The 84,995-nt window shown below is 39.0% G+C and carries 67 protein-coding genes; 33 read left to right on the top strand and 34 right to left on the bottom strand.

From position 1 onward, the window contains the following. The 15 genes from NFR61_RS05145 to uvrC all read left to right on the top strand — a co-directional run. Positions 1-3,114, top strand: a 3,114-nt coding sequence (locus NFR61_RS05145; RefSeq protein ID WP_251621290.1) for a glycine rich domain-containing protein, incomplete at its 5' end; no start/stop codon positions are given. A gap of 508 nt (positions 3,115-3,622) precedes the next feature. Next, on the top strand, positions 3,623-4,462 hold the full coding sequence (gene panC / locus NFR61_RS05140; RefSeq protein ID WP_251621288.1) for a pantoate--beta-alanine ligase: 840 nt from the start codon (positions 3,623-3,625) through the stop codon (positions 4,460-4,462). 24 nt (positions 4,463-4,486) lie between these two features. After that, the gene (gene panD / locus NFR61_RS05135; RefSeq protein ID WP_251621286.1) at positions 4,487-4,837 is read left to right on the top strand and encodes an aspartate 1-decarboxylase; all 351 of its coding nucleotides are present in this window, start codon (positions 4,487-4,489) and stop codon (positions 4,835-4,837) included. A gap of 13 nt (positions 4,838-4,850) precedes the next feature. Then, positions 4,851-5,339 carry a D-glycero-beta-D-manno-heptose 1-phosphate adenylyltransferase gene (rfaE2, locus tag NFR61_RS05130; RefSeq protein WP_251621284.1) on the top strand — a complete coding sequence of 163 codons (489 nt, stop codon included), beginning with the start codon at positions 4,851-4,853 and terminating at the stop codon, positions 5,337-5,339. 472 nt (positions 5,340-5,811) lie between these two features. Then, the gene (locus tag NFR61_RS05125; protein ID WP_251621282.1) at positions 5,812-7,305 is read left to right on the top strand and encodes an oligosaccharide flippase family protein; all 1,494 of its coding nucleotides are present in this window, start codon (positions 5,812-5,814) and stop codon (positions 7,303-7,305) included. Between the two features lie 57 nt (positions 7,306-7,362). Beyond that, positions 7,363-7,797 carry a dUTP diphosphatase gene (gene dut / locus NFR61_RS05120; RefSeq protein ID WP_251621280.1) on the top strand — a complete coding sequence of 145 codons (435 nt, stop codon included), beginning with the start codon at positions 7,363-7,365 and terminating at the stop codon, positions 7,795-7,797. A gap of 36 nt (positions 7,798-7,833) precedes the next feature. Then, on the top strand, positions 7,834-9,540 hold the full coding sequence (locus tag NFR61_RS05115; RefSeq protein ID WP_251621277.1) for a tetratricopeptide repeat protein: 1,707 nt from the start codon (positions 7,834-7,836) through the stop codon (positions 9,538-9,540). Between the two features lie 9 nt (positions 9,541-9,549). Next, complete coding sequence (lolB1, locus tag NFR61_RS05110) at positions 9,550-10,407, top strand: lipoprotein insertase outer membrane protein LolB1 (RefSeq protein ID WP_251621275.1); 858 nt, start codon at positions 9,550-9,552, stop codon at positions 10,405-10,407. Between the two features lie 5 nt (positions 10,408-10,412). Beyond that, positions 10,413-11,603 carry a murein hydrolase activator EnvC family protein gene (locus NFR61_RS05105; RefSeq protein ID WP_251621273.1) on the top strand — a complete coding sequence of 397 codons (1,191 nt, stop codon included), beginning with the start codon at positions 10,413-10,415 and terminating at the stop codon, positions 11,601-11,603. Positions 11,604-11,981: 378 nt separating this feature from the next. Then, positions 11,982-14,954 carry a DUF4175 family protein gene (locus tag NFR61_RS05100; RefSeq protein WP_251621271.1) on the top strand — a complete coding sequence of 991 codons (2,973 nt, stop codon included), beginning with the start codon at positions 11,982-11,984 and terminating at the stop codon, positions 14,952-14,954. Beyond that, positions 14,944-15,345, top strand: a complete 402-nt coding sequence (locus NFR61_RS05095; protein WP_251621269.1) for an ATP-binding protein — start codon at positions 14,944-14,946, stop codon at positions 15,343-15,345. The genes NFR61_RS05100 and NFR61_RS05095 overlap by 11 nt, the downstream gene beginning before the upstream one ends. Positions 15,346-15,353: 8 nt before the next feature. Further along, positions 15,354-15,782 (top strand): rRNA maturation RNase YbeY, encoded by a 429-nt coding sequence (ybeY, locus tag NFR61_RS05090; RefSeq protein WP_251621267.1) that lies wholly within the window; start codon positions 15,354-15,356, stop codon positions 15,780-15,782. A gap of 1 nt (position 15,783) precedes the next feature. After that, entirely contained in the window at positions 15,784-17,667 is a 1,884-nt protein-coding gene (gene mnmG, locus NFR61_RS05085) for a tRNA uridine-5-carboxymethylaminomethyl(34) synthesis enzyme MnmG (protein ID WP_420910102.1), read from the top strand. A 98-nt stretch (positions 17,668-17,765) separates the two neighbouring features. Beyond that, the gene (ade, locus tag NFR61_RS05080) at positions 17,766-19,403 is read left to right on the top strand and encodes an adenine deaminase (RefSeq protein WP_251621265.1); all 1,638 of its coding nucleotides are present in this window, start codon (positions 17,766-17,768) and stop codon (positions 19,401-19,403) included. An 18-nt stretch (positions 19,404-19,421) separates the two neighbouring features. Next, positions 19,422-21,251, top strand: coding sequence for an excinuclease ABC subunit UvrC (uvrC, locus tag NFR61_RS05075; RefSeq protein WP_251621263.1), 1,830 nt, complete (start codon positions 19,422-19,424; stop codon positions 21,249-21,251). 33 nt (positions 21,252-21,284) lie between these two features. Here uvrC and NFR61_RS05070 read toward each other — a convergent pair whose 3' ends face one another. From NFR61_RS05070 to NFR61_RS05040, 8 genes are all read right to left on the bottom strand, one after another. Further along, the gene (locus NFR61_RS05070; RefSeq protein ID WP_251621261.1) at positions 21,285-23,066 is read right to left on the bottom strand and encodes a DUF3857 domain-containing protein; all 1,782 of its coding nucleotides are present in this window, start codon (positions 23,064-23,066) and stop codon (positions 21,285-21,287) included. A 21-nt stretch (positions 23,067-23,087) separates the two neighbouring features. After that, positions 23,088-25,037 carry a DUF3857 domain-containing transglutaminase family protein gene (locus tag NFR61_RS05065; protein WP_251621259.1) on the bottom strand — a complete coding sequence of 650 codons (1,950 nt, stop codon included), beginning with the start codon at positions 25,035-25,037 and terminating at the stop codon, positions 23,088-23,090. Between the two features lie 90 nt (positions 25,038-25,127). Next, the gene (locus NFR61_RS05060) at positions 25,128-26,780 is read right to left on the bottom strand and encodes a S41 family peptidase (RefSeq protein ID WP_251621257.1); all 1,653 of its coding nucleotides are present in this window, start codon (positions 26,778-26,780) and stop codon (positions 25,128-25,130) included. Between the two features lie 146 nt (positions 26,781-26,926). Next, positions 26,927-27,181, bottom strand: coding sequence for a membrane protein insertion efficiency factor YidD (gene yidD / locus NFR61_RS05055; protein ID WP_251621303.1), 255 nt, complete (start codon positions 27,179-27,181; stop codon positions 26,927-26,929). Continuing rightward, positions 27,171-27,575, bottom strand: a complete 405-nt coding sequence (gene rnpA / locus NFR61_RS05050; protein WP_251621254.1) for a ribonuclease P protein component — start codon at positions 27,573-27,575, stop codon at positions 27,171-27,173. Before rnpA ends, yidD begins: the two co-directional genes overlap by 11 nt. Before the next feature lie 23 nt (positions 27,576-27,598). Beyond that, the gene (locus NFR61_RS05045; protein WP_251621253.1) at positions 27,599-28,360 is read right to left on the bottom strand and encodes a uroporphyrinogen-III synthase; all 762 of its coding nucleotides are present in this window, start codon (positions 28,358-28,360) and stop codon (positions 27,599-27,601) included. Positions 28,361-28,394: 34 nt separating this feature from the next. After that, positions 28,395-29,117 carry a DUF4271 domain-containing protein gene (locus NFR61_RS11230; protein WP_420910101.1) on the bottom strand — a complete coding sequence of 241 codons (723 nt, stop codon included), beginning with the start codon at positions 29,115-29,117 and terminating at the stop codon, positions 28,395-28,397. After that, positions 29,083-30,147, bottom strand: a complete 1,065-nt coding sequence (locus tag NFR61_RS05040) for a PorP/SprF family type IX secretion system membrane protein (protein WP_277613056.1) — start codon at positions 30,145-30,147, stop codon at positions 29,083-29,085. Before NFR61_RS05040 ends, NFR61_RS11230 begins: the two co-directional genes overlap by 35 nt. Positions 30,148-30,279: 132 nt before the next feature. Here NFR61_RS05040 and NFR61_RS05035 point away from each other — a divergent pair, with 132 nt between their 5' ends. Continuing rightward, complete coding sequence (locus tag NFR61_RS05035) at positions 30,280-38,532, top strand: PKD domain-containing protein (protein WP_251621249.1); 8,253 nt, start codon at positions 30,280-30,282, stop codon at positions 38,530-38,532. Positions 38,533-38,590: 58 nt separating this feature from the next. On the opposite strand, the gene polA is transcribed toward NFR61_RS05035, so the two are convergent. After that, the gene (gene polA / locus NFR61_RS05030; protein WP_251621246.1) at positions 38,591-41,284 is read right to left on the bottom strand and encodes a DNA polymerase I; all 2,694 of its coding nucleotides are present in this window, start codon (positions 41,282-41,284) and stop codon (positions 38,591-38,593) included. Between the two features lie 131 nt (positions 41,285-41,415). Between polA and NFR61_RS05025 the strand changes: the two genes are divergently transcribed. Further along, entirely contained in the window at positions 41,416-42,483 is a 1,068-nt protein-coding gene (locus NFR61_RS05025; RefSeq protein WP_420910104.1) for a chorismate mutase, read from the top strand. Here the strand turns inward: NFR61_RS05025 and NFR61_RS05020 are convergent. Further along, entirely contained in the window at positions 42,480-42,989 is a 510-nt protein-coding gene (locus NFR61_RS05020; protein WP_251621245.1) for a hypothetical protein, read from the bottom strand. The genes NFR61_RS05025 and NFR61_RS05020 overlap by 4 nt on opposite strands. Before the next feature lie 57 nt (positions 42,990-43,046). Here NFR61_RS05020 and dusB point away from each other — a divergent pair, with 57 nt between their 5' ends. Next, a complete protein-coding gene (dusB, locus tag NFR61_RS05015) occupies positions 43,047-44,039 on the top strand; it encodes a tRNA dihydrouridine synthase DusB (protein WP_251621244.1) in 993 nt (330 codons plus the stop codon). Positions 44,040-44,359: 320 nt separating this feature from the next. On the opposite strand, the gene NFR61_RS05010 is transcribed toward dusB, so the two are convergent. The 3 genes from NFR61_RS05010 to NFR61_RS05000 all read right to left on the bottom strand — a co-directional run bounded on the left by NFR61_RS05010 (position 44,360) and on the right by NFR61_RS05000 (position 45,534). After that, complete coding sequence (locus NFR61_RS05010; RefSeq protein WP_251621243.1) at positions 44,360-44,755, bottom strand: A1S_2505 family phage non-structural protein; 396 nt, start codon at positions 44,753-44,755, stop codon at positions 44,360-44,362. A 112-nt stretch (positions 44,756-44,867) separates the two neighbouring features. Beyond that, complete coding sequence (locus NFR61_RS05005) at positions 44,868-45,248, bottom strand: HepT-like ribonuclease domain-containing protein (protein WP_251621242.1); 381 nt, start codon at positions 45,246-45,248, stop codon at positions 44,868-44,870. Then, positions 45,241-45,534 carry a nucleotidyltransferase family protein gene (locus tag NFR61_RS05000; protein WP_251621292.1) on the bottom strand — a complete coding sequence of 98 codons (294 nt, stop codon included), beginning with the start codon at positions 45,532-45,534 and terminating at the stop codon, positions 45,241-45,243. Before NFR61_RS05000 ends, NFR61_RS05005 begins: the two co-directional genes overlap by 8 nt. 718 nt (positions 45,535-46,252) lie before the next feature. Between NFR61_RS05000 and NFR61_RS04995 the strand changes: the two genes are divergently transcribed. Both NFR61_RS04995 and NFR61_RS04990 read left to right on the top strand, forming a co-directional pair. Further along, a complete protein-coding gene (locus NFR61_RS04995) occupies positions 46,253-47,371 on the top strand; it encodes an AAA family ATPase (RefSeq protein WP_251621240.1) in 1,119 nt (372 codons plus the stop codon). Next, positions 47,368-48,051, top strand: a complete 684-nt coding sequence (locus tag NFR61_RS04990; protein WP_251621238.1) for a hypothetical protein — start codon at positions 47,368-47,370, stop codon at positions 48,049-48,051. The genes NFR61_RS04995 and NFR61_RS04990 overlap by 4 nt, the downstream gene beginning before the upstream one ends. Before the next feature lie 334 nt (positions 48,052-48,385). Here NFR61_RS04990 and NFR61_RS04985 read toward each other — a convergent pair whose 3' ends face one another. The 9 genes from NFR61_RS04985 to NFR61_RS04945 all read right to left on the bottom strand — a co-directional run bounded on the left by NFR61_RS04985 (position 48,386) and on the right by NFR61_RS04945 (position 57,859). After that, positions 48,386-49,771: an SEL1-like repeat protein gene (locus NFR61_RS04985; RefSeq protein WP_251621236.1), complete on the bottom strand. Its 1,386-nt coding sequence runs from the start codon at positions 49,769-49,771 to the stop codon at positions 48,386-48,388. 60 nt (positions 49,772-49,831) lie between these two features. Next, positions 49,832-50,587, bottom strand: a complete 756-nt coding sequence (locus NFR61_RS04980; protein ID WP_251621234.1) for a hypothetical protein — start codon at positions 50,585-50,587, stop codon at positions 49,832-49,834. Between the two features lie 16 nt (positions 50,588-50,603). Beyond that, complete coding sequence (locus tag NFR61_RS04975; RefSeq protein ID WP_251621232.1) at positions 50,604-51,605, bottom strand: WG repeat-containing protein; 1,002 nt, start codon at positions 51,603-51,605, stop codon at positions 50,604-50,606. A gap of 22 nt (positions 51,606-51,627) precedes the next feature. Further along, positions 51,628-52,851: a hypothetical protein gene (locus tag NFR61_RS04970; protein WP_251621230.1), complete on the bottom strand. Its 1,224-nt coding sequence runs from the start codon at positions 52,849-52,851 to the stop codon at positions 51,628-51,630. Between the two features lie 17 nt (positions 52,852-52,868). Next, positions 52,869-54,005: a S1C family serine protease gene (locus NFR61_RS04965; RefSeq protein WP_251621228.1), complete on the bottom strand. Its 1,137-nt coding sequence runs from the start codon at positions 54,003-54,005 to the stop codon at positions 52,869-52,871. 4 nt (positions 54,006-54,009) lie between these two features. Further along, entirely contained in the window at positions 54,010-54,693 is a 684-nt protein-coding gene (locus NFR61_RS04960) for a hypothetical protein (RefSeq protein ID WP_251621219.1), read from the bottom strand. Positions 54,694-54,721: 28 nt separating this feature from the next. Further along, complete coding sequence (locus NFR61_RS04955; protein WP_251621217.1) at positions 54,722-56,299, bottom strand: WG repeat-containing protein; 1,578 nt, start codon at positions 56,297-56,299, stop codon at positions 54,722-54,724. Continuing rightward, on the bottom strand, positions 56,226-57,392 hold the full coding sequence (locus NFR61_RS04950; RefSeq protein WP_251621215.1) for a WG repeat-containing protein: 1,167 nt from the start codon (positions 57,390-57,392) through the stop codon (positions 56,226-56,228). Before NFR61_RS04950 ends, NFR61_RS04955 begins: the two co-directional genes overlap by 74 nt. A 290-nt stretch (positions 57,393-57,682) precedes the next feature. Further along, positions 57,683-57,859: a hypothetical protein gene (locus tag NFR61_RS04945; RefSeq protein ID WP_251621213.1), complete on the bottom strand. Its 177-nt coding sequence runs from the start codon at positions 57,857-57,859 to the stop codon at positions 57,683-57,685. Between the two features lie 308 nt (positions 57,860-58,167). Here NFR61_RS04945 and NFR61_RS04940 point away from each other — a divergent pair, with 308 nt between their 5' ends. The 4 genes from NFR61_RS04940 to NFR61_RS04925 all read left to right on the top strand — a co-directional run bounded on the left by NFR61_RS04940 (position 58,168) and on the right by NFR61_RS04925 (position 59,966). Further along, a complete protein-coding gene (locus tag NFR61_RS04940; RefSeq protein ID WP_251621211.1) occupies positions 58,168-58,812 on the top strand; it encodes a hypothetical protein in 645 nt (214 codons plus the stop codon). Between the two features lie 4 nt (positions 58,813-58,816). Then, on the top strand, positions 58,817-59,449 hold the full coding sequence (locus tag NFR61_RS04935; RefSeq protein ID WP_251621209.1) for a DUF6266 family protein: 633 nt from the start codon (positions 58,817-58,819) through the stop codon (positions 59,447-59,449). Positions 59,450-59,554: 105 nt separating this feature from the next. Then, complete coding sequence (locus NFR61_RS04930; protein WP_251621207.1) at positions 59,555-59,704, top strand: ArsR family transcriptional regulator; 150 nt, start codon at positions 59,555-59,557, stop codon at positions 59,702-59,704. A 7-nt stretch (positions 59,705-59,711) separates the two neighbouring features. Beyond that, positions 59,712-59,966: a DUF5053 domain-containing protein gene (locus NFR61_RS04925; RefSeq protein ID WP_251621206.1), complete on the top strand. Its 255-nt coding sequence runs from the start codon at positions 59,712-59,714 to the stop codon at positions 59,964-59,966. Between the two features lie 139 nt (positions 59,967-60,105). Here the strand turns inward: NFR61_RS04925 and gltX are convergent, their stop codons facing one another. The 7 genes from gltX to pyrH form a co-directional block, all read right to left on the bottom strand. Further along, positions 60,106-61,626: a glutamate--tRNA ligase gene (gltX, locus tag NFR61_RS04920; RefSeq protein WP_251621204.1), complete on the bottom strand. Its 1,521-nt coding sequence runs from the start codon at positions 61,624-61,626 to the stop codon at positions 60,106-60,108. Positions 61,627-61,642: 16 nt separating this feature from the next. Further along, positions 61,643-61,891: a hypothetical protein gene (locus NFR61_RS04915; protein WP_251621201.1), complete on the bottom strand. Its 249-nt coding sequence runs from the start codon at positions 61,889-61,891 to the stop codon at positions 61,643-61,645. A gap of 2 nt (positions 61,892-61,893) precedes the next feature. Continuing rightward, positions 61,894-62,073, bottom strand: a complete 180-nt coding sequence (locus tag NFR61_RS04910) for a hypothetical protein (RefSeq protein ID WP_251621199.1) — start codon at positions 62,071-62,073, stop codon at positions 61,894-61,896. Between the two features lie 45 nt (positions 62,074-62,118). Continuing rightward, a complete protein-coding gene (locus NFR61_RS04905) occupies positions 62,119-63,264 on the bottom strand; it encodes a 1-acyl-sn-glycerol-3-phosphate acyltransferase (RefSeq protein ID WP_251621197.1) in 1,146 nt (381 codons plus the stop codon). 35 nt (positions 63,265-63,299) lie between these two features. Next, positions 63,300-64,499: a pyridoxal phosphate-dependent aminotransferase gene (locus NFR61_RS04900; RefSeq protein WP_251621192.1), complete on the bottom strand. Its 1,200-nt coding sequence runs from the start codon at positions 64,497-64,499 to the stop codon at positions 63,300-63,302. 90 nt (positions 64,500-64,589) lie between these two features. Then, entirely contained in the window at positions 64,590-66,464 is a 1,875-nt protein-coding gene (dxs, locus tag NFR61_RS04895) for a 1-deoxy-D-xylulose-5-phosphate synthase (RefSeq protein WP_251621191.1), read from the bottom strand. Positions 66,465-66,502: 38 nt separating this feature from the next. Next, positions 66,503-67,213, bottom strand: coding sequence for a UMP kinase (pyrH, locus tag NFR61_RS04890; RefSeq protein ID WP_251621190.1), 711 nt, complete (start codon positions 67,211-67,213; stop codon positions 66,503-66,505). 77 nt (positions 67,214-67,290) lie between these two features. Between pyrH and NFR61_RS04885 the strand changes: the two genes are divergently transcribed. The 5 genes from NFR61_RS04885 to rpoN all read left to right on the top strand — a co-directional run bounded on the left by NFR61_RS04885 (position 67,291) and on the right by rpoN (position 72,793). Next, positions 67,291-68,022, top strand: coding sequence for a glycosyltransferase family 2 protein (locus tag NFR61_RS04885; protein ID WP_251621189.1), 732 nt, complete (start codon positions 67,291-67,293; stop codon positions 68,020-68,022). Then, positions 68,018-68,644 carry a lipid-A-disaccharide synthase N-terminal domain-containing protein gene (locus NFR61_RS04880; RefSeq protein WP_420910103.1) on the top strand — a complete coding sequence of 209 codons (627 nt, stop codon included), beginning with the start codon at positions 68,018-68,020 and terminating at the stop codon, positions 68,642-68,644. Before NFR61_RS04885 ends, NFR61_RS04880 begins: the two co-directional genes overlap by 5 nt. Before the next feature lie 11 nt (positions 68,645-68,655). Further along, the gene (gene hemW / locus NFR61_RS04875) at positions 68,656-69,774 is read left to right on the top strand and encodes a radical SAM family heme chaperone HemW (protein ID WP_251621187.1); all 1,119 of its coding nucleotides are present in this window, start codon (positions 68,656-68,658) and stop codon (positions 69,772-69,774) included. Between the two features lie 70 nt (positions 69,775-69,844). Further along, positions 69,845-71,290 (top strand): asparagine--tRNA ligase, encoded by a 1,446-nt coding sequence (gene asnS / locus NFR61_RS04870; protein WP_251621185.1) that lies wholly within the window; start codon positions 69,845-69,847, stop codon positions 71,288-71,290. 9 nt (positions 71,291-71,299) lie between these two features. Beyond that, entirely contained in the window at positions 71,300-72,793 is a 1,494-nt protein-coding gene (rpoN, locus tag NFR61_RS04865; RefSeq protein WP_251621181.1) for an RNA polymerase factor sigma-54, read from the top strand. A gap of 14 nt (positions 72,794-72,807) precedes the next feature. Here the strand turns inward: rpoN and NFR61_RS04860 are convergent, their stop codons facing one another. Next, a complete protein-coding gene (locus NFR61_RS04860) occupies positions 72,808-73,272 on the bottom strand; it encodes a hypothetical protein (protein ID WP_251621179.1) in 465 nt (154 codons plus the stop codon). A gap of 47 nt (positions 73,273-73,319) precedes the next feature. Next, the gene (locus NFR61_RS04855; protein ID WP_251621177.1) at positions 73,320-73,730 is read right to left on the bottom strand and encodes an SPOR domain-containing protein; all 411 of its coding nucleotides are present in this window, start codon (positions 73,728-73,730) and stop codon (positions 73,320-73,322) included. A 115-nt stretch (positions 73,731-73,845) separates the two neighbouring features. Here NFR61_RS04855 and NFR61_RS04850 point away from each other — a divergent pair, with 115 nt between their 5' ends. Both NFR61_RS04850 and NFR61_RS04845 read left to right on the top strand, forming a co-directional pair. Continuing rightward, positions 73,846-74,640, top strand: a complete 795-nt coding sequence (locus NFR61_RS04850; protein ID WP_251621176.1) for a peptidylprolyl isomerase — start codon at positions 73,846-73,848, stop codon at positions 74,638-74,640. A 1-nt stretch (position 74,641) separates the two neighbouring features. After that, positions 74,642-75,454: a peptidylprolyl isomerase gene (locus tag NFR61_RS04845; protein ID WP_251621175.1), complete on the top strand. Its 813-nt coding sequence runs from the start codon at positions 74,642-74,644 to the stop codon at positions 75,452-75,454. A 7-nt stretch (positions 75,455-75,461) separates the two neighbouring features. Here the strand turns inward: NFR61_RS04845 and mutS are convergent, their stop codons facing one another. After that, on the bottom strand, positions 75,462-78,077 hold the full coding sequence (gene mutS, locus NFR61_RS04840; RefSeq protein ID WP_251621174.1) for a DNA mismatch repair protein MutS: 2,616 nt from the start codon (positions 78,075-78,077) through the stop codon (positions 75,462-75,464). A 99-nt stretch (positions 78,078-78,176) separates the two neighbouring features. On the opposite strand from mutS, the gene NFR61_RS04835 reads away from it, so the two are divergent. Next, positions 78,177-78,527, top strand: coding sequence for an MmcQ/YjbR family DNA-binding protein (locus tag NFR61_RS04835; protein ID WP_251621165.1), 351 nt, complete (start codon positions 78,177-78,179; stop codon positions 78,525-78,527). Between the two features lie 21 nt (positions 78,528-78,548). Further along, positions 78,549-79,430, top strand: a complete 882-nt coding sequence (deoC, locus tag NFR61_RS04830; protein ID WP_251621164.1) for a deoxyribose-phosphate aldolase — start codon at positions 78,549-78,551, stop codon at positions 79,428-79,430. Positions 79,431-79,515: 85 nt separating this feature from the next. Here the strand turns inward: deoC and NFR61_RS04825 are convergent, their stop codons facing one another. Both NFR61_RS04825 and NFR61_RS04820 read right to left on the bottom strand, forming a co-directional pair. Next, positions 79,516-81,543, bottom strand: coding sequence for a RagB/SusD family nutrient uptake outer membrane protein (locus tag NFR61_RS04825; protein ID WP_251621163.1), 2,028 nt, complete (start codon positions 81,541-81,543; stop codon positions 79,516-79,518). Positions 81,544-81,565: 22 nt separating this feature from the next. Beyond that, a complete protein-coding gene (locus NFR61_RS04820; protein WP_251621161.1) occupies positions 81,566-84,793 on the bottom strand; it encodes a SusC/RagA family TonB-linked outer membrane protein in 3,228 nt (1,075 codons plus the stop codon). Positions 84,794-84,995: the final 202 nt, after the last annotated feature.

The following is an 84,995-nucleotide window of genomic DNA, read 5'->3' as shown; positions in this document are numbered from 1 at the left end:
AAGTGTGCCGGATTACGGCGTCTTCGGATGTCGTTGGGGTTGCTGTTTGTCGTAACTCTTTCCGGATTGTTTTCTCCGCCCGTTCTCGGAAACAATATTCGAATCGCGGGTAAACCCCGTGTCGTCAATATCGTCGGCGATACGGCTTTTGTGGAACTGAATCTCTCGTGGGACAATTCGTGGCGGGATGATTTCAACTGGGATGCTGCGTGGGTGTTCCTTAAATACAAAAAGCGGGGCATCACCGAACCCTGGCATCACGGTTATCTTGCCCGCGAAGGTCACGAAGCCACGCCCCAAAACGGAAATGAAGGCAGCAATTACTCCTTCATGTTCGGGCAAACAGGCTCCGGTACAAGCGCCAAAGTCACCGGCGTATTCCTCCTGCGGGATGAAATCTCCGACGGGAATGTAAGTGTTCGGGTACGGCTTAAATGGCTGTTCAAGGCTAATACGAAGAAAACGCTTACCGCCGCCGACTTCGGTGACAAACTGGATAAAATATACGTCGCCGTCCATGCTATAGAGATGGTCTATATTCCTTACGGCAGTTATTACCTCGGTGACAACCAGTCTGCATACAGTTTTGCACTATCGGGCAAATCACCCTGTCTTATTGACTCGGAGGATGCGGTAACCCTGACGACTGTCAATCCAACGTCCACGTCCGTTACTTTGCCCGTTGCCTTTCCCAAAGGATATGCCGGCTTTTATATCATGAAATACGAAACGAGCCAGGAGCAGTACATGGAGTTTTTAAACTCTCTCACCCTAACGCAACAGAAAGCGCATGTCACCAATAATAACTTCTCTACGATGAATCGTGGAGATTATGTGTTCGGAAGTAATTTGACCACCCCTACGCGTCGGAACGGTATTGTCTTTATTGAGCAAAAAGGGGAAGACGGACCCGCTGTATTCGGTAATAACCTTAATCCGGTCAATGACCTTTTCTCTAAAGATGACGGACAAACTATTGCTTGCGGTATTCTGTCTCCTTATGACATGCTGGCGTATTGCGATTGGAGCGGACTACGGCCTATGAGTGAGTTGGAATATGAAAAGGCATGCCGACGTCCGTATCCCCAAATTCCGGAAGAAGGAGAATACGCCTGGAACAGCAATAGCGGCGTCAATCCCCTGACCGGAGAATCCGACCTGCTTTATCTAGGTGATGAGCGGGAACAGTCTGTTAATAAAAACCACAACATAAACAGTGGGAACAACGATATCGGTCCCGTCCGTTGTGGATTGTTTGCTACCTCTTCCACCAATCAGATCCAGGCAGGTGCCACCTACTGGGGCGTCATGGAGATGAGCGGGAATTTAGCCGAAATGTGCTATATCGCAACAAGCTCCGGCAAGGCATTCGTTGCCACCAATCTTTCCTACTCCCATGGTGACGGAGAATTGAATGCCGACGGTTCGACGGATATTTCTACCAGTTACTGGCCGACTGCTACTGCGGCATTCGGTACACGTGGCGGTAGCTACTACAATCCCGATAGTCTGGCATGTACTTCCTACCGAGGCACATGTCAAGGTTCCACGTTCCCTTCTATAAATAACAGATACAGTAACCACGGTTTCCGAGGGGTATACGGTCTTTCGGGCATCAAAATCAACGGAGGTACTATCAGGAATAGTGAAGATACGGCTTGTTGGTCCGGTACGAAAATTATCAATGTTGTGGAAGCCTCTTGTCCTGACTTTCCGGATGTACGCTTTCAATACAACTGGTACGTAAAGAAACCCGGAGAAGCTAAATTTGATATAGTTCCCAATGCTGGCGGAATTACGTTGGAATACGAACATTTTGAGAATAAAACTACAGCTCCTGTCGTGTATACGTTTAAGCGTATGGGAATTTGTGCTATGGGTGTGGCGGAGAGTAACCAAGTAACGGTAAAAGTCTTGCCGGAGCCATTTGTCGCTTCTTCTTATACCTTTAATCCTTGTCCGGTAGAAATTACGCATCATTGGAGCGGATTAGAAAAAACATGGCGTATTGTAGAAAACAATACAGCTTACGTAGTGGAAGAAGAAGATATGTTATTAGTAAGTAATCTGACAGCTAATGGTTTATATACTTTAGAAGGAAGTATTGACATGTGCCCGGATATTTTTACAACGAAAATTCGAGTTACAAATCTGCAAACATTATCCGCCGTGACTACTTTCGGATACACAGGAAGAGGGCAATGTATTGTTTTACCTGCCGGAAAATATAAAGTTGAAGCATGGGGAGCCAAAGGCGGGAATACTTCATCCTATAACGGAGGAACTAAAATCGGTGGTTACGGTGGATATGCAAAGGGAGAAATCACTTTGTCCACTACTCGGTTAATGAACATTTATGTGGGAAATGCAGGAGAAAAAGCTGGTACAAACACGTTTAATGGTGGTGGAAGCGGAAGAGGGAAGAAAGTAAATGATGATCCGGGAGGCGGTTCCGGTGGAGGAGCAGCCGACATTCGACTTGAAGGAGGAAGCTGGAATCGTTTTGCATCACTAAAATCCAGGCTACTTGTTGCTGCTGGAGGAGCGGGTGCCGAAGGTTATTATAAAGGAGCCAAAGGTGGAAGTGCAGGAGGATTAATCGGAAATAATGGAAAAATTGCAAAATACAACGCTTCTTCCCAAAGTGTAACATTTAATTCTGCTACAGGAGGTACGCAAACGGCAGGAGGCTTTTTAGGAGCAAAAACAGCAGGTAACCCAAGTGGATCATTTGGTTGTGGAGGAGATTATGGACACAAAAGTCATGGTAGCGGTGGAGGTGGCGGATACTACGGTGGAGGTGGCGGAGCTGCTGGTTATGGACGCAGTAATGTTTGGGTGGCTGCTTCTGGAGCCGGAGGTTCCTCGTTTATTTCCGGGCATAATGGCTGTAATGCGATTAGTGCTTCTTCAACATCATCCAATATCATCCACACCGGACAGTCAATTCATTATTCCGGTTTATATTTTATAAATACGATGATAATTGATGGAGACGGATATCAATGGACGACAGCAAAAGGGAGTTTGGTAAATATGCCTAGTTTAACAGGAACATCAACTATGACGGGAAATACCGAAAACGGTCAGGTACGGATTACCCCGCTGAACTAAAAGTGGAGAAAGGGGACAATGGAGCAGTGGAAAAATGGTTTTCCACTGTTCTATTTTTGCCAATTTTTTTTACTCGAAAAAAAGAGTATGTTTTTGATGCAAAAAGAGGCTCTTTTTGTACTAAAAAGAGCCTCTTTTTTTCAAAGGAAGTATCCATTTTCAATGAACGCCTACAAAAAATAAATAAGTGTCTGATATTAAAAATATTAGCAATCACATTTAGATACATCCGGCTTAATGACCAAACCCGCTATTTTTAAACCTATCGTTTTGCTACCGAAAACCTATCATTTTTACCTCAAAAACGATAGGTTTTTAACATGAAAATGATAGGTTTTTAAAAAAGGCGTATTTAAAATAGAATGAATGAGGAATTGCAGTATACTGTATCAAGGAATATTAGATTTATAAATTATTTGTGCTCTTATCTCAAAAATAGTTTGTAAACTTGCACCCCGAATTTAGAATTTGTATTGCAAAAAAGACGCTGAATTTAAAGAATAAGCGTATGAAAATTATACATACTAAAGATGAATTGGCCTGTTTGATTGACGATTACAAGAAAGCAGGAAAAGTTATCGGTTTTGTACCCACAATGGGTGCATTGCATGAAGGACACTTGTCACTTGTCAGACAATGCAAAAAAAACAGTGACGTGGCCGTGGTGAGTGTGTTTGTGAATCCTACTCAATTTAATGATCCCGAAGATTTAAAAAGATATCCCCGTACTCCGGAGAAAGATTGCGCTTTGCTGGAACCGGCAGGGTGTGACATCGCTTTTTTACCCTCCGTAAAAGAGATTTATCCGGAGGAAGATACCCGAAAGTTTGATTTCGGTTATTTGGAATCCATTATGGAAGGAGCAAAACGTCCCGGACATTTTAACGGAGTAGGCCAGGTTGTGAGCCGTTTATTTGATATTGTCCGCCCTGATAAGGCTTTTTTTGGAATGAAAGATTTTCAACAAGTAGCTATTATCAAGAATATGGTAAAGCAATTGAATTATTCTTTGGAGATTATCCCCTGCCCTATTGTGAGAGAAGAGAGTGGTCTGGCCTTAAGCTCGCGCAATGCTCTTTTGGATGAAAATCATAAGAAAAACGCTCCCCATATTTACGCTACATTGAAAAAAGCTCGTAATTTGGCTCCGGAAATGAGCGTGGGAGATTTGAAAAAATGGATTACCGAAGAAATCGACAGTAATCCGTTTCTGAAAACAGAATATGTGGAAATTGTAGATGACACTACTTTAAAGGTGATAAACGACTGGAATGAAGAAGGAACTAAAGTAGCTTGTGTGGCTGTCTATGCCGGAAAAATCCGGTTAATAGACAATATTGTATTTTAATTTACGGAATCAATTTTATCAACCATGTTTATTGAAGTAGTCAAATCAAAAATTCACAAGGTAACTGTTACGGAGGCCAATCTTCAATATGTAGGAAGCATAACAATTGATGTTGCTTTGATGGAAGCTGCCAATATCATTGAAAATGAAAAGGTGCAGATTGTCAATGTAAATAACGGAGAGCGTATAGAAACATATGTCATCAAAGGAGAAAGAAATTCAGGGGTAGTTTGTCTGAATGGTCCGGCAGCCCGTAAATGCGCCGTAGGAGACGTGGTCATTATTATTTCTTACGCTTCCATGGATTTTGAAGAAGCCAAAAAACATACACCGACACTGGTATTTCCCGAAACAAGTACCAACCAATTAATCTGACGGTTCTTTTCTTATGAATTACCCGGCTTTTATAGAGAATAAAATCATCGAGAACAGGGAAGAGCTTAAAAATATTTTAAGCGTGTGGAGATTCAAGGGAGAAAAAGTGGTATTTACCAACGGATGTTTCGATATTCTCCACAGAGGCCACGCAGAGTATCTTGCGCAAGCCGCTTCGTTGGGTTCCAAATTGGTTGTGGGACTTAATACCGATTCATCGGTCAGAAGACTGAAAGGAGAAACACGACCCGTCAATAATCAATATGCCCGGGCACTTTTACTTTCCTCTTTACTGTTTACCGACAAAATTGTTTTTTTTGAAGAAGATACGCCTCTTGAATTGATTCGGTATATACAACCGGATGTTTTAGTAAAAGGAAGCGATTACAAACCCGAAGATATTGTCGGTTACGATATTGTCAAATCCAAAGGAGGTGAAGTGATAACCATTGACCTCACACAAGGCTATTCCACTACTTCCATCCTTCATAAACTAAAATAGCATTTCTATTTTCCCTTGTGTTGAAAAGCCAGAATAATGTTGTGAAATACTGTTAGTAAAATTCACAAAAATTTCCGTTATTTCTTTTGAGGATTTAAAAACGGGGAACAGTATATTTTTAAATGAGATTCCAAAATAAAAAACGAGTCTTTAATTCTTTTTCTTTCTACAAATTTCTGACAGTTTCTGACAGGTGAAAAAATCGTTTTTTATTAGCAACATTCTTTTCTAACTATTGTCAGTAACTTTTTCATTTTATTGAATACCAATATTTTTTTATTATTTAAAGTGTTTATAACTTCCCTATTTTATCTAAAACTCATATAACCAAAAAAGTCTTTCTATTTTTACTCTACAAACTAACATTCTATCATCATTCTCATATTCTAAATTTAAAAATAGAAAGAATATAATTATAATGTGTTTGTTTGAAATCTCCAATGCTTACCTTTGTACAAAAATAATCTTTTTTATGAATCCTCTAAAGAAATTAGCTGGAGAAACGGTTATTTACGGATGTACTACTATATTGGGACGTTTCGTCAATTGGTTGCTTGTTCCTTTGTATGCCGGAATTTTTGCTGCCAGTGAATATGGAATTGTTATAAATCTGATGTCTTATACGGCTATTCTGGTTGTATTACTGACATACGGTACGGAGACAGGTTTTTTCCGATTCGCAACAACAAGCAATCGGAATGATGTTTTTTCCACATTAATGGCGTCTTTGTCCGTTACGACTTTTGTCTTTGTTTTCTTCTCTCTTTTTTTCCTGAACGATTTATCTGTTTTTCTGAATATTGAAGCACACAAAGAGTATCTGGTTCTATTGATAGTCACGATAGCTATTGATGTCATCAGTTCAATTCCTTTTGCCCTTTTACGGTTAGAAAGTCGTCCGGTACGTTTCGGTATTATAAAATTGACAAATATCGGTTTGAATATCGGTTTAAATCTGTTTTTTCTTTTGTTGTGTCCTTTTTTAGAGAAAAAAGGAATACATGTGCCTTTTTTTGATGCCGACGGAGGGATTCTTTATATTTTTGTTTCTTATCTGGTTGCTTCGGTGGTAACGTTTTTTATGTTGTTGCCGTGTTTTCTGAAATTTCGTTTTCGATTTTCTTTCGGATTGCTGAAGGATATATTGAAGTATTCATTCCCTATATTAATTGTAAGCCTGGCGGGTATGATCAATCTGCAAGGAGATAAGGTGTTAATGCCTAAGATATTAGGAGAAGTCATGAGCAGGGAAGAAGCATTGGCAATAACCGGTATTTACGGAGCCAATTATAAATTGGCTTTGGTGATGTATATTTTTACGCAAGGATTCCGGTTTGCTTTTGAACCGTTCTTTTTCAATTATTCCAAGAATGCGGATTCCAAGAAGGTGTATAAAGATGTGTTTCTGTATTTTACGGGTTTCGGTCTGATTATCTTTTTGGGAGTGATGTATTGGATTGATATTATCAAGTTTTTTGTGCGGAAGCCCGAATATTATGCAGGAATCGTTATTGTTCCGTGGGTTCTTTTGGCAAATCTATTTCAAGGCATGTATTATTCTCTTTCGTTGTGGTATAAATTGACCGATAAAACGATTTACGGCGCATATATGGCTATTGCGGGGAGTGTCATAACACTTTCCATGAATTTTATTCTGTTACCCAGAATAGGATATATGGGTTCGGCTTATGCCGTATTTACCTGTTTTCTGGTGATGTGTATATTGTCTTTATTGTTGGGGCGTAGGTTTTACAGGATAGATTACGATGTGAATAAGATTATTTTTTATTTTTTATTAGCTGTTGTGTTTTATTTTGCGGGCAGATGTGTTATGTTTGATAATCCTTGGATAACTTGTTTAGCAAGAACGCCTTTATTGGTCGTATTTATTTTGATTTTTTTGAGGAGGGAGATGAAGTTTCTGTTTGCAGGAGGAGCCATACGTAATATTTTGGGTAAAAAGTAGTATCTTTGCTATCATAATGATAGTAATTTTGGGGTAAATACGAGTAATATTATAAAGATGAAAGTAAATATTATTAATAAGTCACGTCATGCGCTTCCGGAGTATAAGACTAAGTTGTCCGCGGGTATGGATATCCGTGCGAATATAAATGAAACGGTGGTTTTGCAGCCTCTGGAAAGAAAATTGATACCTACGGGATTGTTTATAGAACTTCCGGAAGGATATGAGGCTCAGATGCGTCCGCGGAGCGGATTAGCTTTGAATGAAGGTTTAGGACTTTTAAACAGTCCTGGAACAATCGATGCGGATTATCGGGGAGAAATAGGCATTATTGTTGTGAATTTGTCGAATAATGTGGTAAGTATCAAAGACGGAGACAGAATTGCTCAAATGGTTATTAACAAAGTGGAACAGGTTGAATTGGTGGAAGTAAATGAATTGAGCGATACAGACAGAGGTGCCGGAGGATTCGGGCATACAGGTAAAAAATAAATACAGGTTCGGGCTGAAATGAGAAAAGGTTTTATTTTGATAACGGTTCTTTTTTTCGCGATAAACGGATTTGCAGGAGAAAAGAAAAAAGAGACGGTAAAAAAAGAGTTGGATGAGAAATCGAAACTGGAGTTCGATTACTCTTTTATGGAAGGAGTGAGAAGCAAAATTACCGGTGATTTTCAAGGAGCGATGGGTTGGTATGACAATTGTTTGAAAATTGATCCGGAAAGTCCTGTTGTCAAGTATGAAATAGCTAATCTCCTTTTGGGAACCGATGATTACAACGGAGCATTGCAGTTGGCTAGGGAGGCGGTAGCAGGAAATCCTTCTAATTTATGGTATAAATTATTGTTGGCTAATGTATTGCAAAAGAAATCCATGATAGAAGAAGCTTGCAATGTATATGCCGATATTATAGCGAAGTATCCTGACAAAGAAGAATTTTATCTGATTGAATCGGGATTGTATACGTCTGTGGAAAAATGGCAAAAGGCTATTGATGTGTATGACCGTTATGAGAAACAGAATGGTATAACAGAGCCTGTTTCTATTGAAAAAATCAGACTTTACAGTAAGTTGAATAATGTGAAAGGAGCATCCGATGAATTATTGAAGCTGATAAATAAGTTTCCAGAAAAGAATGAGTATTTAAGTTTGTTGGCAGAATTATATTTTAACTATGACCAGGATAAAAAAGGACTCCAGATTTTAAACAAATTATTAAAAGTTGATCCGCAAAACGGATATGTTCATTTATATCTGGCGGATTATTATCGGGGTAAAAACAAACTTTCAGAAGCAGATAAACATGTGAAGGAAGCGTTAGTAAGTGATGAACTTAAAAATTCGTTTAAAGTTCAGTATATGCTGACGTTGATATTGAGCGGAGATACTGTGAAAATTACCGATACGGATTTGAATTCGTATATGGATATATTGATGAGTAAGTATAGTGAAGATTTATCCATACGGGCTTTACATTCGGATTTTTTGAGAAAGGACGGTAAGTTACAAGAAGCTCGGGAAGAACTGGACTATATTCTTGATAAGGAGAAAAATAATTATATGGTTTGGCAGGAGTTACTGCTGATTTGTAATGAATTACAGGATACGAACTGTATGTATTCCCAGAGTGTGGAATGTATTAAGTATTTTCCGGAACAACCTCTTCCTTATGCTTTGGCGGGAATTTCTCTGATGATGCGAAAGGATTACGGCGAAGCTGTCGATTTTTTTGAACGAGGAGTGAAATTGGCAGATGAACAGGTACAATTAAGGTCCCAGTTTTTTTCTTATTTGGGCGATTGTTATTATAATCTGGATAGTACGGAAGTGGCATTCCGCATGTTTGATAATGTATTGTCCATTAATCCGGAGAATGCATTGGTATTGAATAATTACGCTTATTATCTTTCTTTATTGGATAAAGATTTAAGAAAGGCGGAGGATATGAGTTCGCGTGCGGTGTTACTGGAGCCTGATAACGGGACTTACCTGGATACTCACGCGTGGGTACTTTTTAAACGGAAGGTTTATTCGGAAGCGCTTTATTATATGAAACAGGCTATGGAGAAGACAACGGAGCCTTCAGGAGTACTTTACGAGCATTACGGGGATATACTTTATGTGAACGGTAAAAAAGAAGAAGCGTTGGCTATGTGGTTAAAGGCGAAAGAAGCGGGAGATGAGGTGAGTACCGATTTGAATGCCAAGATAGCTGGTACTTATGTTTTTAATTGATAAAACTGGATGATTAGATATTTCTTTTTGTTGTTTGTAGTGTTGTGTGTGACGTCGTGCAAGGTGAGTGAAAAAATTGCGTCGCGTCAGGAAGTACCGAATATTACAGAGGGGAAGTTATTGAAGAATATTTATGAAAATGAACTGGTCTATAATAGTTTATATGCGAAAAAGGTGGATATTTCCCTTACCGGAAACGGTAAAAAGGATAATTTGAAGGCTGTTTTAAAGGTAAAAAAAGATAGTTTCATCTGGATATCACTTGTAGCTCCGTTGGGTATCGAAGTGGCACGCGTATTGCTTACACAAGACAGTATCAAGTTTGTAAATTCTTTTAATAAGAAATATTTTTTTACAGACTATCAGTTTTTTTACGATAAATTTGACGTACAGATTAATTTTGATTGCTTTCAAAAGTTGCTGACAAATGTTTATTTTAATTTGGAAAGTTGCGGAAAAGACGAAGTAAAGGATTCCAAGTTTAAATTTGAAAGGACGGAGAATGATTATGTGCTGTCGAATGTTCATAGAAAAGCGTTGAACCGGAAAATTAAGAAGTTTTTTAAGAAGAAGAAAAAGAATAAAGAGTATACGTTGATTTTGCAGAAGATTCATTTAGATCCTGAATTATTCCGTCCGATAAAAATATCTCTGGAAGATTTGGAAGATGATATGGGTGTAAGTGTAAAATATAGTGATTTTAAGAGTTTTGAGGAGAAAATTTTTCCTTCGTTGATGGAATTTAATGTTTCATTGAATGAGTTGAAATATAAGCTGGAACTGAAATTTCAGAAAATAGAATTTGATACGGATGTTGTTCCGAATTTACGGTTATCTTCCAAATATAAACCTATTTCGTTTGACTGATGTTTATGAAGTTGAGATATATCGGCATATTATTTATGTTTTTTTCCGTCTTAAATGGCACGGTATATTCTCAGTCTATCAATACGATAAAAAAGGATAAGGAGAAGAGTGAAAAAGAAATAGCTTATCTTAATAAGCTGTTAGAGGAGGCAAAAAATAATCAGTCTGTTTCAGTTGAAAAATTAAAGATAATACAGGAAAAGATAGCTCAAAGCAAGAGTTTGATTAATTCTTTACAACAAGAAGTGAGTTATCTGGAAAAACAGATAGACCGCAATGAGGTGAGAATTTCAGAATTGAGTTTAAACCGAGGGTCTATGCTGAATATGTACGGAAAGTTAGTTTACGGCCTCTGGAAGAAACGGAATAAGGCTTATAGGCTGATGTTTATTTTTGCTTCTTCGGATTTTAATCAGGCTTATAATCGTTATAAATATTTTGAACAGATACAGAGTTATTCCAAACGTCAGCTGGCTTTGATAGAGCAGACAAATGATTCGTTGAATATAAAGAATACAGAATTGAAAAAATATCGAGATTTAAAGCATGTTGCTTTAAATGATATTGATGTCAAAAGTAAGGATTTAATTCAGCAACAGGCAACGGAGAACAGTCTGATATCGGATTTGAAAAAAAAGGAAAAACAGATTGTAAAAAAGTTGAATATAGAAGCTAAAAACAGGGAGAGGCTGGAAAGAGAGTTGAATAAGTTAATAGCTTCACAAGCTAAAAAATCAGGGGGAACTTCGTCAAAATATAAACTTACGCCTGAAGAAAAATTGGTTTCCGATGATTTTTCCCGGAATAAAGGGAAGTTGCCTTGGCCGGTTACTCAAGGTATTATTTCCGAGAAATTCGGTATTAACCCGCATCCCGTATACAAAGATGTTATGATGTCAAACAATGGCATAAATATCACTACTTCAAAGAATGCGGAAGTACGAGCTGTTTTTAACGGAGAAGTAACGGATATTTCTTTAATGCCAGGATTAAATAATGCTGTCATAATCAGGCATGGGAATTATTTGACTGTGTATGCCAATTTGATATATTTGAATGTAAAAAAGGGAGATAAGGTGAATACCAAGCAGGTAATCGGCAAGGTAGCTCATGATAATGAGAAGGGCAGTGTGTTAAGTTTTCAGGTATGGAATAATTTGGAAAAACAGAATCCTGAGTTATGGTTAGCAAAGTAGTGTAATAAGATTGATTAACGGTAGGGAATGAAAGATGAATATGCTAGTTTAAAAGAAGATTTAAAAGGAATTTTGTCCCGTTTCAGGGTTGAATTACTTTTAATGGATTTACTGAAAGGAGTTTCGGTTTTGGCTCTTTTCGTGTTGTTGTATTTGTGTGTATATTATATTTTTCTTGCTGTTTTTCCGGTTACTGTATTTTTTAAGAGGATAGCTTTTTTCCTGTTTTTGACCGCAGTAATTTTTCTTATTGTTTTTTTTCTGTGCAGACCTCTGTATTTTTTCGCTGTTTCTTTTGATTTAAGCAACAAACGATTACTGAAACGTATTTTATACCGTTTGCCAATATTGAATGACGTTTTTGTAAGTCTGTACGATTTGGCTTTTCTTACTGACAGTATTTCGGGAGATGAGGAGCTGAAAAAGGCTGCTTTTGTCCAAAAGTATCAACTGCTAAAGGAGAAAAAGATATGTGTGGATTTTCCTTTGAAATCTTTTCTAAGGCCTTTGTCTGTTTTGGTTATTTTGTCAGGGATTCTTTTTTTAAACGGGGGGAATTTTTCTCGTTTGTATCGGGATATGGCGGATTACAAAGTTGTGAATAATCCTCGTTTAAATGTTGATTTTTTGCTTTTAAACGAGACTTTGGATACGGAATACGGAAAGGCTTTTCAATTACGTTTAAAGGTGGAAAGTCCGTTTTTTTCAGTGGAAAATGTTTTTGTATGTTATGGCGGAGGCGAATTTTTAATGACACGGAAAGATTCGATTTTTACTTATGATTTTGATATGGTGAATAATGATATCCGTTTCTATTTTAGAACGGGAGATGCCGTAAGTAAAGATTATTTGATACGGGTATTGCCTACTCCGGAAGTTATCGGATATAAAGTGACAGTTATTCCTCCTTCTTATACGGGTCTGAAAGCTGAAGTATTGAAAGACGTTGTTGATTTTCGGGCTTTGTATGGTTCTGTTTTACGTTTTCATATAGATTTATCTAATGTAGACACATTGTTTTTACAAGTAGAGGATAAAGTATCACATTTGCCTTTGAAATCAGCAGATGCCATTGATTTTTCGCAGCGTGTGACGACATCGGGGGAATATGTTTTGTTAGGTTCCAATTCCGATTTTGTGCGAAAGAATTTGATGAATTTCAATGTTTCTTGCATTCCTGATCTATATCCGGGCATACAAGTGTCCGAATTGCAGGATTCGTTGAATACGTCGTTGTACTATTTTTATGGGGTTATCACGGACGATTACGGATTTTCCGATTTGCGTTTCAATTATTCGTTGAACGGACAGAACCATACGATTGTTCCGGTACGTATTAACAATAACATCACAACGCAGGAGTTTTATTTTGAATTTAATTTTGCCGAATTTGCCGGTACGGATAAAGTTCAGATACAATACTTTTTTGAAGTGTTTGACAATGATAATGTATCGGGTCCTAAAAGTACCCGTTCCGATGCAAAGAATTATTCGTTACCTGACTTGAATACAATATTTGATTTTAATTCGGAAACAAATGCTACAGTGAATACGGCTATGAGTGAGGCAGAAAAATTGGCGAAGGAGATTGTAGCCGGGGTAAAAGACCTCCAGAAGAAGATGTTGGACAATTCGGTGGATAATTGGGAAAAACAGCAGCTTTCAAAGGATATTGTAGAGAAAAAAGAGAAATTGGATAAGTTACTGACAGAGGTAAAAGAACAGAATAAGAAGAAAGCAGTTTTAAATAATAATTTTACTAAACAGGATAGTGTTCTTCAGATGAAGCAGCAGAAGATACAGGAGTTGCTGGATAAGATTATGGATGATGAGATGAAGAAATTGATGGAGGAGTTCAGCAAACTTTCGGAAGAGTTTAGTAAAGAAAAGTTCCGGAATATAGATGAGAAAATGAAACTTGGTTTTGACCAGTTGAGCGAGGAGTTGGACCGGAATATAGAGTTGTTGAAACGTTATCAGATAGAGGAGCAGCATAGTATGCTTTCCCAGCAGCTGGAAAATTTAAAACAGCAGCAGAATAAGTTTGAAGATGCGGCTGATGAGCGGTCTGTGTCTCCCGATTCCTTGAAGGAATTGGCCCAGGATATAGAGAAAAAGTTGGAGGATATAAAAGACAATTATAATCAGTTAAAGGAGGAAAATAATCAATTGTCCCAGCCTTTTGAATTGAAATCGCTTGATGAAAAGTTTGATGCTTTGTCAAAGGATCTTCAGCAGCAGGAAAAGAATGCGGCGGAGAATAAAAAGAAGGATGATAAATTGTCAAAGGAGATTCAAAAGAAGATGGAGGAATTGTCGGAGGAGATGGAAGAACAGCAACAACAAAATTTTATGCAAATGTCTTTGCCTCAAAAAGATATAGAATTAATAATTCAAAATATCTTATTGATTTCGTTTGCGCAGGAAGATTTATTGTATCAATTCCGAAATGTTTCTTCTCTCAGTCCGCGTTATAATGAATTAGGGCGTTTGCAGGATATGAAGAAATTGGAATATAAGATAGTAAAAGATAGTTTGTCGGCAATAGCGAAAACAAATCTGATGCTTGCGTCTGTTTTGAATGATAAGTTTTATGATATTGAGACTAAATTTGCATTACTGCCTAATTATATACAGAATAATAAGCGGAATGAGTTACTGGCAGAACAGCAGTATATTGTCAGTTATTTGAATGATATTGCTTTGGTTTTGAGTGAAGCGTTGCAGAAGGATAAATCGGAGAAAGGAGAATCGGGAGGAGGCGGTAAGTCGAATAATCCCGGAGGGAAGCAACAGAAAGGCGGTAAAGGAGATAAAGAGGAAGGGTATGGAAATTTGAAAAAGTTTCAAAATGGCTTGAAACGTCAGATGGAAGATCTGCTTTCCAAAATGAAAAATGGGGAAAAAGGAAAACCTTTACAGCAAGGAATCAGTAAGATGATAAGGGAAAATGAACTTTTTCGCCAGAGTTTGAATGAATTTATGTCAGGAGAAGGTTCGTTTTCAGAGGAGGAAAGACGCTTATTGAATGAGGTTAATAAGTTATTGGAAGATAATATCCGAGATATTGCGAATTATTCGGTTACCAATAATTTGATACAACGAAATAATTTAATTTATAATAAGTTGTTGATGTCCGAAAAGGCATCTAAAGAACGAGAAGAGTACGAAGATAAGAGAACATCAGTGACGGCTGAAGATATGAAATTTAAACGTCCTGAATTGTATTTTAAAAATGGTAAAAAACAGGGATTGATGAGAACAGATTTACAAAAGTCAGGAATGAAACTTAATCTTTATTTCAAAAATTTGTTTAATAATTATTATATCAAGCTTGGTGATGATGAATAGATTGAATTTGACTATTTCTTCCGAAGTAGGAAATATAGTAAGAGTGGAAAATTTTATTGAAAGTTTTATTGAAACTTTTGATTTGAAATCCGAGTTATTTGGAAAAATCAGTTTGCCTGTGATAGAAGCTGTTAATAATGCTATTCTTTCCGGAAATAAGCTGATACCGGAGAAAAAAGTCATTTTGGAAGCATGGCAGGAAAATAACAGACTTTATGTTTCCGTTCAGGATGAAGGAGAAGGTTTTGATTATACGCATATACCCGATCCGACCTTGCCTGATAATATTGAAAAGGTGGCCGGACGCGGATTGTATGTCATGAAGACCTTGTCAGATGAATTATTGTTTGAAAACAATGGAGCGAAAGTGACTTTGGTTTTCGATCTTTAATTGTTTTTATGAGAGAAGTTTTGTTTTATGAAGAGGGTGTGGAACTTCCTTCTTTTTTCTCGGAGTATGTAGTGAATAGGTGGCTTGATGCTATTGCTTCGCATTATTCAAAAGAGGTGGGAGCGATATCATTTATTTTTTGTAGTGACGATTATATTATTGACGTAAATCGAAAATATCTGAATCACGATTATTATACGGATGTGATAACATTTGATTATTGTGATAACCGGATTCTTTCCGGAGATGTTTTTATTAGTTTGGATACAGTACGTTCTAATGCCGTTTTGTTTAATGTTGATTTTGAATCCGAGTTTCATAGAGTTATATGTCATTCGATACTTCATTTAATCGGTTTTAAAGACAAAACGGATCCGGATAGTGTTCTTATGCGGAAGAATGAAAATATTTGCTTAGATCTTCTTAAAACGGTGTAAAATGACAGGTCTGTTACCTGATTATGATATAATTGTAGTGGGTGCCGGGCATGCGGGTTGTGAAGCCGCTTATGCTGCTGCGACGCTGGGTTCCAGGACGTTATTGATAACGTTGGATATGAATAAAATAGCCCAAATGTCGTGTAATCCTGCTGTCGGAGGTATTGCTAAGGGACAGATTGTCAGAGAAATAGATGCACTAGGGGGAATGATGGGACGCGTAACGGATGAAAGTTCCATTCAGTTTCGGATGTTAAATCGCTCGAAAGGTCCTGCTATGTGGAGTCCCCGTGCCCAGTGTGATCGGATGCGTTTTTCGGCGAATTGGCGAAATATTCTTGAGCATACTGATAATCTGGATTTATGGCAGGATGATGTAGTTCGCTTGTTAGTGGAAGATAATAGGGTAATAGGGGTATATACTTCTTTGGGGGTGGAATTTAAGGCACAAAGGGTAATATTGACCAATGGGACGTTTTTAAACGGTTTAATGCATGTCGGACGGGTTAGTTTTCAAGGAGGAAGAATTTCGGAACCAGCATCATTTGGTATTTCTGCTCAATTGAAAGAATTGGGTTTTGAAGTAGGAAGAATGAAAACAGGAACACCGGTAAGAATAGATGGACGCAGTGTTGATTTTTCTAAGTTGACAGAGCAGGGAGGAGATGATGATTTTCATCGTTTTTCTTATTTAAATATGAATTATAGCTATCCTTTAAAGCAAAGGGTGTGTTATCTTGCTTATACGAATGAACGTGTGCATAATGTACTTCGGGAGGGATTTGCAGACAGTCCTTTGTTTAATGGGACGATACAGAGCATAGGTCCACGTTATTGTCCAAGTATTGAGACTAAGCTGAATACTTTTGCCGATAGAAATAGCCATCATTTATTTCTTGAACCGGAAGGAGAGAATACAACGGAATTTTACTTGAATGGTTTTTCTTCTTCTTTGCCTTGGGATGTTCAATTAAGGGGATTGCGTTTGGTAGAAGGTTTTGAACAGGTACGGATTTTTAGGCCGGGTTATGCGATAGAATATGATTATTTTCCACCGACACAACTTTATCATACTTTAGAAACGAAGCGAATAAAGGGATTATATTTCGCAGGTCAGATAAATGGTACGACAGGTTATGAAGAGGCTGCTGCTCAAGGATTGATGGCGGCGATAAATGCTCATTTGTCATTACATTCGACTCAAGAGTTTGTGTTGGGGCGTGATGAAGCTTATATCGGAGTTTTGATAGATGATTTGGTAACAAAAGGAGTAGATGAGCCTTATAGAATGTTTACTTCTCGTGCTGAATTTCGTATTTTATTGCGACAGGATAACGCAGATAATCGACTGACGCCCAAAGGCTATAAAATAGGTTTGGCAGATAATAGTAGATATAATTTATTTATCGATAAAATAAAAAAAAGAGATAATTTGGTTAATTTTATTCGTAATTTCAGTGTAAAACCGGATGAAATTAATGATTGTTTGATAAAATTGAATTCCCAGCCTTTAAAACAGGGGATGAAATTAGTGGATATTTTAACCAGACCTCAATTGACGATAGATTCTTTATTAGAAACATTGCCTCTTTTGAAACAATTCATTGTTGAGAATGAAATGTGTGAGGAACATATGGAAGCAGCCGAAATATTAATAAAATATTCTGGGTATATAGAACGGGAACGTCAGTTAGCAGATAAATTACATCGTTTGGAAGATTTGGTTATAGCGGGGAAGTTTAATTATGAGGAATTGACGAATTTATCTATTGAGGCTCGTCAAAAACTTGCCAAGATACAACCGAGGACAATAGGACAAGCATCAAGAATTAGTGGGGTATCACCTGCGGATATAAATGTACTTTTGATTCTAATGGGACGTTGATTTTTTTCAGCGAAGAGTGGTTTGTTTCACGTGGAACGTTCAAAAAGGTGCGAAGAGTTGTTTCCTGTATTTATGAAAAAAATAAAGATTATATTATAATGGAAAAAATAGAAGGAAACATTATAGACATACATCATCGTAAAATATATCCGGGGACAATTTTTGTTTCAAATGGGAAAATCCAAAAAATAGAAGAAAATGGGAATAATTACTCCACGTATCTTGCTCCCGGATTTATAGATGCTCATGTTCATATAGAGAGTTCGATGCTAACTCCGATTCATTTCTCTGATTTAGTTATTTCAAAGGGAACAGTTGCTGTCATAAATGATCCTCATGAAATAGCTAATGTGCTTGGGATGGGAGGAATTCAGTTTATGCTACAAAATAGCCGAGATGCAGGAATAAAATATTTTTTCGGAATTCCGTCATGTGTGCCGGCGACATCATACGATTTTGCAGGAGGAGTAATAACTTCTAAAGATGTAGAAGAATTGGCTGCAACAGGGAATTTTGTATGTCTTTCAGAAGTAATGGATATACCGGGTGTTTTAAATGAAAATCCGGAGATTATAAAAAAAATACAAGTAGCAAAGAAGTATGAATTAAGAATAGATGGACATGCGCCATTCCTTACGGGAGATAATTTAAGACGATATATATCGACAGGAATATCGACGGATCATGAATCTTCAAATTTAAAAGAAGCAATTGAAAAATTGGAATTAGGGATGAAGGTTATAATCCGAGACGGTAGTGCTGCAAAAAATTATGAAGCCTTGAAGTCTTTGATTGAAATTAATCCGGATTTATTAATGTTTTGTACAGATGATGCTCATCCGGATGATCTTATTCGATATGGACATATTGATAAAATAGTTCGGAAGGCAATTGCAGATGGTTATGATTTGTTTACAGTATGGAGGATTGCCTCATTAAATCCCGTTATACATTATAATTTGCCAGTAGGAGTGCTTCGGGAAGGAGATTTTGCAGATTTTATCAGAATTGCAAATTTAGAATCGCTTGAGGTATTAGAAACCTATTTGGGAGGGAGAAAATTATATGAGAAAGAAGTAGTAAGTTCTTCTGTATGTCATAAAAAACAATATCATCCGGTAAATCGTTTCGGTCAAGAAAAAATACATACAAATGACTTAAGAAAAAGAGTGGTTAAAGGGAAAAATGTATGTATAGAAGTAATCAATCAGCAAATAGTTACATTAAAATCGTATTTTGAATCCGTAACTGATGATATTTTTTGCTCTGATGTAAAACAGGATATTTTAAAAATAGTTTATTTAAATCGCTATTTGAATAATAAAAAGCCACAAGTAGCATGGATTAAAGGAATAGGCATGAAAGAAGGTGCTTTTGCGACAAGCATTGCACACGATTCTCATAATATATTAGCAATAGGATGTAAAGACGAAGAGATTACAGAGGTTATTAATAGGATAATTGAAGGGAAAGGAGGCTTGGCCGTTATAAATTCTTCAGGATTATTTGGGATGGAGTTGCCTATAGGTGGAATTATGAGTGATAAAGATGCATTTTGGGTCGCTTCAAAATACGGGGATTTATTAGAAAAATTGAGGACTACCGGATGTAAATTGGATTCTCCTTTTATGACATTGTCATTTATGTCACTACTTGTGATTCCAGAAATAAAAATAGGTGAATTAGGATTATTTGATTTTAGATCCTTTGAATTTATAGAAAACAAAGAAAGTTAATAGTAATTTTAAGCTGACATGGCGTTATATGATGATGATTTAAAAGAGAAAATACATAAATTACCCATGAAGCCGGGAGTTTATCAATATTTAGATTCATCAGGTAAAATTATCTACATCGGGAAGGCTAAATCACTAAGAAATAGGGTGTTATCTTATTTGAATAAGACGAATCAGACTGCAAAGACATTGGTATTAGTACGTAAAATATGTGATTTAAAATATATTGTCGTTGATACAGAACAGGATGCATTACTACTCGAAAATAATTTAATAAAAAAATATAAGCCGAAGTATAATATCTTATTAAAAGATGATAAAACTTATCCGTGGATTTGTGTTATGAAGGGACCTTTTCCACGAGTTTTTTTGACTAGACAATTTGTTCGCAATGGTTCGGATTATTTTGGACCTTACACCTCTGCAAAGTTTGCCAATTCATTGATGTCTTTAATACGTTCTTTGTATAAGTTGAGGACTTGCCGTTTACCCTTGAATGTCAAGGCAATTTCAGAGAGAAAATTTAAAGTGTGTTTGGAGTATCACATCGGAAATTGTTTGGCTCCTTGTATTGGAAATATTTCGGATAAAGAATACGATGAATTTATTTTACAGATACGAAATATTCTGAAGGGCAATATTATTTCTGTATTAGGACATTTGAATCGAAAAATGGAAGAATTGGCTGCTCATTTGGAGTTTGAAAAGGCAAATGAAGTAAAAATGGCCATAGAAGAACTTCGTAGATATCAGTCAAAATCAATGATTGTCAGCCCAAGTTTGAATGATATAGATGTATTTTCATATCTTGAGGATGAGAAATATGCGTATGTAAATTATCTTAGAATTATTCATGGGTCTGTTAATCAAGTACATACGATAGAAATAGAAAAAAAAGTAGAAGAAGAAAAGGAAGAGATTTTGGCATTTGCCATTTATGAAATTCGACAATTAATGAATAGTCAATCCAAAGAAATAATTGTACCATTCGAACCAGATATAAAATTGTCTGATTTACAGTACGTTATTCCTAAAATTGGAGATAAAAAACAATTATTGGAATTATCAGAAAGGAATGTTGCATATTTTAAATTGGACAGAGATCGTCAAAGGAGTTTAAAACGAGGAGAAGATTCGAGATTTAATGTATTGAAAACAATTAAAACTGAATTGAAATTGCCAGTCCTGCCTCATAGAATGGAGTGTTTTGATAACTCTAATACGCAGGGAACTAATCCAGTTGCGTCTTGTGTTGTATTTATTGATGCTAAACCTGCTAAAAGAGAGTATCGAAAATTTCATGTAAAAACCGTAGAAGGACCTGATGATTTTGCTTCTATGGAGGAAATTATATATCGACGTTATAAAAGAGTTTTGGATGAAGGCAAAGAATTGCCTGATTTAATTGTGATAGATGGAGGAAAGGGACAATTGCATTCGGCATTGAATAGTCTTAAGAAGCTTGATTTACATGGTAAAATTGCGATAATAGGATTAGCGAAACGTATGGAGGAAATTTATTATCCGGGAGATAAAGACCCATATCTTTTAGCAAAAAATTCTCAGGCATTAAAGACATTGATGCATATTCGAGATGAAGCTCATAGATTTGGGATTACCTTTCACCGTCAATTGAGAGAAAAACCACTGACGAAGAGTATTTTAAATGATATAAAAGGGATAGGAAAGAAAACGGAAGAGCAACTTATACGGCATTTTAAATCCGTTGAAAATATTCGTAAAGCTAATTTAACAGAATTAGCCGTTGCCATTGGGGTTTCTAAGGCAAAAATTGTAAATGATTTTTTTAATGATTCTTTAGTAGAAGAGAAATCTGATAATTTATAGCATAGTTATAAATTATCAGATTAGGAATAGGTCTCAATCTATGGCGTTGATTATGAGTATTTTATTGTGCTCATTGTCCCAGGCATTAAGAATTTTACGGAAACTTTTGTATGTTTTAGGGGTAATTAATGCTTTCGGTAGATGTAGTTTACGTTGGATAAATATTTTGTCTGCTTTTTGTGTTATATCAATATAGAGGCTTCCACAGTCGTGTTTTTCATATATTTTTTGGGGACTATTTAGTAATTTAAGACCAGGGGCCAATTGGATAATATATTCGTAATTCTCTTCAATAGCGTAAGGAATTTCTAACATAGAATGACGTTTGGAATTTAAAGGAAGTAGTTTCCATGAATTAACTCCAATACCGATTTCGGGTAAATGGTAGAAAATATAATTTTGATTTATAATACTTTGGGATTGGCTTTTAAAAGATAATTTATTTTGAAATGGAGTAATATGATTGTATTGAATTTTCAGAGAATCTCCAGGAAGATTTAAAGTATGTTTAATTTTTTCTTGGTAAAGTTGGTTTGGCAAAGGTTGAATTAATCCCCCTGAAAGAGATAAATTTCCGCTTAAAAATGTTTCAACTGGAGTTATTTTTATATTGAATTGAGCATATATATTACCCGAAGCGGGAAGAACAGTTAAAGGATTTATTTCCTGTTCTGATAAAAGAAAAATTTGGTCTCGGTCTCCACGAAGTTCGGGTGCTGTTATTTCACTACCGTCAACAGATAAGAAAAGAGGGATTCCGTTACATTGGGTATAAACTACGGCTTGTCTGATGGTTTTGAGTCCAGGTATATTATTTTTGACAAATTCAGGATAAATAAGAACAACAGAACTTTTAAATCCAATGCATTGAAGCATTGAAATGAATAGATTTATTTTTTCGAATATAGTACCATAGGCTTTGTCAAGAACTTCTTTTGGTGTGCGGATTTTCCAATTTAAATATTCGCTAGGAATGTTTGTTGTAGAGTTTTGATGAGTAATAAAATCTTTTATCGTAAATACTTTATCCAAATCATTTTCACAATTCTGAATTAATTTTTTGGTAAATAAAGCTATTTCTTTATCATTGATAAAATGAAAGTTATCCTTTAGTATATTAATAGGTTCTTTCGTTGATGTATAGTTATTAGCTATAAAATGAGGAATATCATTTTGATTTTTTACTTGAAAAGTTTCATGGGATTTTGGTGCTAAATCTCTGAAAATCCATACATATTGTTTCCCATATATTGTTTGATTTATTTGGGGTTTAGTGGATAAATTTAATAATTGGAAATTTATTTGTTGATTTTCAGGTATATTTATGATGATTTGATACTCTTCTATGGGGCATTCTTCTTGGAGGATTTCGTCAATATCCAAATGTGTATATGAAGATAAAATAGTATAATCCAGCATAATACGAGAGTTGGGTTCTAGGCCAGTATGAGTAATTACCATTTCTTTTAAATGATTGTATGCCGGAGCATTGGCCGCAAATGCTGGAAGTACTTCGTTAAATGCATTCGTTGGTGTAAAAATAGTGTCTCCATTAGCTAGTAATGTATAAGAAGTATTTATTTGTAACTTCTGATAATCAGGATTATAGATAATAAAAGATTCTCCATATAAACGATTTATAGCCATAAGAGAATTGATTTCCAATTCTTTGAAATAATTTATTTGAATTGTACTATCTGGCAGGATAGTAAATTCTTTCTTGATTTTCTTAAAAGTAGCTTCCGGGGTTGCTAATGCAAAGTTGGCCAATAAAGTTACTCCGATAAGTAGAATATATTTTGTTGAAATAGTCATTTTAATACAATTTTATCCAGGTTAATTATTTTCTAATATAATATCTTCTCCATAAGATTTATGTGCATTGACTGCATTGCGGAAATTCATCCAATCATCAGCATCATAAACTCTTTTTTTCAGAATAAGAGAATGATAAAGATTTATAACATTTTCTTTTTGATAGAGGGTTCCTTCAAAGTCGGCCGCATTTCCTGTTATTTGGTCTTTTCGTTCTGGCTGTTTCATTTTATAGCCTTTAGGTAGATGGATGGTCTCATTAATTTGTAACATTCGAGAACAGGCGTCTTTAAATCCATATTTTCGTTCTTTGAGAAAAGTATTGATTCGGAGAAAAGAGCGTACGTTATTGAATAAATTATTGAGAGATATAGGCTTAAATGAAATGATATTCTCCCCCGTAATGGCATAATCAGGAATGACAAACTTTATTTTTATATGAAAAGGGCCTGCTAAATAATCTCTTGGATTTTTTCCATAATTCACCTGAATTAATTGGGCTCTTGGTGATACATTCAATAATTCCTTTTCTATGGCATTTTCCCAATCTCGTTGGTAGCCATTCGTAAATATTCGCCGGATATTGGCATCAGATTGTCCTTCAGCTTCTAATATAAGTGTTCCTTGAAGAACTCCTTTTTTGTTTATGGAAGAAGTTACATTTATTTTCACATAGTGATTTTCAGCGGGAGAGATTGGGGTGATTAATAAATCAGAACCTTCTGGCAAGCCGGGTAAATAATGCTGTTGTTGTTCAGCGCTTGACCATAATTCCCGAATGAAAGGAACCCAGGTAGGATCAAGTGGCATATAAGTCCCGTCAGATAGTTTTACAACAGCGACACTATGATTAAAATGGTCTGCTGGAATAGCTTCAACCCGGGAACCGGCCATTGTCATGGCGGGATAAGCTTCAAATCCGGCCATCCGTAGCATGGAGATAAGAAGAGCGGCTTTGTCTTTACAGACACCACAACGGTCGGTAAAGTTCATTTGTGTATTGTGGAGAGTATAGCCTTCACCTTTACCCATGGATATCCCTGAATAACGCATATTATCTGCAACCCAGTGAGTAAGAATTGAAATCTTTTCCATTTCTGTTTTAGCTCCCTGAAGAAGGAGATCTACTTTTGCTTGAGCTTCAGGTGTAGGGCTAAAACTGCCATAATCCTCATTTACATTATAAAACCAGCGGGATTTCGCTTTCCAGTCAGAGGTGGTTGACATCATAAGTTTAGGGGCGACGTCATAAAGGTCAAGCATATTGGGCTCTTTTTCAAAAGGCAGGATATGATTTACTGTAAATTTATAGATTTGACGGTTAGCTTCGGATTCTTTTGAAAAATGACATGTGCCTTGATAAAATTGATATTTTAATGTTTTTTCAGCAGGTAAAGATACTTGATATACTTTTTTCAGTACAGGTTCGGAATTCCAAAAAGGAATAATATCGTAGAACTGTCCTTTCATGGGAGGAATAAAACGTTCTTCATCTTCCGAAGCATTTAGAAGTGCATACGTGAATCCTTTTTTTGAAATCTCATATTCGATAGTATCTCCTGGCTCAAGACGTCCCGGTTCAATCATTATTTGCCGGGCTCCCCAATAAATAGCTCTTGCCGGAGCTACATAATCACAGGCTGTTTTAGGTGCGATAAATCGGGTTTTGCCATTGGCTTGTTTGATTTTGACGTATTTAAATTCTGCAAAAGCGGTTAAAGGGTCATAGTCGAATTTAATGACACGATGACTTAAAGCTCCTGCCGTCTTTAATATTTTTGTAATGCGGTGTATATGGAATGTACCTGCGCCATTTTCATTAACTTCGACAGAGGTACTGTCCAAAAGGTGAATAACATTATAATTCGCAGATTTTTCCGAAAAAAGCAACGAATCATTTATTTGTCCCCATGTAGATATAGGACAATGAATAAAACAGACAATAACTAAAAAAAGAAGGTGGTATTTCATAAGTTGAATATAGATATAAAATCATTTATAAATAAAAAACCGGAAATTGTGTATAAACACAGTTTTCCGGTTGAATTTTTTAATTGGAGATTATTTTAATAGGTTCATAAATTCATCTTGATTAGAAAGGATTTCGATAGCTTTAGCGACTTCTTTATCATGAAGAACCTTATAGGCCATAACTCCTTCTGCATAATAATAACGTTGTATAAATTGCTCTGCTAAAAAAGAACTGATTTGATTTTTAAAAAGATCCATATCTCTGTCTATGGAGTGAGCAAAATCCTTTTTTAATGCATCCAGTTGAGATTTGACCTGTTCATAATATTTTTCCTCCTTGGCTGTTTTTTCTAAATTATTTAAAAGGCGTTGAGATTCGTTTTCATAGGTAAAATCTTTTTCTTTCAGCCATGTTTTAAATTGATTGTAGAGCTCATCGGTTATATTGAAATCTTTAATTTCTGCAATTTGTGGATTTTTTAAAGCATAAGAATTGACAAAATCAAAACACAAATCCTGTAAAATTAATTCTTGAGTGATTCGAGCCAGTTCTTCAGGTTCTATTTTTATATCGGGCGTAATACCACCTCCGTCATATACTTTTCTTCCCGATTTTGTTGTATATTCGGTAATTAAAGAATCCGGAACTTTCCCGACACTTCCGTCAGAGTTACGGTGTGTATAATCAAGTGCCTGGATACAACGTCCGCTAGGAATATAATACTTGGCAGTAGTAACCTTCATTTTTGTATTATAAGGGAGATCTCTAATCGTTTGAACCAATCCCTTGCCAAACGAACGTTCGCCGATTAGAACGGCTCTATCGTAATCTTGTAGCGTTCCTGATACAATTTCGGAAGCAGAAGCTGAACTTCTGTCAATGAGAACAACCAATGGCATGTCAGGTAATATGGGATTTTGGGTAGTTTTATATTCTTTATCCCATTGCTTGACTTTACCTCTTGTATCAACGACTTTCGTGTCTTTGGGAATGAAGAAATTGCATATTTCGACAGCTTGATCTAGCAAACCTCCTGAATTACCTCTAAGATCAAGGATGAGAGAAGTAGCCCCTTGGTTTTTCAAACTTAAAGCAGCTTTGCGCACATCTGATGCTGCTTTGTCTGTAAAACTATTTAAATATATATATCCTACATTATTGGACATCATTCCATAATAAGGGACACTGGGGAGCTGAATCTTCTCTCTGACGGCTTTTTTGTCAATACTGTTATTTTCCCCTTCACGTTGGATGCGGACTGTAATTTCTTTACCGGGTTGTCCTTTTAGCATTTCGCTGACATCATCAGTGCTTTTGCCCTTAATGGAATTACCGTCAATGGCGAGAATAATATCTCCGGGGAGTAAGCCGGCTTTATCTGCGGGGAATCCCTTGTAGGGTTCCCGTATAATCACATTGTCTCCTTTTTTGCTGATAACGGCGCCAATTCCGGCATATTCTCCGGTCGTCATGAGTTTTACATCCTCCATATCCGCTTCAGGATAAAAAACGGTATAAGGATCTAAAGATTTCAGCATGGCCTTAATGCTGGTTGTAACTAAATCTCCGGGATTTACTTCATCGACATAAAATAAATTAGCTTCCCGGAACAGAGAAGCATAGATATTCAGTTGTTTGCTGATTTCAAAATTCTGGTCATCACTTTTTAATGAAAGAGCACCCCAGGCAAGGATAATAACACCGGTAATCAGAAGAAAAAGTTTTCTTGTATTTCTCATCATATTAAGATATTATAAAGTTTCAAATTCAATAATCATTACTTAATTTAGCGAAAGTACGTTTTTTCGGTGAAAGTAAAAAACGAATGTTGGTGTAATCCGGTTGTTTTAGAATATTATATTTTTCTTTTTGTCTTTTTAAATAACTGTTATGGGACAGGATCATAACCACTTCCTCCCCATGGATTACAGGATATAATCCTTTTAATGGCAAGTAATGCACCCTTAAAAGGACCGTATTTTTGAATAGCTTGAAGTGCATATTCGGAACAGGTAGGAGTATAGCGACAGCAAGAAGGTTTGACGGGAGAAATACAAAATTGATAAAATTTGATAGGTAATATAAATATAAAAACAAGAATTCGTTTGAAACGTAAATGAAGTTTTCTATAATTAATTGGCATCTGTTTCATAATGAGACGGATGATTGAAATGTTGAGCGATTTTTACTAATGCGGCTTGCATTGTTTTCTCTATTTTGGAGAACGTCATAAGTTGCTGGTCAAGATATATGAACAATATATCAATCGTTATTTCGGGAGATACGGATTGATAAAGCAGTTCTTTATTACAACGGAAACATTCCCTTGTCAAACGTTTCATACGGTTTCGTAGAACGGCATGTTTAAATTTCTTTTTGCTGACACTAATAGCAATCCGAGCAGGAAATTTCCCCGATAAAGAAGAACGTTTGGCGACAATTCGAAACGGATAACTAACAAAACTATAATCAGAACGAAGCAATTCTTCAAATAAAATTTCATTTACAAGTCGCTCATCCTTACATAAAGAATTCATTCGGACACGATTATGGGAATTGCTTATTTCGCTTTATTTTCTTTATTATATCTTTTGATAAAATCCTCTATCGCCATGGTCATAGAAGGACATTTTACTGTCGGTGCCTGAATATCCAATCGTAATCCCGCTGCATTTACAGCTTCGGCAGTTGCATTCCCGAAAGCGGCAATAATAGTGGATTCTTGAACAAAATCGGGGAAATTTTGGAATAGTGATTTTATGCCGGAAGGGGTATAAAAAGCTAAGATATCGTATTCTTTTAGGTTTTTAATATCACTTAAATCACTTGCGACCGTTTTATAAAGAATCGCTTTGGTATATTTTAAATGTAATTGATCCAGTAAGCCGGGGATATTTTCTTTATGAATATCGGATAATGGCACTAAAAAATTTTCAGTTTTATGTTTCAACAGAATTTTTGTCATGTCATCGACCTTCTTATCTCCATAGAAAATTTTTCTTTTCCGATATACGATATATTTTTGAAGATAGAAAGCTGTTGCTTCCGAAATACAAAAATATTTCATAGTATCTGGTACAGTAATTCGCATTTCTCCGCAAATTCTGAAAAAATGGTCAATAGCTGTGCGACTTGTAAAAATAACCGCAGTGTGTTCTAAAATATTGATTCGCTCTTGCCGAAATTCTTTTGCAGTAACCCCTTCGACCTTGATAAAAGATCTGAATTCCAATTTCAGATTATATTTTTCTGCTAAATCGAAATAAGGAGATTTTTCCGTTGTTGGTTTCGGTTGGGATACAAGTACCTTTTTTATTTTCAAAGCTGCTGGTTTTAAAAATTAATTCATTTCACCGTCATGTCAATATTCGGTACAACACCGATAAAGGCATAACTTCGAGGGCACAAAGGTACAAAATCATATAGAATATTCGAATGTTATAAGCCAAGAATATTTTTATCCAACGGAATAATTTAACGAGATAAAACAATATTAAACAACTTACAATTGTTTTTATCAGCAAAGGAATGGCAAACGTTTTGACAAAAAAAGCAGAGAGTATGAATGGAGAAATCAGTAATCCTCCGCAAATGTGATAAACCCATAAATTAATGGAAGCCTCTTCTCCGATAATACGTAAATTAAAAATCCAGCTGCACAAAGTAATAATACTTAAACAGTACAGATGCCACCCCCAAAGGAATAATAGCACATAACAGATCCGCGTAAAGTCAAAATGATTAATTGCCAAATAAGTTAATGAAATAGCCAATGCGGAAAAAGAAAGGGAAAGTGCAAAAAAATAATAAATTAGATTTTGAGTAATGCCTTCATTAAGAATTAATTCGTAGCGTTTCTTTTTTAGAATAACATTCCAAAGCATAAAAAATAAATTTTTGCCTCGAAGTCGGATTATGGCAAAAATTATTAGGAAAATAATCGAATAAATCAGGCAACCGGTTTGGGGCCCCGTTTTTTTTAGTAAAATTTTGGGTGCAAAACTTTTCAAGGGGATTGTGACAATAGAATCTTCCGCTTGCTGATTATAAGGAGAATATGTTGTATTTATATTTTGCATTGAATCGGTATGCAACATTTATGCTTATTTCATGAGAACCTTCGGTTGATTTGGTAAGATTACCCATAGACATATCGTAGGTATAGGTAATTCGGTATTGTATTTTTTTGCTTTCGGAATTCAGTTTTAATCCGAGTTTGAAAATCAGGACCTTGTAATTCTCTTCTGAATTATTCAAAAGCTGTGAACTATACCAAACTCCTCCGAAAATAGGGTCGCTGACTAGATCTGCTCCCACCATGACATTATTGAAGGACGATGATGACAATAACTTGTCGCCTGTATTTTCAAATAAAAGTCCGGGAGATACATACATCCAGCTTTTCTTATCCAGGCTGTATTTAGAGGTACGGATAAAACCATGCCACTGTAAGCTGAATTTCATTGGAATCTTTGGGGTATCTTCCAGAAAATTATTTTTGGGACGGGTAAAATGATTTAGAGAAAATCCCACGTAATTTTGCATAAACTCTGTATAATTGCGTTCCCAGGGGATAAATGCCATTGCCCCGAAACTGAAATCCCAATAATTTTGTTTCTGCTTGATAGCGCTCAAATCGGGATGTTGATAAATGGGACCGTAGATAGGATCTAATTGGCCTGAAAAGATATATTTATTAAAATTCAACTTTTCATTATTATAACTTCCTTTTATGCCCAATTGGAAATAGGTACCTTTCTCTTTGCTGAAATAACCTCGCCATGAATAAGAAAGTCCTAATGTTGTAGATTTAATAAAACCACCGCCTTCGTCACTATTAATAAAATAAAGGCCGAAGCCATAATTATTATAAGTTTTTAGGTCAGAAGAAAAATAAATGGTCGAAAAATTCTCTTTAAACTTAGGCCAAAGTTTTCTGTATGTGAGAATGGAATTCAATTCACCTTCGTTAATGCCGGAAAATGCTGGGTTATAATAAGTCCGGTTCTCCCAAAATTGGGAAAAGTTATAATCTTGGGCTACAGTTGTTTGTAGGCAACATAACATGCCACAAAAAATTAAAAATCTTTTTTTTAAAATAAGAGGCATTATGATTGTACGTTAAATCCGCTGCAATGATAAAAAAAAAAGAGGAATTATTACCAAGTTTTTGACGAAAGTCTATATTTTTACGACATTTTAAATTTGAATAAGTGTGCTTAGTTAAATTTTAATGAAGATATGGAAACATTTTTACGAAATTGGATTAGCGGGATTTTGTTTTTGTTAACAACAACAGGGGTATTGAGTGCTCAGAAAACAGTGAAGGTTGATAATACATTTCGGGATTCCACAACGTTGGTAAATTTAGATTATAAAGTATCATCGTCTTCGAATATATACGAACTTACACTGGATTTTAACGAATTACAGAGTACGTATGATAAAATAGAAGTAATATGGGGGGATGAGACATCTGGAGTAGTTGATGCATCAGGAAAAGTTCTTCATAAGTATGATAAGGAAGGATGCTTCCCTATTGAAATGAAGTTTTATGAAAACGATGTATTACAAAAAACACTGTATGCATGGGCATTGAATACAGATTTGAATCTCTCGTATGTGATAGGACCTGTAGGGGAGGATAAATCGGATGGATGTTTGACATACGGAGCTGATACATTATTGCTTCGTTTTACAAAAAATGAAAATCCGCCGTTGACGAAATATGCGATTAATATGAAGACGGAGGCTCCGATGCTTTATGCCGAAAGTGAAGGGGAGTGCACGTTAGATATATTACAACCTTCAGAAATTAATTTGGAAGACAATTGGGTGCATGCTTGTTGGGCTAATAAGGAAGAAGGAAAACAGGACTCTATTTGGTTGATTTTCACGGAAGCAACGGGTATAAAAGGTGCAGAGGTTACGGTAAAAATGATATGTGACTATGTAAATGCAAAAGGGGAACAGGATTCTTTAAGTAAAGATTGTGATCAAATAGAATCTGTTCGTATTTTTGATAAACCGAATTTGCGGCAGATCTTTAGAGAGGGGATGTATTCTCCTTTTCCAGATACGCTAGAAGCATTGTCAGATAGTCTGTATTTTAATATTTGTGCTCCTGGTAGTCCTCTGGAATTTGCATTTGATGACAAATGGTTAAAGAAATACCAGACCTACATTTTGCGAAAACCTTCTCCGAATAGATTTGATAGAGAGCTTTTCAAGGTAAACTATTACTATACATCCGATTCTGTCTGGGAGAATAAAATAAATCCGGAAGGAGTCGAATGGAAAGACGTGACAGATAATCCTGAATATGTGAATGATACGATATTGGAATTCCGAAGAGCCGGTTTTTATATGATTAGGTGGGAACTTTCCAATGAGTGTACAGAAAATGATCCTGATACATTATGGACATCGTTGATTCGTAAAGATAATTCAGAAAAATATTACGACGATAGATTTCGGTACATTCGGGTATATGAAAATCTGGATGCCAACATGGCTTATCAAGGAGATAGTGTATTTTGTTTGAACGCGAAAGATTTTGTGATATTGGTCGATCGGAACAGAAGAAAATATTATGATATCCCGCCTGATTACTCGTTAAAGATAGTTAATATGGATACTCAAGAGGAAGAAGAAAGAAGTGTGGAGTTGGCTGAGACTGAAATTTACAGAAATGGAAATATTTTAAATACCGGAGCAGGTGCGGGTAATTTTTCTAAAGTGGAGCGTCAAGGATGTGACTCGACGACCATTACATTACATTTTCCTAAACCGGGGAATTATGAAGTGACATGGGTACGTCAAGGAAAAAATTGTGAGGAAGAACGGACAAAAACATTTGAATTCCATGTGAGAAATATTCCTGAGATTCAAGATTCACTTTTTAAACATATTCATGAGCATGAAGGATTTCTATTAAATGATAAACAAGATTTATACTATTGTGGAATTTATACATTTGATGTTCCGGATTTATCATCAAAAATGGATTCAAATAACTGTGTTATAGACTCCGTTCGTTTCTTTTTCAAGAAAGGAACACGGGATACCATTTTGACTTATAAAGAAGAAATTCCCCAAAAATCATTTACGTTTGATAGTACGGGTAATTCGTTAAATTACATTTTAGTAAAAGCCTATAATGCTTGTGGTGCGAGTAAAACGGATTCTGTTGGATTTTATACTCCCGTACAGCCGAAAGTGGAAATATGGCGTGATTCTGTTCCCATGTCAGGACATGGAAGTGTAGATACTCTCTGTTTGGAGATGGATTATAAATATACTCTGCATGGAGACGTACCTGCTAATTATTATGATTCGGTGGCATTTAAAACGGGAGGTATTAAATTAAATAATGGGGAAAGTTTTTACGGTGATGATCAGATATTTTTTGAATTAATACCGGAAAATAAAGAATTCGGTTTGATTAGATATAAGACTTTAAATGATAAAAACGAATACGCAAGCGAAGAATACTTTCATATTATAAACAAGGATTATCCTCAATGTAGACAGGAGATAAGCCAAAAAATTCAATTATTAGGAGTTCCGGATGGAATAATGAGTACTTTTGGAAATGAACAAGAGTATTGTGCATCAATAGACGAAATAGACACACGTGTCTTATTTAATATTACGGAAGAAAAGGGAGATACTTTATTTGATAGGGTAGAATGGATATGGAATGGGAGATTGGATGAACATAAATTTCCAAAATTTTCTTTTCGGAAAGATGGGCGAAATGATACGCTGTATATAAAAACGATGCAATCAACTCATTGTTTTTTGCGTGATACGGTGGTATTTATTCCTCATAAATTTCCTTCTGTGGCATTTAATCTATTTGAAATAGTATGTGTCCCTGATACATTAAATAGAATTAAATTGAAAAGTTTTGTTCGTGAAGGAGATTTGGATGCATCGAATATTTTGTGGTGTGTGTATAAAGATAAAGGGACTGATGAGAATTTAATATATCTTAGAGGTGATGAAAAAAATAGACCACCGTTGATTTTGACTGAGCATTCGGCAGATACAATGAGATTAATTTATAAAAGATGGGATGGTAGCTCTTCTTGGCAGAATGAAAAGCTTGTGCCAGAGGAAAATGCATGTTTTTTAAGAGATACCGTAGCCTTAAAAATCAATAAACCTCGCCTGACAATTTTAAAGAAAGATACGCTGAATGATGGCAAAATATATGGTGGTTTCTCTGTTATACAAGATAATTATATAGATACGAACGATATAATTAAAAATTCATTAGAGTGGTCTATTGGATGGACGAATAATGATGGCAATTGGACGGATGGGAATAAGAATAAATATCAATTGGGAGAGAATGATGAAAAATTAGATTCTATTCAATTTATTTTAACGGGAAAAACTCTTTGCGACAAACCGATATCTGATACATTAATTGTGTATTTACCCAAATTAAGTATATATGCTCATCAGGATACGATATGTTCAAACACCGAAGATTATAAATTGTGGGGAGCGGGACGAACGACCGGATTGTTTGTAGATACGACGACGTTGGTGTGGGAAATTATTAATCCGAGTGTTTCAGGAAAAGATTGGGGAAGTTTATCACCGAATCCGGCAAAAGGAACAGGAGTAATTTATAACGTAGGGACGGGTATATTACCGATAGATACGGTAAAAATTAAAGTTACTGGAGAATATATATCAGGCCCAGGATCAAAGTCGGATACGGTTTTATTATGGATAAATCCGGCACCTTCTTATACTCCGTTGCAAACGGGAGATACTTTGATTGCCATTAATCAGGAAATCAGGATTGATAAAATTAAAGCATTGCAATATCAAAATGTCAGTGGATTAAAAGTGACGAGAACTGATGGATGGACAAGTATTGAAGGTGATAGTCTTATTAAGTCAACATTAGATAGAGGGGGAAAAGAAAACAGTAAGTTTACGGCAGATATTATGTTGAAAGGCTTGTCGGGATGTGCGGATAGTATAATTCGTGCCTTGCCGATGATGGATTTGGTACATCCTCAAGCTAACATCAAATATGAGGTACTGGATTTATGTGCAGAAGAAGTATATGGATTGGATTCATTGATTTCATTTGAGAAAGATAAAAAAGATAGATTTACAACAATAGAGTGGAGTGAAAGAGGGAATGGTACCCTATCGCAAAATTCCAAAGAGTATACGGCAGGTACGCAGGGAGGGCTTAAAATAGAAGAACTTCAATTAAAGTTGGATAAAAAATATACTGCTTATACAGGTCAGGATACAATACTGAGTGCGCAGTTAGTAGGTTCTTCACTCACGTGGACGATACCGATAAACGTACATAAGGAACCGAAAATTTGGTTAAATAAAGATAGGGATACATTGTGTAAGGAATCCTCGACGAAAGAAATCACTGTGGGGAAATCGCAACCGGGAGCATCGGAATGGGTTTTGTTGAATGATCAGGATTATTATATTGATTATGTACGCTTCAATGGTTCTAAATTAGAAAATAACATATATAATTTCCGGAAACAGCCGGGACAAACCGATACGGTTTTGGTTACGGTAGACCAAGGAAGGTGTACCAATTGGGATACCGTTGTTCGAAAAATCTATTTATACCAAATGGGCAATGTATTGGATCAAAGTGCATTGCATAATTATAAAATTTGTGAAGAGGGAAATCTTGAAATAGAATATGCAAAGACATTGGATAAACCTTACTACTGGAAATTAGTTACCGAAACTGGTACGTTGGATTCTGTAAACAAAGGATTGAAGCCTGTATATACTGATACATCGGGAATAAACGGACAGATAGAATTGTATGCCAAACCTTATCCGGGATGTGATGAGGAATCTATTTTTGCCAATATAGAGGTTACGAAGAGACCATGGTTGGATTTGACAGATAAGCCTGTTTGTAAAAAAGAAGGAAATGACTTGGATGTGGAGATTAAATTTGTTGCGGGAAATTCATGGAATGAGGCAGATTCCATTACGTGGTACAGAAAAGGAGAAACCGTGCAATTAGGAAAGAGCAAGTCTGGTGACGAGTGGTTTTCATATAAATTAACAGCAGCTGATATAACGGTCGATACTTTCCATTTAGTGGCAGCCCTTTGGCCTAAGACGCCTTGCGATAAATCGCCGACGTACGATACGATAAAAATAGCATTGAGCGGGCAACCGGAAATAATCTTACCGGGAACATCGCCGGAAGCAGCCATGTGCCAGGGGGATACGTTGGATTTGGTAAGAAAATCAGGCGTGACGATAAAAAATGCGGCGTCAGTTCTATGGACTGTAAAAAATTGGGGAACAATTGTGGCGGATTCGTTGTACGTGCCGGGAGAACAAAATGGCTCGGACTCTTTGCAGATTACCGCAAAAGGGGTACCTGGATGTGTTGATGAGGAGAAAAACATCTCTATTTTGGTTCGCAAAGCTCCTCGACCGGAGTTTGATGTTAAAACAAAGCCTGTTTGTCAGAAAGGGGAAATAGAACTGGAAGCAAAAGAAATGGGGGAAACGGCAGCTTATCAATGGGAAGTGGAAAATAAATCTTATTCTGTGGCAACCATTAAGCATACCTTTGATGCTTCCGGCCAGGTGGATGTTTATCTGCAACAAACGTATTCTTATACCGGAACTACAGACCAATGCGTGCGGGATACGACGATACCTGTTACCGTTAATCCGAAACCTACGGCAGATTTTGAGGATGTCGGGCAAGTTGCTGTTGGGACGACTGTTACCATACACAACACATCAACACCGGCGGAATTATTTACAACAAGTGATGCGTGGTCTTGGAAAGTAGAGGGAGTACAGGCACCTTATACGACGAAAGATTTGACCATTCCGTTTAATGTTCCGGCATCTGTGGGAATAACTTTAACTGTAACAACAAATGCAGGTTGTTCGGATACAAAATCCGGAACAGTTGAAGTCGTACAGGCTCCGGAACCCGATTTTAGTGTTAAAGTTGATTCTTGCGGAAATACGGCGGAATTTACATTGGCGGGAAGTTTGAACGGTGCCACCGTATGGTGGGATTGGGGGAAAGGTGCCGGGTTTGAACAAGATACTCGTACGGATTTGACTACCTCGCAAACTGTGGCATATAACGTCGGTTATCAGGATGCGACATATCACGTTGTATTGAAATTGATAAATGCGGCTGCACCTGAAGGCGTAACCAAAGAAATGGATATCCGGTTTGTTTCCCGTTTGGATGCCTCGTTTGATATCTTGCCGGAACAAAGTGGCTGTCATGAAATATACCGTAAAATAAGATTGGATATAAAAGGACGGAATGATGCGGGATATGTAATTTGGGGTGATAAGTGGTACAATCCGGATCCGAATAACAAAGACTCGATACCGTTTAAAGGGAATATCAATTTATTGTCCCACCGTTTTGAAAATCCGAATCCGGAGCCGATAGAAGACACCATCCGGTTACAGGTTAAAAATACCTGTTTTACAGTAGCGGATACCAATTATTTAAAGGTATTGCCGATGGAATTAGGTGCGGAAATTGGGATCGTGGCAGGTCATGAATCTCCTTGTTTCGGATTTGATGATTCATTGAAAGTGTGGAATGCTTCATACGGTTTTGATAAAGAAACCGTAGAGTGGAGATGGCAATTTGAAGCCAATGGAGCTTGGCAGCAATCCGGAAAGGATACCGCATTTTATAACTATTCCGCTCCGGGTAAATACATTGTCACGTTAAGCGTGAAAGACCGTTGTAACGAAGATACAAGCAGAACGGAAATTACCGTAAGGGGAAATGATAGTTTGCATTTTGAAATGTTATCTGCTCCTTATTGTTCCGGCCAGCAGGTAACCATGAAGTTTGTACAGAAAGGCGGACCGGAATTTACCGATTTGAGATGGACTATTCAGAGAAAAAGTACGGGAAGGGTATTAAAATCACTTCGGGATTCATTGGAGATAAATTATCCTTTTAAGGATGCGGGAGAATATGGAGTTACTTTGTCTGCCAAAGCAGAAGGATGTGAAGAGGTGGAGAATTTACCATTGACAATAAACGAAACTCCGAAAGCAGATATCAGTTTAGTACCAGGGAGTCAAAGTACGGGATGTGAAGCGCATACAGTGGAATTTCAGGCGGTAGATGGAAGTAATTTATTAAAAACGCAAATCCTGTGGGATTTTAAAAACGGAGTAAAATCTTCGGAACAAAAAGAAAAAGTGGTATTCCAGACGGAAGGAACTTATGACGTGGAATTGACATTGATATCCGATGCCGGTTGTATCGATACGGCTCATCATAAGATAACCGTATTACATACGCCGCGAATAAGTTTTGTAACAAATGATTCCTTGTTCTGTACAGAAAAAGACGGTGCTTTTGAAGTGCATATCAATAACACGAGTGAGGATTTGGAGCGTTGCCGTTTTGAATGGTTTAAACAGATTGGTACCGGGGGAGAGGAAAGTATTATTGTCGCACCGGAACCTCTTCCTTTGCATTTTGAAAACGTAGCGGGAACAATCAGTTTGAGATTACTTGCTACGGATTTGCAAACGGGATGTAAGCAAAACTTCGTTAAAGAAATAGTCGCTTCCGAAGCAATAGAAGCCCGTATCTTTAAAGACATGAAATACATTTGTCTGGACAATCCGGTCTATTTTGCAAGTCGCACGGAAAATATGGCTAAAGCCGAATGGAACATGGGTGACGAGGGTGTAAGTGTAGATACGGCATTTGAATATATTTATGACCGAGTAGGAGATAAGACGGTAACCTTACGGGTCGAAAACAAAGACGGATGCTACGACACCGACACAATGCACGTCACTGTTTATCCGTTGCCGGTGGCGGATTTTGAATGGAAAAAGAATAGCGGAATCATAGAAGGCTATCCGGACACCTTGACATTGCCGGATGTGGATAACGGAGGTGTCGAATTCACCAACTATTCGACTGTCAGCCCTGATAATTGGGGTACGGAATTGTATTATAATTGGAACTTCGGTGACAGTACGGAAATGACTGCGGCCAAAAACCCGACCCATCGTTTTGCAAACAACGGTTTGTATGAAGTATGGTTAAAAGCAACGACAACATACGGTTGTGTGGATAGTATCGTCAGAACAGTCTCTATCGATGCCGTGAAAGGGCTTTATATACCTTCTGCATTTGCTCCGGCTTTGCCGGATGAAGAATTGGGTGAAGGAAACTCTTACATGGGTTCTGCCCGTTTCCAGCCCAAAGGTATAGGATTGTATTCTTATCGGATACAGGTATATGAGCCGTGGGGCGGAACTTGTGTATGGAGTTCTACCGCATTAAAGAACGGGCAGCCTGCCGAATATTGGGACGGAAAATTCAACGGAGCCGATGCTCCGGCTGGAAACTATATCTGGAAAGTGAAAGCAATCTTTATCGACGGTTCGGTTTGGCAGAATGAAAGGAAAGCAATGGAAGGAACTGTGATGTTGATTCGATAAATAAAAGTTGAGAGGCAAAATAAACCCGGCTGATGATAATCAGCCGGGTTTATTCGTATTAGTGAGCCTCTTCCCAATTCTCTCCGAAGCCGACACTTACTGTCAGCGGTACGGATAAATCTACTACGTGCTCCATGCAGTTTACCACCAGTTCTTGCAGTTCTTCCTGCTCCGGACGGTAACATTTAAAATCCAGTTCGTCATGCACTTGAATGAGCATCCTTGACTTCAATCCTCTTTGATGAATTTGTTCATTGATACAAACCATCGCCATCTTGATAATATCGGCGGCAGAGCCTTGAATCGGAGCATTAATGGCATTGCGTTCCGCCATACCCCGGATAACGGCATTGCGGGAATTAATATCGCGCAGATAACGTCTTCTTCCCATAATGGTTTCGACGTACTCTTTTTTACGGGCTTTTTCGACCGCCTCTTCCATATATTTCTTAACACCCGGATAAAGCTCAAAATAACCGTCTATAAGCTCTTTTCCTTCCTTCCGGCTAATTTGTAATCGTTCCGACAAACCCCAGGCTGAAATGCCGTAAATAATGCCGAAATTGGCGGTTTTGGCTCGGCGTCTCATTTCCTCGGTCACCTCTTCAAGGGGAACATGGTAAATCTTGGAAGCGGTAGCCGTGTGAATATCGATACCGTGGTTAAAAGCATCGATTAACTCTTGTGTTTGGCTTAAATGCGCCATAAGGCGTAATTCCACTTGCGAATAATCGGCAGAAAAAAAGATATAATCCGGATTTCCTGTAACAAATGCTTTTCTGATTTTACGTCCCTCTTCGGTGCGAATAGGTATGTTTTGCAAATTTGGATTGAGGCTGCTCAATCTTCCCGTTGCCGCTTCCGCTTGATTAAAATGGGTATGTATTTTACCCGTAAGCGGGTCTATATAAGTCGGAAGCGCTTCGGCATAGGTGCTGAGTAACTTCTTAAGTCCCCGGTAATGTAAAATTTTTCCGACAATGGGGTGTTCCCCTTCCAGTTTCGCCAACACCTGTTCGGAAGTACTCAATTGCCCTGTCTTCGTTTTCTTATTACCTCCGCCGATATTCAACTCTCCGAAAAGGACATCTCCCAATTGTTTGGGCGAACTGATATTGAACGAATGGCCGGCAATTTCGTAAATTTCCTTTTCTATCCGGGCAATTTCAGCTTTTAAATCGGTCGCGATGGACTGTAATTCCTTCGTATCGATACTCACCCCTTCATATTCCATATTTGCCAGAACAAACACCAGCGGCATCTCTATCGTATTGAAAAGGGAAAGCAGGCCCGTCTCGGAAAGCGCATTGAAAAGCTTCTCTTTCAATTGGAAAAGTACATCCGCTTTCTCTGCAAAATCCTGGTCTTCTTCCTGTGTCTCGTCAAATGCCAAAGTCAGTTGTTTGCTCTCTTTTTGCGGCTCGCTTAACTGGTAATTCAGATATTGCAGCGCAATGCGTGAGACATCATGCGATAAATCGGGATGAAGGACGTAATGTGCGATTTTTACATCGAAAATAGAATTTAAAACCTGAATGCCGGCTCTTTTCAACCAAATGAGGTCATCTTTCACATGGGCGGAAATCAGGCATTTGGCCGGATTTTCCCAAATAGGTCGGAATAGTTCCAAAACGGCAAGAACTTGCCGGGAATCGCCGGACAACGTGATATAATCCACCTGATGAGGCGCTGTCGAAAAACAGAGATGGGTGGGAAAAGAATTGTAAATTGTACCCGAAGTAAACACAGAATGCACGACAAACTCATCGGCCTGTTCAAGTTTCTTTAAAATGCTCGCAGGGTCTTTTGTCCGATTGACGTATTTAACTTTGACATCCGCTAACTTTTCTGTTTTCGGCTCCTCTTCTGCGTCGGTGTCAAACAGCCGTTTGGACAGGGAAAACAACTCCAGTTCCTTGAAAATAGGCTCAAGAGTGGGCGTATCAATATGTTTTTTCTCCAAATCATCGGGAGTAAGAGACGTAGGGACTTCTGTATTAATCGTCACCAGAGTTCGGGATAAATGTACCGTTGGCTGGCAATTCAGCAGATTCTCCTTTTGTTTTCCTTTCAACTCGTCAATATGGGCGTAAATACCGTCAATGTCACCGTACTTGTATACCAGCGCAGCGGCACTTTTGGGGCCTATGCCGGAGCAACCCGGCACATTGTCGGCGGTATCGCCCATCAGGCCGAGAATATCTATTACCTGCGAAACCCGTTCTATGCCGAAATGGTCCAACACTTCCGGAATACCCCAGACCTCCGACTTATTGCCGGAACGTCCCGGCTTATACATAAATATATTCTCACTTACTATTTGCGCATAGTCCTTATCGGGAGTAATCATATAAACGGTAAAACCCTCTTTCTCCGCTTTCTTGGCCAGGGTTCCGATGACGTCGTCGGCTTCAAAACCGGGGACGTCGATACACGTAATGCCTAATCCGCCGATAATCTTTTTAATGTAAGGGATGGAGTTCTTTAAATCCTCCGGCATCTTGGGGCGTTGCGCCTTATAAGGTTCATACATTTCATGACGGAAAGTAGGACCGTCCGGATCGAACACAACGCCGATATGCGTCGGTTTTTCCAATTGCAGCAACTCCAGCAGAAAATTACAAAAACCAAACGTGGCGGATGTGTTTATACCTGTTGTCGTAATGCGGGGATTATTGATAAAAGCGTAATACGAGCGATAAATCAAAGCATACGCATCGAGGAGAAAAACGGTTTTGGGCGTATCTGTCATGGGAATAATATTAGAATTCTTGTTGGCAAAGGTAGAAAAATTACCTGCCGTTTTTGGTGATTGAGGAAAATGTTTCTATTTTTATTTATTCCTTTTAACTCTAAAACAAGACAAGCGTGGAATGGAATACGATTAAAGCGGACGAATGGGGAATTTTCTCCGGAATGGAAAAACCGTTGCTGATAGCAGGGCCTTGCAGTGCGGAAAGCGAACGGCAACTTTTTGAAACGGCGAAAGCATTGAAACAGGAAGGTGTGACGGTTTTACGCGCGGGAATCTGGAAACCCCGCACGCGTCCAAATTGCTTTGAAGGCGTCGGTGCCAAAGGATTGGCGTGGATGCAAAGAGTGCAACAGGAATTAGGCATGAAAGTAGCGACGGAAGTGGCGAATGAAAAACATGTGCATGAAGCCTTGCGGGCTGGAATCGATATATTGTGGATTGGCGCCCGGACAACGGCCAACCCTTTTGCCGTACAGGAAATAACGGATGCGCTGAAAGGAACGGATGTTCCCGTTTTAGTGAAAAATCCCGTAAATCCGGATTTCGATTTATGGATGGGGGCTTTGGAGCGTTTGAATATGGCGGGCGTGAAAAAAATAGGGGCGGTTCATCGGGGATTTTCTTCCTATACGGAGATTAAATATAGAAACATGCCGCAATGGCAGATACCGATAGAGCTGAAACGGCGTTTTAAAGAAATGCTTCTCCTGTGTGATCCGAGCCACATCGCGGGCAAGCGGGAATATCTCCGGGAAATTTCGCAACAAGCAATGGATTTGGGATTTGACGGATTGATGATTGAATCGCATATTTCGCCCGAAACAGCCTTGAGCGATGCGGCGCAACAGCTTACACCCGTAGCATTAAAAGAACTTTTGAAAGGGCTGGTCATTCGGAACGTCGAATCGGAAAATTCGGCATACCGAGAAAGTATAGAAGAATTGCGGAACCGCATTGACCAACTCGATGATGAATTAGTGAGCATCTTGGCGGACCGGATGAAAATTGCCGAAAAAATAGGACATTACAAAAAACAGAACAGCATCACAATTCTTCAAACCGAACGCTGGGAAGAAATCTTGAAAAACGTGTTTGAGAAAGGAGAAAAATGCGGACTGGACAACGAATTCCTGCAAAAAATATTCAGAGCCATACATCAGGCCTCCATCGATGTGCAGACCCGTATCATGAATTAATGGAACTGGATGGAATTGAAAAATATTTCCCTCGCTTTTAGTATATATTCACGATGGCGACTTCTGCCTCCGACAGATAATTGGTAGACCATATTGTCTCTGAAGATAAATCGTTTGAAATAAGTCATCTCATAATTATCTTTAAGAATAGAATACTCAATTTCCTTGATAAGCATATTGTCATAGGGGACTGTTTTTTCATCTTTCAGTATAGCGGTTTCCATGCCTACGGACGCCTGTCTCATCTGTTCGTAAATGATGGGTGCCGTCTCGTCGGTAATTGGGAGGGGACTGTTGGAAAAATCGGAACAGACGACACCAAAGACACAGGTAAGGTCTTTGGTTTGATAAATGCGGGAGCGGATGCCGTTCGTTTCTTGAGTAAGGGATTGTACCGCATTGGGGAACAGAAAGGAAATATGTTCCTCGGTCTCTGTTCTTTTCCACAGCTCATTCCCGTCCGGTATAAATAGCGAAAAAATCAGAAGAAGTTTTAGAATAAACATATCCGGAAAAACCTTTATTACTATTTTTGTAACAAACTTATGGAATTATCTTGATTTATGGAAATCGCCGGAAAACAAATGGGAGACAGGCCGCTGATTTTGGCACCGATGGAAGATGTCACCAATCCACCGTTCCGCAAATTTTGCAAGAAATACGGGGCGGACTGGCTGTATTCCGAATTTGTTTCGGCGGATGCGCTGGTGCGCTCGGTGAATAAGTCGCTGAAAAAACTGACTATAGACGAAACGGAACGTCCCGTTACCATTCAGATTTACGGGCGGTATATCGACTCGATGGTCGAGGCGGCGAAGATCGTCGAAGAGGTGCAGCCCGATTTCATCGACATCAATTTCGGCTGTCCCGTCAAGCGGGTAGCGCAAAAAGGGGCGGGAGCCGGGATGCTGAAAGATGTGCCGTTAATGGTGGAAATGACCCGGCAAATCGTGAATGCCGTCAAGATTCCAGTAACGGCCAAAACCCGCCTCGGCTGGGATTGCGAAAACATCATCATCGAAGACATTGCCGAACGGCTCCAGGACGTCGGCATCCGGGCTTTAGCGATACACGGCCGTACCCGCTCGCAGATGTACACCGGTGAAGCGGACTGGGAACCCATTGCCCGGGTGAAAAACAACCCGCGGATAAAAATACCGATACTCGGAAACGGTGACATCACCTCTCCGGAGAAAGCCAAAGAAGCCTTTGACAAATACGGCGTGGATGGTGTCATGATAGGCAGGGCGACGATTGGCAAACCTTGGATATTCCGGCAAATCAAACACTATTTTGAAACGGGTGAACTGTTGCCCGACCTCTCTGTCGCCGAGCAAATCGACATCATCAAAGAACAAATTCTCCTCTCTGTCGAGTGGATAGACGAAATACGCGGACTACTCCACATGCGCCGCCACATGGCAGCCATGTTCAAAGGCCTGCCGCACTTCCGCGACCTCCGCATCCGCATGCTCCAAGCTCCCGACCTCCGCACTCTCTGGCAAGTCTTCGACGAAATTCGGGAGAAATACGGGGAATCAACGATGGAGGATTAAGGGAAATGCCTTATTAACGTATGGATATTGTAAGGACCTATGTTTATAACAGAACTCGCAAATATGTGATAGTCTTTGAGCCGCAGATTCGCACTAATAATAAAGCATATTATTTATTGACTGCTTATTATTTGAATCGGACATATGGAGTAAAACAGATAGAAAAAAATTAAAAACAAAATTGACAGAGATTTTGTGAAAGCAGGGCTCGATTTATGTCTAAATAAACCGAGCCCCGAAACTCTTTCTGATTACAGATGAGTATGACAAAGTTACATACTTTTTTAATGTGACCAAAGTATTTTATGGAGAATAATTGTTTATCGTTTAAATTGCTCCCAAAACTCAACGGGCAAATAAACGTTTTCAATCTCCGTGCATTTTTGGAACAGGGGGGCGATTTCCGATACGGAAAAGCCGGCAATACCACAGCCTATTTTGGTTACAAGAAATTTCAAATCCGGATGTAAGCGGGCAAATTCGATAAATTCATCCACATAAGGTTTTATGGTCTCGATACCGCCCTGCATCGTCGGAATAGCATAACTCTGTCCTTGCAATCCGACCCCTTGGCCGTATACCGCGCCGAACTCTTCACAGGCTATTCTGGCGGCACCGCCGTCGTGATGACCTGCCAGATTACTCCCAAAAACAAAAACTTCGGAGTCAGCTAATTTTCTGATATATTCTGGGGTAACTCTTTCGATATGATTCATTGGGTATATGTATTCTTTTTCGGTAGGATTACTACGGCATTTGTTATTATTTCTATGAAACCACTTGAGCATTTCGTGTTGGATTTGAAAACTGGTCTTTTTTATTTATCCACTAATTTGCGTAATGTAAATCATTAATCATTTTTCGAATGACTTGGAGTAATTGTGGAATGTCTTTTTTGCAAATCCTGAAAATTTCATCAGCATCAATATCGAAATAGTGATGAACAATAATATCACGAATACCCATGATGTTTTTCCAGGGTATTTCCGGATAATCTACCAATAATTTTTTATCTGTGATTTTATCTAAATTCTTGATGCATTCTCCGATAGCTGTTAGTTTCATACAAATACTATCGAGTTTCATAGTGCCGCTTTCTGTTAGCAGGAAATCATTGACGTTGTGGATATCCGAACATCTTTTAAGAATTTGTTCTAATGAATTACAAATCAATTTTAGAGTATGAAAAGCCATTAACGTATCAGACATAGACTCCATCTTTTAAAATACGGTCTCGTAAAAATGAGTCCATAGAATGACGTAATCGAACAAGATCGACAGGACAGTCTAATAAACTTTCCAATTCTTGTTTTATACCTGACAGAGCAAAAAAGCCGTGCAGTTCTCCTTCGATGTATATATCAAGATCGCTTGCATCTGTTTGTTCACCCCTTGCTACAGAGCCGAATATTCCCATACGGGAAATCCCATATTTGGGAGCATTCTCCCGCATATAGCCTCGTAATAGGGGAATGTAATCTGCAAGTGTTTTCATCATACTTGTATTATTATTACAAATATAAGATTTTCATCGTGAAAATAATGGAGAATTTTGAAATAAATTCAGCAGGGGGAGATATTAGCTCCGTAGTATCGCCCTATAAGCTCCGTAGAAACTCCTCCCTTTAGCTGATATTTAGCTGTACTTCAGGTAAGGTTGCACTATCCTGCGTTAGTTAAACCATAGCTGAAGGATAGAGCAACCATAGTCGAACCCCTGACTTTCCCCAGAGTTTTATGGAAGGTTGCAGAGAGGCCTGGCTATTAATGTTATTTATAGAGTTAGTCAAGACTTAATTTGACAGTTACATATTGCCGTCAAACCTGCTTTGGGAGAAAATCCATATAGAGAAAGTTGTATAATTTCTCAAGATATTAGCCGAATCTTGAAATAGAGCGTGTTAAATATTACAATCCCTTAATGCATTATATACTGATTTTCCACCCAAAGAAGAAATTATAAAATTTGATTTTAGTTCTCGATTTAGTGGTCTTCAGTGGCAAATGTAAAAGCTATTATACGGAAGACGAACTTCAAGTCGCAGAAATATGTATGAGGGAAATTGCCTTGTGTAATCAAGAATTGAGGAGAATAAGCCTAAAATACCTTGCTGATAAAGCACAAGCAGAAATCTTGTCGATGTTATTTCAAAGGTATAATTAGTTCTATGAATAATTTTCCTTAACTTTGTAACCAAATAAGCATGTCAGATATGAAAATTATTAGAATGTCTTTCAAAGATCGTAGAAGTGGGTGGAATATAAAAGAACTATATTTCAACAACTTGACATTGCTTGTGGGGGCATCAGGTGTTGGAAAGACACAGATACTTAATGCAATAAATAGCCTTGTCCGAATAGGGAAAGGTGGATCTGCTGGTGCCGTAGAATGGATACTTGATTTTAAGGTAAATAATCTTAAATACAGATGGGAGGGCGCTTTTGCGTTAAATGAAAATGACCAAAGCAAGATTGTTGATATTCAAGAGCCTGCCCTGCCAATAGAGTATGAAAGGTTATACAGAATCAATGGAAAAGAGGAGCTTCTCGTTGATAGAAACATACAGAAGTTAGTATTTAAGGGTAAACAAACTGTTAAACTTGAAGCGACTAAAAGTGCAATTGCTCTTCTGAAAGAAGAGCCAGATATAATGCCTGTATATTCTGGTTTAACACATATCTATTCTCTGCGGCCTTCGGTGGAAAGTGGTATCCGAATACCTTTTACCAAGATTGATGGTGTTGCGCCTATCAAAAGTTTAGCAGAGTTGCGGAAATATACCAATTTTACACCGATAGAAAAACTGTTCCTGCTTTATAAGAACCAGATAGAGGAGTATAATGATATCGTGGAGCGTTTTACGGATATATTCTCATTTGTTGAGACGATTGATTTTACGATAAAAAATTTTATTGATAAGTATCAATACCCTGTTTTAAGAATTAAAGAGAGAGGAGTTGATACTTGGATTACGCAAGATCGCATTTCATCAGGAATGTTGCGTACATTAGTTCATATTATTGTCATCACATTGGCAGAGGATGGTGATGTGATTTTAATAGATGAATTTGAGAATGGTTTAGGTGTAAATTGTATTGAGGAGGTTGCGGATATGATAATCAATCCAGAACAGAATTTACAATTTGTGATAACGAGTCATCATCCATATGTGATAAATAATATTGATTATAAATGGTGGAAAATCGTTACTCGTAAGGGTAGTGATGTTTCTGTACATACAGCAGAGTCTTTGCGCATAGGAGATCATTCTAAGCATGATGCCTTTTTACAATTAGTGCAATCTTCTGCATATCAAACAGGGACATTATGAATTTGTATATAGTTGTTGAGGGGGATAAAACAGAGCTACAAGTATACCCTGTTTGGATGAAATACTTAGCCCCTCAATTAAATAGGATTGAGGATGCGTGGGAGGTAAGAGATAATACCTATTATATGTTTTCTGGTGGAGGTATCCCTTCGATATACAACCATATTATTCATTCCATTCAGGATATAAATGATATAAACTCAAGAGGTGGTGCAAAATATGACATTCTGATGGTTTGTATTGATATGGAAGAAGACGATAGACAAGCCATAGAAAATCGCATCAATAACGATATTGCATCGAACCAGCTTAAATTTAACGACTTTGAAATTGTCGTATTTGAGCATAAGGTATGTATGGAAACTTGGTTTTTAGGGAATCAAAACATTTTCAAACGCAATCCGCAGGATGAAATATGCAGGGAATATATACAGTTCTATAATGTCGTGGATTATGATCCTGAATTAATGGGTACTCCTAACGATGAATGGACAAAAGCTCAGTTCCATTATAGATACCTGAGGAAAATGTTTAACGAACGGCACATGAAGTATTCAAAGACGAATACAACAGAAGTTGAAAAACAAACGTATTTGGATCAATTGATATCCAGATATAAAGACACTCATGATATTAGTTCTTTTGGAAGGTGGTATGAGTTTATCACATCGCTAAAATAATCTGTGCTATACCCATAGGTGCGCTACAAATTTTTCTTTGCTCTCTGTGCTCCAGTCTGTCTGTGCTGAATAGGAAAAGTATTCAATATTTCACCTAAAAAATGAATCGTACTCTCTGCTTTTTATTGGGGTTATGTGGATGGTTTTCAGGTGGGTTCCGTTATTTGTCGCTGTAAATGGGTAAAATCCATTCCGTATTTTTGTAACATCCAATTGTACTCTTTCCCCGAAACCTTTTTACAGTAACGGAGATATTCAGATTTCTTACGACGCTTTACAACTGATTCAACTTGATGCTTATGTAAAGATAATATGTAGCGAATCTATTGATATTTTACAATTTAATGTTGAATTGATCAAAAAATCCCTGTTGCTGTGCTTTATTATGATATTCGCGGGCTTTTTCTGTATCTCCGATTCTTTCATAATATAAACTTAAAATAGCCTGAGCTCTAGCATGTCCTTGTTCTGCAGCTTTCGTAAACCATAGGGTAGCTTTTTCATCGTTTAAGGAAACACCGTCACCATGAGCGTAGCATAAGCCTAAATTGAGTTGTGCACTAACTTCTCCCTGTTTAGCTGCTCTATAATACCATTCCACGGCTTTTTCCTTGTTTTCGATTACTCCTTTCCCATTGAAATAGCAGTAGCCTAAATTGAGTTGAGCTGGAGCATGTCCCTGTTCGGCAGCTTCGCGAAACCATTTGACAGCTTTTTCATAATTTTTTAAAGTTCCGATACCTTCCAAATAATACATACCTAAATTGTATTGAGCGTTTACATCTCCTTGTGTAGCAGACAAGTAGTACCATCGAAAGGCTTTTTCGGGGGTATATAGATAATGATGATAATATACGCCTAAATAAAATTGAGCTTTTGCATGTCCTTGCTTCGCTGCCTTGTGAAACCATTTGACAGCTTTTTCTTTATTTTCAAGGACTCCGTTTCCATGATAATAAAGTTCTCCTAAGTAGAATTGAGCATCAGCATCCCCTTGCTCTGCCGCTTTGTTTGCCCACTGTATAGCTTCTTTTTCGTTTATGGTAATACCTGTTTTTTTGTGGAAACATTCTATTAAAGCACATTGGGCATCGATATATCCTTGTTCGGCGGATTTACGAAACCATTGTATAGCTTCTTCTTTGTTTTCAGAGACACCGTTTCCATGATAATAACATAGTCCCAAGTGATATTGAGCAGCCGCATCCCCCTGCTCTGCAGCTTTTTGATACCATTTTGCAGCTTCTTTTTCGTCTTTTGTAACGCCTTCTCCGTTATCATAAAATAAGCCTAAAAGAACTTGTGCGTCGATGTCTCCTTGTTCTGCAGATTTTCTAATCCACAGAGCAGCTTCTTCTTGGTTTTTCGTAATTCCACGGCCGTTACGGTAACATATTCCCAAATTAAACTGACCAACAGGATCGTTTTGCTCTGCTGCTTTACGTATCCAATGTATGCCTATGTCTGAGAGGCCTATGGCAAGCCAGTATGAGCCGACTTCGATTTGAGCTTTTGCATGTCCTTGTTCTGCTGCTTTTGTCAGCCATTGGATTGCTTTCAGGCGATTTTTAGTGTGAGTATAATAATATATCCCTAATTGGACTTGAGCTTCTGCATCGCCTTGCTTCGCTTTTAGCTTGTAAGCTTTTATTTTTCTTGCATAAGATGTTGGCAATAATGTTTTGCAAGTTTCGATAAATGTTAGAAAGAAAGTTTTCATGGTGAGTATGTTATTTTATTTTTATTGAAGACATAATAGAGTTTATTTATTTTGTTTAGTTTATTTGTTGCGTTCTTCAATTTCTGATGGTTTGATTATATCCTCTTTTATGTTGAATGTTTTTGATAGAAATCCTTTTAATTTGCCTTTTGATAAGGAAGTAAGGAAGGGGGAGATTGTTATGCTTGATAATAACTGATTGGGATTTTTTAATTTTAGGTATATTGAATCTGTTTTTGTTTTGGGTGGTGTTAATGGTAAAAAATATAGTCTGATTTCTTCTTCTCCCTTGTAGTAGGAATATTTATAAAAAGCATATTGGGTAAGGTGTTGGAATACTACGTGGCGTCGAGGCTGGTAGTTCATTTTAGAGATATAGACTTCATAATTGGAGAGCTCTAATGAATTTAGTAAATGTGATAATGTTGTGTCAATTTTAACACTATAAGGGTCTGGGGCATAAGTTCGCCACATGAAATAATCTTCTTCTGTTTTTAACGTCCAGCAGGAGGTGAGCCAATCTGTTGTTTCCTTTACTTCATCTCGTATTTTTTTGATTCTCTCTTTTTTTTCTCTAGAAAGAGGTCTTCCTGCAACTTCAAAATCTTTTGCAAAAGTCAAATAACAATCTCCACTTTCAAGTTTATCTGGGAAATATTTTTTTGCTCCAATATAATATTCATCAGATAATATCATAAGTAAATTAAATAAAGACGTGTATTTGCAGATATGAGCAGATAGAAGTTTTTTGTCTGAAATATAAATGTTTGTATGGTCTAATCTTTCAAATCTTGTTTTGTCTAGTGTTGCAGTCATTGTGTGTATATTGTGGTTATTTATCAAAATCAAAAGTGCTGGTGCCGTATTTATCTACAAATCCCCACTTTTCTCCGGTTTTCACCCATGCTAATCCTTCAGAGAAGTTATAGGCTTTATCATATAGGCATGGAACGATTTGTTTTCCTGTTTTATCTATGAATCCCCATTTCCCTCTAGTTATCACTCGTGCCAATCCTTCAGAGAAGTTTGTGCCTATGATAAAGTCAAGAACATCATAATCATATAAGCATGGAATGATTTGTTTTCCTGTTTTATCGATGAATCCATATTTCCCTCCGATTCTCACCAATGCTAGTCCTTCAGAGAATTCATAGGCGAAGTCATATAGGCATGGAACGATTTGTTTTCCTGTTTTATCAATGAATCCCCATTTTCCTTCAATTTTAACTTTCGCTAATCCTTCCGAGAAGTTACGGGCGTCATCATATAGGCATGGAATAACTTGTTGCCCAGTTTTATCGATGAATCCATATTTCCCTCCGACGTTAACTGCTGCTAATCCTTCCGAGAAGTCATAGGCATCGTCATATAGACATGGAACAATTTGTTTTCCCATTTTGTCAATGAACCCCCATTTCTCTCCGACTTTAACTACTGCTAATCCTTCCGAGAAGTTATAGATGTCGTCATATATACATGGAACAATTTGTTTTCCTGTTTTATCAATGAATCCCCATTTCTTTCCTATTTTGACCTTTGTTGTTCCTTCAGAGAAGCGAAGGGATAGCAGCCAGCTATCATCGTATAGACATGGAATGACTTGTTTTCCCGTTTTGTCAATGAATCCCCATTTCCCACCAGCTTTAACAGCTGCCAGACCTTCCTTAAATGAAGATAGTTGTGAATATTGTTTTACGGCATCTGCAAATTCTTTGGTGATTTTAACGTCGGGTTCGCGGGTACATGCACAGAATAAGATACAATAACTTAAGACGAAGCAGGAGTAGTTCTTGATTTTTGTCATAATAATAAATGTCAGTAAGGAGTTTTTCATGGTAGTTTTTCTGTTTAATTGATTAGATTAGGTTAGGTTGTATATCTTGAACACCAATGGATAAAGTTTCGGCATGAAGCTGAGCGGCTAATTTTTTTATGTTTTCATTTGTTTGGGCGTCTGGTGTAATAATATATACAGGTTTGTTTTTATAACATTCTAATAAAATATTATTGATGCCGGAGTCTCTGCCTCCATATCCTATTATGATTAAGTTAGTCGATTTTTTCAAGTTTTTTCGGAATTTGTGGAATAGCTTTTTATAAAAGTATGGACTATTGTATTGACGAATTTTTGATGTTGTACCTGTTAGAAAGTTTGCATGGTCTGTAAATGGGGATTCCTCATAATGTTTTTTGCTTCCTTTTCCTTTTAATAAATATGAGGGGGAAATTCCTGCGGGTAATTTTATACATTTATCGGGGAGCAGGATGTTATTGCAGTCTTTATAATATAGAATATAATTAATACTGCCATGTAGTTTATATAGCCTTATTGCAGTATTGTAGTAACCGGTATAGCGTTTTAATCTGCAATGGTATGATTCATTTTCAATAGGTAATAATCCGTAATATTCAGAGCCGAATTCATCAAAACCATCCGAAATATCTCCATTTATATATTCGGTTTTGTTCAATGATTCAAAGAAGAGGTCGTGGTTTAAAGTGTGAACATCTATGATGTATCTTTCTTTTAAGTTAGAGAGCAATTTCAAAAAATTATCATAATGCTCAACATATCCTAATCGGTAAGGGAAATGCTCATATTTTTGATAGCCATCACTATCTTTAATGAAATATGCAACTACTTGGTTATAAATAGACGAAACTGATGTGATTAGTTCGTGATAACTTATCTCATTTGACATATATTTATTTCTTATCGTTTTATACTGTTCTGCATATATAGCCTCGCTTTTAATAAAATCAAAGAAGTATTCATAATCAAACTCCTGTTCTTTGGCATATACGGATATTATTTCTTTACAAAAAGAAAAATATTTTTCATATGGATTAGGATATTCTCTATTTTCCAATATTGTTTTTTCATCAGCTTCACTCAATTTCCCTTCTGTATTGAAAAATATGGGTGTTTTTTCAAGATTCAAAAGAGCCTTATTTATATCATTTCCAGTAGGGTATCCTTTAGGTGCAGAAAATCCAGCTCCCAATAAGATGGAGATGTGTGATCTTTTTTCAAACGGAATTTTAGGGGATTCTTCCCAACCCAAGTCTATAGAATTCATAATTAGAATGTTTTTTGTCACTCAATTTCAATAATATAGATGTAGTTTTGAATTTGTTTTACTTGTTCCGAAAGGGATAAATTCATTAAAGAGCTATTGGATTTTATGGAGATATTATCTTCAGAAGAAAGTAATGCGAATAGATAAGGCGTTTTTATGGCATAAGCTGCATTTTCAACTGCCAGGCGGGAATTTACAATGCCAATGATGTTTCCATTTTTATCAAATAAAGGACCACCACTGTTGCCGGGTTGTATGGTTGCTGAAATTTGATAGCTGGTGATGTCTCCTTTGTATCCTGAACGGGAACTAATTACTCCGTTTGTCAGTTTGATTTCATCTCCCATAACTGCCCTTAGAGGGTAGCCCAATACAAATATATCATCGCCGACATCGGCTATTTGGGAAGATATTCCGTAAGGGATATTATTTATCGTTATATTATTTACTTTGAGCAGAGCTAAATCATTTTTTTCATCAGTCGCTACAATATTTGCTGAGTGGGTGTGATTAAAATCTTTGTTTATCCCTCGGATTCTTATTTTTTGAGCGTCTTCAACAACGTGATAATTAGTGACGAGGTAACCATTGGTATTTATTGCGAAGCAGGTGCCGGAGGCTTTTATATTGAATGTTTCGGATGCTGTTGAGGACGAGTGATTATGATTTAGGGGCGAATTTTCAGAGGTATTCCCTGTAGTAAGACGTATGTTTTCCCAATAAAATCCTTTTTTGCCGTCTTCATAAACAGAAATACAATTCGTGTTTTTAGGAATAGAGTTGAATGCCATGTAAAAAACGTACCTCCGGTCTGATTTTATTGAATATTTCTGGTCAAAGTCCAGTGTTTTGAAATCATCAGTTCCGTTATTGAAAAATCCCCAACTTTTGATTTGAGAGACGTTACCATTATAAGAAAGAACAGTTTGGGAATTAAGCGAAATCCACGGGTCGGAGACATAAGGGTAAACGATATGTTCAAATACGATGAGGGTTATATCTTGTGTAACCGTGACAAATAATATCGTTTCTTTCGCGTATTCATCGGGATGTTGGTTTTCGACAATGGGTGTGTGAGTTACTGAATGAATTTCTTGTGAAAAAACATACTGACAAAACAGAAAAAGGAAACAGAAAATATATAAGTATTTCATACGATTACATATTATATTGATAATTACCTTTCTTATTGGCGAAAAACCAGGATGAGCCCGCTATTTTTAATCTAAAAACATTCAATTTTGTTTGTTCTATTGCTGTTTTCAGTGAACTTGGGACATCTCCAAAAAATCTATATCCTTTCTCAAAAACAGCCACCAGCGCATCATCTGTCAGACAGACCGTCAATAAACCGCCATGTTTGTTCATTCCCTCTTTTAGCAAATTTTGTATACGCTCGTCAGAGGAACTAATGTAATTTGTCGTGACAACGACCCAATCTCCGGCATCATTGAACGTGACTGATGTGATGACTTCGCTGTCGTTATTGAATTTTCGTATTTTTTGTTCCAAACTATAAGGTATGTCATGCCATCTAAAACCATTATTCTCAAATAAAATTAACCAGCTTCCTTCTTCAGTCAATTGGATATCATCTATGTATTTATTGTCATCATTCAATTCTCTAATCGCTTTAGAGAGGTTTGCAGGACATCCAGCATTGGCACATCCGTTCCGGCCATATAGGGCTAAGTCTCCATTGGTTTTAGTAATAGCGACATTGCGGCATTCGCCCCATTTTTCAATAGCTTCTCTAATGTAGGCTCTGCTGTTTTGAGCCGAGAGATTTGAGGAAATGGAAATCAGGATGATGAGTTCTAATATATGGATGATGCGTTTCATTATTATATATTTAGATGATTATTATTTGTTATTCTTTATCAAAATCGAATGTGCTATTCCCGTATTTATCAACGAATCCATATTTCTCCCCGACCTTAACTACTGCAAGGCCTTCTGAAAAGGTGTCAAAGAGGCCATAATCATTATCATATATGCATGGAATAACTTGTTCCCCATTTTTGTTGACAAATCCCCATTTCTTCCCTATTTTAACACTTGCCATCCCTTCAGAGAAGGACCAAGCGACTTGATCATATATGCATGGGACAACTTGCTTTCCTGTTTTATCGATAAATCCCCATTTTTCTCCGACTTTAACTCCTGCAAGGCCTTCTGAAAATGAGGGAGGAAAGAGGCCTTTATCAGTATCATATATACATGGAATAACTTGTTCCCCATTTTTGTTGACAAATCCCCATTTCTCCCCTATTTTAACATTTACCATTCCTTCTGAGAAAGAACGGATATAGTCATATATGCATGGGACAACTTGCTTTCCTGTTTTGTCGATAAATCCCCATTTCCCTCCTATTTCAATTTCAATCATCTCTTTTTGAAAAAAAGCATAGTCATATATACATGGGATAACTTGCTTTCCTGTTTTATCGATAAGTCCATATTTCCCTCCGACCTTAACTACCGCAAGGCCTTCTGAAAATGAGGGAGAAAAGAAGCCTTTATCATATATGCATGGAATAACTTGTTTCCCATTTTTGTCGACAAATCCCCATTTCCCTCCAATTTTGACACTCGCTAATCCTTCCGAAAAGCCGTTAGCATCCTCATATATACATGGAATAACTTGTTCTTTATTTTTGTCGACAAATCCCCATTTTCCTCCAATTTTGACACTTGCTAATCCTTCCGAAAAGTTGTTGGCATCCTCATATATACATGGAATAACTTGTTTTCCATTTTTGTCGACGAATCCCCATTTCCTTCCAATTTTGACTCTCGCTAATCTTTCCGAGAAACAATAACCGACTTCCTCATATATGCATGGGACAATTTGTTTTCCCGTTTCATCAATGAATCCCCATTTCTCTCCTATTTTGACCTTTGCTGTTCCTTCAGAGAAATTCTCGGCATCGTCATATACGCATGGAGTAATTGGTTTCCCCATTTTATCGATAAATCCGCATTTCCCTATGTATTTAAGTGTTAGATTTCCCCTTTCTGGGATAAATCCCCATTCTCCCTCGGCTATAACCTTTGCTATTCCTTCTGAAAAGTTTTCGATTTTGCCGTATACGCATGGAATAACTTGTTTCCCCGTTTTATCAATGAATCCGTCTTTCCCTCCTGTTGTAACCTTAGCCATCCCTCCTGAAAACTTTGAAATATATGAATATTGTTTTACTGAGTCTGCAAATTCTTTGGTGATTTTGAAGTCGGGTTCGCGGGTACATGCACAGAATAAGATACAATAACTTAAAATGAGGTAGTAGCAGTTCTTGATTTTTGTCATAATAATAAATGTCAGTAAGGAGTTTTTCATGGTAGTTTTTCTATTTTTGGATTTTAGATGATTATTATTCTTTATTAAAATCGAATGTGCTGGTGCCATATTTATCAACAAATCCCCACTTCTTTCCAATTTGAACATGTGCTAATCCTTCAGAGAAATTATAGGCGATATCATATTGACATAGAATAACTTGTTTTCCTGTTTTATCAACAAATCCCCATTTTCCACCAGCTTCAACAGCAGCTAATCCTTCCGAGAAGTTATAGGCGTCATCATATCGACATGGAACAATTTGTTTTCCTGTTTTGTCAATGAATCCCCATTTCCATTCGCTTAGAACTTTCGCTAATCCTTCAGAGAAGCAACAGGTTTCGTCATATATGCATGGAACAACTTGTTTTCCCGTTGTGTCAATGAATCCCCATTTCCTTCCAACTCGAACAGCCGCAAATCCTTCTGAGAAGTGATCGGCATTGTCATATTGACATGGAACAATTTGTTTCCCGTTTTTATCAATGAATCCATATTTTCCATCAATTTTAATTTTCGCTAATCCTTCCGAAAAGCGAGGAGATAGCCACCAAGGTGCGATATAGTCATCGTATATGCATGGAATAACTTGTTTTCCTGTTTTGTCTATGAATCCCCATTCCCCTCTGACTTGAACAGCAACTAATCCTTCCGAGAAGTTATAGGCATTATCATATTGGCATGGGACAACTTGTTTTCCTGTTTTATCAACAAATCCCCATTTTCCACCAGCTTCAACAGCAGCTAATCCTTCCGAGAAGTTATAGGCGTCATCATATCGACATGGAACAATTTGTTTTCCTGTTTTGTCAATGAATCCCCATTTCCATTCGATTAGAACTTGCGCAAATCCTTCCGAGAAATTATAGGTTTCGTCATATTGACATGGAATAACTTGTTTTCCTGTTTTGTCAATGAATCCCCATTTTCCTTTGACGAGAACTTCTGCTAATCTTTCAGAGAAATTATAGGCGATATCATATTGACATAGAATAACTTGTTTGCCCGTTTTATCGATGAATCCCCATTTTTCACCAGCTTCAACAGCAGCTAATCCTTCCGAGAAGTTATAGGCATAGTTATATTGTTTTAAGGCATCCGCAAATTCTTTTGTGATTTTAAAGTCGTTAGGGTGAGTACAGGCCGTGAGTAGTATGCAATAACCTAAGAGGAGGCGAAAACAATACTTGATTCTTTTCATATAAATTTGTTTGCACCTCAGTTCCCGGAAGGTGGGTTTGTAAAAAAGAAAGCGTGGGACCTGTTAGATTTATCGTAACTGAGGATCTCGACTTCCTACACACAGATAAAACGACACCCCACGCCGGCCGGAATATATGACCATGAGGTATATATGGCAAGCATGAGCGTTTGTACCGTTTATCCTTGTGTGTTGAAATTGTCGAGATTTCAGTTACAGGATAGAACTAAACGCTTATTTAATAATCAACATGTCTGTTGTTACACTCTGTTAACAACGGAGCAAATTTATTAAAATTCCAGCATTTTCCAAACGCTCATGAGGGTGCCGTCGGACAAATGTAGAGGGAAGTCTTGGAAGGGGAAATCAGAGAAGAAATAAAGAAGGTTGAGAAAGCAATTGATGGCGCTTATGATGCCGAACACGGAAGAGTTGTTAGTGCTAATCGTAATAATTTTTCTATTCATAAATAAGAAAGTTGTCTTGACGTCATTTTTTTCGACATGAATTGGGGTGCCATGAGCTATTTTATGGTGGCTGGCGTCTTTGTATTATATTTATATTCAATGCGCTACAATAGTTTGTTAAAAATATCGGGAAAGATTTTGCCGAGTGTTCGTTTTTATTATACATTTGCATCAAATTAACTAAAGTTTATATATAATATGCTATTCTTATTAATAGTATTATCGTATATAAATATAATAGAATTAAACAATGAGTTAATAGATGTAAAGATGATAATATTGAAACTACTTAAACAGGAGGTGATGATATGGCTATAATAAAAGACGGATACATGAAAGGAGCTAAGGGGGGACTTGGTGATTTTGTTGTTTATCAACTTGGTGGACAAACGGTGGTTCGGAGGAAGGGGGAGAGGAAGAAGGGGATGTTTTCGGCGGGGCAGCGGGCTCAGCAGGTGCGGATGTCTGCCGTGTCGTTTTTGTGGCGGGCGATGCGGGCTGTGGAGATGGATAAGAGTTGGTGCGGGATGATGAGGGGACGGCGAATGACCGGATATAATGAGTTTGTGCGGGTGAATGTGTCGGTTTTTACGGAGGAGGGGATGATTGGCGATTTCGGGAAGTTGAGGTTAACCAACGGTCGGCTTTTGCTGCCGCCGGAGCTAGAGGTGCACCTGAATGAAGAAGGGATGTGGGAGATGAGGTGGGATTGCGGGGTGTATTATCCCGGAATGAGTGAAGATGACCGGATAAAGGTGGTGTTGATGAAGCGGGAGGATGTGTTTACCGTTAAGATTTTAGATATTGGGGATTGCAGGAGGAGGCACGGACGGGTGAGGATTCGCCTTCCCCCGGAATTGGCAGAGTTTTCCCACCTGTTTTGCTATGTTTGCTCGGAAACAGGTGAGGAGTTTTCAGTGAGCAGACATTTTTGTTTAACGCCAAAATTATAATACTATGGCGATTTTTACATCGACGGCTTTTAGTAAGCTGTCAAAGTCCTTCGGGAATCTGACTACGTGTCGGACGAAGGGTACGAATATTGTTAAAGAGAAAGTAACCCAAGTGTTTAACCCCCGTACGCTTGCGCAGCGGAAACAACGCCTCCGAATGAAGAAGGCGGTGGAGTTGTGCAGTGTGTATGATTCGGTGCTCGGCATAGGTTTTCCCAGCCGGCCGGTGAATTATACGCCGGACAATTTGTTTGTTAAGCTGAACCAGCAGGCTATCGATGTAAGCGATACGCTGGAGGTAACGGTCGATTACGACCGGGTGGTTGTGTCTGCCGGTAACCGCCGTTTGCCGGGAATGCAGGTTTCTGTCAATGAGGCGGGAAGCCAATTGACTTTTACGCATGAGGCGGAGGAGTTTATGCGGCATGCCGCGGATGATGATTGTCTCTATGCAGCGGTGCTGGAGACGACGATGCAGCGGTTAAAGCTTTTTGCGTTGAATGAGCGTAAGGATACGGAGGCAGCGACGGTTGCCTTGCCGCAGGGGTGGAATGCGGATTCCCTTTGTATCTATGTTTTTGTAGTGTCTAAGGATGGGAAGAATGCTTCCAATTCGCAGTGCCTGACGTTGGGGTAAGCGCATGCCGGGAAGGAATCTTGTTATGGATGTAAATTTTTATACTGGGAAACTGTACAATACGAGAAATCGTACTATATTTGTACTATACTAAAAGGATATGATATGAAAACTGCAACATTGACAGAAGAAGAGTATGACCTGATTATGGCTATTCGGAATTATAAAAAATCATATCCTGACGGATATCCGGAAATACTTTGGTATATTGAAAGATTATTCAATGAGTTACTAGATTGTGAAGATGAAAAATAAATAGTATATGGAAATAATAATGAATCAAACAAAAGAGGGAGTCTCTATGAAAAAACAACTGGCGGATTTGTTAGTGGCAATTTCATGGGCGGATTTGGCTAGGACTTATTTCGGAAAGTCAAGCTCCTGGTTATACCATAAAATGGACGGGGTGGATGGAAATGGAAAACCGACAAGTTTCACTATGGAAGAAACGGAGGTTTTAAAAGGGGCTTTAGTTGATCTTTCAGAACGGATACGTAGAGCAGCGGATTCTCTTTAAAAGTGAAGCTGACGTACTAAAAGTTTCCCGGTTGAAATGATTTCGACCGGGAATTTTTGTATCAAATTATCTCTAAAGAAATACATTTGATGTTGCTGGATAATCCATTTAGCTTTAAAAAGTTAAAATGCGAGGCGTTTTAAAGTGTTTTGATGGCTTTGTCCAACCGTTTTAAGGTTTCCTCTTTTCCGAGTATTTCGATGATGTTGTACATGTGGGGACCTTTGGCGGCTCCGACGATGGCAACCCGGAAGGGGTTCATGACTTTGCCGAATCCGAGTTCGTTTGCGTCTATCCAGCCGGATATGATTTTGTCGGTGTTGCTGAAAGAGTAGTCGTCGATTTCGCTTAGAATGCGGTAGAGTTCTTTCATGACAGGCACGGATTCTTCTTTCCAGTATTTTTTGACGTCTTTCTCGACGTAGGTTTCGGGTGTCTGAAAGAAGAAGAGGCTGTCATTGTAGATGTCGCTGACGAAGTTGGCGCGTTCTTTCATGAGGCCGCAGATTTTTTCCAATTTGGCTTTTTCACATTGCAGCCCGTTTGCGTGAAGGATTTCGGCGAGCAAGTCGGCGATTTCGGCATCGGGTTTGGCAATGAGGTATTTGTGGTTGAACCATTTGGCTTTTTCGGGGTCGAAGCGGGAACCGGCTTTGTGTACCCGTTCGAGTGAAAAGGCTTCGCACAGTTCATCGATGGTGAAAATTTCTTTGTCGGTGCCGTCGTTCCAGCCGAGGAGGGCGAGCATGTTGATGAAGGCTTCGGGGAAGTAGCCGTCTTCTTTGTATCCGTGCCATTTTTCACCGGTTTCGGGGTCGGTGAATTCCATGGGGAATACGGGGAATCCCATTTTGTTGCCGTCCCGTTTGCTTAGTTTGCCGTTTCCGACGGGTTTGAGTATCAGCGGGAGGTGTGCGAACTGCGGCATGGTGTCTTCCCAGCCGAACGCTCTGTAAAGAAGTACGTGTAACGGTAAGGACGGAAGCCATTCTTCCCCGCGGATGACGTGGGTGATTTTCATCAGGTGGTCGTCTACGATGTTTGCGAGGTGGTAGGTGGGCATGCCGTCGGATTTGAACAGTACTTTGTCGTCGAGGATGGCCGTATTGAAGTGTACTTCTCCGCGGATGATGTCTTTCAGGGTGAGTTCTTCCCGGTCGGGCATTTTGAAGCGGATGACGTAGGAAGAGCCTGATTCGAGGAGCTGTTTGGTTTCCTGCGGGGACATGTTGAGCGAGTTTTTCAGTCCCGGCCGGCTTTGTGCGTTGTATATAAAGGTTTCCCCGCGGCTTTCGCAATTTTTTCTTTGCTGGTCGAGCTCTTCGGAGGTGTCGAAGGAGTAGTAGGCATGACCGGATTCAACCAATTGCAGGGCGTATTGTCTGTACAGTTCTTTTCTTTCGCTTTGGCGGTAAGGACCGCAGTCTCCGCCGACTCCGACGCCTTCGTCCACTTTCAGTCCGCACCATTTCAAGGAGTCTATGATGTATTGTTCGGCTCCCGGTACGTAGCGGTTTTGGTCGGTGTCTTCAATGCGCAGGAGGAAGTCTCCGTGGTTGCGGCGTGCAAACAGGTAGTTAAAAAGGGCGGTTCTTACTCCTCCCAGGTGGAGGGCTCCGGTGGGGCTGGGAGCGAATCTTACTCTGACTTTTCTTTCCATTATCGTGAGTTTTGAATTATTGTTGGTTGTTTAGTATGTTGCGAAACAGGTTTTTGGCGTATTCGATGCCTTTTTTTATGGCGGTGTCTTTGGATGTGATGCCGCTTAGGATGGGTTCGGCGTGGTTGAAGGGGTTGCGGGGATCGTCGGTGAGTAAGTAGACGGTGTATTTGCCGTTTTTCCCGTTTTTGGTTTTACTGACCAGCCCGAACCAGACGTCGATGGATTGGTTTTCCAGGTAAATGGTACGTTTGACTTTGTACATGGTTATTGCCGTTTTTCCGGATTGTTTTTGAAGTTCATGACAGAAATGGCAATGACTAATGCAAACATGGCTCCTACGTTCAGATAGACTCCTGTCCTGTCGGTTGTGGCCATGAGGGTGAAGACGCAGGATATCATGATAAGAAATGCGGAGAGCATGATAAGTAGTTTTGCGGTTTTCATGTGGCGAATTGTATACTTTTAAATAAATATTAATATTCGTCGCCTTTATTTAGCAGGCGTTTCCGTATTTGTACAATTTTTTACGGGATTTGCGTAAATTTCCAGAAAGATGTTGTTGAGCAGGGAGCGGTTTCCTTCTATCCGGTCGATTTTTTGGGTCATAACCTGGATGAAGTGTTCTTTTTCCTGGTCGTTGTACAGGTGGGAAAATTTATTGCCGGAGTGCGCCAAATCGTAGGCGATGTAGTTGTTTGGCCAAAGTTTGAAGTTCCGGTGTATTTTGGTGTCGATTAAGCGTGCCAATGCTTCCAGGCGTTCGCCGTTGGAGGGTAACGCGGCAATTTGGCTTAGTTCGGTATCAATCGGGGTGTCAATGGTAAAATGTATTCTGCCTTTGGGGCTTCCCAAGCCGGTTTGCATGCTGTGCATGTCTTCTTCGGGAGTTTTGGTGTACTCGCTGAGTGTCCGGGTGTATAGTTCGTTAGTTTTCAGGTCGTCACACGGTTCCCATTCATAGGAGATGGAGACGGGTACGATGCGCAGTTGCCGCAGGTTTTCAACGAAGTCTTTTGAACCGCTCATTTTCAACATTTTGAGAAGGCTCGGCTGGGTTTTGTCATCGCCGTTTTTGGTTCTTCCTTCCCGTTGTGCAATCCAGATGGAGTTTTGTTTTTCGCCCAGTGTTTTGCGGATGTATGCGGAACGCAGGGCAAAACTTGTTATCATTTCCCGGACGGGGATGTCCCGTTCGATGACGAAGCAGGAGTTGAGTTTAACCAAGTCGGTAACCCATTCATTGACGAGGAGGTTGCTTCCGATGGCTGCCTGTGTGTATTTTAACCCGTTTTTTCTCAATAAGAGATTGAGAATTGCGGAGTCTAAGATGATGTCCCGGTGATTGGATATAAAAAGATAGGAGGTGTCGGGCCGGAGGTTTTCAAGCCCCTGTACCGTTACTCCGTCGGAGGTGTTTTTGATGATGGCTTCCATGGCCGGCCCGAAGAAGTCGTTTTGAAAGCTGTCGCGGTCGTGAATTTGCGAGAGAGCGTTTACAATTACGTTTTTATCCATTTTCGTTAATTGTTGGAAGACGGATAAAAATTCGGAGGACCGGCTTAGTTTTTGAATGGCCTGGTCTACCTCTTTGTTTAAATAGGGTCTGATACTGTCAAATTCGGAGTCCGATGTCATATCTTTTTATTTTGTCGCAAAGATAACAAAATTTTCTATATCGTTTTTCCGGGGTATTCTTTTAGAGCTACCGCGAGAGTTTCTATGGCTTTCTTTAGTTCGCTGCTTTTGAGCACGTATGCTATTCTTACTTCGTTTTTGCCTAATCCGGGTGTGTGGTAAAAGCCGCTGGCGGGGGCGAGCATGACGGTCTGGCGGTTGTATTCAAATTCCTGCAGTAACCATTTGCAGAATTTGTCGGCGTCGTCTACCGGCAGCTTGACGATGGAGTAAAATGCTCCTTTGGGAACGGGGCAGATGACTCCGGGAATTTTATTGAGTGCTTCTACCATGAAGTCGCGGCGTTCGACGTATTCGCGGTGAACGTTGGCGAAGTATTCGTCGGAGGTGTCCAATGATGCTTCGGCTGCAATTTGCCCCAATGCCGGAGGACACAGGCGTGCCATGCCGAATTTCAAGGCTGTTGCCAAAATCTCTTTGTTGCGGGTGATGAGGGCTCCGACACGGATGCCGCATTCGCTGTATCTTTTGGACATGGAGTCGAAGAGGATGGTGTTTTGCTCGATTCCTTCGAGATTCATGACCGAGTAGTGTTGGAGTCCGTCATAACAGTAACGTCTGTATACTTCATCCGAATATAGGTATAAATCGTATTTTTTTATAATATTCGCAAGGGCTTCCAATTCCTCTTTTGAATAGAGATAACCAGTTGGATTATTGGGATTTATGATAACAATTCCTTTGGTTTTCGGGGTTATCTTCTTTTCTATTTCACTAATGGGAGGCAGGGCAAAGTTGTTTTCGATGGTTGAGGTGACTGTTTTTACGGTGGCACCAGCCATGAGAGCAAAGGCGGAGTAGTTGGCATAGAAGGGTTCGGGGATGATTATTTCGTCTCTTTCGTTCAGCGTGCTTAAAAAAGCGAAAAGAATGGCTTCGGAGCCGCCTGTGGTGATGAGAACGTCTTCCTCTTTTATGTGAATGCCCAGGTGGCGGTAATAACCGCAGAGTTTGGTTTTTAGTGTATGATTCCCGTCGGAGGGGGTGTATTCAATGACGTTCAGCCGAATGTTCCGTACTGCTTCCAAGGCTATTGCCGGGGTTTCGATGTCGGGTTGGCCGATGTTGAGGTGATATACTTTTATGCCTCGTTGTTTTGCCTGGTTGGCGTAAGGTACTAGTTTCCGGATGGGAGAGGCGGGCAGGATTTTTCCTTTTTCAGAGATTTGTGGCATGTTATAAGTTTTGAATGGTTAGAATTAACAGTTGCGCATATTTGTAAAAAATATAAAAAATACACTATTCGCACTTGTGAGATTCGAGATTTAATTCAATAATTCCCGGATTTGCTTGTATACGGCTTCTTCGTCGAATCCGCATTCGGCACGTAGCTGTTGTGTGGTTCCGTGTTCAATGAATTTGTCCGGGATTCCCATTCTGACGACGGTGGCTTGATGGTGGTGAACCGCCATGTATTCTATAACGGCGTCTCCCAGTCCTCCGATGATGCAACCGTCTTCTATTGTGATGATGCGGTTGTGTTTGTTGAAAATTTGTTCCAATAAATGTTCGTCGAGGGGTTTTAAGAAACGCATGTCGTAGAGCGCTGCTGTTCCTTCCGGAAATTTCCTGATGGCGTTTAAGGCCGTGTTACCGATGGTGCCGATGGAAATGACGGCTATTTTTTCTCCTTCACAGATACATCGTCCTTTGCCTATTTCCAGTTCCCTCATCGGGGTCTTCCATTCGGCCATGTATCCGTGTCCCCGCGGATAGCGGATGGCAAATGGTCCTTTGTCGGGCAGTTGGGCAGTGTACATCATGTTACGCAGTTCTTCTTCGTTGAAGGGGGCTGCAATGGTGATGTTGGGGATACATCTCAAGTAAGCGAGGTCAAAGGCTCCGTGGTGGGTTGCTCCGTCGGCGCCGACGAGTCCTGCCCGATCCAGACAAAGTACGACATTCAGGTTTTGCAGGGCTATGTCGTGGATGATTTGATCGTAAGCCCGTTGCATGAATGAAGAGTAGATGTTGCAGAATGGGATGAATCCTTTGGCTGCCAGTCCGGCAGAAAAAGTGACGGCGTGCTGTTCTGCGATGCCTACATCAAAACATCGCTCCGGCATTTCTTTCATCATGATGTTTAAGGAGCATCCGGTAGGCATGGCAGGGGTGATGCCAATGATTTTTTTATTGGCCTTCGCAAGTTCCAGCAGTGTGTTTCCAAAAACTTCCTGAAATTTGGGAGCCGCAGAGGTGTTTTTTTCGTGTATCAATTCTCCGGTGTCTTTGTTGTATTTGCCGGGAGCATGCCATGTTATCTGATCTGTTTCTGCCTGTTTGAAGCCTTTTCCTTTTGTGGTGATGCAGTGGAGGACTTTGGGTCCTTTGATTTTTTTGAGGTCACGTAACAGTTTTACCAAGTGGTTGATGTCGTGCCCGTCTACGGGTCCGAAGTAACGTAGCCCCATGGCCTCAAACAGATTGCTGCGTTTAAGCAACATGGATTTTATGCTGTTGTCGATGTTTTGGATGAAATTGCGCATTTTGGGGCTGATGCGATTGAATTTTCCCAGCATGTTCCATACATCGTTTTTGATTTTGTTATAGGTCTGGGAGGTGGATATATCCAGAAGGTACTGGCTTAATCCGCCGATGTTCGGGTCGATGGCCATGTTGTTATCGTTGAGGATAACCAAGAGGTTGGCGTTATGAATGCCGGCATTGTTTAGTGCTTCAAATGCCATTCCTCCGGTGAGGGAGCCATCGCCGATGATGGCAACGGATTGACGGTCTTCTTCTCCGTTGATTTGCGCAGCCAGTGCCATTCCTAATGCGGCGGAAATGGATGTCGAGGAGTGGCCGGTGCCGAATGCGTCGTATTCACTTTCCGCCATTTTGGGAAATCCGCTTATACCTCCGTATACCCGTTTGTTTTTGAATTCTTCTTTTCTTCCGGTGAGGATTTTGTGCGCATAAGATTGATGTCCGACGTCCCATACCAGATTATCGTAAGGAGTATTGAGTACGTAATGAAGGGCTACCGTGAGTTCCACGACCCCCAGGCTTGCTCCCAGGTGTCCCGGATTTTCGGCACAGTCTTCAATAATTTTTCGTCGGACTTCCCCGCAGAGTTCAACCAAAGAATTTTCCGGAATTTTTTTTAAATCTTCCGGTGTATTGATAGAATCTAATATCATAATTTACAGATAGGTATGGAGGTGTCGATATTTGCCTTTTATTTTTCGTAGACAAGGGTTCCAATGGCTTCCCCGTTTATTACTTTTTTGAGGTTGCCTTCCGTGTCCATATTGAAAACAAGAATGGGCAAATGGTTCTCTTTGCACATGGTGGTGGCGGTTAAATCCATAACTTTTAATCCTTTGTTGTAGATTTCGTCGTATGTGATTTTATCAAATTTTACGGCTGTCGGGTCTTTTTCCGGGTCGGCGGTATAAATGCCGTCTACTCTTGTGCCTTTTAACATGACATCGGCTTCTATTTCTATTGCCCGCAGGCTGCTGCCCGTGTCGGTCGTGAAGAAGGGGTTTCCGGTTCCTGCACTGAAAATTGTGACATACCCCTGTTCCAAGTATTCAACGGCTTTTGCTTTGGAATAAAATTCTCCAATCGGTTCCATCCGGATGGCTGTGAGTACTTTGTTTTTGCATCCTTCGTTGTCTAATGCAGAGCTGAGTGCCAAGGCATTTATGACTGTCGCCAACATGCCCATGCTGTCTCCCTTTACCCGGTCGAAGCCTTTGGTTGTACCGTTTAATCCCCGGAAAATGTTTCCTCCTCCGATGACTATTCCTATTTGGATTCCCATTTGTGAGATTTCGGATATTTGCCGGGCATAGCTTTCAACGCGGTTTACGTCGATGCCGTATTTTTGGCTTCCCATTAAAGATTCGCCGCTTAATTTTAATAAAATACGCTTATATTTCATACCTTTGTCTTTAATTTTGTAGAGCAAAGCTAATTAATTTTGTTTTATTCTTGGAGTAATTTGAAAGTAAAATTTGTATGAATAAATCTGCCGATTATAAACTGACGATTATTGTTCCTGTTTACAATGAAGAAGGAAACATTTTGCGGTTAGAACAGGAATTATCCTCTTTTTTGAAGATTTCCCGTATGCCTGCCTGCGTGTTGTTTGTAAATGACGGTTCTACGGATTCCAGTGAGCAATTGATTCAAGAGGTGTGTGAGCGGAATTCCGACTTTTTTCACATTCGTTTGGCCCGGAATGGCGGTTTGAGTGCGGCGATGAAGGCCGGTATAGATGTTGCCTGTTCGGAGTATGTGGGATATATTGATGCCGATTTGCAGACGGCTCCGGAAGATTTTAATCTTTTATTGGAACACGCCGGGGAGTATGAAATGGTGATGGGTATTCGTACCGGTCGAAAAGACAGTTTTGTCAAAAATCTTTCTTCCCGTATTGCTAACGGTTTCCGTCGTTCAATGACTCATGACGGTGTTGAGGATACGGGATGTCCTTTGAAGGTGTTGAGAACTGATTATGCGAAACGGATTCCGTTTTTTACAGGTATGCATCGTTTTTTGCCGGCTTTGATTCAACTTCAGCATGGCCGGGTAAAGCAGGTTCCGGTGCGGCATTTCCCGCGAATAGCAGGGGTGTCGAAGTATCATTTGTGGAATAGGCTGATCGGTCCGTTTAAGGATTGTTTTGCCTATCGGTGGATGAAGAAACGATATATCAATTACGAGATTGCCGAGAGTAATCTGAATTAATACAGGGGATATGATTTATGTTGTCGGTTTCCTGGCCCAGCTTTTCTTTTCAGCCCGTTTGCTGTTACAGTGGATTATGTCGGAGAGGGCGAAGCGGGTTGTGTCTCCTTCGATTTTCTGGAAACTTAGTATTTTAGGTGCTTATCTGCTGTTTATTTACGGATGGTTGCGGGATGATTTTGCTATTATTCTGGGACAGTTGATTTCATATTATATTTATATCTGGAATCTGAATAAAAAAGAGAGTTGGCAAGGTTTGCCCGGAATAATCCGATATGTTTTGATGCTGACGCCGGTTGTGGCTATACTGTTCATGTTGAAAGATGCCGGGGGATTTGTCGAACAGTTTTTCAAGAATGAAAATGTTCCTTTGTGGTTGCTCGTGTTCGGGTCGATGGGGCAGGTGATATTTACGCTTCGTTTTGTGTACCAGTGGCTGTATTCCCGAAAGAAGAACGAATCTTTGTTGCCAATGGGTTTTTGGTTAATTAGCCTGACGGGTTCATTGATTATTGTTGCTTATGCATTGTACAGAATGGATCCTGTCCTGATTTTGGGTCAATCGACGGGGTTGATAGCGTATAGCCGGAATATTTATTTACTTCATAAAGAAGGCGGTTGAGTTGTAGAAAGATGGGGATTTATGTTCATGTTCCATTTTGCCGGAGTAAATGTTTTTACTGTGGTTTTTATTCGGTTGCTTCGGATCGTTTGAAAGAGGCATTCATTCGGGCTTTGTGTGCCGAGGTTGATTTGAGACGGGATTATATGGGGACTTTAGGTGTGGAAACTTTGTATTTCGGAGGGGGAACTCCGTCTTGTTTGTCATTGTCGGAGCTCCAGATATTGACGGAAAAGCTGGAAAATGTTTATTGTATATCACCGTTTGCAGAGAGGACGATAGAAGTTAATCCGGAAGATTTGAATGCAGAGAAATTGGAGGGTTGGAGAAGATTGGGCTTTAATAGGCTCAGTATCGGTGTTCAGTCTTTTCAAGATGATTTGTTGAAAGGAATCAACAGACAACACACTTCCCGTCAAGTTTTGGAAGGAATTGAAATGGCTCAACATTTGGGATTTGATAATATAAGTATTGATTTGATTATTGGATTACCGGGACAGTCTCCGGAAATTTTACATCAGGATTTGATGCAGGCTCTCGGGCTTTCGGTAGATCATATTTCAGTGTATATGTTGAGTGTGGATGCCGGATCAGTGTTGGAAAAACGATACCAGAAGGGATTGTTTTGCCCTCTTTCGGAAGATGAACTTGCGGATCGGTATGATGTTGTTGTGCAGTTACTGAAAGAAGCAGGGTATGAACACTATGAAATTTCTAATTTTGCCAGAAATGGGAAGTATTCCACACATAATACGTCTTATTGGCAGCAAAAGCCTTATATTGGTTTCGGACCTTCCGCTCATTCTTATGATTTGGCTTCGAGACAATGGAATGTTTCTAATTTAAAAACTTATATTGAATCTTTAAATAATAAAGAATTAAATTTTGAGCGTGAGGAATTAAGTTGTGTTGATTATTATAATGAATATGTCATGACGCGTCTTCGCACTATGTGGGGGATAAAGGGAAAGGATTTAAGAGAGAAATTCGGATTTTGCTGGGATCATTTTATCGGACAAATGAGACGTAATGTAGAACGGGGCTGGGCTGTTGAAGGGAGGGATTTGTTTTGTCTGACGGAATCCGGCTGGTTGGTTTCGGATAAAATTTTCAGTGAGCTGTTTTTGTAGCTTGTTGTTTTGCTCTTATTTCTTTACTTTTGCAAATTCAATTGATTTAATGTCTTTTATTTTAAACAAGATGAAAACGAAAAAAGTGTCCGTAAAGGATTTATTGGAATCCGGAGAGTGTAACAAGGAAGTTGAAATTAGCGGTTGGGTAAGAACTAAGCGAGGTAATAAACAGGTGAATTTTATTGCTTTGAATGACGGGTCTACTATTAACAATATACAGGTTGTTGTTGAGACAGAGAATTTTTCGGAAGAGGTTTTAAAAAAGATTACGACGGGGGCTGCTATTCATGTGCAAGGGCTTTTGGTAGAAAGTAGCGGAAGCGGACAGGCACGGGAAATTCAGGCAAAAGTACTGGATGTTCTTGGGGAAGCGGATCCCGATAAATATCCGATTCAACCGAAAAAGCATTCTTTGGAATTTTTGCGGGAGGTTGCCCATCTTCGATTCCGTACGAATGTGTTCGGTGCGGTTTTTCGTATCAGACATGCGATGGCTTTTGCTATTCATCAATATTTTAATGAACACGGTTTCTATTATTTGCATACTCCATTGATTACAGCTTCGGATTGTGAGGGAGCCGGAGAAATGTTTCGTGTTACTACACTGGACCCGAAAAATCCGCCTTTGACAGAGAATGGAGAGGTTGATTATAAACAGGATTTTTTTGGCCGGGCAACAAATCTTACGGTGAGCGGGCAATTGGAAGGAGAGTTGGGAGCTATGGCATTGGGAAAGATTTATACGTTTGGTCCTACGTTCCGAGCTGAAAATTCAAATACAACGCGCCATTTGTCAGAATTTTGGATGATAGAACCGGAGATGGCGTTTTATGATCTGAATGACAATATGGATTTGGCGGAGGATTTTCTGAAATATCTGATTAAATATGCACTGGAGCATTGTATGGACGATTTGAAGTTTTTGAGTGCCCGTTTACAGGAAGAAGAAAAAACGAAGAAAGCGGAGGAGCGTTCCATGGAGTTGATAGAGAAGCTGAATTTTGTTTTAACACATGATTTTGAACGTTTGTCTTATACAGAAGCGATAGAGATATTAAAGAACAGCAAACAGAATAAAAGCGGTAAATTCCAATATCCGGTAACAGGCTGGGGGGTAGATTTGCAAAGTGAGCATGAGCGTTATTTGGTGGAAAAACATTTTAAGAAACCGGTTATCCTGACCGGTTATCCGAAGGAGATAAAGGCTTTTTATATGAAACAAAATCCCGATGGGAAAACCGTAGCGGCCATGGATGTTTTGTTCCCTCAAATCGGTGAGATTATCGGAGGTTCCCAGCGTGAAGAGGATTATGAGAAGTTGGTGAATCGTATGCGGGAAGTTGGAATACCAGTAGAAAGTATGTCTTATTATTTAGATACCCGTCGTTACGGTTCTGCCGTTCATAGCGGCTTCGGTTTAGGATTTGAGCGTTTGTTGTTGTTTGTTACGGGAATGGGAAATATTCGGGATGTGATACCTTTCCCCCGTACACCTAAGAATGCGGAATTTTAATAGTAATACATGGCGCTTAAGCAGCATTTACAACAGAAATTAGGTTTAAAGATTAACCCTCTTCAAATCCAGCTGATAAAGTTGCTTGAGCTTCCTACGTATCAGTTGGAGCAACGTATTAAGGAGGAGTTGGAGACGAATCCGTTATTGGAAGAAGGACGCGAGGAGGAAGATGAAACGGAAGAGTATAAAGAAGAGGATGTTTATGCAGAGGAGGATCGTAATGGAGAGGAGGAGATTCGAAAAGAAAATGATGATGATTTTTCTTTGGAAGATTATATGACGGATGATGACGATATTCCTGAGTATCGATTATCTGCTTCTAACGCTTCTCAGGATGATGATCCGAAAAATTTTACTTTTTCACAGAGTATCAGTTTCCATGAAAATCTGTCAAGCCAATTAGGCGTGAGGAATTTGACAGATATGCAACGAAAAATTGCGGAATATATTATCGGCAATATTGATGATGATGGTTATTTGCGGCGAGATATTGAGAATATTGTCGATGATTTGGCATTTGGAGCCGGAGTTGAAGTTACGGAAGAGGAGGTCGAATATTTACTGAAAATAATTCAGGAGTTTGAGCCGTTTGGCGTCGGTGCCCGTAATTTGCGAGAGTGTCTTTTATTGCAGATTGTGCATAAAAAAGGTATTATTTCGAATGATGTTTTAAGTCATGCTCGTTCTATATTAGAGGAATGTTTTGAGGAGTTTGCTAAGAAACATTATGAAAAAATAGCCCGACGCCTTCATTTGTCAGACGATGAGATGAGGGAAGCGATTCAGGAGATATTGAAATTGAATCCGAAACCAGGGGGGACGTTGTCCGGTAATTTATTAGAACAGACGTCGGAAAAAATTATTCCAGATTTTATCTTGGATTTGGTTGATGGGGAATTGCAATTGAGCTTGAATATGGGAGATATTCCGGAGTTAAGAATTAACAAGTCGTATTTAAATATTTTAGATGGTTATAAAAAGGGGGAATCAAGCAAGAACAAACGGGATGTACTTACTTTTATAAAGTATAAATTGAATTCGGCCCGCTCTTTTGTTGATGCCGTACGGCAGCGTAATAATACGTTGATGCTTACGATGACAGCTATTGTTCAGTTTCAGAAGCAATTTTTTCTGACGGGGGATGAAAATTTGCTTAAACCGATGATTTTGCGAGATATAGCTGATGTTACCGGGTTGGATGTTTCGACCGTGTCGAGAGTTTCAAGTTCTAAATACGTACAAACGTGGTTCGGAATATATGCGTTAAAAGATTTCTTTTCAGTCAGCATGCAGAATAGTTCCGGTGAGGAGATTAGTACCGGAGAGTTGCGGAATGTATTAAAAAATATCATCGCTGCGGAAGACAAAAAGAAACCTCTAACAGATGATGAATTAGTAGAACAAATGGAAAAACGGGGCTATCCCATTGCTCGACGTACGGTTGCCAAATATCGTCAAATGCTTGATATACCCGTAGCCCGTTTGAGACGAAAAGTGTAATTGAATTTGTATATTTACTCTCTACCGGAGGGCATTTTTAAAATCCATGTACCCTCGAATCCGGGGATTTTTAAAAATTCGGCACGTCTTTCGTAAGCTTTTGCTTCTGAAAAATGGTGTTCGATACTAATTCTTAGTCTTCCTTTGGTGTCAATGATTTGTGCCGGATAATTTTCAGCTTTTAATCCCTTTAATACTTTTTCTGCCCGTTGACGTTCATTGTTTCGGTAGCTGGCAATAATAATATGCCACTCCATACCTTGCTCTGATTGGGAATTTCTTAAAGATGAATTGTTGGATGTTGCATAAGAGTCTGACTCTGTTGTATTTGTAGTGTTCGTTTGAGTTGCTGTTTTTCCGGATTCTTCCGTATTACGGGCTACTTGAATTGTTGTCAAATGCTGAGGCGGAAGCGGATTATTTTTGCAACTAATCACACACAACATCACAATAAAACCGATTAATCCTATTTTTTGCATTTGCAGAGTCATTAAATTACTTCGTGCACAAAGATATATATTCAAATTTAATATTCTGATTTATAAAGCCATGTTTTTTCTTTCCCTTTTTCTTTGCGAATCTCTTTCAGTGCTTGCAAACCTTCTTTACGAGTCGGGAAACCGTCATAGGATACCAGATATAAATTTTCAAAATAAGTTATGATTTTAGAATCATATCCTTCTTTTTGCAGTTTGTTACATAGTTTGTCGGCATTTTCTTTGTACTCAAAACAGCCAGCAATTAAGAAATAGTTTTGGACTTCATGTCTTATAGGCTTCACCTCTTCTTTTATTTCGACAACAGGCTCGTCTTCAGGTAATGTATCTTTTTCAACAACAACAGGTGCTTCTACAAGCGGCAACGGTTGTTTTTTTTCTTTACATGAAATAATGATGCATAATAACGTGGTTAAAAGCCAGATAGAACTTGTTTTCATACTCAATGATATTTTAGGACGTTGTAATTAATTTTATATTTTACAAATTTAGAAAAAATATTATTTATTTTTATGTGGATAGATTAATTTTGCGTAGAAGTATTAAAAAATGATTATGAAGTACTTTTTAATTATTCTATTGGCCGTATTGTTTTTGATCGGTTGCCGGAGAAATGAAGAAAATACATTTGTTATAAAAACGAATGTGGGAGAAATTCATATTCGGCTTTATGATGTAACACCAGAGCATCGGGATAATTTTGTGAAATTGGTAAAGGAAAAATATTATGAAGGGATGTTGTTTCATCGGGTGATACCTGATTTTGTAATACAAACAGGTGATCCTGCATCTCGTAATGCCCGTTCTCAAATGATATTGGGTGCGGGAGATATTGGTTATAAGATTGACGCGGAGATTCGTCCGGAATTAATACATAAACGTGGGGTAATTGCTGCCGCCAGGGAAGGGGATAATGTAAATCCGGAACGGCGTTCTAGCGGTTCGCATTTTTATATAGTGCAAGGACATGTTTATCGTCCGGGAGAATTGGATTCAGTAGTGGAACAAATTAATTTTCGTCGGCAGCAGACACTTTTTGATAAAGTGAAACAGCAATATGAGGTTGAAATCAGGGCATATGAATCGGCAAAAGATTATGATGCTCTTATGGAATTGAATAAGAAAATATCGGAACAAGTAAGTGAACTTTTTGCCGGAGAGAAATTTATATTAACGGAGGAACAGAGAAAAAGCTATACAACGGAGGGTGGAATACCTTTTCTTGATGGAGCTTATACTATTTTCGGGGAAGTAACAAAGGGGATGGATGTGGTTGATAGAATTACGAAGTTGAAAACGGATGAAAATAATCGTCCGGAACGGGATGTAAAAATTATAGAAATTAAATAAGATGAAGAAGTTACTTTTTGTATGTTTATTTATGGGGGTATTTATTGGTCTTGTGAAAGCAGATAAATATCAATATGTAGTGTTAGAAACCAATCATGGAACCATTAAATTAAAGTTGTATGAAGATACTCCGATTCATGCAGAAAACTTTTTGAAATTAGTAAAAGAGAAGCACTATGATGGACTGTTATTTCATAGGGTTATAGAAGGATTTATGATACAAGGCGGTTCTTCGGATTCAAGAAATGCGGAAAAAGGCAAGATGTTGGGGATGGGAGATCCCGGCTATACGCTGGAGGCAGAATTTCGTCCCGGGCATTTTCATGAAAAAGGGGCATTGTGTGCGGCACGACAGGGAGACCAGGTTAATCCGGAGAAAAGGTCTTCCGGTGAACAATTTTATATCGTTCAGGGGAAAACCTATACTGATGCAGAACTGGATAATCTGGAACAAGGCAGGCTGATGAGTGCCAAAAACAGCTTAGGCATGAAATTGTTTCAGCCCAAACAAGCAGAAATGCAGCAATATATGGAAACGAATCAACGGGCGAAAGCGGACAGTTTGATTCGTTCTATACAAATGGAGATAGAAGCTCAATTTAAAGACTATACTGCCCATTTGATACCGGCTGAAAGAAGAGAAGTCTATAAAACAATGGGAGGTACGCCGTTCTTAGATGGAGAATACACCGTTTTCGGAGAGGTGGTGGAAGGATTAGATGTTATTGATAAAATAGCATCACAAAAAACCGGAAAAAATAATCGTCCCGAAGAAGATGTTATTATTTTGAAGGCAAAATTGACGAAAAAATAATTTGCTATCAAATTCCGGCAATTTTTTTGATTTCATTAAGTTTATTCAAGGCTTCAAGCGGAGTCAGGCTGTTGATGTCAAGTCCTGCTATTTCATCCCGGATTTGTAATAAAATGGGGTCGTCTAATTGGAAAAAGCTGAGTTGTAATCCTTCTCGCTCGGAAGCGATGTTTTCTACATTCTTTTGTATGGAACCGTTTTTATCCCGGTCGTTTTCCAATTGCTTCAAGATGTCAGTTGCCCTTTTTATCACGGATTGAGGTAAACCAGCCATTTTCCCTACCTGAATACCGAAAGAATGATTAGAACCTCCCTTTACCAGTTTTCTAAGAAAAACGACTTTATTATTTACTTCTTTTACCGATACGTTAAAGTTTTTAATTTTTTTGAAGGCATGTTCCATTTCATTCAATTCATGATAATGGGTTGCAAACAAAGTTTTGGCTTTGTACTTTGGATGTTCATGCAGAAATTCTACAATAGCCCACGCAATGGAAATGCCGTCATAGGTGGAAGTCCCTCGTCCTAATTCGTCAAACAGTACCAAACTACGGTTGGAAATATTATTGAGAATATTGGCTGCTTCATTCATTTCCACCATAAACGTGGATTCTCCTTGTGAAATATTGTCGGAAGCCCCGACGCGTGTAAATATTTTATCAATATACCCGATTTGGGCAGATTCAGCAGGGATGAAACAACCGGCTTGTGCCATAATGACAATTAATGCTGTCTGGCGCAGGAGAGCAGATTTTCCCGCCATATTGGGTCCGGTAATGATGATAATCTGCTGTGTTTGGTTATCCAGATAAATATCATTAGCGATATATTCTTCACCGGGAGGTAGCTGTTTTTCAATGACGGGATGCCGTCCTGCTTTAATTTCGAGGCAATCGGAATCATTAATTTCCGGACAGTTGTATTTATTGGCGATGGAAATTTCGGCAAAAGAAATCAAAGTGTCCAATGATGCGATAATTTTCGCGTCGGATTGTATTTGCCGGATATAAGAGGTTGCCTCCACTAATAAATTATTGTAAAGCTCCGTTTCAAGTTCTAAAATTCGGTCTTCCGCTCCGAGAATTTTATCTTCATACTCCTTTAATTCAGGTGTAATATAGCGTTCGGCGTTTACCAACGTTTGTTTGCGAATCCAGGTATCGGGTGCTTTGTCTTTATGGGCTTTAGTAACTTCTATATAATAACCGAAAACATTATTGGAATTGATTTTTAAAGAAGGGATACCGGTATTCTCTATTTCCCGTTGTAACATTTGATCAAGCAAATCTTTGCCATGGGCGGAGATATTGCGTAATTCATCTAATTCGGGGCATACGCCTTCTGCGATAACCCCGCCTTTATTGATCATATTGGGGGCGTTTTCCTGAATTTCCTGTTCAATCTTCTCGTATAACGCCTGACAAGCGTCTAATTGGTTTATTAATTGGGAAAGTACCGGATTATTGATCTTTGCACACTGTTGTTGTAATGTCGGGATACAACTTAATGCAATTTTTAATTGCACCATTTCACGGGGTGTAATGCGTCCCACGGCAATTTTAGATGCCAGTCGTTCAAGGTCTCCGATGTTTCGTAATAAAACCTCTATTTCGAGCCTTTCTGCTTCATTTTTGATGAAACAATCCGTAATTTGGAGGCGTTCATTGATTTTTTCCGGAGATTTCAGTGGCATACAAATCCAGCGGCGAAGTGTACGGCCTCCCATAGGGGTAATAGTTCGGTCAATAACATCAACCAACGACTTACCTTCTTCATAAGGAGATTGAAGCAATTCCAGATTGCGGAGCGTAAATTTATCCAAAAGCACACAACTCGATTCGTCTATTCTGGATATAGACGTAATATGTGAAATAAGGTCATGCTTGGTCAGCTCCAAATAACTGAGGATAGCTCCTGCGGAGGAAATACCGCAATTCATATTTTCAATACCGAACCCCTTTAGAGAAGAAACATCAAAATGTTTTTTCAATTTATCCTGAGCGGCATTCTTCTCAAAGAACCATTCTTCGATAGGATACATATAGAATTTGTTTCCGAACAACTCCTTAAACTGGTTTTCTTGTCCTTTGGCATAAACCACCTCTTTGGGCTGGAAGCTATTCAGTAACTTATCAATGACATTATGAGACCCTTCTGTTGTCAGAAATTCGCCGGTAGACAAATCCAGTAGGGACAAACCGACTTCCGTCTTTGTAAAAGAGACCGAGGCAAGAAAAACATTGCTTTTGGCATCTGTTGTATATTCACCGTAAGATACGCCGGGTGTAACCAGTTCAATGACACCTCGTTTTACGAGCTTATTTGTTTTCTTCGGGTCTTCTAGTTGCTCGCAGATGGCAACCCGTTGTCCGGCGCGAACCAATTTAGGTAAATACGTATCTAAAGCATGGTGAGGAAATCCTGCCAGCCGGGTATCTCCGGGAGAGCCGTGTGAACGCTTCGTAAGTGTAATGCCGAGAATTTGTGACGTAATGACAGCGTCCTCCCCGAAAGTCTCATAAAAATCCCCCATCCGGTACAACATAATAGCATCCGGATATTTGGCTTTCATAGAATAATATTGTTGCATCAAGGGAGTCTCTTCACTGTCTTTTTTGGCCATATTTCAACGTGTTTTGTTTACACACCAATCCTAAGGCAAATATAAATATTTTGTCGGAGAAAATTTAAAAGCTCATAAACATTGTTTAATTTTGTCCGTATGAACATAGAAGAATTACGGGAATATTGTCTTAGTCTGCCTCACGTAAAAGAGGATATGCCGTTTGATGAAGAGACCTTGGTATTTAAAGTCGGAGGAAAAATGTTCTGTTTTGCCTCATTGGAGGGAAATTTAAAAATGAATTTAAAATGTGACCCGGATGAGGCAATAGAAATGCGGGAAACATTTGTTTCGGTACTTCCCGGTTTTCACATGAACAAGAGACATTGGAACACCGTATTAATAGACGGGTCAGTCAGTGATAGTCTGTTAAAAGTATGGGTGTTAAACTCCTATAAATTGGTGATAGCCAAACTGACGAAAGCAGTAAGGGCAGAGTTGGGGCTGTAAATAGAAAATAAATATCACTATATGGAAAAAATTTCGGAAATATTGTCGTCTTATACCGTTTTGAATCTGGAAGATCGGATACAATTTGAGTTGGATGGAGTTGTCGAAAAAGAAGTGAAACAAGCCTATTGTATTGAAAACCTGGAATTCTGTGTTTCCTGTATGGATTATACGACTTTGAAAGCGACAGACACGGAAGATTCTGTAAAGGCTTTTGTTATTGATTTATTGAAGAAATTGAAAAAAGGGAACTTAAAAGAAGTCGCATCAGTTTGTGTTTACCCCAATTTTGCAGGAACAGTCCGGGAGGCATTAACAAATACGACAATAGCTACGACAGTTGTTGCAGGTGGATTTCCGGCTTCTCAAACCTTTGTAGAGCTTAAACTCTCGGAATGTAGAATGGCGATAGCTGCGGGAGCACAGGAAGTAGATGTTGTCATTTCTGTGGGAGATGTATTGGAAAAGAACTTTGAGAAAATTTATAAGGAATTGTCTGCCATACGGAATGTATGTGAAGGAGTACGCTTGAAAGTCATATTGGAAACCGGTGAATTAAAAAACATAGAGGACATTTTTTACGCTTCATTGGTAAGTATGTATGCCGGAGTTGATTTCATTAAAACATCGACTGGGAAAGTGCCTGTAAATGCGACGCCGGAAGCCGTGTATGCCATGTGTGAGGCGATAAAGCAATATCATGCGCGTACGGGTAAAAAAGTAGGTTTAAAAGTAGCGGGAGGTGTATCAAAGGCTGCGAATGCTTTGCGTTACCTGACGATAGTCAATCATATCCTGGGCCGCGAATGGCTGACCTCAAACTATTTCAGAATCGGTACCTCCCAGCTTTTGGATGATATTTTGAAAGAAATAAAATCCGTTAGGGAAAAAACGGATGAATAAAAAGCAAGGTTCATTAAAGTAATGTTCATAAAAAAACGAGGTTCATTGCGAACCTCGTTTCTTTTTATGAGAATTGAACCTGTTTTTATTTCAAAGCATGTCCACCAGCTTCTGCAGGCCAGTTGATGTTTTGATACATATTACTGGTGTTCAAATCCCGATCGGAAGATGCTGTCCGCAAATCGCTGATACCTAATGGATAGAGATAATAAGCCTCATGCCATGTGTAACCGTCACGCAATTCATTGGATGCTTCTAAGCTACGACTGTATGGACGAAGATATTTACCTAACTCTTTCTTAGATACGGTTGCATTATTACTACCGTTTGCAATAAAATGCACAGTATCTTGTTCATAAAATTTATACATATTATCCCAGAAATTACAGCCTTCAGGTACCCATTTGGTAGTGATCATTTTATCGAAAGAACGCCAACGAATTAAATCGGCAAAGCGTTGTCCTTCACTGAATAATTCATTAACACGTTCCCGACGGATATTGTACAATGTCGGACTAACCATTGCTGTTCCAGAATAAACAGCTAAGTCAAGTTCTTGAGATAAATCTGTAGCTGCGATAGTTGCATTGAAATCCGTGCTAACGCCGGCGCGTTCGCGTAAGGCACGCCAATAGGATGCAGCTGTTCCGTCAATACTTCCAGTTTTTTCGTAGCATGCTTCAATATAGTTCAGCATGGCTTCGGCAGACCGGAATATCGGGCAAGCATTGATACCTCTCAACTCATCATTGTTATACTGGTCATAATCGTAGGTAAAATATTTACGCGGTTGGTAACCGGTAATGCTTCGAATCTCTGCTAAAGCCTCGGTGATGCCCGGATTCCCGAATTCTGTCCCCCGTAGAGAATCTACTACGATCGGATCAGTATAAAGTACATTGCTTTCTCCCCATACAAACAATTGCAAACGTTCATCACGGTTAGCTTTTGTATCATCCAATGTAACATCTTCCTGATAATCTGCATCAGCATAAATCGGTAAACCGCTTTTCATTAAGAATGATTGAATGAAACTACGGGTATAACCGTCATTACAACCGGACATTGTACGTCTTGGTACATCGTGGGTGATACTTTGTCCTCGGCTATATTGTTTCCACAATAAAACTTCGGGAACGCCTGCCAATGAACTTTGGCTGTACATTTCGAAATAGGGATTCCAGCCGGCGATTGTTCCGACTTGGGGTTGCATGATACCATTATTCTGTGTCAGTGTAATATCTCCAATCTGTCTGGCTGCGTTCATTGCTTCTGTCAGGAAGAAATCAATTTCGCTGTCGATATTGAAACTTTTACCACTGTTGTAAGGCATTTGAGCTCCCGGCCAATTGGCATCGCCCGGTACACGTCCGGAACCTTTGTGGTACTTTTCAAACGTAGCCTCAAACAAAGCAACCCGGGATTTAAATAACAAAGCAGCTTCCTTGTTTAAACGTTGTCCGTTAAACATGCTACGGTTGGCTAGATTGGCGATAGCCTTATCCAAATCTTGCAGAATAAAACGAGCCACTTCGTTACGTGGTGCACGCTGGCTGTTAGCCACCAACACATCGTTTTTATCCTCCAATACTTCCGTTACAATTGGTAAATCACCGTACAATGCCAGCATACGGAAATAAGTTATAGCGCGAAAGAAATATCCTTCTCCGATATAATTCTTTATCAATTCCGTGGAGCCACTGATATTTCCGGCTTCAAAACCGCTTGTTGCTTTTTCCAGGAAATAATTGCAAATACGAACATTTCCATAATATCCCTGAAGTGCTTTGTCGGAACTTACTTCCCAATGATCATTGGAAAATAAAGTGGTATTTCCGCCTCCGACACACATAATATCGGTATTTCCGTCTGATTGTGCCATTCCATCGTTATAATTTGATGCATGGAACATTGAACCAGAATAAGGAGCAGCCAAAAATGAATTGTAATAGTTATTCAGATAGGCACCCAATTGATCTGCCGAAGAATAATAAGATTCAGGAGTAATCTGGTTGACAGGTTCCAAATCAAGCATGTCGTTACAGGACGAAGTAACCATACTTGCCGTCCCGATCAATATGCCGATTCCTAAATTTTTTATATTGAACTTCATAATATTTCTCTATTTAATTAAATTAAAAACTCAGATTCAATCCTAAAGAAATCACCCGTTGCAACGGATAGGTTTTACCGGAACCCCAATCTCCGCCTAATACTTCAGGATCGAACACTTTCGACATTTTTGTAATCGTAAAGGCGTTATCACAAGATACATAGATTCTGCAATTGCTTAAGCCTACATGACTAAGAACGGATTGTGGGAGGCTGTATCCTAACTGTATGTTTTTACAACGGATGTAAGAAGCATCCTGCAAATAACGGGTTTGAGACTGTTGATTCTTATTAATACCGAAATAAGGTTTTGCGTAATAAGCATTGCGGTTATCTTCCCGCCAGTAATCCATGTGTTCTTTGAATACGGCAGCTTGCCACATACCGACACCTGCACCCCAAAAATAAGGCTCTCCGGCTCCGAACATCCAGTCACGTTTCATTACGCCTTGGAAGAAAACGGAGAAATCAAATCCTTTCCAGGAAGCATCCAAATTCAAACCGACACGGTAACGCGGTGTAGAGTTACCGATACGTTTCAAGTCGCCGTGATCTCCCAATGTACTGGCTCCGGCATTAACAACACCGTCTCCATTTAAGTCTTTGTACATAATATCACCGGCGCTCCAGTTGCTACCCCAGTTCGGCTTATTGTTTGCCTGCCAGTTTGCCATTTCTTCATCAGATTGGGCGATACCCTTTGTTGTATAACCCCAGATTTCATTCAGGTATTTACCATTGTAGTAACCGGAATAACTTTGATTTTCGAAAGCCCCGTCATACGGATAACTCAAAATCTTAGAACGGCTGTCTGAAATATTGAAACGGGCGCCATAGCTAAACTCATTGATTCGGTCGCGCCAGCTGATTTCCAATTCCCAACCGCGTGAACGCATATCGCAGTTATTAGTTTTTGGGGCATTGGTTCCTAATACAGAGCCTAATACGGGAGCCGGTCCGATCATGTCTTTCGTCGTACGGGTAAACCAGTCGAATGTACCGGTCAAACGGTTATTGAAGGCAGACCAATCCAAACCTATATCCCAAGTCTCTACGGTTTCCCAAGTCATCGTAGAGTTTACAATTCCGGGAAGGCTGGCGGTATTCTGTTTTTTACCGTCGATCAACCAACCGCTGTTGGCGGAAGAAATTGCTTGTTGTTGGTAGAAAGGATACCAATCCCAAAAGCTATTGTAATTTGAACTGGTATTACCCAATTGACCCCAGGAGCCGCGAACTTTCAATGTACTGATACTATTGCTCAAACTACCGAAAAAGTCTTCACGTGCAATATTCCAGCCTAAAGAAGCAGAGGGGAACCATGCCCAACGGTTGTCGCTTAAGAAACGGGAAGAACCGTCATAACGAATATTGAACTCTGCCAGATATTTGGCATCATAGTCATAGTTCAAACGGGCAAAATAACCGGCGGTTGCACGTCTCCAATATGAATCGCTGACAAAGTGTCTTTCCTGTGTTTGGCTTAGATAGGGTTTGTCTTCCGTTGTTAAGCTATAACCTTCTCCGTATAAAGCATCTTGATTATAACGTTCATAATTCAAACCGACCAGTACTTTTCCGTTGTGCTTGCCAAAACTGCGGGTATAATCCGTATAGATATTGGTTGCATAATAGTTTTGACGGAATCGGTTGTCATATACATTAGTTACTGTACCGTAATCGGAATCGCGTAACATCGGATTTCCTGCGACGTCGTAGTTGTAAATAGGAATCTGACTTTGATACGTTTTTTCATTGGCGACCCGGATGGCTCCTTCTGCGTAGATATTCCATCCTGCTAACGGAGTGAAAATAAATTTCAACTGTTGTGTAAACCAATCCTTGTTCGTTTTGTATTTACCTCCGTTTTCCAACTCTTCGATTTCCATTTCTGCCATCCAGTGACCGTTGGGATCTACTACCGGACAAGTGGGCCAGCGACGAGCGATATTGTGGAAGAAATGGCCATCCATATATTGGGGTTTTGAATAATCGGTACGTGTCCATTTGGTGGAATATTCCATACGGGCCCAGGAAGCTAATTCTGCGCCGATTTTTCCGTTAATAGTGTAACGGTCTAACTCATCATGTCCGTGGCGGATCAAACCATTCTGTTGCAAATAACCTCCGCTGAAAGACCAGCTGACTTTCTCGGTCCCTCCGCTCAAGCTCAAATTGTGCTGTGTTGAAGGTACACCTTTCTTGTAATGTTCTTTAAACCAATCCGTATTGGCGAAGGCGCTGGTATAATTACTCCATTTACCATTGCTGGCTGCGATTGTTCCGTAATATTCCGGTTGAGTTGGATCCGTATACTCTCCACGTTGGAATTTTAAGATTCTTTCCATCGTTTCCTCATTGAATTGGGCACCTCCGTTTACATTATACTGTGCAGCATTAAAGAAAGTAGCAAATTTATAGGAATCCACCATCTCCGGAACTTGTGTCGCTGTACTGAAACGTACGTCACCGGAGTAAGTTACCCTTACTTTACCGGACTTACCGCTCTTCGTTGTCACCAAAATTACACCAAATGCGGCACGTGCACCGTAAATAGAAGCTGAAGCAGCATCTTTCAATACGGATACGGACTCAATATCATTGGGGTTCAGAGAACTTAAATCGCCTTCGATACCGTCAATCAATACCAACGGATTATCTACCGAACCGTCACCGATAGAACCTGTACCACGGATGTTAAGATTCATGGTAGCATCCAACTGCCCGCCGGCATTTGTCGTACTGAGGTTCAATCCTGGGATGGCTCCTTGCAAAGCCTGGCTTACGTTAGCCACCGGACGGGATTCGATAACATCCGAACCGACCATACTTACGGCTCCCGTTACGTTCACTTTCTTTTGTGTACCGTAACCTACCACAACCACTTCGTCCAACGTTTGGTTGTCCGCTTTCAGTACAATGGTAAGAGGAGTACCCGTCCAGGTTACCTCTTGAGTCACATAACCGATAAAGGAAACGATAATCGTACTTCCTACCGGCACATTGTTTAATGTGAAATCACCGTCAATACCGGTAGTCGTTCCGTTGATGCTGGAACTCATACTTTCTTTCACTACCACAGATGCCCCGACAATAGTCTCTCCAGTAGCATCCTTCACTACGCCGGTACATGCCCCTGCTTTTTGTTCCGCAAAGGTACTCGACGTCCTCTTTCCTGCAAATGCGTGGTTACCCACACATAAGAAAAAAGAGAAAAGTAGCATTGCTGCTAATCCTAAGTGTTTTGTCATAATTAAAATGTTTAAAATTAAGTATTTATATAAATAAAGGTCACTTATTCACCTCTCCTGTTATGGAGTTGGAATAAATTTCCTGTTATTTTAAAATTTACTCTTATTTTCTTGGCTTATATCAGATGCCTACTAAGCATGTATCACATTACGCAAACGTTTGAATATAAGAGGCTAAAAAAATAATTAAAAAAATTAATCA

The sequence above is a fragment of the Odoribacter lunatus genome, assembly GCF_943193135.1.
GTDB lineage: Bacteria > Bacteroidota > Bacteroidia > Bacteroidales > Marinifilaceae > Culturomica > Culturomica lunata.
Note: the sequence above shows the minus strand (reverse complement) of the source record. Positions and strands in the feature narration are given on the sequence as shown.

Coding starts and splice junctions, on each gene's coding strand:
- panC (WP_251621288.1), top strand. CDS start 3,623: ATGAAAATTATACATACTAAAGATGAATTGGCCTGTTTGATTGACGAT.
- panD (WP_251621286.1), top strand. CDS start 4,487: ATGTTTATTGAAGTAGTCAAATCAAAAATTCACAAGGTAACTGTTACG.
- rfaE2 (WP_251621284.1), top strand. CDS start 4,851: ATGAATTACCCGGCTTTTATAGAGAATAAAATCATCGAGAACAGGGAA.
- NFR61_RS05125 (WP_251621282.1), top strand. CDS start 5,812: ATGAATCCTCTAAAGAAATTAGCTGGAGAAACGGTTATTTACGGATGT.
- dut (WP_251621280.1), top strand. CDS start 7,363: ATGAAAGTAAATATTATTAATAAGTCACGTCATGCGCTTCCGGAGTAT.
- lolB1 (WP_251621275.1), top strand. CDS start 9,550: ATGATTAGATATTTCTTTTTGTTGTTTGTAGTGTTGTGTGTGACGTCG.
- NFR61_RS05105 (WP_251621273.1), top strand. CDS start 10,413: ATGAAGTTGAGATATATCGGCATATTATTTATGTTTTTTTCCGTCTTA.
- NFR61_RS05095 (WP_251621269.1), top strand. CDS start 14,944: ATGATGAATAGATTGAATTTGACTATTTCTTCCGAAGTAGGAAATATA.
- ybeY (WP_251621267.1), top strand. CDS start 15,354: ATGAGAGAAGTTTTGTTTTATGAAGAGGGTGTGGAACTTCCTTCTTTT.
- mnmG (WP_420910102.1), top strand. CDS start 15,784: ATGACAGGTCTGTTACCTGATTATGATATAATTGTAGTGGGTGCCGGG.
- ade (WP_251621265.1), top strand. CDS start 17,766: ATGGAAAAAATAGAAGGAAACATTATAGACATACATCATCGTAAAATA.
- uvrC (WP_251621263.1), top strand. CDS start 19,422: ATGGCGTTATATGATGATGATTTAAAAGAGAAAATACATAAATTACCC.
- NFR61_RS05070 (WP_251621261.1), bottom strand. CDS start 23,066: ATGACTATTTCAACAAAATATATTCTACTTATCGGAGTAACTTTATTG.
- NFR61_RS05065 (WP_251621259.1), bottom strand. CDS start 25,037: ATGAAATACCACCTTCTTTTTTTAGTTATTGTCTGTTTTATTCATTGT.
- NFR61_RS05060 (WP_251621257.1), bottom strand. CDS start 26,780: ATGATGAGAAATACAAGAAAACTTTTTCTTCTGATTACCGGTGTTATT.
- yidD (WP_251621303.1), bottom strand. CDS start 27,181: ATGCCAATTAATTATAGAAAACTTCATTTACGTTTCAAACGAATTCTT.
- rnpA (WP_251621254.1), bottom strand. CDS start 27,575: ATGAATTCTTTATGTAAGGATGAGCGACTTGTAAATGAAATTTTATTT.
- NFR61_RS11230 (WP_420910101.1), bottom strand. CDS start 29,117: ATGCAAAATATAAATACAACATATTCTCCTTATAATCAGCAAGCGGAA.
- NFR61_RS05040 (WP_277613056.1), bottom strand. CDS start 30,147: ATGCCTCTTATTTTAAAAAAAAGATTTTTAATTTTTTGTGGCATGTTA.
- NFR61_RS05035 (WP_251621249.1), top strand. CDS start 30,280: ATGGAAACATTTTTACGAAATTGGATTAGCGGGATTTTGTTTTTGTTA.
- polA (WP_251621246.1), bottom strand. CDS start 41,284: ATGACAGATACGCCCAAAACCGTTTTTCTCCTCGATGCGTATGCTTTG.
- NFR61_RS05020 (WP_251621245.1), bottom strand. CDS start 42,989: ATGTTTATTCTAAAACTTCTTCTGATTTTTTCGCTATTTATACCGGAC.
- dusB (WP_251621244.1), top strand. CDS start 43,047: ATGGAAATCGCCGGAAAACAAATGGGAGACAGGCCGCTGATTTTGGCA.
- NFR61_RS05010 (WP_251621243.1), bottom strand. CDS start 44,755: ATGAATCATATCGAAAGAGTTACCCCAGAATATATCAGAAAATTAGCT.
- NFR61_RS05005 (WP_251621242.1), bottom strand. CDS start 45,248: ATGTCTGATACGTTAATGGCTTTTCATACTCTAAAATTGATTTGTAAT.
- NFR61_RS05000 (WP_251621292.1), bottom strand. CDS start 45,534: ATGAAAACACTTGCAGATTACATTCCCCTATTACGAGGCTATATGCGG.
- NFR61_RS04995 (WP_251621240.1), top strand. CDS start 46,253: ATGAAAATTATTAGAATGTCTTTCAAAGATCGTAGAAGTGGGTGGAAT.
- NFR61_RS04990 (WP_251621238.1), top strand. CDS start 47,368: ATGAATTTGTATATAGTTGTTGAGGGGGATAAAACAGAGCTACAAGTA.
- NFR61_RS04985 (WP_251621236.1), bottom strand. CDS start 49,771: ATGAAAACTTTCTTTCTAACATTTATCGAAACTTGCAAAACATTATTG.
- NFR61_RS04980 (WP_251621234.1), bottom strand. CDS start 50,587: ATGACTGCAACACTAGACAAAACAAGATTTGAAAGATTAGACCATACA.
- NFR61_RS04975 (WP_251621232.1), bottom strand. CDS start 51,605: ATGAAAAACTCCTTACTGACATTTATTATTATGACAAAAATCAAGAAC.
- NFR61_RS04970 (WP_251621230.1), bottom strand. CDS start 52,851: ATGAATTCTATAGACTTGGGTTGGGAAGAATCCCCTAAAATTCCGTTT.
- NFR61_RS04965 (WP_251621228.1), bottom strand. CDS start 54,005: ATGAAATACTTATATATTTTCTGTTTCCTTTTTCTGTTTTGTCAGTAT.
- NFR61_RS04960 (WP_251621219.1), bottom strand. CDS start 54,693: ATGAAACGCATCATCCATATATTAGAACTCATCATCCTGATTTCCATT.
- NFR61_RS04955 (WP_251621217.1), bottom strand. CDS start 56,299: ATGTTCAAATTGGAAAGAAGTGGGGATTTGTTGATAAATATGGCACCA.
- NFR61_RS04950 (WP_251621215.1), bottom strand. CDS start 57,392: ATGAAAAGAATCAAGTATTGTTTTCGCCTCCTCTTAGGTTATTGCATA.
- NFR61_RS04945 (WP_251621213.1), bottom strand. CDS start 57,859: ATGAATAGAAAAATTATTACGATTAGCACTAACAACTCTTCCGTGTTC.
- NFR61_RS04940 (WP_251621211.1), top strand. CDS start 58,168: ATGGCTATAATAAAAGACGGATACATGAAAGGAGCTAAGGGGGGACTT.
- NFR61_RS04935 (WP_251621209.1), top strand. CDS start 58,817: ATGGCGATTTTTACATCGACGGCTTTTAGTAAGCTGTCAAAGTCCTTC.
- NFR61_RS04930 (WP_251621207.1), top strand. CDS start 59,555: ATGAAAACTGCAACATTGACAGAAGAAGAGTATGACCTGATTATGGCT.
- NFR61_RS04925 (WP_251621206.1), top strand. CDS start 59,712: ATGGAAATAATAATGAATCAAACAAAAGAGGGAGTCTCTATGAAAAAA.
- gltX (WP_251621204.1), bottom strand. CDS start 61,626: ATGGAAAGAAAAGTCAGAGTAAGATTCGCTCCCAGCCCCACCGGAGCC.
- NFR61_RS04915 (WP_251621201.1), bottom strand. CDS start 61,891: ATGTACAAAGTCAAACGTACCATTTACCTGGAAAACCAATCCATCGAC.
- NFR61_RS04910 (WP_251621199.1), bottom strand. CDS start 62,073: ATGAAAACCGCAAAACTACTTATCATGCTCTCCGCATTTCTTATCATG.
- NFR61_RS04905 (WP_251621197.1), bottom strand. CDS start 63,264: ATGACATCGGACTCCGAATTTGACAGTATCAGACCCTATTTAAACAAA.
- NFR61_RS04900 (WP_251621192.1), bottom strand. CDS start 64,499: ATGCCACAAATCTCTGAAAAAGGAAAAATCCTGCCCGCCTCTCCCATC.
- dxs (WP_251621191.1), bottom strand. CDS start 66,464: ATGATATTAGATTCTATCAATACACCGGAAGATTTAAAAAAAATTCCG.
- pyrH (WP_251621190.1), bottom strand. CDS start 67,213: ATGAAATATAAGCGTATTTTATTAAAATTAAGCGGCGAATCTTTAATG.
- NFR61_RS04885 (WP_251621189.1), top strand. CDS start 67,291: ATGAATAAATCTGCCGATTATAAACTGACGATTATTGTTCCTGTTTAC.
- hemW (WP_251621187.1), top strand. CDS start 68,656: ATGGGGATTTATGTTCATGTTCCATTTTGCCGGAGTAAATGTTTTTAC.
- asnS (WP_251621185.1), top strand. CDS start 69,845: ATGAAAACGAAAAAAGTGTCCGTAAAGGATTTATTGGAATCCGGAGAG.
- rpoN (WP_251621181.1), top strand. CDS start 71,300: ATGGCGCTTAAGCAGCATTTACAACAGAAATTAGGTTTAAAGATTAAC.
- NFR61_RS04860 (WP_251621179.1), bottom strand. CDS start 73,272: ATGCAAAAAATAGGATTAATCGGTTTTATTGTGATGTTGTGTGTGATT.
- NFR61_RS04855 (WP_251621177.1), bottom strand. CDS start 73,730: ATGAAAACAAGTTCTATCTGGCTTTTAACCACGTTATTATGCATCATT.
- NFR61_RS04850 (WP_251621176.1), top strand. CDS start 73,846: ATGAAGTACTTTTTAATTATTCTATTGGCCGTATTGTTTTTGATCGGT.
- NFR61_RS04845 (WP_251621175.1), top strand. CDS start 74,642: ATGAAGAAGTTACTTTTTGTATGTTTATTTATGGGGGTATTTATTGGT.
- mutS (WP_251621174.1), bottom strand. CDS start 78,077: ATGGCCAAAAAAGACAGTGAAGAGACTCCCTTGATGCAACAATATTAT.
- NFR61_RS04835 (WP_251621165.1), top strand. CDS start 78,177: ATGAACATAGAAGAATTACGGGAATATTGTCTTAGTCTGCCTCACGTA.
- deoC (WP_251621164.1), top strand. CDS start 78,549: ATGGAAAAAATTTCGGAAATATTGTCGTCTTATACCGTTTTGAATCTG.
- NFR61_RS04825 (WP_251621163.1), bottom strand. CDS start 81,543: ATGAAGTTCAATATAAAAAATTTAGGAATCGGCATATTGATCGGGACG.
- NFR61_RS04820 (WP_251621161.1), bottom strand. CDS start 84,793: ATGACAAAACACTTAGGATTAGCAGCAATGCTACTTTTCTCTTTTTTC.